At 27.1% G+C, this 115343-nt stretch carries 123 protein-coding genes (2 of these 123 running past the window's edge); 76 read left to right on the top strand and 47 right to left on the bottom strand.

Going from position 1 to position 115343, the window contains the following annotated elements; translation table 11 throughout:
- On the bottom strand, window positions 1–86 hold the start of the coding sequence (locus ACBT_RS09025; RefSeq protein WP_024774753.1) for an aminotransferase class I/II-fold pyridoxal phosphate-dependent enzyme. It extends 1075 nt beyond the left edge of the window; 86 of the gene's 1161 nt are visible here — the first part of the coding sequence; the start codon lies at window positions 84–86; its stop codon lies off the left edge, out of view.
- Between the two features lie 120 nt (window positions 87–206).
- Here ACBT_RS09025 and ACBT_RS09020 point away from each other — a divergent pair, with 120 nt between their 5' ends.
- From ACBT_RS09020 to ACBT_RS09005, 4 genes are all read left to right on the top strand, one after another.
- Window positions 207–914: a L,D-transpeptidase gene (locus tag ACBT_RS09020; RefSeq protein WP_024774754.1), complete on the top strand. Its 708-nt coding sequence runs from the start codon at window positions 207–209 to the stop codon at window positions 912–914.
- Between the two features lie 15 nt (window positions 915–929).
- Complete coding sequence (locus ACBT_RS09015) at window positions 930–1295, top strand: hypothetical protein (RefSeq protein WP_024774755.1); 366 nt, start codon at window positions 930–932, stop codon at window positions 1293–1295.
- Window positions 1296–1382: 87 nt separating this feature from the next.
- The gene (era, locus tag ACBT_RS09010) at window positions 1383–2270 is read left to right on the top strand and encodes a GTPase Era (protein WP_024774756.1); all 888 of its coding nucleotides are present in this window, start codon (window positions 1383–1385) and stop codon (window positions 2268–2270) included.
- A gap of 72 nt (window positions 2271–2342) precedes the next feature.
- Window positions 2343–3041, top strand: coding sequence for a hypothetical protein (locus ACBT_RS09005; protein ID WP_024774757.1), 699 nt, complete (start codon window positions 2343–2345; stop codon window positions 3039–3041).
- Here the strand turns inward: ACBT_RS09005 and ACBT_RS09000 are convergent.
- Window positions 3038–4402, bottom strand: coding sequence for an IS4 family transposase (locus ACBT_RS09000; RefSeq protein WP_176325394.1), 1365 nt, complete (start codon window positions 4400–4402; stop codon window positions 3038–3040). The two genes, ACBT_RS09005 and ACBT_RS09000, sit on opposite strands and share 4 nt — an antisense overlap.
- A gap of 370 nt (window positions 4403–4772) precedes the next feature.
- Here ACBT_RS09000 and ACBT_RS08995 point away from each other — a divergent pair, with 370 nt between their 5' ends.
- Genes ACBT_RS08995 through folE form a run of 3 tightly spaced genes read left to right on the top strand, consistent with a single transcriptional unit; the run spans window position 4773 to window position 7311 of the window.
- A complete protein-coding gene (locus tag ACBT_RS08995; RefSeq protein WP_051429966.1) occupies window positions 4773–5747 on the top strand; it encodes a type II secretion system F family protein in 975 nt (324 codons plus the stop codon).
- Between the two features lie 16 nt (window positions 5748–5763).
- Window positions 5764–6714: a magnesium/cobalt transporter CorA gene (gene corA, locus ACBT_RS08990; RefSeq protein WP_024775861.1), complete on the top strand. Its 951-nt coding sequence runs from the start codon at window positions 5764–5766 to the stop codon at window positions 6712–6714.
- Window positions 6715–6738: 24 nt separating this feature from the next.
- A complete protein-coding gene (folE, locus tag ACBT_RS08985; protein ID WP_024775862.1) occupies window positions 6739–7311 on the top strand; it encodes a GTP cyclohydrolase I FolE in 573 nt (190 codons plus the stop codon).
- A gap of 23 nt (window positions 7312–7334) precedes the next feature.
- Here folE and ACBT_RS08980 read toward each other — a convergent pair whose 3' ends face one another.
- Window positions 7335–8525, bottom strand: coding sequence for a M23 family metallopeptidase (locus ACBT_RS08980; protein WP_024775863.1), 1191 nt, complete (start codon window positions 8523–8525; stop codon window positions 7335–7337).
- Window positions 8526–8660: 135 nt separating this feature from the next.
- Here ACBT_RS08980 and ACBT_RS08975 point away from each other — a divergent pair, with 135 nt between their 5' ends.
- The 6 genes from ACBT_RS08975 (at window position 8661) to ACBT_RS08950 (ending at window position 18101) form a co-directional block, all read left to right on the top strand.
- On the top strand, window positions 8661–9563 hold the full coding sequence (locus ACBT_RS08975; protein WP_228130319.1) for a L,D-transpeptidase family protein: 903 nt from the start codon (window positions 8661–8663) through the stop codon (window positions 9561–9563).
- A gap of 61 nt (window positions 9564–9624) precedes the next feature.
- Window positions 9625–11838 carry a phosphoribosylformylglycinamidine synthase subunit PurL gene (gene purL / locus ACBT_RS08970; RefSeq protein WP_024775865.1) on the top strand — a complete coding sequence of 738 codons (2214 nt, stop codon included), beginning with the start codon at window positions 9625–9627 and terminating at the stop codon, window positions 11836–11838.
- Between the two features lie 86 nt (window positions 11839–11924).
- Complete coding sequence (purH, locus tag ACBT_RS08965) at window positions 11925–13457, top strand: bifunctional phosphoribosylaminoimidazolecarboxamide formyltransferase/IMP cyclohydrolase (RefSeq protein ID WP_024775866.1); 1533 nt, start codon at window positions 11925–11927, stop codon at window positions 13455–13457.
- Between the two features lie 97 nt (window positions 13458–13554).
- Complete coding sequence (locus ACBT_RS08960; RefSeq protein WP_024775867.1) at window positions 13555–16161, top strand: ABC transporter substrate-binding protein; 2607 nt, start codon at window positions 13555–13557, stop codon at window positions 16159–16161.
- Between the two features lie 4 nt (window positions 16162–16165).
- On the top strand, window positions 16166–17443 hold the full coding sequence (gene bioA / locus ACBT_RS08955; RefSeq protein ID WP_024775868.1) for an adenosylmethionine--8-amino-7-oxononanoate transaminase: 1278 nt from the start codon (window positions 16166–16168) through the stop codon (window positions 17441–17443).
- Window positions 17433–18101, top strand: coding sequence for an NUDIX hydrolase (locus ACBT_RS08950; protein WP_024775869.1), 669 nt, complete (start codon window positions 17433–17435; stop codon window positions 18099–18101). The genes bioA and ACBT_RS08950 overlap by 11 nt, the downstream gene beginning before the upstream one ends.
- Here ACBT_RS08950 and ACBT_RS08945 read toward each other — a convergent pair.
- Window positions 18094–18435 (bottom strand): DsrE family protein, encoded by a 342-nt coding sequence (locus ACBT_RS08945; protein WP_024775870.1) that lies wholly within the window; start codon window positions 18433–18435, stop codon window positions 18094–18096. The genes ACBT_RS08950 and ACBT_RS08945 overlap by 8 nt on opposite strands.
- 63 nt (window positions 18436–18498) lie before the next feature.
- Between ACBT_RS08945 and ACBT_RS08940 the strand changes: the two genes are divergently transcribed.
- The gene (locus tag ACBT_RS08940) at window positions 18499–19344 is read left to right on the top strand and encodes a bifunctional methionine sulfoxide reductase B/A protein (protein WP_024775871.1); all 846 of its coding nucleotides are present in this window, start codon (window positions 18499–18501) and stop codon (window positions 19342–19344) included.
- Here ACBT_RS08940 and ACBT_RS08935 read toward each other — a convergent pair.
- Window positions 19341–19682 carry a hypothetical protein gene (locus ACBT_RS08935; protein WP_024775872.1) on the bottom strand — a complete coding sequence of 114 codons (342 nt, stop codon included), beginning with the start codon at window positions 19680–19682 and terminating at the stop codon, window positions 19341–19343. The two genes, ACBT_RS08940 and ACBT_RS08935, sit on opposite strands and share 4 nt — an antisense overlap.
- Before the next feature lie 74 nt (window positions 19683–19756).
- On the opposite strand from ACBT_RS08935, the gene ACBT_RS08930 reads away from it, so the two are divergent.
- Window positions 19757–20071 (top strand): MTH1187 family thiamine-binding protein, encoded by a 315-nt coding sequence (locus tag ACBT_RS08930; protein WP_024775873.1) that lies wholly within the window; start codon window positions 19757–19759, stop codon window positions 20069–20071.
- A gap of 38 nt (window positions 20072–20109) precedes the next feature.
- Window positions 20110–21006 (top strand): polyphosphate kinase 2, encoded by an 897-nt coding sequence (gene ppk2 / locus ACBT_RS08925; protein ID WP_024775874.1) that lies wholly within the window; start codon window positions 20110–20112, stop codon window positions 21004–21006.
- Between the two features lie 4 nt (window positions 21007–21010).
- On the opposite strand, the gene ACBT_RS08920 is transcribed toward ppk2, so the two are convergent.
- The gene (locus ACBT_RS08920; RefSeq protein ID WP_024775875.1) at window positions 21011–21592 is read right to left on the bottom strand and encodes a ribonuclease HII; all 582 of its coding nucleotides are present in this window, start codon (window positions 21590–21592) and stop codon (window positions 21011–21013) included.
- 119 nt (window positions 21593–21711) lie between these two features.
- On the opposite strand from ACBT_RS08920, the gene ACBT_RS08915 reads away from it, so the two are divergent.
- From ACBT_RS08915 to ACBT_RS08880, 8 genes are all read left to right on the top strand, one after another.
- Window positions 21712–24291 (top strand): ATP-dependent Clp protease ATP-binding subunit, encoded by a 2580-nt coding sequence (locus ACBT_RS08915; protein WP_024775876.1) that lies wholly within the window; start codon window positions 21712–21714, stop codon window positions 24289–24291.
- A gap of 73 nt (window positions 24292–24364) precedes the next feature.
- Window positions 24365–24499: a 50S ribosomal protein L34 gene (gene rpmH / locus ACBT_RS08910; protein WP_024775877.1), complete on the top strand. Its 135-nt coding sequence runs from the start codon at window positions 24365–24367 to the stop codon at window positions 24497–24499.
- Window positions 24487–24822, top strand: a complete 336-nt coding sequence (gene rnpA / locus ACBT_RS08905; RefSeq protein WP_034218818.1) for a ribonuclease P protein component — start codon at window positions 24487–24489, stop codon at window positions 24820–24822. The genes rpmH and rnpA overlap by 13 nt, the downstream gene beginning before the upstream one ends.
- Window positions 24819–25142 carry a membrane protein insertion efficiency factor YidD gene (gene yidD / locus ACBT_RS08900; protein ID WP_024775879.1) on the top strand — a complete coding sequence of 108 codons (324 nt, stop codon included), beginning with the start codon at window positions 24819–24821 and terminating at the stop codon, window positions 25140–25142. The genes rnpA and yidD overlap by 4 nt, the downstream gene beginning before the upstream one ends.
- A complete protein-coding gene (gene yidC, locus ACBT_RS08895) occupies window positions 25143–26726 on the top strand; it encodes a membrane protein insertase YidC (RefSeq protein ID WP_024775880.1) in 1584 nt (527 codons plus the stop codon).
- A gap of 17 nt (window positions 26727–26743) precedes the next feature.
- On the top strand, window positions 26744–27607 hold the full coding sequence (locus ACBT_RS08890) for a Jag N-terminal domain-containing protein (RefSeq protein ID WP_024775881.1): 864 nt from the start codon (window positions 26744–26746) through the stop codon (window positions 27605–27607).
- Window positions 27582–28952: a tRNA uridine-5-carboxymethylaminomethyl(34) synthesis GTPase MnmE gene (mnmE, locus tag ACBT_RS08885; protein WP_051429967.1), complete on the top strand. Its 1371-nt coding sequence runs from the start codon at window positions 27582–27584 to the stop codon at window positions 28950–28952. The genes ACBT_RS08890 and mnmE overlap by 26 nt, the downstream gene beginning before the upstream one ends.
- Window positions 28953–28954: 2 nt before the next feature.
- A complete protein-coding gene (locus tag ACBT_RS08880; protein WP_024775883.1) occupies window positions 28955–29365 on the top strand; it encodes a hypothetical protein in 411 nt (136 codons plus the stop codon).
- A 1-nt stretch (window position 29366) separates the two neighbouring features.
- Here ACBT_RS08880 and ACBT_RS08875 read toward each other — a convergent pair whose 3' ends face one another.
- Window positions 29367–29852 carry a SixA phosphatase family protein gene (locus ACBT_RS08875; protein ID WP_024775884.1) on the bottom strand — a complete coding sequence of 162 codons (486 nt, stop codon included), beginning with the start codon at window positions 29850–29852 and terminating at the stop codon, window positions 29367–29369.
- A gap of 104 nt (window positions 29853–29956) precedes the next feature.
- Between ACBT_RS08875 and ACBT_RS08870 the strand changes: the two genes are divergently transcribed.
- Both ACBT_RS08870 and htpX read left to right on the top strand, forming a co-directional pair.
- Window positions 29957–30655 (top strand): TIGR02117 family protein, encoded by a 699-nt coding sequence (locus ACBT_RS08870; RefSeq protein WP_034218819.1) that lies wholly within the window; start codon window positions 29957–29959, stop codon window positions 30653–30655.
- A 74-nt stretch (window positions 30656–30729) separates the two neighbouring features.
- On the top strand, window positions 30730–31581 hold the full coding sequence (gene htpX, locus ACBT_RS08865) for a zinc metalloprotease HtpX (RefSeq protein ID WP_024775886.1): 852 nt from the start codon (window positions 30730–30732) through the stop codon (window positions 31579–31581).
- A gap of 68 nt (window positions 31582–31649) precedes the next feature.
- On the opposite strand, the gene ACBT_RS08860 is transcribed toward htpX, so the two are convergent.
- Genes ACBT_RS08860 through ACBT_RS08840 form a run of 5 tightly spaced genes read right to left on the bottom strand, consistent with a single transcriptional unit; the run spans window position 31650 to window position 37924 of the window.
- Window positions 31650–34301, bottom strand: a complete 2652-nt coding sequence (locus ACBT_RS08860) for a phosphoethanolamine transferase (RefSeq protein WP_024775887.1) — start codon at window positions 34299–34301, stop codon at window positions 31650–31652.
- Window positions 34302–34309: 8 nt separating this feature from the next.
- Window positions 34310–35080, bottom strand: a complete 771-nt coding sequence (locus tag ACBT_RS08855) for a M15 family metallopeptidase (protein ID WP_024775888.1) — start codon at window positions 35078–35080, stop codon at window positions 34310–34312.
- Window positions 35070–36146, bottom strand: a complete 1077-nt coding sequence (gene aroC, locus ACBT_RS08850; protein WP_024775889.1) for a chorismate synthase — start codon at window positions 36144–36146, stop codon at window positions 35070–35072. The genes ACBT_RS08855 and aroC overlap by 11 nt, the downstream gene beginning before the upstream one ends.
- Window positions 36143–36823 (bottom strand): ribonuclease III, encoded by a 681-nt coding sequence (gene rnc / locus ACBT_RS08845; protein ID WP_024775890.1) that lies wholly within the window; start codon window positions 36821–36823, stop codon window positions 36143–36145. Before rnc ends, aroC begins: the two co-directional genes overlap by 4 nt.
- Before the next feature lie 51 nt (window positions 36824–36874).
- Window positions 36875–37924: a tetratricopeptide repeat protein gene (locus ACBT_RS08840; protein ID WP_024775891.1), complete on the bottom strand. Its 1050-nt coding sequence runs from the start codon at window positions 37922–37924 to the stop codon at window positions 36875–36877.
- Between the two features lie 79 nt (window positions 37925–38003).
- Between ACBT_RS08840 and dnaG the strand changes: the two genes are divergently transcribed.
- The 6 genes from dnaG to fmt all read left to right on the top strand — a co-directional run bounded on the left by dnaG (window position 38004) and on the right by fmt (window position 43255).
- Complete coding sequence (dnaG, locus tag ACBT_RS08835) at window positions 38004–39638, top strand: DNA primase (protein WP_024775892.1); 1635 nt, start codon at window positions 38004–38006, stop codon at window positions 39636–39638.
- Between the two features lie 107 nt (window positions 39639–39745).
- Entirely contained in the window at window positions 39746–40063 is a 318-nt protein-coding gene (gene rplU / locus ACBT_RS08830; protein WP_024775893.1) for a 50S ribosomal protein L21, read from the top strand.
- A 29-nt stretch (window positions 40064–40092) separates the two neighbouring features.
- The gene (gene rpmA, locus ACBT_RS08825) at window positions 40093–40350 is read left to right on the top strand and encodes a 50S ribosomal protein L27 (RefSeq protein WP_024775894.1); all 258 of its coding nucleotides are present in this window, start codon (window positions 40093–40095) and stop codon (window positions 40348–40350) included.
- Between the two features lie 125 nt (window positions 40351–40475).
- Window positions 40476–41561 carry a GTPase ObgE gene (gene obgE, locus ACBT_RS08820; protein ID WP_024775895.1) on the top strand — a complete coding sequence of 362 codons (1086 nt, stop codon included), beginning with the start codon at window positions 40476–40478 and terminating at the stop codon, window positions 41559–41561.
- Window positions 41562–41563: 2 nt separating this feature from the next.
- Window positions 41564–42325 carry a glutamate 5-kinase gene (gene proB / locus ACBT_RS08815; RefSeq protein ID WP_024775896.1) on the top strand — a complete coding sequence of 254 codons (762 nt, stop codon included), beginning with the start codon at window positions 41564–41566 and terminating at the stop codon, window positions 42323–42325.
- Window positions 42326–42334: 9 nt separating this feature from the next.
- Window positions 42335–43255: a methionyl-tRNA formyltransferase gene (fmt, locus tag ACBT_RS08810; protein WP_024775897.1), complete on the top strand. Its 921-nt coding sequence runs from the start codon at window positions 42335–42337 to the stop codon at window positions 43253–43255.
- 6 nt (window positions 43256–43261) lie between these two features.
- On the opposite strand, the gene ACBT_RS08805 is transcribed toward fmt, so the two are convergent.
- Window positions 43262–44155: an AEC family transporter gene (locus tag ACBT_RS08805; RefSeq protein WP_024775898.1), complete on the bottom strand. Its 894-nt coding sequence runs from the start codon at window positions 44153–44155 to the stop codon at window positions 43262–43264.
- 72 nt (window positions 44156–44227) lie between these two features.
- On the opposite strand from ACBT_RS08805, the gene ACBT_RS08800 reads away from it, so the two are divergent.
- The 23 genes from ACBT_RS08800 (at window position 44228) to ACBT_RS08690 (ending at window position 62523) form a co-directional block, all read left to right on the top strand.
- Window positions 44228–44863 carry a biotin--[acetyl-CoA-carboxylase] ligase gene (locus ACBT_RS08800; RefSeq protein WP_024775899.1) on the top strand — a complete coding sequence of 212 codons (636 nt, stop codon included), beginning with the start codon at window positions 44228–44230 and terminating at the stop codon, window positions 44861–44863.
- Window positions 44860–45636: a ParA family protein gene (locus tag ACBT_RS08795; protein ID WP_024775900.1), complete on the top strand. Its 777-nt coding sequence runs from the start codon at window positions 44860–44862 to the stop codon at window positions 45634–45636. Before ACBT_RS08800 ends, ACBT_RS08795 begins: the two co-directional genes overlap by 4 nt.
- A 22-nt stretch (window positions 45637–45658) precedes the next feature.
- Entirely contained in the window at window positions 45659–46510 is an 852-nt protein-coding gene (locus ACBT_RS08790; RefSeq protein ID WP_024775901.1) for a ParB/RepB/Spo0J family partition protein, read from the top strand.
- A 119-nt stretch (window positions 46511–46629) separates the two neighbouring features.
- Window positions 46630–47052: a F0F1 ATP synthase subunit B family protein gene (locus tag ACBT_RS08785; RefSeq protein ID WP_024775902.1), complete on the top strand. Its 423-nt coding sequence runs from the start codon at window positions 46630–46632 to the stop codon at window positions 47050–47052.
- 15 nt (window positions 47053–47067) lie between these two features.
- The gene (locus tag ACBT_RS08780) at window positions 47068–47583 is read left to right on the top strand and encodes a F0F1 ATP synthase subunit B (protein WP_024775903.1); all 516 of its coding nucleotides are present in this window, start codon (window positions 47068–47070) and stop codon (window positions 47581–47583) included.
- Entirely contained in the window at window positions 47583–48113 is a 531-nt protein-coding gene (locus tag ACBT_RS08775) for a F0F1 ATP synthase subunit delta (RefSeq protein ID WP_024775904.1), read from the top strand. The genes ACBT_RS08780 and ACBT_RS08775 overlap by 1 nt, the downstream gene beginning before the upstream one ends.
- A 21-nt stretch (window positions 48114–48134) precedes the next feature.
- Window positions 48135–49652, top strand: a complete 1518-nt coding sequence (gene atpA, locus ACBT_RS08770; protein WP_024775905.1) for a F0F1 ATP synthase subunit alpha — start codon at window positions 48135–48137, stop codon at window positions 49650–49652.
- Window positions 49653–49662: 10 nt separating this feature from the next.
- Window positions 49663–50550: an ATP synthase F1 subunit gamma gene (atpG, locus tag ACBT_RS08765; protein WP_024775906.1), complete on the top strand. Its 888-nt coding sequence runs from the start codon at window positions 49663–49665 to the stop codon at window positions 50548–50550.
- 21 nt (window positions 50551–50571) lie between these two features.
- Complete coding sequence (gene atpD / locus ACBT_RS08760; protein WP_024775907.1) at window positions 50572–51966, top strand: F0F1 ATP synthase subunit beta; 1395 nt, start codon at window positions 50572–50574, stop codon at window positions 51964–51966.
- A 20-nt stretch (window positions 51967–51986) separates the two neighbouring features.
- Complete coding sequence (atpC, locus tag ACBT_RS08755; RefSeq protein ID WP_024775908.1) at window positions 51987–52364, top strand: ATP synthase F1 subunit epsilon; 378 nt, start codon at window positions 51987–51989, stop codon at window positions 52362–52364.
- 6 nt (window positions 52365–52370) lie between these two features.
- A complete protein-coding gene (locus ACBT_RS08750; RefSeq protein ID WP_024775909.1) occupies window positions 52371–52934 on the top strand; it encodes a MotA/TolQ/ExbB proton channel family protein in 564 nt (187 codons plus the stop codon).
- A 5-nt stretch (window positions 52935–52939) separates the two neighbouring features.
- Window positions 52940–53329: a biopolymer transporter ExbD gene (locus ACBT_RS08745; RefSeq protein ID WP_024775910.1), complete on the top strand. Its 390-nt coding sequence runs from the start codon at window positions 52940–52942 to the stop codon at window positions 53327–53329.
- Window positions 53330–53331: 2 nt separating this feature from the next.
- Window positions 53332–54063, top strand: coding sequence for an energy transducer TonB (locus tag ACBT_RS08740; protein ID WP_024775911.1), 732 nt, complete (start codon window positions 53332–53334; stop codon window positions 54061–54063).
- 6 nt (window positions 54064–54069) lie between these two features.
- Window positions 54070–55344, top strand: a complete 1275-nt coding sequence (tolB, locus tag ACBT_RS08735) for a Tol-Pal system protein TolB (RefSeq protein ID WP_024775912.1) — start codon at window positions 54070–54072, stop codon at window positions 55342–55344.
- A 166-nt stretch (window positions 55345–55510) separates the two neighbouring features.
- Window positions 55511–56047 (top strand): OmpA family protein, encoded by a 537-nt coding sequence (locus tag ACBT_RS08730; RefSeq protein ID WP_024775913.1) that lies wholly within the window; start codon window positions 55511–55513, stop codon window positions 56045–56047.
- Window positions 56048–56050: 3 nt separating this feature from the next.
- Window positions 56051–57025: a tetratricopeptide repeat protein gene (locus ACBT_RS08725; RefSeq protein WP_024775914.1), complete on the top strand. Its 975-nt coding sequence runs from the start codon at window positions 56051–56053 to the stop codon at window positions 57023–57025.
- Between the two features lie 22 nt (window positions 57026–57047).
- Window positions 57048–57656 (top strand): FKBP-type peptidyl-prolyl cis-trans isomerase, encoded by a 609-nt coding sequence (locus tag ACBT_RS08720; protein WP_024775915.1) that lies wholly within the window; start codon window positions 57048–57050, stop codon window positions 57654–57656.
- 89 nt (window positions 57657–57745) lie between these two features.
- Window positions 57746–58675, top strand: coding sequence for an ACP S-malonyltransferase (gene fabD / locus ACBT_RS08715; RefSeq protein ID WP_024775916.1), 930 nt, complete (start codon window positions 57746–57748; stop codon window positions 58673–58675).
- Window positions 58668–59369 carry a 5'-methylthioadenosine/adenosylhomocysteine nucleosidase gene (locus ACBT_RS08710; RefSeq protein WP_024775917.1) on the top strand — a complete coding sequence of 234 codons (702 nt, stop codon included), beginning with the start codon at window positions 58668–58670 and terminating at the stop codon, window positions 59367–59369. Before fabD ends, ACBT_RS08710 begins: the two co-directional genes overlap by 8 nt.
- A 57-nt stretch (window positions 59370–59426) precedes the next feature.
- On the top strand, window positions 59427–60833 hold the full coding sequence (gene aspA / locus ACBT_RS08705) for an aspartate ammonia-lyase (protein WP_024775918.1): 1407 nt from the start codon (window positions 59427–59429) through the stop codon (window positions 60831–60833).
- Window positions 60820–61320 (top strand): asparaginase domain-containing protein, encoded by a 501-nt coding sequence (locus ACBT_RS08700; protein ID WP_024775919.1) that lies wholly within the window; start codon window positions 60820–60822, stop codon window positions 61318–61320. The genes aspA and ACBT_RS08700 overlap by 14 nt, the downstream gene beginning before the upstream one ends.
- 68 nt (window positions 61321–61388) lie before the next feature.
- Window positions 61389–61910, top strand: a complete 522-nt coding sequence (locus ACBT_RS08695; RefSeq protein WP_024775920.1) for a hypothetical protein — start codon at window positions 61389–61391, stop codon at window positions 61908–61910.
- Between the two features lie 37 nt (window positions 61911–61947).
- The gene (locus ACBT_RS08690; protein ID WP_024775921.1) at window positions 61948–62523 is read left to right on the top strand and encodes a precorrin-2 dehydrogenase/sirohydrochlorin ferrochelatase family protein; all 576 of its coding nucleotides are present in this window, start codon (window positions 61948–61950) and stop codon (window positions 62521–62523) included.
- Between the two features lie 24 nt (window positions 62524–62547).
- Here the strand turns inward: ACBT_RS08690 and ACBT_RS08685 are convergent, their stop codons facing one another.
- Window positions 62548–65163 (bottom strand): valine--tRNA ligase, encoded by a 2616-nt coding sequence (locus ACBT_RS08685; protein ID WP_024775922.1) that lies wholly within the window; start codon window positions 65161–65163, stop codon window positions 62548–62550.
- A gap of 132 nt (window positions 65164–65295) precedes the next feature.
- On the opposite strand from ACBT_RS08685, the gene ACBT_RS08680 reads away from it, so the two are divergent.
- Window positions 65296–65961, top strand: a complete 666-nt coding sequence (locus ACBT_RS08680) for a rhodanese-like domain-containing protein (RefSeq protein WP_024775923.1) — start codon at window positions 65296–65298, stop codon at window positions 65959–65961.
- Between the two features lie 41 nt (window positions 65962–66002).
- On the opposite strand, the gene ACBT_RS08675 is transcribed toward ACBT_RS08680, so the two are convergent.
- Window positions 66003–67004, bottom strand: coding sequence for an HD-GYP domain-containing protein (locus ACBT_RS08675; RefSeq protein WP_024775924.1), 1002 nt, complete (start codon window positions 67002–67004; stop codon window positions 66003–66005).
- Between the two features lie 89 nt (window positions 67005–67093).
- On the opposite strand from ACBT_RS08675, the gene ACBT_RS08670 reads away from it, so the two are divergent.
- Window positions 67094–68011 (top strand): MBL fold metallo-hydrolase, encoded by a 918-nt coding sequence (locus tag ACBT_RS08670; RefSeq protein WP_024775925.1) that lies wholly within the window; start codon window positions 67094–67096, stop codon window positions 68009–68011.
- 9 nt (window positions 68012–68020) lie between these two features.
- On the opposite strand, the gene ACBT_RS08665 is transcribed toward ACBT_RS08670, so the two are convergent.
- The 4 genes from ACBT_RS08665 to ACBT_RS08650 all read right to left on the bottom strand — a co-directional run bounded on the left by ACBT_RS08665 (window position 68021) and on the right by ACBT_RS08650 (window position 73021).
- A complete protein-coding gene (locus tag ACBT_RS08665) occupies window positions 68021–68707 on the bottom strand; it encodes a YdcF family protein (RefSeq protein WP_169729050.1) in 687 nt (228 codons plus the stop codon).
- A 99-nt stretch (window positions 68708–68806) separates the two neighbouring features.
- Window positions 68807–71023, bottom strand: coding sequence for an EAL domain-containing protein (locus ACBT_RS08660; protein ID WP_024775927.1), 2217 nt, complete (start codon window positions 71021–71023; stop codon window positions 68807–68809).
- Window positions 71024–71036: 13 nt separating this feature from the next.
- The gene (locus ACBT_RS08655; RefSeq protein WP_024775928.1) at window positions 71037–71678 is read right to left on the bottom strand and encodes a transglutaminase-like cysteine peptidase; all 642 of its coding nucleotides are present in this window, start codon (window positions 71676–71678) and stop codon (window positions 71037–71039) included.
- A gap of 32 nt (window positions 71679–71710) precedes the next feature.
- Window positions 71711–73021, bottom strand: coding sequence for an MFS transporter (locus tag ACBT_RS08650; RefSeq protein WP_024775929.1), 1311 nt, complete (start codon window positions 73019–73021; stop codon window positions 71711–71713).
- A gap of 75 nt (window positions 73022–73096) precedes the next feature.
- On the opposite strand from ACBT_RS08650, the gene ACBT_RS08645 reads away from it, so the two are divergent.
- Window positions 73097–73696, top strand: coding sequence for a non-canonical purine NTP pyrophosphatase (locus tag ACBT_RS08645; protein ID WP_024775930.1), 600 nt, complete (start codon window positions 73097–73099; stop codon window positions 73694–73696).
- Between the two features lie 2 nt (window positions 73697–73698).
- On the opposite strand, the gene ACBT_RS08640 is transcribed toward ACBT_RS08645, so the two are convergent.
- The 4 genes from ACBT_RS08640 to ACBT_RS08625 are packed head-to-tail and all read right to left on the bottom strand — an operon-like array spanning window position 73699 to window position 75385.
- Window positions 73699–74019, bottom strand: a complete 321-nt coding sequence (locus tag ACBT_RS08640; RefSeq protein WP_024775931.1) for a hypothetical protein — start codon at window positions 74017–74019, stop codon at window positions 73699–73701.
- Window positions 74016–74357 (bottom strand): hypothetical protein, encoded by a 342-nt coding sequence (locus tag ACBT_RS08635; protein WP_024775932.1) that lies wholly within the window; start codon window positions 74355–74357, stop codon window positions 74016–74018. The genes ACBT_RS08640 and ACBT_RS08635 overlap by 4 nt, the downstream gene beginning before the upstream one ends.
- The gene (locus ACBT_RS08630) at window positions 74347–74634 is read right to left on the bottom strand and encodes a prepilin-type N-terminal cleavage/methylation domain-containing protein (RefSeq protein WP_024775933.1); all 288 of its coding nucleotides are present in this window, start codon (window positions 74632–74634) and stop codon (window positions 74347–74349) included. The genes ACBT_RS08635 and ACBT_RS08630 overlap by 11 nt, the downstream gene beginning before the upstream one ends.
- Window positions 74621–75385 carry a pyrroline-5-carboxylate reductase gene (locus tag ACBT_RS08625; RefSeq protein WP_024775934.1) on the bottom strand — a complete coding sequence of 255 codons (765 nt, stop codon included), beginning with the start codon at window positions 75383–75385 and terminating at the stop codon, window positions 74621–74623. Before ACBT_RS08625 ends, ACBT_RS08630 begins: the two co-directional genes overlap by 14 nt.
- 109 nt (window positions 75386–75494) lie before the next feature.
- On the opposite strand from ACBT_RS08625, the gene ACBT_RS08620 reads away from it, so the two are divergent.
- Genes ACBT_RS08620 through cobA form a run of 4 tightly spaced genes read left to right on the top strand, consistent with a single transcriptional unit; the run spans window position 75495 to window position 79926 of the window.
- Window positions 75495–76148, top strand: a complete 654-nt coding sequence (locus ACBT_RS08620; protein ID WP_024775935.1) for an outer membrane protein assembly factor BamD — start codon at window positions 75495–75497, stop codon at window positions 76146–76148.
- Window positions 76149–76203: 55 nt separating this feature from the next.
- Window positions 76204–78621, top strand: coding sequence for an endopeptidase La (gene lon / locus ACBT_RS08615; protein WP_024775936.1), 2418 nt, complete (start codon window positions 76204–76206; stop codon window positions 78619–78621).
- Window positions 78621–79184, top strand: coding sequence for a rhomboid family intramembrane serine protease (locus tag ACBT_RS08610; RefSeq protein WP_024775937.1), 564 nt, complete (start codon window positions 78621–78623; stop codon window positions 79182–79184). Before lon ends, ACBT_RS08610 begins: the two co-directional genes overlap by 1 nt.
- A gap of 1 nt (window position 79185) precedes the next feature.
- Window positions 79186–79926: a uroporphyrinogen-III C-methyltransferase gene (gene cobA, locus ACBT_RS08605; RefSeq protein ID WP_024775938.1), complete on the top strand. Its 741-nt coding sequence runs from the start codon at window positions 79186–79188 to the stop codon at window positions 79924–79926.
- A 25-nt stretch (window positions 79927–79951) separates the two neighbouring features.
- On the opposite strand, the gene ACBT_RS08600 is transcribed toward cobA, so the two are convergent.
- The gene (locus ACBT_RS08600) at window positions 79952–81490 is read right to left on the bottom strand and encodes a methyl-accepting chemotaxis protein (protein WP_024775939.1); all 1539 of its coding nucleotides are present in this window, start codon (window positions 81488–81490) and stop codon (window positions 79952–79954) included.
- Between the two features lie 156 nt (window positions 81491–81646).
- On the opposite strand from ACBT_RS08600, the gene ACBT_RS08595 reads away from it, so the two are divergent.
- The 3 genes from ACBT_RS08595 to ACBT_RS08585 are packed head-to-tail and all read left to right on the top strand — an operon-like array spanning window position 81647 to window position 84198.
- Window positions 81647–82027, top strand: coding sequence for a PAS domain-containing protein (locus ACBT_RS08595; RefSeq protein WP_024775940.1), 381 nt, complete (start codon window positions 81647–81649; stop codon window positions 82025–82027).
- A gap of 3 nt (window positions 82028–82030) precedes the next feature.
- Window positions 82031–83296 carry a methyl-accepting chemotaxis protein gene (locus tag ACBT_RS08590; RefSeq protein ID WP_024775941.1) on the top strand — a complete coding sequence of 422 codons (1266 nt, stop codon included), beginning with the start codon at window positions 82031–82033 and terminating at the stop codon, window positions 83294–83296.
- Between the two features lie 29 nt (window positions 83297–83325).
- Window positions 83326–84198: a DMT family transporter gene (locus tag ACBT_RS08585; protein ID WP_024775942.1), complete on the top strand. Its 873-nt coding sequence runs from the start codon at window positions 83326–83328 to the stop codon at window positions 84196–84198.
- Between the two features lie 47 nt (window positions 84199–84245).
- Here ACBT_RS08585 and ACBT_RS08580 read toward each other — a convergent pair whose 3' ends face one another.
- The 7 genes from ACBT_RS08580 to sufB all read right to left on the bottom strand — a co-directional run bounded on the left by ACBT_RS08580 (window position 84246) and on the right by sufB (window position 91159).
- Window positions 84246–85697 (bottom strand): acetyl-CoA carboxylase biotin carboxylase subunit, encoded by a 1452-nt coding sequence (locus ACBT_RS08580; RefSeq protein WP_024775943.1) that lies wholly within the window; start codon window positions 85695–85697, stop codon window positions 84246–84248.
- A gap of 280 nt (window positions 85698–85977) precedes the next feature.
- Window positions 85978–86328, bottom strand: a complete 351-nt coding sequence (locus ACBT_RS08575; protein ID WP_024775944.1) for a metal-sulfur cluster assembly factor — start codon at window positions 86326–86328, stop codon at window positions 85978–85980.
- Between the two features lie 9 nt (window positions 86329–86337).
- Complete coding sequence (locus ACBT_RS08570) at window positions 86338–86745, bottom strand: SufE family protein (RefSeq protein WP_024775945.1); 408 nt, start codon at window positions 86743–86745, stop codon at window positions 86338–86340.
- A 6-nt stretch (window positions 86746–86751) separates the two neighbouring features.
- Window positions 86752–87939 (bottom strand): aminotransferase class V-fold PLP-dependent enzyme, encoded by a 1188-nt coding sequence (locus ACBT_RS08565; RefSeq protein WP_024775946.1) that lies wholly within the window; start codon window positions 87937–87939, stop codon window positions 86752–86754.
- A complete protein-coding gene (locus ACBT_RS08560; RefSeq protein ID WP_024775947.1) occupies window positions 87932–88963 on the bottom strand; it encodes a SufD family Fe-S cluster assembly protein in 1032 nt (343 codons plus the stop codon). Before ACBT_RS08560 ends, ACBT_RS08565 begins: the two co-directional genes overlap by 8 nt.
- On the bottom strand, window positions 88950–89720 hold the full coding sequence (gene sufC / locus ACBT_RS08555) for a Fe-S cluster assembly ATPase SufC (protein WP_024775948.1): 771 nt from the start codon (window positions 89718–89720) through the stop codon (window positions 88950–88952). The genes ACBT_RS08560 and sufC overlap by 14 nt, the downstream gene beginning before the upstream one ends.
- 2 nt (window positions 89721–89722) lie before the next feature.
- Window positions 89723–91159 (bottom strand): Fe-S cluster assembly protein SufB, encoded by a 1437-nt coding sequence (gene sufB, locus ACBT_RS08550; RefSeq protein WP_024775949.1) that lies wholly within the window; start codon window positions 91157–91159, stop codon window positions 89723–89725.
- Window positions 91160–91385: 226 nt separating this feature from the next.
- Here sufB and ACBT_RS08545 point away from each other — a divergent pair, with 226 nt between their 5' ends.
- Together ACBT_RS08545 and ACBT_RS08540 are read left to right on the top strand one after the other, a co-directional pair.
- Window positions 91386–92327 (top strand): NifU family protein, encoded by a 942-nt coding sequence (locus ACBT_RS08545; RefSeq protein WP_024775950.1) that lies wholly within the window; start codon window positions 91386–91388, stop codon window positions 92325–92327.
- Between the two features lie 73 nt (window positions 92328–92400).
- Complete coding sequence (locus ACBT_RS08540) at window positions 92401–93036, top strand: CBS domain-containing protein (RefSeq protein WP_024775951.1); 636 nt, start codon at window positions 92401–92403, stop codon at window positions 93034–93036.
- Window positions 93037–93044: 8 nt separating this feature from the next.
- On the opposite strand, the gene ACBT_RS08535 is transcribed toward ACBT_RS08540, so the two are convergent.
- Window positions 93045–94292, bottom strand: a complete 1248-nt coding sequence (locus ACBT_RS08535; RefSeq protein WP_024775952.1) for a GGDEF domain-containing protein — start codon at window positions 94290–94292, stop codon at window positions 93045–93047.
- An 86-nt stretch (window positions 94293–94378) separates the two neighbouring features.
- Here ACBT_RS08535 and argH point away from each other — a divergent pair, with 86 nt between their 5' ends.
- Complete coding sequence (gene argH, locus ACBT_RS08530) at window positions 94379–95773, top strand: argininosuccinate lyase (protein ID WP_024775953.1); 1395 nt, start codon at window positions 94379–94381, stop codon at window positions 95771–95773.
- Window positions 95774–95812: 39 nt separating this feature from the next.
- Here the strand turns inward: argH and ACBT_RS08525 are convergent, their stop codons facing one another.
- Window positions 95813–96721 (bottom strand): chemotaxis protein CheV, encoded by a 909-nt coding sequence (locus tag ACBT_RS08525; RefSeq protein WP_024775954.1) that lies wholly within the window; start codon window positions 96719–96721, stop codon window positions 95813–95815.
- A gap of 63 nt (window positions 96722–96784) precedes the next feature.
- Window positions 96785–97435 (bottom strand): ThiF family adenylyltransferase, encoded by a 651-nt coding sequence (locus ACBT_RS08520; protein WP_024775955.1) that lies wholly within the window; start codon window positions 97433–97435, stop codon window positions 96785–96787.
- 61 nt (window positions 97436–97496) lie between these two features.
- Between ACBT_RS08520 and greA the strand changes: the two genes are divergently transcribed.
- Genes greA through uvrB form a run of 3 tightly spaced genes read left to right on the top strand, consistent with a single transcriptional unit; the run spans window position 97497 to window position 100676 of the window.
- Window positions 97497–97982 carry a transcription elongation factor GreA gene (gene greA / locus ACBT_RS08515; protein ID WP_024775956.1) on the top strand — a complete coding sequence of 162 codons (486 nt, stop codon included), beginning with the start codon at window positions 97497–97499 and terminating at the stop codon, window positions 97980–97982.
- Between the two features lies 1 nt (window position 97983).
- A complete protein-coding gene (locus tag ACBT_RS08510; protein WP_024775957.1) occupies window positions 97984–98682 on the top strand; it encodes a UDP-2,3-diacylglucosamine diphosphatase in 699 nt (232 codons plus the stop codon).
- 20 nt (window positions 98683–98702) lie between these two features.
- Window positions 98703–100676 (top strand): excinuclease ABC subunit UvrB, encoded by a 1974-nt coding sequence (gene uvrB / locus ACBT_RS08505; RefSeq protein WP_024775958.1) that lies wholly within the window; start codon window positions 98703–98705, stop codon window positions 100674–100676.
- A gap of 1 nt (window position 100677) precedes the next feature.
- Here the strand turns inward: uvrB and nth are convergent, their stop codons facing one another.
- The 7 genes from nth to ACBT_RS08470 form a co-directional block, all read right to left on the bottom strand.
- Entirely contained in the window at window positions 100678–101325 is a 648-nt protein-coding gene (gene nth / locus ACBT_RS08500) for an endonuclease III (RefSeq protein WP_024775959.1), read from the bottom strand.
- On the bottom strand, window positions 101325–101735 hold the full coding sequence (locus tag ACBT_RS08495; RefSeq protein ID WP_024775960.1) for a hypothetical protein: 411 nt from the start codon (window positions 101733–101735) through the stop codon (window positions 101325–101327). Before ACBT_RS08495 ends, nth begins: the two co-directional genes overlap by 1 nt.
- A 117-nt stretch (window positions 101736–101852) precedes the next feature.
- On the bottom strand, window positions 101853–102896 hold the full coding sequence (locus tag ACBT_RS08490) for a tyrosine-type recombinase/integrase (RefSeq protein ID WP_024775961.1): 1044 nt from the start codon (window positions 102894–102896) through the stop codon (window positions 101853–101855).
- Entirely contained in the window at window positions 102893–103192 is a 300-nt protein-coding gene (locus ACBT_RS08485; protein ID WP_024775962.1) for a helix-turn-helix transcriptional regulator, read from the bottom strand. The genes ACBT_RS08490 and ACBT_RS08485 overlap by 4 nt, the downstream gene beginning before the upstream one ends.
- Window positions 103193–103357: 165 nt before the next feature.
- Window positions 103358–104383 carry a replication endonuclease gene (locus tag ACBT_RS08480; RefSeq protein ID WP_024775963.1) on the bottom strand — a complete coding sequence of 342 codons (1026 nt, stop codon included), beginning with the start codon at window positions 104381–104383 and terminating at the stop codon, window positions 103358–103360.
- Window positions 104384–104462: 79 nt separating this feature from the next.
- Window positions 104463–104729: a hypothetical protein gene (locus ACBT_RS08475; protein ID WP_024775964.1), complete on the bottom strand. Its 267-nt coding sequence runs from the start codon at window positions 104727–104729 to the stop codon at window positions 104463–104465.
- 3 nt (window positions 104730–104732) lie between these two features.
- Window positions 104733–105188 (bottom strand): hypothetical protein, encoded by a 456-nt coding sequence (locus ACBT_RS08470; RefSeq protein WP_024775965.1) that lies wholly within the window; start codon window positions 105186–105188, stop codon window positions 104733–104735.
- 283 nt (window positions 105189–105471) lie between these two features.
- Between ACBT_RS08470 and ACBT_RS08465 the strand changes: the two genes are divergently transcribed.
- Window positions 105472–107436 carry a TonB-dependent receptor gene (locus ACBT_RS08465; protein ID WP_024775966.1) on the top strand — a complete coding sequence of 655 codons (1965 nt, stop codon included), beginning with the start codon at window positions 105472–105474 and terminating at the stop codon, window positions 107434–107436.
- A 22-nt stretch (window positions 107437–107458) separates the two neighbouring features.
- On the opposite strand, the gene ACBT_RS08460 is transcribed toward ACBT_RS08465, so the two are convergent.
- The 4 genes from ACBT_RS08460 to folD form a co-directional block, all read right to left on the bottom strand.
- A complete protein-coding gene (locus tag ACBT_RS08460) occupies window positions 107459–108688 on the bottom strand; it encodes an HD domain-containing protein (protein WP_024775967.1) in 1230 nt (409 codons plus the stop codon).
- Between the two features lie 118 nt (window positions 108689–108806).
- Complete coding sequence (rpiB, locus tag ACBT_RS08455) at window positions 108807–109262, bottom strand: ribose 5-phosphate isomerase B (protein WP_024775968.1); 456 nt, start codon at window positions 109260–109262, stop codon at window positions 108807–108809.
- The gene (gene lepB / locus ACBT_RS08450; RefSeq protein WP_024775969.1) at window positions 109263–110042 is read right to left on the bottom strand and encodes a signal peptidase I; all 780 of its coding nucleotides are present in this window, start codon (window positions 110040–110042) and stop codon (window positions 109263–109265) included. It abuts the gene before it with no gap.
- Window positions 110043–110903: a bifunctional methylenetetrahydrofolate dehydrogenase/methenyltetrahydrofolate cyclohydrolase FolD gene (folD, locus tag ACBT_RS08445; protein ID WP_024775970.1), complete on the bottom strand. Its 861-nt coding sequence runs from the start codon at window positions 110901–110903 to the stop codon at window positions 110043–110045.
- Between the two features lie 148 nt (window positions 110904–111051).
- On the opposite strand from folD, the gene ACBT_RS08440 reads away from it, so the two are divergent.
- From ACBT_RS08440 to ACBT_RS08425, 4 genes are read left to right on the top strand one after another with little or no spacing between them, the layout of a single operon-like run.
- Window positions 111052–111588: a 50S ribosomal protein L25/general stress protein Ctc gene (locus ACBT_RS08440; protein WP_024775971.1), complete on the top strand. Its 537-nt coding sequence runs from the start codon at window positions 111052–111054 to the stop codon at window positions 111586–111588.
- A 9-nt stretch (window positions 111589–111597) separates the two neighbouring features.
- Window positions 111598–112152, top strand: coding sequence for an aminoacyl-tRNA hydrolase (gene pth, locus ACBT_RS08435; protein ID WP_024775972.1), 555 nt, complete (start codon window positions 111598–111600; stop codon window positions 112150–112152).
- A gap of 2 nt (window positions 112153–112154) precedes the next feature.
- Window positions 112155–113222, top strand: a complete 1068-nt coding sequence (locus tag ACBT_RS08430) for an LptF/LptG family permease (RefSeq protein WP_024775973.1) — start codon at window positions 112155–112157, stop codon at window positions 113220–113222.
- Window positions 113223–113224: 2 nt separating this feature from the next.
- Complete coding sequence (locus tag ACBT_RS08425) at window positions 113225–113668, top strand: NUDIX domain-containing protein (protein WP_024775974.1); 444 nt, start codon at window positions 113225–113227, stop codon at window positions 113666–113668.
- Here the strand turns inward: ACBT_RS08425 and ACBT_RS08420 are convergent.
- The gene (locus tag ACBT_RS08420; protein WP_024775975.1) at window positions 113631–114536 is read right to left on the bottom strand and encodes an N-acetylmuramoyl-L-alanine amidase family protein; all 906 of its coding nucleotides are present in this window, start codon (window positions 114534–114536) and stop codon (window positions 113631–113633) included. The two genes, ACBT_RS08425 and ACBT_RS08420, sit on opposite strands and share 38 nt — an antisense overlap.
- A gap of 611 nt (window positions 114537–115147) precedes the next feature.
- Window positions 115148–115343, bottom strand: partial view of a nitronate monooxygenase gene (locus ACBT_RS08415; protein WP_024775976.1) — the 3' end only. It continues 884 nt past the right edge of the window; 196 of the gene's 1080 nt are visible here — the last part of the coding sequence; its start codon lies off the right edge, out of view; it ends in the stop codon at window positions 115148–115150.

Raw genomic sequence — 115343 nt, 5'->3', positions numbered from 1 at the left:
ATAGGGAAATGAGATGAACCTGTAACATCTTTAAAAGGTGCAAAAGATGTAGGGTGGCAAAGTATTGTTTCAAGGCTATTTTTCATAAATTATTCCAAACTTTTATATATTTTTAGGCAAATTGTACCTAAAAATTGTTAATCTAATTTGATACTAAATTTTGGTATAAATCTATTTTAAAATCAATATTTCAAGGAATATAAGCTTTGTTTAGAGTTTTTGTATTAATTTTTCTTATGACAGTTTCATTGTTTTCAAAAGAGAGTAATGAATCATTAATAAAAATTGATGAGTTTATAGAAAAATTTTCAAAGGTAAAAGTTTTTGATGAAGATAAATTTGTAGAAGATTTCTCAAAAATTGGAACAAAGATAATAAATAGGTATACTCCAAAACTTTCAACTTTTAAAAAAGTTGACCATATTCTAAGTGAAACAGGTTCTTACGATAAAATAATAATTGATGTAGATTCATCAAAAAATATACTTAGTGTAAATGCAAAAATAGATGATAAATTAAAACTTTTGAAAAGTTATAAAGTTTCAACAGCTAGAAAAGATATAAAAAAACCTTTAGGAGTAGGTAATGTTACATCAATTACATTAAATCCTGTTTGGTATCCAACTGCTGATACAATAGAAAGCTTTAAGAAAAAAGGAATTAATCTACCAAAGGTAGTAAAAGGTGGTGATAAGTTAAATTATATGGGAAGTGCAAAAATAAATTTAACTCATAAAGTTGATGGAAAAGATACTTTTAGAATACACGGAACTTTAAGTGAAAAAACCATAGGAAGTTATGAATCAAGTGGTTGCATTAGAATGAGAAATAGTGAAGTTGTTGAGCTAGTTGGACTTTTAAAAGAGTTTATAGAGTTTAAAAGTATGGATGATATAAAAGTTGTTTTAAAATAAAAAAGGAGAATAATAATGAATAAAATAGAGATAAATATTGACAATTATGGTGGAAATTTTAGACTATTTTGCCCTCTTACAAATGAAAGATTAGACCATGATAATGGTTCTTTAGAGATTTATGAGGGAGCAGGGGATTATATTTTTAGTATGTGTGAAGATTGTATGTTTTTTGATGCGGGGAACAATAGTGAAATTGAAAAATATTGGAAAAGTACTGCTTTGGAAGCTATTGAAAAGTTTGCTCAAAATCATAAAGACAAAAATATTTTACTTATCGAAGCCAAATATCAAAATGAAAATTATTATTTTGGATTTTTAAATGATAAAAATATTGAAATCTCAGCAAATGAAATAGAAAAAAGATTTATAAAAGCATAAAATAAAAAGAAATAGTAAAAATATGATAATATATCTATATAAAACTATAACGTTATAGATTAAAAAAGAAAAAAAAGGCAAAGAAATATGACAAAATGCGGATATGTTTCAGTTGTTGGTCGTCCAAACGCTGGAAAAAGTTCACTATTAAATTGGCTTGTTGGTGAAAAGATTGCAATGGTTTCACATAAAGCAAATGCTACTAGAAAAAGATCAAATATAATTGTAATGCACGAAGATGATCAAATTATTTTTGTAGATACTCCAGGAATTCATGAGACTGAAAAACTTTTAAATCAATTTATGCTTGAAGAGGCTTTAAGAGCTATGGGTGATTGTGATTTAATACTTTTTTTAGCCCCAGTTACAGATAGTTTAAAATATTATGAAGATTTTTTAGAGAAAAATAAAAAGAATACAAAGCATATTTTACTTCTTACAAAAATTGATTTTGTAAACAATGATGAATTAATGGCTAAGTTAAAAGAGTATGAAAAGTATAGTGATAAATATGAAGCTATAATTCCTATTTCAATAAAAAAAGCTACAAAAAAAGCAGATATTTTAGATGAGGTTGTAAAATATTTACCAGAACATCCTTATTTATTTGATCCTGAAATTATGACAACAGAGCATTTAAGGGATATTTACAAAGAGTTTATAAGAGAGTCTATATTTGAAAATATTAGTGATGAAATTCCTTATGAAACAGATGTAATTGTAAATAAAGTTGAAGAAAAACCAAATGTTGATGTAATAAAAGCAACAATAATCGTGCAAAAAGATACTCAAAAAGGGATGATTATTGGGCAAAATGCAACTGCAATTAAAAGAATCGGAAAAGCAGCAAGAATTAAAATAGAAAAATTAAGTGGTAAAAAGTGTTATTTAGAACTTTTTGTAAGTATTAAGAAAAACTGGACAAAAAATAAAGATGCCCTAAAATCAATGGGTTATGATATGGAAATTCAATAATATAATTTTTAATATTATTTTTTAAGCTTTTATTTAATAAACTCATTTTTTAATTTACAAAATGAGTTTATTATGAAAAATCTTTGTACTGTTGAAGAGCTTGAAATTGTTGAAATTGAAATTGACGAAGAGATAGAAAAGAAAAATTTAAAAGATTTCATTTCCACCTCTTTAAAACTAAAAAATATAAATCTTCCTAAAAATAAAAAAATCATTTTAAATTACATTGAAGAACTTAAAACTTATCAATTAATTTTGGTGGAAATTGAATTTAAATATCTAGAAATAGAATTATTTTATAAGCTTTATGAGCAAAATAATAAAAATGAAACTATAGCTTTTTTGTACAAAAACTACTTTTTAATATTCAAAAATGATAAGTTTTATTATCTACAAAGAATAGAAGAAAATATTCAGAGCATTGAACTTTTAAACTATCTAAATAAAAATTTTGAAATAGATATTCATAATTTTATAAGTGTAAATAGTGAGGATTTATATTTAAAGGATGACCTATTAAATGATAAAAATTATATTGAATATTTTAATTTAAAAAAGAGTTATTCATTTTTTATTTATATAACATATCTTATTTTTTTGTTATTGATATTTATCTATTTTTATTTCAATCAAAATGAAAATTTACCTCAAAATATTCAAACCTTTGATTCAAGCAGTTTAGAAAAAGAGTATAAATTTAATAGTTTCGAAGAAAAGAGTAGAAAGATAATTTTTAAAATCTATCAAAATAATTTAAATTTAATAACTTAACTTTCGCACCTAAAACCAAGTAGTTTTCCAGTCACATCTCTTAATAGATCGATTATTGCTGTAAAATCCTCATTTCTATTGACAACTTCTTCAATTTTTGCAATCTCATCTAAAATAGCTAAAAATGCTTGCATAGCAATTGCCAAGGTGTGAAGTTCACATTCTAGATCTTTAAACAATCCACCAATAGTTTTTGGTTCATTACTGATACGATTTATATAGCTAACAACATTGTATGTAAAAAATGAGAGTGTTATGCGAGCAATAAGTGCTTCATAAATTCGATTTTCTTCTTTACCAAACCCAAAGTGTTCACGAAGTTCTTTATACCCTTGTTCTATATCCCATCGTCGTTTGTAAATATCGATAATTTCTTCATCACTCAAGTCTAAGTTTGTAGATACAATAGGGATGAGATTCTCTTTGGTTTTTATAAAAACAATTTTTAATTTTCCTGCTTTTTTATGTTCAACTATGACCCCGAAGTATTCAAACTTTATCTTTTTGCCATATTGACCCATCTTAATAGTTTTAAGCTTTTTAAACTTGTTATAGATACCATCAAGAGTTTTTTTCTCCCCTGTGAAGTTCCAGATTCTATCATTGTTTACCATTCTTGAAATAACTTGCAATCCTAGCTCATTCATTGTTTCTATAAACACAGGTTTAGAATACCAACTATCCACAAGCAGATAATCTGCATATATACCACTAGCTACTGCTCTTTTAATCATCTCTATAGCAATTTGTGATTTCCCTTTTAAGCTTTCCAATCTTCGCTTATGTGCATTGGTTCGATGATCAATAATATTTGTAAACTCTTCTATCTTTACCATTGCATAACTATTCATAGCAATTGCAAAGTCTAACATAAAATTTGAATAACCATCACTATAGTTTAGTGATACAACATTTACACCTCTTATTTTTCTCTTTACTTTATTGCTCCAAAGGTTATCACAACTTCCCTCTATATTTTTACCAACCTTATCTTCGACTGTATCATCAAGTATAAGGACTCTAATCAACTTTGAATCTTGTACTTTGTGAAGTAGTGATAATATTTTTAAAGATGATAGTGAAAGTAGTTTTCTATAGTTATAAGAAGCATTAGAAAGTAAACGATAATAGACATCTTTTTTGAAGCTGTCTTTACTCTGATTCATAAAAGTTGATATTTTTTTATTCATTACTAGCATATATACAAAATGTAGTAAAACCATATGAACAGCAACTCCCTCTTTTTTAGAAAAATTGCTCTTTGTTAAAATCGTTTTCATATTTAATAGTCGCAATGTTTCATAAATTGGATTCTTTAGTTTGTCGTTTATGATGCTTATTATCTTAGATTCTATCTGCATTCTTACCCTTTAATATAATAGATATTATAGCTAAAATACCTATTTAAGGGCTTTATTGAGAGTTCAAAATAGAAAAATATCATAGAAAAACAACTAAATTATTTTTATGTCAACAAGGATAATATTATTACCTATAGGAGTAATATTTTAGGGAGATTTAGCTAAAATTTTAATCAATTTAACGTGCGAAAGTTAAGTTAATAAATTTTGAGTTTGATACAAATATTATTAAAATTGAAGTAATTTCACAAAGTAAGGAAAATATTTATAAATTTTTAGAAGATAAAGAGATTGTATTTTTATCTTCAAGTATAGATTATGAAGAAGAGAAGAATACTTATAAGGCTAAAATAGATGTTAAATTATTTGAATGAGAAATATTTCAGATGCTATAGATATTTTAATAAAAAATAAGAAAGATAAAAATATTTTAAAGTTTTTGGAAAGTTTAAGATTGATATTTATTGAACAAAATAGTTCAAAAGTGAATTTTGAAGATTTTAGTATTAATCCATTATTTAAACAATTTTTTAAAATTTTATTTCAAGGAGGAGATGTTTCTTTAAATATTGAAGCTATATATAAGCTTTCAAAAGAGATGATAGAAATAAGAAAAACGTTTTATAAAGCTATTGCCTATCCTATATTTTTACTAATTAGTTTTTTTATATCTCTAATTTTGATATTTATTTTTGTTGTTCCAAATTTTAAAAGTATATTTACTCAAAGTCAGATGGAACTTCCATTTGCAACAAAACTTTTATTAAACGTTGAATATTTTTTTTCGAATTATTATTTGATTTTTATTTTATTCATAATATTTATAATCTTATTTGTTTATTTCTTATATAAAAGAAATTTGAAATTTAAATACCTACTTGATAAGATTTTTATAAATAATTTTTTCTTAATAAAAGAGATAAATCTTAGTTTACAATTGTATAAATTATTTTTAGTCATAGAAATAATGCAAAAATCGAATTTTGAATTTCATAAATGTTTTAAAAGTTCAAAAGTTTTATTAGAAAACAAATATCTATTAGATAAAATAAACATTATTGATAATTTAATAGAAAATGGAAACTCTATTAATGTCTCTTTTTGTGAATCAAAAATATTTGATGATATTGTTTTAAATTTAATTAACACAGGTGAGGTTTCTAACTCTTTACCTTTAGTAGTAACTGAAATTAAAATGATTTTCAAAAATAGATTCGATGAGAAGGTAAGTTTTCTTATATCGGTAATACAACCAATATTTCTTGTATTTATTGTAATTTTGATACTTTGGATAGTATTAGCAATATTTGTTCCAATTTGGGATATGGGAAATATTATTAAATAGTTTTAAAGGAGTAAGTTTGATTAGTTGTTATGTAAAAAAAGGAAATAGACTTACTGTAATTGAAGGAATGGAATATCTAAAAGACATTGAAGATAGAAAGAGTGTTATTTGGATAGATATGCTTTTCCCTACAATGGATGAAGTGAAAACAATTGAAGCTATATTTGAAATAGAATTTCCTACAAAGCAAGAGAGTGAAGAGATAGAGCTTAGTTCTAGATATTGGGAAGAAGGAAATAGAATTGAAATAAATAGTTATTTCTTGATAAATGATAGTAAAGAACCAGTAAATGAAACGGTTTCTTTCATTTTACAAGGAGATTTGTTAATATCTATTAGATATAAAAAATTAGCAAGTTTCAATACTTCAATTAAAAAACTTCTTGCAAGTCCAAGAGAGTATAAGACAGGATATTCTATTTTTTCTCAAATTATTGATATTAGAATTGATGCTGATGCAGATATTATTGAAAATTTAAGTAAAGATATTGCGGCTATTAGAAAACAAGCATTTGACGATGATATTGATAACGAAGATATATTAGAACAAATGTCAATTTTTGAAAATCTAAATATGAAAATTAGAGAAAACCTTACAGATAAGCAAAGAATACTAAACTCTTTGTTAAAATCGCAAAGAGTAACTGAAGATAAAAGCGAACTTCCTATTATGTTAAAGGATATTAGGTCTTTAATTGATCATACAAATTTTAATTTTGAAAGACTTGATTATTTACAAAATATTTTTGTAGGACTTTTGAGTGTTGAACAAAATAAGGTTATTAAAATATTTACGATTGTAAATGTTATTTTCTTACCGCCAACACTAGTTGCTAGTATTTATGGTATGAATTTTCATCTTATGCCAGAACTTGATTGGGATTATGGATATTTATTCTCAATTGGTATTATGATTTTATCAGCTATTACCCCTTTAATAATCTTTAGGAAAAAAGGTTGGATATAAAATTTTTAAAAGGAACAATTTATTATGAGTAAAGAATTTGAATTTGAAAATTCAATTAAAAATATTTTAAATTATATTGGAGAAGATATAGAAAGAGAAGGGCTTTTAGACACTCCTAAAAGAGTAAGAAAAGCTTTCGAATTTATGTGTAGTGGATATAAAGAGTGCCCAAAAGAAATTATTCAAAAAGCATTATTTACTTCTACAAATGATGAAATGGTTGTTGTAAAAGATATTGAATTTTACTCTTTTTGTGAACATCATATGTTACCAATTATAGGGAAAGCTCATGTTGCATACATTCCAAATGGAAAAGTTGTTGGATTATCAAAAATTCCAAGAGTTGTTGATGTATTTGCTAGAAGGTTACAAATTCAAGAGCAAATGACAGAACAAATTTGTGATGCTTTAAATGAACACTTAAAACCAAAAGGTGTTGCTGTTATTATTGATGCAAGACATATGTGTATGGAGATGAGAGGAGTTCAAAAAATTTGTTCAACTACAATAACATCTTCATTAAGAGGACTTTTTAAAAGCGATAAAAAAACTAAAGATGAGTTTCTATCTATAGTTTCTGCTTCTTTTCAAAAATAAAATAGAACAAGTTTCTATTTTATTTATATAGCATTTATTTCACTTCTATCATTTACTCTTTCAAATTTTGTTGGTAAAGTTCTATTTTCATTTGAAATTTCTTTTTCAAATCTTTTAATAATATTTTGAGTATTTGCTAAGAATGATGCTCTCTCTTTTGCTTCTAGACCATCTGTCTTAGGTTTTTTAAGTACAGTTAATGGATCTATTGCTGAACCATTTTTATACATACCAAAATGAAGATGTGGTCCTGAACTTAATCCTGTAGAACCAACATAACCTATATGTTCACCTTTTTTAATCATTTGTCCTTGTCTTACATCTTTTGAAAAGGCATTTTGGTGTGCATATAGCGTTTTGTAACCATTTTGATGATTTATGATAATAGTTTTTCCATATCCACCTTGTGTTCCTACAAATTCAACTCTTCCATCGCCTGCTGCATAAATATTTCTTCCAGTAGGAGCTGCAAAGTCTGTTCCTAGATGAGCTCTATATCTTTTTAAAACAGGGTGATATCTTTTATTTGTAAAATGACTAGAGATTCTTGCATATGTTAAAGGAACTTGGAATAAAAAAGTTTGAGTAAAGCCAACACCTTTTTCATCATAGTACTTATCATCTTTTTGATATTTAAATCTGTAAAAAGGTTTTTTATTGATTTCTACCATTGCAGAGTTTATTTCAGGCATTCCAAAAGGTTTTCCTAAATAAGACTTTTGTGTATATTGAATAGCTATAAAATCACCTTTTTGCATTTTTCTAAAGTTTGCATCACTTCCTTTAAAAAGTGATTGTATTATTGCTGCTAAAGTATTATCACCTGTCGCTTTATAAATATCATTTGAAATTGATTCATTTATTTCAATAGCTACAAGTTGTGAATTTTCAATATAATCAATTGGTAGAGTTTGGAATTTATAGTTATTTTTACTATCTTTATAGACATGTAATTGAATATCGCTTGAAACAGGAATTAATACTTGATTTAATTCTCCACTATCTTCTGTATACAAAAAATAAGTATTTTCTGCTTGAATTTCACTACAAAGCTCTTTATCTTCTTTCTCTAATTCATAGTATAAACTTAATGGAATTTTGTACTTTTCAAGGAATGTTAAAAAAGTTTCACCCTTTGGCCAACTTAGTTCTTCTACTTGTGCTGAAAATAGAGTATTAACAAATAAAATAATAAATACTATAACTTTTTTCATGATTATCTCTTTGTTTTATTGAAAAATTAGGGTATTGATTATACAATTCTGCAACTTAAAGAACAAATGGAGAAGTAATTGTTTAAGATTGTCATTTTTTTAATCATTGCATTGAGTTTAAATGCGAAGGAGCTTATGGATATCTATAGGATTGAGGGGATTAAAGCTGTAGAACAGGAGCTTGAAAAAAATTTAAGAGATATAGATTTTTGGAAAAAATATTTAGAGAAAAAAAATGTTGAATATGGTTATTATGAGTATAATAAATATATAATTGTTGCTCAAAAAGAGAATAAAGAACTTAGTTTATTCGAAAATTCTGAGGATGGATATAAATTAATAACTAAAGAAAAAATGATAATAGGTGAAAATTTAGGAGATAAGTTTTTAGAAGGTGACAAAAGAACTCCTGAAGGATCTTATGATTTAGTACAAAAAAGAGTTGGATTAGATCAATTTTATGGGCCATTCGCATTAGTTACTTCTTATCCAAATAGTTTTGATAAAAGTTTAAATAAAAAAGGTCATGGAATTTGGATACATGGTATGCCTTTAGATGGAGAAAGAGAGAATTACACTCAAGGTTGTTTAGCTTTAGACAATGATAGATTAAAAGTATTAGATAGTAATATAAATTTAAATAAGACGGTTTTAATTACAAGTCACGATGAGTTGAAAAAAACAACAAAAGAAGATATTGCTTTAATTTTAAGTTCAATTTATAAATGGAAAGATGCTTGGAAATATTCAAATATAAACGAATATTTATCTTTTTATTCAAGAGATTTTAAAAGAGCAGATAGAACAGATTTTAATACATTTTCTGCACAAAAAAGACAAATTTTTGCAAAAAATGAAGATAAAACTATAAACTTATTTAATATTGATATTTCACCTTATCCAAATTCATTAAATAAAAATATGTATAGAATTTTAATGGATGAAGAGTACACAAGTCCTAGTGTGAAATTTTATGGAAAAAAAGAGTTATTTGTTGAAATAGCAAATAATCAACTACAAATTCTAACTGAAGATTAAAAACTTCTTTATTACTTTTTAGATATAATCGCCTTAAATTACAAAATATTTAAGGCGAAATATGCAAAACAAAGAACTAAGTATTGAAGAGATAGCTCTAGCACACTCTTTAACAAAAGAAGAGTTTGAAAATATTAAAAAAATTCTAGGAAGAGAACCAAATTATGTTGAAATTGGTATCTTCTCTGCTATGTGGAGTGAGCATTGCTCTTATAAATCAAGTAAAAAATATTTAAGTGGATTCCCTACAAAGGCTCCATGGGTTATTCAAGGACCAGGCGAAAACGCTGGTGTTATTGACATTGGAGATGGATACGCGGCAGTATTTAAAATGGAATCACATAATCATCCAAGTTTTATTGAACCTTATCAAGGTGCAGCAACTGGAGTTGGAGGAATTCTAAGAGATGTATTTACAATGGGAGCTAGACCAGTTGCTAGTATGAACTCTATAAGATTTGCTTCAATTGAGGGGAATAGTGAAACTGCAAAAAAACATAGATATCTATTAAAAGGTGTTGTTGCAGGAATCGGTGGATATGGAAATTGTATGGGAGTTCCTACTATTGGTGGAGAAACAACTTTCGAAGAGTGTTATGCTGGAAATAATCTTGTAAATGCATTTACTTTAGGACTAGCAAAAGCTGATGAAATTTTTTATGGAAGAGCTGAAGGAATTGGAAATCCAGTTATTTATGTAGGTAGTAAAACTGGGCGAGATGGTCTTGGAGGTGCAGTTATGTCAAGTGCATCTTTTACTGAAGATAGTGAATCTAAAAGACCAACAGTACAAGTTGGAGATCCATTTACAGAGAAATTGCTTTTAGAAGCTTGTTTAGAACTATTTAAAGCTGATTTAATTGTTGGTATTCAAGATATGGGAGCAGCTGGACTTACTTCTAGTTCATTTGAAATGGCAGGAAGAAGTGGTTCTGGAATGGTTATGCATTTGGATAAAGTACCTGCAAGAGAAGAGGGTATGACTCCTTATGATTTTATGCTTTCAGAGTCTCAAGAAAGAATGCTTATTTGTGCTAAAAAAGGTTGTGAACAAGCAATTATTGATATTTTCCAAAAATGGGAATTAGATGTTGCTGTTATTGGTGAAGTTACAAGTAGTGGACACATGGAATTGTTTTGGCATGGAGAAAAAGTAGCTGATGTTCCTGTTCAACCTGTAAGTGAAGAAGCACCAGTACTTGATAGACCTATAAAAGAACCAGAATATTTAAAAACTATTGCGAATGTGACTATGGATAAAGAAATTTCAAATCAAGTTGCTTTTGATGAATTAATATCTGATATGGAAATCGTAGATAAATCTTGGATTTATTCTCAATTTGATTCAATGGTACAAACAAATACTATAAAAGGTCCAGGAAGCCTTGATGGTTCAAGTATTAGAATTAAAGAAACTGGTAAAGCATTAGCTATGAGTGCTGATTGTAATACAAGATTTTGTTATATAAATCCACAATTAGGAGCTGCAGCTGCTGTTATGGAAAGTGGAAGAAATGTTGCTATGACTGGGGCAGTTCCAAAAGCAATTACTGACTGTTTAAATTTTGGTAATCCTCAAAATCCAGAAGTTATGTGGCAATTTAAAGAAAGCTGTGAAGGAATTAAAAATGCTTGTAGAGCATTAAATACTCCTGTTATTGGTGGAAATGTATCTTTATACAATGAAACAAATGGAGTTAGCGTTTTCCCAACACCATCAATTGCTATGGTTGGAGTAAACGAAGATGCACAAAATGTTCTTCCTTCTAAACTTCAAGGAAACGGAAATATCTTATATCTTTTAGGAGAAACTTCTAGTGAATTTGGTGGAAGTTTATATCTTAAAAAGTTTTATGGAAAAGTTGCAGGAACTCATCCAAAAGTTGATTTTGAAAAAGAGTTGAATCTTTGGAATACGGTGATTGAAGCAAATAAAGCTAAACTTTTAAAATCTGCAAAAGATGTAAATCTTGGAGGAATTGCTATTTCTTTAACAAAAATGGCAGTTGTAGGAAATGTTGGAGTTGAAGCAAATATATCTTTAAATGATTCTAAAGATATATTTAGCGAAAGTTTAAGTAGAGCAATAGTTGAAGTTGAACCAAAAAATTGTGAAGCATTTGAAAAATTAGCATCAAAATATGGTATTGAATGTGTAGCTATTGGTAAAACTGGTGGAAATAAAATTATTATAAATGACGTATATAAAGAACTAGATAAAGTAAGTCATATTTATTTTAATAGATTTAAAGAAGTTGTAGAACAAGATCAATAATAATATACTGTAAAAGCCAAACCTGTAATTAGGTTTGGCTTTTTTATTTTGTAATTAATAAATTTAAAAATATAAGAAAGGTTAAAATGAGAGCGTTAATTAGTGTAAGTGATAAAAGTGGAGTTGTGAATTTTGCAAAAGAACTTGTAAAATTAGGATATGAAATAATCTCTACAGGTGGAACATATAGTAAACTAAAAAATGAAGGAGTTGCTGTAATTGAGGCAAATGAAGTTACAAAATTTCCTGAGTGTTTTGAAGGAAGAGTAAAAACTTTAAATCCATATATTCATGGTGGAATTCTTCACAGAAGAGATAAACAATCTCATCTTGACCAAGCAAAAGAATTAGGTGTAGAAGGAATTGATTTAGTTTGTGTAAATTTATATCCATTTAAAGCAACAATTGAAAAAACAGATGATTTTGAAGAAATTATTGAAAATATTGATATTGGTGGACCAGCAATGGTAAGAAGTGCTGCTAAAAACTTTGATTCAGTAATTATTGTAATAGATGTTGCTGATTATGATTTAGTACTAAATAATCTTAAAAACAATACAAATACAGTTGAGTTCAGAAGAGATTTAATGATTAAAGCTTATGAACACACAGCTTCTTATGATTCAATGATTGCAAATTATATGAATAAAAGATTCAATAATGGATTTGGTGCAAAACAGTTTATTGTTGGTTCAAAAGTGTTTGATACTAGATATGGTGAGAATCCACATCAAAAAGGTGCTTTATACGAGTTTGAATCTCAATTTTCAAATAAATTCAAAATTGTAAAAGGTGAGCCAAGTTTCAATAACATGGGAGATATTAGTGGAGCAGCTAGAATTGCTGCATCATTTGGAAAAGATAAAGCTGTTTGTATAGTTAAACATGGAAATCCTTGTGGATTTGCTATAAAAGATACTCTTTTAGATTCTTATGTTGAAGCATTAAAATGTGATCCTGTAAGTGCATTTGGTGGAGTTGTTGCAGTAAATGGAACTGTAGATAGAACATTAGCAGAGAAAATGAATGAAATTTTCCTTGAAGTTGTTTTTGCAGCAGATTTTACAGCAGATGCTGTTGAAGTATTTGGAAATAAAAAAAGAATAAAATTATTTTCTCAAGGAACAGAATATTTAGAACTAGCAAATGATAGTTTTGATTTCAAAAGAGTTGATGGTGGATTTGTATATCAAGAAGCTGATAAAGTTGCAGATGATGAAGTTAGAAATTCTAAACTTATGTCAAAAAGAGCAGCAAGCGAGCAAGAAGTAAAAGATATGGAAATTGCTTATAAAATTGCATCTTTAACAAAATCAAACTGTGTTGTATATGTTAAAAATTCTGCAATGGTAGCTGTTGGAATGGGAATGACATCAAGAGTTGATGCATCAAAAGCAGCACTTAGAAAAGCTGAAGACATGGGATTAGATGTAAATGGAGCAGTATTGGCATCTGAAGCATTTTTCCCATTTAGAGATAGTATTGATGAAGCACAAAAAGCTGGTGTTAAGTGTGTGATTGAGCCAGGTGGAAGTATTAGAGATGATGAAATTATTGAAGCTGCGAATGAATATGGTATGGCTTTATATTTCTCAGGAATTAGACACTTCTTACACTAGAAATTTCATAAATTTATGTCAAAATTTTGACATAAATTTAGCTCAATTTTTGATATATTTTAATATACTTTAATGAATTAATTAAAAGGTTATTTTTTTGAATTCTTTTTGCAAGTTAAAATTTTTACTTACTATTATTTTTTTAACAACTAGTTTATATTCATCAGAATTAAAAAAAGTGACTTTACAATTGGCATGGTTTGATCAATTTCAATATGCTGGCTATTATATAGCTAAAGAAAAAGGTTTTTATAAAGAACTTGGACTTGATGTAGAAATTGTTCCATTTTCATTTGATAAAAATATTATAAAAGATGTAAATGACGGAAAAATTGATTTTGCAGTTGGTAGAGAGAATCTTATATTAGAAAAACAAAAATATCCCAATATTGTTGCTTTAGCTGCTATTTTTCAAGCATCTCCTTTGATTCTTATTAGTAAAAAAGATTCAAAAATAGAAAAAATTGAAGATTTTGCAAATAAAAGAATTATGACAACAAGAGATGATGCTGAGGAAGCGTCTTTAAAAGCTATGCTAGTATCAAGAAAAGTTGATATAAAAACTCTAAATTTTATTCCACATTCACATAACATTAAAGATTTAATAAATAGTAAGACAGATTTAATTTCAGCATATACATCAAAAGCTCCATTTTTTCTTAATAAATATAATATTAAATATAACACTTTTTCACCAAAAGATTATGGTTTTGATATGTACAGTGATTTTTTATATACAAATTCACAACTAATTGCAACAGATCCAAATGTTGCAATATTATTTAAAAATGCAAGTATGAAAGGTTGGGAGTATGCTTATTCAAATATCTCTGAAGCAACTGAACTTATTTTAAATAAATATAACACTCAAAACTTGACTAAAGAAGAGCTAATTTTTGAAGCAAATGAATTAAAAAAATTATCATATTATGAGACAAAAAAATTAGGTGAAATTAGTTATGAAAAATTAAAAAGAATATATGACTTATATAATGTTTTAGGATTAGTTGAAAAACCTATTGATGTAAGTGAATTTATTTTTAAGCCTGATAATAACTTGATTATCTCAAATATTGAGAAAAATTTTTTGAATGAAAAAGAGATTTTGAACCTTTGTATAGTACCAAATTATATGCCATATAGTGATGTTGTTGATGGTAAGTTTATTGGATTTGTTGCTGATTATATGGCATTAGTTGAGAATTCAATTAAAAAGCCTATTAAATTTGTACAAACAAAATCAATAGCTGAATCATTTACATTCATAAAAGAGAAGAAATGTGATATTTTACCAATGGCTATAAAAACAAAAGAAAGAGAAAGTTATCTTTCTTTTACAAAATCTTATTTAAATCTTCCATTGGTTCTTATAACAAAAAGTGGTGAAATATTTACTGATGATTTAAGAAATCTGAAAAATAAGAAAGTTTCTATTGTTGATAATTATGCTTTTTTTAATACTTTGAAAAATAAATATAAAAATATAGAGTTTGTTAAAGTAAAAAATTTAGATGAAGGATTTGAAAAAGTATTAAATGATGAAAATTTTGCTCATATTGATTTTATGCAAAGTTCATGGTATAAAATACAAACTGATTATATGTCAAAGTTACAAATATCAGCAAAACTTGATGAAAGTGAAGATATCTCTATAGCTGTTTTGAAGGAAAATACTGTTTTATCAAATATTCTGGATAAAGCTGTTTTATCTATTGATAAAGCATCATCTACAGAAATTTTAAATAAGTGGGTTATAAAAGATAATAAAAAAGAGTTTAATTATAATTTGCTTTTACAAATATCATTTGTAGTTTTTATTATTTTTTCATTAGGAGTTTATAGACAAATTTTATTAAATAAAGCTAATAAGAGATTAAAATATCTCGTTGATTTAAAGACAAAAAAATTACAAAATGTTAATAAAAGATTGTCAATAAGAATAAAAAGAATACTAGAAAAAAGTCAGCAAAAAGATAGAATTTTAGCACAGCAACAAAAGATGGTTTCTATGGGGCAAATGATAGAAAATATTGCTCATCAGTGGAGACAACCATTATCTGTAATATCTACGAATGCAAGTGCTATAAAATTAAAAAAAGAGATGAATTTACTTAAAGATGATGAGTTGATCAAAACTGTTGAACAAATAGTAAATACATCAAAATATTTATCTCAAACAATAGATGATTTTAGATACTTTTTTAGACCACAAAAAGATAAAGAGATTTTTAGCTTAGCTTCTTGTATTAAAAAATGTTTGGATTTAATTAATGAAAATTTTGTGCAAAATAATATTAAAATTATTTATAAATTAGAAGATATTAATGTTTTAGGGTATGAAACAGAACTTATTCAAGTACTAATAAATATTTTAAATAATTCTAAAGATGCATTTGTGCAAAATAATATTGATAAGAAATTGATATTTATAACTTTAAAAGAGATAAATAAAAAAGTTCATATCGAAATTTATGATAATGCACTAGGAGTTTCTCAAATTATTCTAGATAAAGTTTTTGAGCCATATTTTACAACAAAATATAAATCAAGCGGTACAGGAATTGGTCTTTATATGTCAAAAGAGATAGTTACAAGACATATGGATGGTGATATTTTTATGGATAACTATGAATTTATTTATGAAAATGAAAAATATAAAGGTGCAAAACTAAGCATTGTTTTGAACACTATAAAAAAGGATTAATTTTTTGAATTATTTAGAAATTGATAATAATCATCTTTGGCATCCATATAATTCTTTACCTTCAAAAACACCAATTTGGGCTGTAAAGAAAACAAAAAAATCTAAAATTTATTTTGAAGATGCAAAAGTTTTAGTTGATGGTATGAGTTCATGGTGGAGTGCAATACATGGGTACAATAATAAAAGAATCTATAAAGCTTTAAAAAAACAAGCAAAAACTATGCCACACATTATGTTTGGTGGATTAACTCATGAACCAGCTTCAATTTTAGCAAAGAATCTAGTAAATTTAACAGGATTAAATTCAGTTTTTCTTTGTGATAGTGGCTCTGTTTCTGTTGAAGTTGCTTTGAAAACAGCTATATTGTATCAAAAAGCAAAAAGTAAAGAAAAATTTAAATTTCTTGCACTTGAAAATGCTTATCATGGAGATACACTAGGTGCAATGAGTGTTTGTGATCCAAAAAATTCAATGCATTCATTGTATGGAGATTATTTAAGTAAAAATATTTTTGTAAAGAGTCCTAATTTAGGTTTTGATTCTGATTTTAGTGAAGCAATTGAAGATTTAAAAGAAAAACTTACAAAATATCATCAAGATATTGCAGCTTTTATTCTTGAGCCAGTTGTTCAAGGTGCTGGAGGAATGAGAATATATAATCCAAAGTATTTAAATGAAGCAAAAAAGCTTTGTGAAAAATATGATATTTTAATGATTCTTGATGAAATTGCAACAGGTTTTGGACATACAAAAAAAATGTTTGCATATGAACACTCTGATATTAAACCAGATATTCTAACAATAGGAAAAGGTTTAACAGGAGGAACTTTGACAATGGCTGCAATGATAACATCAAAAAATATAAGTGATGTTATATCAAATAGTGAAATTGGTGTTTTAATGCATGGTCCAACATTTATGGCAAATCCATTAGCATGTAGTGTTGCAAATGCAAGTATTGAAATTCTTTTAAACTCATCTTGGGAGAAAAAAGTTTCTAAAATAGAAAATGTTTTCCAAACAAAGTTAAATAAAGTAAAGAATTCTGATTTGGTTAAAGATGTTAGATGTATTGGAGCAATCGGAGTTATAGAGCTTGAAAACGATATTTATGCAAAAGAACTTCAAGAATTTTGTGTAGAAAATGGAGTTTGGCTTCGTCCTTTTGGAAGATTATTTTATTCTATAGTTGCATATACTATTTCTGAAAAAAAATTATTAAAAATTACAAATACTATGATTGAAGCTATAAAATATTTAGAAAGTAAACATGCAAAATAATAAATTAAAATCTTTAAAAAAAATACTTCCAAAACACCCAAACATTTTAGGAAGAGATAGATTTTTTAATAGTGCTGTATTGATTCCTTTAGTAAAAATAGAAGGTGAAATTCATTTACTTTTTCAAAAGAGAGCTGCTCATATAAAACAAGGTGGTGATATATGTTTCCCTGGTGGTGGATTTGATAAGAAAAAAGATAAAAATTTTAAAGATACAGTTTATAGAGAATTATATGAAGAGTTGGGCATTTTAAAAGAAGACGTTAAAATTTATGGTCAACTCGATACTTATTCAACCTCTATTGGAGTTATAATTGAGCCATTTATTGGAAAAATAAAAAAGAAAGCTATAAAAAATATAAAAATAGATAAAAATGAAGTTGAAAATTTTTTACTTATACCTTTAAAATTTTTTTATGAAACTAAACCTCTTGAATATAAGTTAAAAAGTTTAGTTTTACCTTATGAAATAGATAAAAATGGTCAAAAAATAGAGTATTTTCCAACTTCTTCTTTGGGATTACCAAAAACTTATCATGAACCATGGGGCAATGATAACCATAAAATTTGGGTTTATAAGTGGGAAGATGAAGTAATTTGGGGAATTACTTCAATGTTAATAATAGAGTTTTTAAAAAAGTTTAATAAAATTAAATAGTTAAAACTGAATAAGTTTCATCTTTTAAAGCTTTTGTTAAAAATTCACCAGTATGAGTTACTTCTATGCCTAGTTTTTCTAACTCTTCTCTTGCACCATAATCTTCTACACAAACAATGCAAGCACTCATTTTTACACCAGTTTCTTGAATTTGTCTAATTTTATCTTGAATATATTTGTTATCTTTAACAAGAAGAATAGATGGACCCCATAGCATTAAATGTGCTGTTTTCCAATATTCTCTATCTAAAATTATACTTGCATAAAGTAAAGGAAACTTATTTGCAAGTTCTATGTCACCATTTGACCAAACAATCAGAAGATTTTCTTTCATTTAAAATGCCTTTGGTTATAATTTTTCAAAGTTATATAATACTATTTAAAAGGAAAAAAATCTATGAAATATAATATATTAAGTGAACAAGAAAAGTATGTGATAGAACAAAAAGGAACTGAAAGACCATTTACAGGAATTTATAATGATTTTTATGAAGAAGGAACTTATTTTTGTAAAAAATGTAATGCTCCACTATATAAAAGTGTAGATAAATTTAAATCAGGATGCGGTTGGCCAAGTTTTGATGATGAAATAAAAGGTGCTGTAAAAAGAGTTCCAGATGCTGATGGTAGAAGAGTAGAGATTATTTGTGCATCATGTGGAGCACATTTGGGTCATGTTTTTGAAGGAGAAGGATTTACTTCAAAAAATACTAGACATTGCGTTAATTCAATATCTTTAAATTTTGAAAAAAATAGTAATCCAAATAAAAAAGCTTACTTCGCTGGAGGTTGTTTTTGGGGAGTTGAATATTATTTCCAAAAACAAAAAGGTGTAAAAAGTGTAATCTCTGGTTATATGGGAGGATTTGTAGATAATCCAACTTATGAAATTGTAAGTACTGGAAATAGTGGACATTTAGAAGTAGTAGAAGTAACTTATGATGAATCTGTTGTATCTTATGAATCTTTAGCAAAACTTTTTTTTGAAATTCATGATTTCACACAAATAGATGGGCAAGGTCCAGATATTGGGAGTCAATATTTAACAGCAATTTTTTATGTAGATGAAAGCCAAAGAAATATTGCACAAAAACTAATTATAGAGTTAGAGAAAAAAGGTTACAAGGTTGCAACAACATTACACCCTGAAGTTACATTTTATAAAGCAGAAGATTATCATCAAAATTACTACAACAAAACAGGTAAATTCCCGTATTGTCATAGTTATAAAAAGATTTTTTAGTTACTTGTACCTAAAATATAGTAGATTGGTTTTTTATCCAATCTTTCTATATCTACATTGTATTTTTTTGCCCAAGCTAAAACTGTTTCATGAAATGCATCTAAAATTTCTTTTGAATCATTTTCATCACATTTAATTTTTAAATAATCAGTTTTATTTGATAATCCAACATAGGCATTCATTTTTTTTAGGTGATCATTTAAAGTTATAATATGTTTTGCAAATTTTTCATAATCCTTTGTTACATCTATTGCTCTTTGAGCTTGTTTTAACGATGCTTCGTTGTTTGAGTAACCAAGTTGAGATAATATAACTTCAGCTGAAACTTCTAGTTGCATATTCATCCTTTTTAATAAAATTTATATATACTAGCAAAACAAATTTGAAAATATGGTTTATAAAGGTTATTATAATGTCAGTTTTAATGCAATTAAGTATGTTTCCTACAAATACAGCAGGTAGTAAAAGTAAAGAAGTATCAGAAATTTTAAAAATAATAAGAGATAGTGGTTTGAAATATCAATTAACATCTATGAATACAATAGTTGAAGCAAAAACATTAAAAGAACTTTTAGATTTAGTTAATCTTTGTTACTTAAAACTTGAAGAGTTAGGCTGTAATAGAGTTTATGCTAGTATGAATTTTGATATTAGAAGTAGTGGTGAAGATAGAATAAATAGTAAAATAAAGTCGGTTGAAAATCATATTGGAGATGTTTCAAAATAGTTTTAGTATAATGAATTAACTAAATAAAAGGTTTAAATATGGGATTTGAAAAGTATTATGATAAGGATTTAATAAATAAGTCAAATATGAGTTTAGATGAATTTGTAAAAAAAGTTGGGGAAGGAAATGGAAGTTTTCTTAGTGAACTACATTCAAAATTTGTTTATAGAACAAAGGATGAAATTTTAAAACCATATCAAGTTGAACTTATAAAACTTCAAGCTCACCTTGAAAAATATAATGAAAAAATGATTATTTTAATGGAAGGAAGAGATGCATCTGGTAAAGGTGGTGCTATTAGAAGAATTACTAGATATATGAATGAAAAGCACTATAGAGTTGTTGCTCTTGGAAAACCTTCAGATGTTCAAAAAACTCAGTGGTATTTTCAAAGATATGTAGAACAATTTCCAAAAGGTGGAGAATTAGTTATATTTGATAGAAGTTGGTATAACAGAGCCATGGTTGAACCAGTTTTTGGATTTTGTACTCAAAATGAGTATGAAGTTTTTATGAGAAGTGTTCAAAGATTCGAAGAAGATTTAGTAGACCATGGATTTCATTTTTTAAAAGTATATTTATCAGTTTCTAAAGAAGAGCAAGCAAGAAGATTTGAAGAGAGAGAAGAAAATCCCCTAAAACAATGGAAATTAAGTGAAATTGATTTACAAATGCAAAGTCGTTGGGAAGAGTTTACACAAAAAAAATATGATATGTTAAAGTATACAAATACAGAAAAATCTCCTTGGATAATAATAAGAAGTGATAGTAAATTTTTGGCTAGACTTAACTCTATAAAAGTTATTTTAAACTCAATAAATTATGAAGGTAGAGATGAGAGATTAGATTTTTCAGTTGATAATGATATTGTAATAACAGCTGAAAAAGAACTTGAATTAATGGATATGAGAAGAATTAATAAAGAAGAAGAATAAAATTTTAATCTTCGAATAAAGATTTTATATATTCTTCTTTATCGTCAATCCCTTTTATTTTGTAAGAAGTTCTATGAATTGAGCTTCTTCCAAATTTTTTTATCGCTTCTATGTGAGCTTTTGTCCCATAACCTTTATGTTTTTTAAAATCAAACTCTTCAAATTCTTTAGAAATTTCAACCATAAATCTATCACGACTTACTTTTGCCAAAATAGAAGCTGCACTAACTTGTGGATATTTTGCATCAGCTTTAATCTCTTTTTGTAAGATTTGTATTCCAAAATTTGTATTTCCATCCATCAAAAAAGAGTCTGAAAATTCCTTTAAATTATCTATAATTTCTAAAATAGAATTTTTTAGGCAAGAACTAATACCAAATTCATCAATCTCTTTAGCACTTTTAAAGACTATATGATATTTTGATTTTTCTATTATTTTATCAAACAGCTCTTTTCTTTTTTTTTCACTTAAAACTTTTGAATCATTTAGTCCTATAATTTCTTCTAATAAAATAACCCCAGCAACTACTAATGGTCCTGCTAGTGGGCCTCTTCCTGCTTCATCTATTCCACATAATTTTTTCATAAAAACCTTTTAATTTTTTTAAAAAAGTATTATAATAGAAAATGTATTTTGAATAAGACTTGACAAATACAGACTAAAGTTGTAGAATAATGTTAGCAATTAAATACCAGGAGTGCTAAATGAATAATAATATTTTTGAACAAATGACAAATCAACTAAGAGAAGCTATAGATTCTGGACTGAACTTAGCTTTACATAATAAAAACCAAGAAGTAGAGATAGTACATATTTTATGGGCATTATTAACAAATACAAACTCAGTACTAAATCAGTTATTAAATAAAATGAATGTAAGTAAAGCAGCTGTTGAATTAGAAGCTAAATCAAATGCTTCAAGACTTCCAAGTTCAAGCAGTGTTACAAAAGAGAGTATAAAAATTTCAAGAAATTTATATGAGAGTTTTCAAAAAGCAGCTGGACAGATGTCTAGTTTAGGAGATAGTTATATTGCTATTGATAGCTGGCTAATCGCAAATTTTGATAATTCTATTATAAAAGAAATTTTAGGAAAATATATAGATTTAAAAGAGGCAAAAAAAGAGCTTGAAGCTATGAGAGCTGGAAAAACTATAGATAATAGTAGTGCTGATGATAATTTAGAGGCATTAAATAAATATGGTATAGATTTAAATAAGCAAGCAATAGATGGTAAATTGGATCCGGTTATTGGAAGAGATGAACAAATAACAAGAATGATGCAGATTCTAATTAGAAAAACAAAAAATAATCCAATTTTACTTGGAGAACCAGGAACTGGAAAAACAGCTATTGCTGAAGGTCTAGCTCAAAGAATTGTTTCAAAAGATGTACCTACAAGTTTATTAAACAAAAGAGTTATTGCTCTTGATATGAGTGCTTTGATTGCAGGTGCAAAATATAGAGGTGAATTTGAAGATAGATTAAAGTCAGTTATTGATGAAGTTAAAAAAGATGGAAATATCATCTTATTTATAGATGAGATTCATACTATTATTGGAGCAGGTGCTTCCGAAGGAAGTATGGATGCAGCAAATATTTTAAAACCAAGTCTTGCAAGGGGAGAGTTACATACTATTGGTGCAACAACTTTAAAGGAATATAGAAAGTATTTTGAAAAAGATCAGGCAATGCAAAGAAGATTTCAGCCTGTAAATGTAAATGAACCAAGTGTAAATGAAGCTTTACAAATATTAAGAGGTATCAAAGAAAAGCTAGAAACTCATCACAATGTAACTATAAATGATAGTGCATTAGTTGCTGCTGCAAAACTATCAAGTAGATATATTACAGATAGATTTTTACCAGATAAAGCAATAGATTTAATAGATGAAGCTGCAGCTGAACTTAAAATGCAAATAGAGAGTGAGCCAACAGCTCTATCTAAAATAAAAAGAGAAATTCAAACGTTAAATGTTGAGAAAGAGGCTTTAAAAATGGAAAAAAGCCAAAAAAATGAAGATAGAATAAAAGAGATTGAAAAAGAGTTAGCAAACAAAAATGAAGAGAAACAAAATCTTGAAGCACAGTTTGACAATGAAAAAGAGACTTTTAACGCTTCAAGTATTTTAAAAACAAAAATTGATGAACTAAAAACAAAAGCAAATATTGCTAAAAGAGAATCAAAATTTGAAGAAGCTGCAAAAATAGAGTATGGTGAGATTCCTGAATTAGAGAAAAAAGTAAAAGAAAATGCTGAAAAATGGGCAAGAATGCAAAAAGAAGGAACATTACTAAGAAATAGTGTTGATGAAGAATCAATAGCAAGTATTGTTTCAAGATGGACTGGAATTCCTGTTAATAAAATGCTTGATAGTGAAAAACAAAAAGTTTTAAAAGTTGAAGAAGTTTTAAAACAAGATGTTATTGGTCAAGATGAAGCAATAAAAGCTATAAGTAGAGCAATAAAAAGAAACAAAGCAGGGCTTAGTGAATCAAATAGACCTATTGGAAGTTTCTTATTTCTAGGACCAACAGGAGTTGGAAAAACAGAAAGTGCGAAAACTTTAGCAAAATTCTTATTTGATGATAGTAAATCACTAATTAGATTTGATATGAGTGAATACATGGAAAAACATGCAGTTTCTAGATTAGTTGGAGCAGCTCCTGGATATGTTGGATATGAAGAAGGTGGACAATTAACTGAAGCTGTTAGAAGAAAACCTTATAGTGTAATATTATTTGATGAGGTAGAAAAAGCTCATCCTGATGTATTTAACATACTTCTTCAAGTGCTAGATGATGGAAGATTAACTGATAATAAAGGTGTTACAGTAGATTTTAAAAATACTATTATTATTTTAACTTCAAATATAGGAAGTAGTAAAATAATTGAAATTAGTGATAAGGAAAGTAGAAGAAAAGAGGTTTTAAATGAGTTAAAATTGCATTTTAAACCAGAGTTCTTAAATAGACTTGATGATATTATAATTTTTGAGCAATTAAATCTTGAAGCAATTACAAAAATAGTTGATATATTATTCAATAATATAAAAAGAAAGCTTGAAGATAAAGATATAGAAATATCAATTACAAATAGTGCAAAAGAGTATTTAGCAAGAGTTGGATTTGATCCAGTTTATGGAGCAAGACCATTAAAAAGAGCAATATATGAAGAAATAGAAGATAGATTAGCTATGTTAATATTAGAAGAAAAAATTTCTGAAAATTCAAAAATATTGTTTGATTTACAAGATAATGAGATAATTACAAAAATTTCTTAAGATTATAAAGATAGTTTAAGTAAGATTTTTATACAATCCACAACTTATTTAGAAATTTTGAGGAAAAATTAAAATGAAAAGAACGTATCAACCACATAACACTCCTAAAAAAAGAACTCACGGGTTCAGAGTTAGAATGGCTACTAAAAATGGTAGAAGAGTAATTAACGCTAGAAGAGCTAAAGGTAGAAAAAGATTAGCTGTTTAAGTAAAGACTATAGGTTAAATAGTCAGAAAGATTTCTCAAGAATATACAAAAGCGGCAAAAGTTGGCACACGCCAAGCTTTGTCGCTTTTTTTATTCCAAATTCTTCATTGAAAATTGCATTTGTTGCTTCAAAAAAATTAGGAAATGCAGTAGAAAGAAATAGAGCTAAAAGAAGGTTAAGAGCTGGACTTTTGAGTTTTCAAGATAATTTTATTTCTGGAAATTATGTTTTTGTAGCAAAACAAACAATTGAATCAAGAGATTTTTTAGAATTAAAAAAAGATTTCAACTTCGCACTAAAAAGATTAGAGCTTCTTAAATGAAGCAAATAATAAAAAAAATAATCAGATTTTATCAAAAATATTTATCAGTAATTTCGTATGGCTCGTGTAGGTATTATCCAACGTGTTCTCAATATGCTTTATGGCAATTTGATAATAATGGAGTTTTTAAGGCGTTTTATTTTACAATATTACGCATTTTAAAGTGTAATCAGCTTTTTGCTGGAGGATTTGATTATCCAGTGATCAAAAAGCTTGAAAAAAGAAATATCAATTATAAAAAAATAAAAGTAATATATTGGTATATACCATTAGAAAATGGGAAGTATTTAGTAGTAAAAAACAGGGAGTGGAAAAGTTAGATGAGTAACTACAGTCAAAATAACGGTTTACAAAAACGAATGATAATAATGACCGTATTGGTTTTTGTATTTTTTATAGCATATGAATTTTTGGTTTTAAAGCCAAAACAAGAAGAGAGAGCAGCCCTTGCTAAAATTGAGCAAGAGAAAAAAGAGAACGCGGCACCAGAAGTTGCTCCAGTTGTTGTAGATGCAAATGCTAAAACAAGTTTGGAAACACCAAAATCGACAGATAATAAAATTGTTACAAAAATAAAAACACAAAGTAATATTATTGAAATAGATAATTTAGGAAGAGTAGCTCAAGTTACTTTACTTGAAGAAAAATATAAAAATGATAAAGGTGAGCAAATTAAACTTTTCTCAGCTGATCAACTAAGACCTCTAGAAACAAGATTTGCTGATTCTTCAACAAATGAAGAGGCTTTTAAAACATCTGTAGTTGCAAGTTTATCTGATATTGATGCAACAAATACTAAACAAGAATTAGTTTTAACACAAACTCTAAGTAATACAGTTTTAACAAAAAAATTCACTTTTTATCCAGATGGACATTATGATTTAAAAGTTACTTCTACAAATGATAAAAAGTTTTTTATAACAAATGGATTTAGACCTAATGTTATTGCAGATATGTATGCAGTTCATGGATTTATGGCAAAGTTAAATGATGGAACTTTAAAAACTATTGAAGATGGTGATTTAAATAATGAAGAAACTTTAACAGGACTTAAATTTGTATCAAATTTTGATAGATATTATGCAACTGTTGTTTATAATTTTGAAAAATCTTTAGCTGCTACTTTAATGGCAGATAGCTCAGGAAATCCTCAATCATTTATTCATGGAAATTCAGATATTTCGTTTAGTGGATTTATGGGGCCAAAAAATTATAATGATTTAAAAGCTTTAAATCCTGAATTAATTGATGTTATTGATTATGGATGGTTTACATTCATTGCAAAACCTATGTTTACACTTCTTCAATTTATTCAAAGTTATGTAGGTAACTGGGGATGGACAATTGTTATTCTTACAATTTTAATTAAGTTAGTTCTTTATCCTTTATCATACAAAGGTATGATGTCTATGCAAAAATTAAAAGATTTGGCTCCAAAAATTAAAGAGATTCAATTAAAACATAAAGATGATAAACAAAAACAATCGATGGCTATGATGGAACTTTATAAAAAAAGTGGTGCAAATCCAATGGGTGGTTGTTTACCACTTCTTTTACAAATTCCTGTTTTCTTCGCGATTTATAGAGTTTTAATTAATGCAATTGAGTTAAAGGGTGCTGAGTGGATTTTATGGATTAAAGATTTAGCAGAGATGGATCCATGGTTTGTATTACCAATTTTAATGGGTGTTACAATGTTTATTCAACAAAAAATTACACCAAATGCGATGCAAGATGAAATGCAAAAGAAAATTTTCCAACTTTTACCGATAATTTTCACATTTTTCTTCTTGTGGTTCCCTGCAGGTTTAACTTTATATTGGTTTGTAAATAACGTATTTACTATAGCTCAACAATATACTATAAATAGAATATTTGAGAAAAAAAGAGTCGCAAAAAACTAATCAAATAGGAAAAATTTATGAAAAAGTTTGAAGCAGATAGTTTAGAAAATGTTTATGATTTAGCCAAAAAAGAGTTTGAATGCTCAATTACAGAACTTGTAATTGAGGTAATTCAGCAGCCTACAAATGGTTTTTTAGGATTTGGAAAGAAAAAAGCAATAATTTGTGCTTATAAAAAAGAGAGTTCTATTTCTAAAGTAAATGAAGATAAATCATATAAAAATAAAGATATTAAAATAGAAGATGTAACTTCAAAGATAGAAAATTCTAAATTAGAAGATAATATTGTAATTGAAGATGAAAAGAAAGAGATTTTAAGTGATGTTCCCAAAGTTGAATCAAAAGAGCATATTTTTGATAACTTTTATGGTGAAGAAAAAAGTGAAATCTCAAAAATTTATATAAAAAAAGATAAAGATATTATATTAAAAGAAGTGAAAGAAGGATTAGACCTTTTATTTGATAAATCTTGCTTTAATTTAGAAGATATAAGAGTGAGTTTTTATGATGATGAAACTTTATTTATTGAATTTTTAGGTGAAGATTCTGCTCTTTTAATTGGTAAAGAAGGATATAGATACAAAGCTTTATCATATGTTTTATTTAATTGGATTAATGATAAGTATGGACTTATGTTAAGATTAGAAGTTGCTGAATTCTTGAAAAATCAAGAATTAGCAATAGACTTATATCTTGAGCCAGTAATTGAGCTAATTAAAGAAAAAGGTAGTTTTAAAACAAAACCACTTGATGGAATTTTAGTTCATATTGCGCTAAAAAGATTAAGAGAAGAGTTCCCTTTAAAATATGTTGCTGTAAAAACAAATGTAAAAGGTGAAAAATATGTACTTGTAAATGAGTACAAAACTAGAGAAAATTAATTTGAATTTCGATGATACAATTGTTGCTATTGCAACAGCAAATGGAATAGGATCAATTTCAATTGTTAGAGTTTCTGGCTCTAAAGCACTTGAAATTGCTCAGAAAATCTCTCAAAAAACTTCAATAAAACCACGTTATGCAACACTTTCATATTTATATAATATAAATAACGATTTAATTGATGAGACTTTAATTTTATATTTTAAGGCACCTTTTTCTTTTACAGGTGAAGATATAGTAGAGTTTCAATGTCATGGAGGAATTGCAGTTTCAAATCTAATTGTAGATACTGTTTTAGCTTATGGGGCCAGAATTGCACATGCTGGAGAGTTTTCTAAAAGAGCTTTTTTAAATAATAAAATGGATTTAAGTAAAGCAGAAGCAATTTCAAAAATAATTGAAGCAAGAAGTGAAGATAGTGTTAAGCTTCTTGCTAGGCAATTAAAAGGTGAATTAAAAGATTTTGTTGAAGATATAAGAGAAGATTTACTTTTTATGTTGGCTTATACTGAAGTTACAATAGATTATGCAGAAGATGACTTACCAAGTGATATATTTCAAAAAATAGAAGAAAAAATCTCAAAAATAGAAGAAAAATTACAAAATACTTTGGATGCAAGTCGTAGGCGTGAAGGTATGATAGAAGGATTCAAAGTAGCAATAATTGGAAAACCAAATGTTGGTAAGTCTAGTTTGCTAAATAAACTTTTAAATTATGATAGAGCCATTATTAGTGATATTGCAGGTACAACTAGAGACACTATTGAAGAGAGTGTGAGAATTGGTACGCATATTATAAAAATAGTTGATACTGCAGGAATTAGAGAAAATACTTCAGATATTATTGAGCAAATTGGGATAGAAAAATCTATCAAAGCGCTTAGTGAAGCAGATATTGTTATTGCTTTATTTGATAATAGTAAAGTAATTGATGCTGAAGATAAAAAGATAATAGAACTTTTAAATGCTAGTATAAATAAAAAGATAGTTAAAGTATTAAATAAATGTGATCTTGATAATTCATTTGATAAGTCAATATTAAATGATTATATTGAATTATCAACAAAAGAAAATATTAACTTATTAATAAAAAGAATTGAAAATATTTTAGATGAAAATACAAGTAGTGATGAGTTAACATTGGTATCTAAAAGACAAATTTCAAGTGTTAATAATACTTTAGAAAATATAGTTTTAGCAAAAAATCCTTTATATTCTGGAGAATTAGAATTTTTTGCTCATTATATAACAGAAGCTTTACATGAAATTTCTCAAATTACAAGACCTTATGAAAATGATGAAATGTTAGATGTTATGTTTGGTGAATTTTGTTTAGGAAAATAGAAATGAAAAAAATTTTAGTTTTAGTATTATTTTTTTTATCTACAAATCTTTTTGCAGATAAATGGGATGAATTTTTAAAAGATAGTGGATTTCCAAAAAAAGTTATTGATGATGGAAGTTTAGTAACTGGTAAAGTTTTAGATGCAACTGTAAGTTACCAAATAAAAAATAATGATGGAATAAAAGGAAATTTTGAAAATAGTGATAGTGCAAAGCTTGTTATAAAAAATAAAAAAGGTGAAACTATAACTACTGAAAAATTTCTAAATGTTGCAGAACTTAGAACTTGGGGAAGAGAAAATTTTCTTGAAATATTCTCTTTTGTAATTGGAGATAGAAAGCTTGATGCAAAAACTTTAAATGAACTTTCAGTTTTAGCAACAACAGCTTTAATGAATAAAAATATAAGATAGGCTATATATCACTAGTTTTTGTATAGCTTACTAGCTTAGCATTTGTTTTATCTATATCAATCCAGCTGTTACAGTCAAAATCTATTTGCATAACAGCTCCCTCTTCAAATTTTTCTTTAAATCCTACAAGTGTAACAGCAAGAGCAGTTAAAGAAGGGTTATGTCCAACTATTAGCATGGTATCAATTGTGTCATATGTATAAGTTATTGTTTCTATTAATTCATTTACAAATGCCATGTACAAAACTTCATTTAGCATAATAGTTTTGTTGTACTTTAACTCATTTGCAAATATTTCTGCTGTATGTCTAGTTCTCATGGCTGGACTTGCAACTATTAAATCAATATTTAGATTTTTTGATGCCAAATTCATTGCCATTTTTTTTGCTTTTTCAATACCATCTTCAGTAAGCTCTATATCATAATCGTATTCGTTTAATGTTTCTCTGTCTTTTGTTGTGTGCCTTACTATAAAAACTCTTTTCATTTTCCCCTGCTTTTATAAAAAATTTCAAATTAGGCAGATTTTAACCTTATTTTTATAAATAAAATATAAAAATAAGCCAATTGATTTCCGAAAAAGTGGGCTTTATGATTAAAAATCTTTTAAAAAATATTTTTATTATTTCTATTTTCATAATTATTATAATTTGTTTATATTTTTCAAGTGAGTTAATATTATCAAAAGTTACAAATGATTACAAAAAATACAATAATCTAGAATATGAAATTTATTTAAAATCTAATGGAGTTCATACGGATATAGTTTTACCAATTGATAATAACATTATTTATTGGCCAAATCTTTTTCCTTTTGAAAATACGATTAGTAAAAGCAAAGATTTTAATTATATAGCTATTGGTTGGGGTGATAAAGGATTTTATTTGGATACTCCGACATGGAGTGAATTAAAAGTAAGTACAGCGTTAGTTGCTGGTCTTGGTATAGGAAAAACTGCTTTGCATATAACATATTATAAAGATATGCAAGAAGATGATTTAACAATAAAAGTACCTATATCAAAAGAGCAGTACGCTTCGATAGTTTCAACAGTAAAGAAAAATTTACAATATGATGATAAGGGTAAATCTATAAATATTAAAACCAATGCTCAATATGGAGAAAATGATGCTTTCTATGAAGCAATTGGAAGTTATAGTATTTTTCATACTTGTAATACCTGGACTAATAATACATTAAAAGAGGCAATGCTTCCTTCTTCAAAATGGCTAGTTTTTGATAAGGGAATTTTGTATCAATACAAAAATATTGATTTAAAATCTGAATAATAAAAAATAATTTAGTTTAAGTTTCTAATTATTAATTATAGTTTGCTAAAATTCTAAAAAAATTAGGAGCTAAAATGGAACAAACGAAAACAATATTTTTTCTTACTTTACTTACAGTATTATTTGTTTTTATTGGATTTTCATTTGCTGGAACAAATGGAATGTTAATAGCCTTTGTTATAGCTTTAGGGATTAATTTCTATGCTTACTATTTTTCAGATAAGCATGTATTAAAAAGATTTAATGCAACTTTAATTGAAGATAGTAGGCATCCAGTTTATAAAATTACACAAAAATTAATCCAAAAAGCAAATCTTCCAATGCCTAAAATTTATATAATAGCTGATCACACACCAAATGCTTTTGCAACTGGAAGAGATCATGAAAATGCTGCAGTTGCAGTTACTATGGGTTTGTATGAAATGTTAAACGAAGAAGAATTAGAAGCGGTGATTGCTCATGAACTTTCTCACATAAAACATTATGATATTTTAATAGGAACAATAGCAGCAGTATTCTCAGGAGCAATTGCAATGATTGCTAATATGTTACAGTTTAGTGGTATGGTGGGTAATAATAGACAAAATTCAAATCCTATAGTCATGATAGCAATGTCAATTATTTTACCATTAGCAGCATCTATAATACAAATGAGTGTTAGTAGAAGTAGGGAATACATGGCAGATGAGGGTGCTGCTAGAATGACAAAAAATCCTGCTGCACTTCAAAGTGCTTTGTCAAAACTTGAAAACTATGCTTTAAGAGGAGGAGTTTTAAAGAACGCTAGTGAACAAACTGCACATATGTTTATTATAAATCCATTTTCTGGCATAAAAAGTAATTTAAGAAATTTATTTAGAACTCATCCCACAACTGCTGATAGAATAACACGTCTTGAAGAGTTGAAATTTGAAATAAGAAATTAAAAAAAGCAACCCTTGACCAAAGAGTTGCTTTAGATTTGTATTTTATTAAAATACTCTTTACTATTTTCTTAATCGAAGTTAGATTTATACTCAACCATATAGAACTTATTGCTGTCTTTACTTATATAGTTGTTTTTTATCTCTTTTATGAAGCTTTTATTGTCTATAGAAGCTTTTAATTTAACAATCTCACTATTATTTAAAATTAATTTTGATTTTATATCATATTTAGAACTTAAATTATCAATTTCTTTTGAAATATTTTTGTTATTTTGTACATCAATATAAATTTTATTGATCTTTTCTAAATTTATATTACTTAAAATATCTTCAAAACTAAGAGATTTGTTATCTACTGTTACTAGTTTTTTATCTACTAATGCTAATTTTAATCCAAAAGATTTAAATCCAAAGTATAAAGCATCTTTTAATTTTCCTAAACTGTTTATATTATTTACTATAAATTTATCGTTTATATTTGTTTGTAAAAGATAATCAAAGTTTTTTCTTTGCCAGTAAAAATAGTTATCATTTCTAGAGAATTTTACTTTACCATGAAGAGTAGATGCTTCTTGTTCATTTAAAGAATATTTATCAGATGTTAAATCAAAATTATTCTTATATAAAGCAGTTTTTACATCAGTAAATCCTAATAATGTGTCATAAAGTCTATCATTTGAGAAATATTTATTACTATTTTTTAAAATATTTTCATATTTATCTAAATATTTATCTTTATATTCTTGTGAAAACCAAATTAAAAATGGAATTTGTGTCATATTAAAAGTAAATTTTCCAGGATCATGAGCATAAGTTTTAAATACCTCTTCAGCATGGTCTGGCATATAAATTAAAGCATTTGTTCCAGTTTGCTTTTTTACACTTTCTATTAATGAAGAAACTACAAAATCATTATAAAGAACACTATTATCATAACAATTCACAAAATTTTTAATTTCATTTTTTGAAGCTAATTTAGTTCCAAAACTCTTTTCATCTAAGTCATCATTAAAAATTCTATATTCTTCTGGAAATCTTTGACAATATGCTAGGTGACTTCCCATAAGATGGATAAAAATAGCTCTATTTTTAGATGTTTTAGTTTCTAAAAATTTATCTAAATATTTTATAAGTTCTCCATCATAATTTTGTGTTCTAGTTGTTGTACCTATAGAATTATTTATACTTATAGTTTGATTTGCATTTGAGGCAATTATTGATACTAGATTATCCCAAGCTCCAAGTAAGTTTTGATTTGTAAGCCAGATTGTTTCAAAGTCTGCTTTTTTTAAGATATCTACAATTGATGCAGAATCAAAATATTTTTTACTGCTACCTGTATATGCTTCTGTTAGAGCTAGTGAAAGAGTACTCATTGTTAAAACATGATTTGAAAATACATTATCAAGTTTTAAAATTTCACCGTTATCATATAGTTTCTGTAAGTTTGGAGTTGTTTCTCTAGTGTACCCATATAGTTGCATATGTCTTTTATTAAGAGATTCTCCAATAACAAATACATAAGTTTCTCCTGTTTGCTCTTTTGAAGCATCAAAATTTGAATCAACATTTTTTTTGTTTTGTATATCTTTAAATTGTTCAAGTTCTTTTATGTATGTATTATAATGTTCTTCTATGAAATTTGGTAATTTCATATTATCTAGATATGAAATTGCAATAATAGAAGCACTAATAATTAAAATAAATAGAGTTGTAAAATCAAAACTCTTAACTCTACTATTTCTATGCCACCATGAGATATAAAATAAAAATAAAAGAGAAAAAATAATAAATAAAATAGAACTAATAGGAACAAAACTAGTTACAAATTCTAAACTTTCACTAGTGTTAGATTGGAAAATAGAATATAAAGCCTCTTTTTCTAAAGGTATTTTAAATGCAAGTTTATATGAAATAAATAGTAAAGGAATCATTGCTAAAACGAAAAATACAATAGCTGTAAATAATGCAATAATATTCGCTATTTTTATATTTTTTGAAAAGTTAAAAATAAGTGCTAAAAGTAAAGCAATAGCAATTAAAATCCCACTGTTTGCTAATAGAGATTTTATATCTATTTGATTAAAAGTTGTATTTTCTGCATAAATAGATAAAAGAAAAATTATATAAACACCTAAAGTTATTGCAGCTTGATTTTTTCTAAATGTTAAAAAAAGAATCAAAAGCCATAAAAATAGTGAAAATATTAATAAAAGTATATCACTGATTGCAATTTTTCCGATATTTATTTTAGCCCAAGCTAAATTTTCTCCATTCATTGAAGCTACAATTTTTATTTTATCGTGAGAAGAAAAATATCCTTTTATTGTAATTGGAGTTGAACCGGTTTGAACAATCTCTTTTGTTAAAAGTTGATCATTTTTAAAAATTTCAAATAAAATATCACCATCTATATAATCTTCTTGTGCAAATATTTCAATTTTTCCAAATGAACTTTTTATAAAATTTAAATTTAGAGTAACAGCTTCTTTTTCTCCAGCATGAATATTAAAAATTTCATCTTTTGCTCTTGATATATTTGAATTTGTATTTTCTTCGTTTACTCCAAGAATTTCAAACTTTATATCATTTTGTTCAATAGTTCTAAATGTTGTTGGGCTTGTAACAAAAATGAAAGTAAAAAAAACAAAAAAACTCCAAAACCCTATCCATTGTTTTGAATATCTTTTTCCCCGTGGAATATTTGTATTTATTATCAAAAACGCTCCTAATCTAAAAGTTCAGGTCTGTATTCAAAGTGCATAGTGTCATAGTGATACCATCTTCCACCCCAAATAAAGCCATGTTTTTCAAAAATTTTTATAATTTCTTTTGGAATTTGATTTTTATAATTTGTAATTTTATCACTTTTTTCTTCCCAAAGCCAATAATTTGAATATTTTGTATTTAAATCTATTGATATTCCAAAGCTATGAGAACTTAATCTTTTGGTTTGACTTATCTTTCTAAATTTATATGTTCCTGCAATATTTGTAATATATTTTTTATATTCACTTGGAAGGTTATCTAGTTCAATGCTTATGGATTCTAATTTCTTATTAACATCATTTATTTTAGTCACAAATAAAGTTTTGTTTTCAGTTTTCGGAAGCCATTTTATTTTTACTAGATTTTTTTCTATCTCTTTTTGAGAATTTCCATACATTTTTTTAAAAAAATCTTGATTTCTAAATCTTCCTGCATCATCGTTTACACTTGGAATAAAGTTATCATTATTTTCAATTTTTTTATATGGTATGCTCATTTGATCTTCTAGAGATGCATTGTTTAATTTATCTTCGTAGTTTGTATAATTTTTAGGAGATGAAAATATAATTTTATCTCCATTTTTAAAATATATATAATTGTTTTCATATTTCTCTAAAAAATCAGGATAAGCCTTAATTAACTTTTTTGCTAATTCTTCAGAAGTAGTAGCAAAAAGATTTAGGGAAAAATATAATGTTGTGAAAAAAGCTATAAAAAGCCTATTTCTCATATACTTTCTTAATATTATCAATTTTTGAAGATAAATTTAAAAGTAACATATCTGCAATTACTAATGCCATCATAGATTCTGCAACTACACTTCCTCTTACAGCAACACAAGGATCATGTCTTCCTTTTAATTTACAAACAACTTCATTCCCATAAACATCAATAGTATCTTGTTCTATAAAAATAGATGGAGTTGCTTTAAAATAAACTTTTACATTTATATCATCTCCATTTGATATACCACCAAGCATCCCACCACTATGATTTGTTTTAAATCCAGTATTTCTAATTTGGTCATTATTATCATAACCTAAAACCTTCGAAGCTAAAATACCATCTCCAATTTCAACTGCTTTAACAGCATTTATACTCATCATTGCATTTGCTATTTGAGCATCTAATTTATGGTATATTGGTTCACCTAATCCAACTGGACAATTTTTAACATTAACAAGAGCAACTCCACCAACACTATTATGAGAATTTTTTGCATCTAAAATAGCATTTTTTTGATCTTCTTCAACATTTGGATCAAGAGCAAAAATTTCAGATTTTGAAACATTTGCAAAATCGTAAGTTTCTGCTTTAATACCATTTATTTCACAAATACCACTTTTTACATCAATATTTAGCTCTTTTAAAAGAAGTTTCGCTATTGCTCCAGCAGCTACTCTTGTTGCAGTTTCTCTAGCACTACTTCTACCACCACCTCTATAATCTCTAATTCCATATTTATTAAAATATGTAAAATCAGCATGACCAGGACGAAATAAATCTTTTATATTTGAATAATCACTTGATTTTTGGTTTTCATTAAAAATTATCATAGAAATACTTGTTCCCGTTGAGTATCCTTCAAAAACTCCACTTAGTATTTCAACTACATCACCTTCATTTCTTTTTGTTGCAAACTCATTTTGTCCAGGTTTTCTTCTATTCATCTCAGATTGAATAAATTCTTCATCTATTTTTATTCCAGCTGGAACTCCGTCAACTATACAACCAAGAGCTTTCCCATGTGATTCACCAAATGTTGTAAATCTAAATCTGTGTCCAAAAGTGTTCAATTCTCTTCCTCTCTTAGTTTTTCAATAGCAATTTTTGCAACAGCTTGTTGTGCTAATTTTTTACTTTTTCCACTAGCTCTTCCATAAGTTTTACCATCTATTTTTATAGATACTTCAAACTCTTTTTTGTGGTCAGGCCCATAAGAACCCTCTATTATATATTCAGGAATTGATGCAAATCTAGCTTGTGTAATCTCTTGTAAAGCTGTTTTATAATCACTAAAAAGAACATCTAAATTTATTTTGTCATAAGATTCTTCGAGAAGTTTTAAAATAATTGGTTTTAAAGTTTCTAAACCACTTTCAAGATAAATCGCACCCATTATAGCTTCAAATGCATCAGATAAAATAGAAGATTTTGTTCTTCCTTTATTTCTTTCTTCAGCATTTGAAATAAAAATATAATCACCCAGTTTTATTTCGTTTGCTAATTTTGTAAATCCTGTTTCATTTACCAAACTAGCTCTTATTTTAGATAGTTCACCTTCATTTGATTTTGGAAATTTTGTGTATAAATATTCTCCAACAATCAAATTTAAAACAGCATCTCCTAAGAATTCTAATCTTTCATTGTTATATGGTTTTTTGAAACTTTTGTGAGTAAGTGCTTCGATTATCAGATTTTTATTTTTAAACTGATAATCCAAGCACTTTTCAAGTTTTGAATAATCGCTCAATTTTTATCCTTTATAATTTTTGTGAAAGTATAACACAAAATATATTTTATCTTATTGTAGAGAGTTATTTGAAATATCAAAACCTTTTACTAAATGATGCTTTACTTCAAAACTTAAAACAGTATGGCAATTTGGACATCTTGATTCAAAAAATGGGTGAGAATGTTTACATGAAGTGCATATAAATTCAAAATTTAGATTTGTTTTTATATCTTTTTTGTAATTGTTTATTAAAATTAATATGTTTAAATCAAAATCATTACTAGAATCTACACTATTTATATATCCTTTTGCACTGTATAATTCATTTAAAAATTGATTATCTTTAATTTTAATAAAATCTATATCATCTTTTCTTTGATACCATAGAATATCTATTAACTTTTTACAATCAAAAGTATTAATATTATTAAAGAAGAATTCTCTATTAAATTGAATTAAAAAAGTTGCAAAAAGCCTTTGAATTATTTGGTTTTCTTTAAATATTTCATATAAAAGTTCGGTTCTTTTTTCATATGATAAAATAGGGTCATTTAAAATTAAAAGAGTTTCAAAATATACTCTATCTACTTTTATATCAACATTTAATTCTTCTAAAGCTTCTGTAATCTCTTTTGCTTTTTTGTAATCTTTTAATTTTTCACAAACAAGCATTAAACTTTTTAAAGCGCTTTTATTTCTAGGTGAGAATTTTAATATTCTTAAAAAAACATCTTTAGATCTTTGTAAAAAGCCACCTTTAAAATATGTGTTACCAAGAAGTTCTAAAAGTTCTTCTTTTTTTACTCTATCCTGAACAACTTCAAGAAGAGATAAATATACATTAATAGCTTTATTGTAATCTCCTTTATGTAAAAAAGTAGAAGCTAAAAGTAAAATTGAATCAAAAGGAAGATTATAAGTTTTATATAAATTTACGTAGTCATTTTCTTTTAATTTACCAAGTTCAAATCTCAAAGATAATTTTCTGTAATCTTTTCTTGCAGTTCTTTCTTTATATAAACCATATGAATAAGTAATAAATGATATAAAAAAAATGAGTGCAACAACTAAGATAACACCTAAGAGAGGATCTCTATATTCTAAAACCAAATTATCCAAGAATAGCCTTTTTGATTTGATAAAACATTATGCTAACATAAAAGTTCATATAAAATAATAAAATAGTATAATTAAAACCATGATAAAAAAAGAATCAATTGAAAATTTAAAAAACTATTTAGATGTTGTAGATGTTATTTCCCAATTTTTGGATTTAAAAAAAGCTGGAGCAAATTTTAAAGCTTGTTGTCCTTTTCACGGAGAGGAAACACCATCATTTGTTGTAAGCCCAACTAAGCAGATATATCATTGCTTTGGATGTGGTGCAGGTGGTGACAGTATTAAGTTTCTAATGGAATACGAAAAACTTTCGTATCCTGAGACAATTGAAAAATTAGCAAGTATGTATAATTTTACTTTAGATTATGATAGTTCAAATGAGAAAAAAAGAGATACAAGAGTTTTAGATTCTGTAAAAAAATTTTTTCAAAATAGTTTTGTTTCTAATAATTCTATGAAAGAATATATAAAAAATAGAGGAATTTCAGATTTTTCAGCTGAAAAATTTGAGATAGGGTATGCAGGTAGTTCTAGTGATACTATTAATTTTATAAAGTCAAACCATTACAATATAAATGATGCAATTGAATTTGGATTAATAGATAATGGTGAAAATGGTCTATATTCAAGATTTATAGATAGAATAATATTTCCTATTTATTCAATAACAGGTAAGTTAGTTGGTTTTGGAGGAAGAACAACTACTAACCACAATGCAAAATATATAAATTCTCCTCAAACACCTATTTTTAATAAATCAAAACTTCTTTATGGATACCATTTAGCGAAAGAACAAATATATAAAACTAAGCAAATAATAGTTTGTGAAGGGTATTTAGATGTTATTATGCTTCATCAAGCAAGATTTAACACAGCTGTTGCAACATTAGGAACAGCACTAACAAAAGAACATTTACCACTTTTAAGACGAGGAGAACCTAAAGTAATTTTAGCTTATGATGGTGATAAAGCAGGACTTAATGCTGCTTTTAAAGCATCTGTTATGCTTAGTCAAAGTGAATTTGATGGTGGAGTTGTTATTTTTAAAGATGGGCTTGATCCTGCTGATATGGTAAAAGATAAAAGGTTAGAAGAGTTACATAGTATGTTTATTGAACCAGTACCTTTTATACCATTTACAATAGATTATATAGTTTCAAAATATGATATAAGTGAACCTATACAAAAACAAAAAGCTTTAAATGAAGCAAATGAATATTTAAAAAGTTTATCTTTATTAAATCAAGATGAATATAAAAGATATATTGCCCAAAAGCTAAATATTAGAGAAAATTTAATACAAACAGTTAATACAAAACAAAGGCTAAATGAAAAAAGTAGTATTAAAATAGATATAGCTGAACTTTGTATTATAAAATCAATTTTAGAAAATCCAAAAAGATTAGATATGGTTTTAGATATTGTTGATGCATCAATGTTTGAATATCATAAAGATGAATTTTTACTTCTTTTAACAGACATAAATAACACAAAATTAAATCAAATAGCTTTAAATGATAAACTTGAAAGTTACAATGATGAAAGATTAAATAAAGAGTTACTTATTCTTTTGCATAAATTTTATTCTAATAAATTAATCTCATTAACGTATAATAAAGAGTTAAATTTTAATCAAAAAATTATGCAGATAAAAATAATAAAAGATAATTTATCTCAGTTAAAGCAGGGAAAACTTGTAAACTTTAATTTATGACTTAAAGAAAGTTTAATAAAATTTTAGATATTATTCCCGTTCGAAAAATGCAAATTAGTATAAAAACTAACCCTAGTTATGCTTATAAACAAGAAGAGGATGAAAAGATGTACGCAATTATCAAATGTGGTGGTAAACAATATAAAGTATCAGAAGGTGATATTATAGATATTGATTACACTGGTAAAGCTGCTAAAGAAACTTTAGAAATTACTGATGTTCTAGCAGTTAATAATGGTGAATTAAAAACTGGGGCTGCTGTTGCAAATGCAAAAGTTGAAGCAGTTGTTGTTTTAGATGGAACAGGTGTAAACAGAGCTAGAAAAGTTGTAATTTACAAAAAAAGAAGAAGAAAAGATTCTAAATTAAAAAGAGGTTTCAGAAAAAGCTTCACTAAAGTTAGAATTACAAAAATTGCTGCTTAAGCAAAAAATCAAATTTAAGGAGAAATAAAATGGCTCACAAAAAAGGTCAGGGTAGTACTCAGAATAATAGAGATTCAGCTGGTAGAAGACTTGGTGTAAAAAAATATGGTGGTGAAGTTGTAACTGCTGGAAATATCATTATTAGACAAAGAGGAACAAAAGTTCACTTAGGAAATAATGTTGGTATGGGTAAAGATCATACAATCTACTCTTTAATTGACGGTGTTGTTAAATTTGAAATTAAAGACAAAAATAGAAAAAAAGTTTCTGTTTACGCAGCTTCGTAAGTTAGAGATTTAATTTATTTTTTTTGAAGGGTGTATGCTTTTTGCATCACCCTTTTTTTATTTTAAGTACATATTTTAAAGTTAAAAAGTTTTGATTTTTAAATATCTATTGTATAGGAAAAATTATGTTTATTGATAGTGCAAGATTTAGTGTAAGCTCTGGAAAAGGTGGACAAGGATGTGCATCTTTTAGAAGAGAAAAATTTGTTGTTCAGGGTGGTCCTGATGGTGGAGATGGTGGAAAAGGTGGAGATGTTTATTTTTTAGTTGACAGTAATACAGATACATTATCTTTTTACAAAGGTAAAAGATTATTTAAAGCTGATAAAGGTCAACCAGGAATGGGTAGACAAAAAACTGGAAAATCTGGTGAACATCTAGTTTTAATAGTTCCTCCAGGAACACAAATTATAGATGATGATACAAATGAAATTTTATATGATCTTTTAGAAGACGGTGAAAGATTTTTGTTCCTTGAAGGTGGAAAAGGTGGACTTGGTAATGTTCATTTTAAAAATTCTAGGAATCAAAGACCTACTTATTTCCAACCAGGATTACCAGGTGTTACAAAAAATATTAGATTAGAATTAAAATTAATAGCAGATGTTGGTTTAGTTGGATATCCAAATGTAGGTAAATCTACTTTAATTTCAGTTACATCAAATGCAACTCCAGAAATTGCTAATTATGAATTTACAACACTTACTCCAAAACTAGGGGTTGTTAATGTTGGAGAATATAACTCTTTTGTTATGGCAGATATTCCTGGAATTATTGATGGTGCAAGTGATGGAAGAGGACTAGGTCTTGAATTTTTAAAACATATAGAAAGAACAAAAACTCTGTTATTTACTATTGATGTTGCAAACCATAGAACTATGATTGATCAATATAATGTTTTAAAAGAAGAATTAGAAAAGTTTTCATTAGAATTATCAAAAAGAGATTATGCAATAGTTTTAACAAAGATTGATGCTTACTATGGAGAAGATTTACAAAAAGATATAGAAGAATTTTTAAAAGCTTTAAATCTTGAGTCTTCTAAATCGAATGAGTATAAAATAGATGAAAATTTACCATATTTTATTCAAGATTTAATTTTCTCAAAAAAAGATAGTAGTAAACCATATTTTGTATTACCTATATCATCATTGAATAAAACAAATATAACACCACTTAAATATGCTCTTTATACTATGTTAGGAAAATAGATATGAAAAGATTGGTTATTAAAGTAGGTACTGCTGTTTTAACTCAAGATGGAGAATTAGCATATGAAAGAATGCAAAATTTAGTTAAGCTGATTGCTACACTAAAAAATGAAAAAAATATTGATGTAATTTTGGTTAGTTCAGGTGCTGTTGGTGCTGGATATACATCTTTGAAGTTAGATAAATCAGTTTTAGCAAATAAACAAACTTTAGCTGCAATTGGTCAACCAAAGCTTATGAAAACTTATCAAGAGATGTTTGAAGAGTTTGGAATAACTGTTGCTCAAATGTTATTTATTGCTGATGATTTTGATTCAAGAAAAAGATCAAAAAATGCAAAAAATGTTATGGAAATATTACTAAAAAATAAAGTTCTTCCTATTATAAATGAAAATGATGTAATTTCAACAGAGGAGTTAATAGGTGATAATGACCAATTAGCAGCATATGTAACACATTATTTTAAAGCAGATATGCTTTCAATATTAACAGATATTGATGGATACTATAATAAAAATCCAAGAGAGTTTAATGATGCTAAAATATTGAAAGTAGTAAATGAAATTTCAGAAGAAGAACTAAACAAAAAACCAACAGCAAATTCAAAATTTGCAACTGGTGGAATTGTTACAAAATTAAAAGCAGCAGATTTTTTAATGCAAAAAAATATCCCAATGTATTTAACAAGTGGTTTTGATTTAAAAAATGCTTATGAATTTTTAGTAGATAATATTCATATTAGTGGAACGATTTTTAAGAAATAAGGAGAAGTTTTGAGTAAAAAAGTATTATTTATGGGAACACCATCTTATGCTACAGAAATTTTTAAAGAGTTATTAGCTAGCTCGTATGAAGTTGTAGGAATTTTTACTCAAGAAGATAAACCTGTTGGAAGAAAACAGATTTTAACTCCTCCTCATATAAAGCAATATTGTATTGATAATAAAATAGATATTCCTATTTTTCAACCAAAAAAGTTAAAAGATAATCTTGTGGCTTATATTACAGTAAAAGAGTTGGAACCAGATTTTATAATTGTTGCAGCATATGGACAAATTCTACCAAAAGAGATACTAAGTATTGCACCTTGTATAAATCTTCATGCTTCAATTTTACCAAATTATAGAGGCGCAAGTCCTATTCAAGAAGGACTTTTAAATGATGATAATTATTTAGGAGTTACTTCTATGTTTATGGAAGAAGGACTAGATTGTGGAGATATATTAGGATTTTCATATTTAAAAAATGAGAAAGATTTACTAGTTGATAGTGCTTTTTCTAAATTATCTGATATTGCAGCTAAACTCACAATTATAACTTTAGATAATTTTGAGAATATTAAACCATTAAAACAAAATAATAGTGTAGCCAGTTTTTGTAAAAAAATAAAAAAAGAAGATGGTAAAATAGATTTTAAAAGTGCAAAAAAACTATTTTTAAAATATAAGGCTTACTCATTTTGGCCTGGTATATTTTTAGAATCAGAATTGAAAATAAAAGACATTGAACTTTTAGAAAATATTTCAGAAAATAAATCAGGTCAAATTTTGGCAATTGAAAAAGATTATATTATTGTCGGTTGTCAAAAAGGTAGCTTGAAAATAAAAACTATACAAGCCCCTTCAAAAAATGCAATAAGTGCAGTTGACTATTTAAGAGGACAAAGGTTAGAAGTAGGTAACATTTTAGCTTAAAGAATTTTAAGCTAAATATTGAACGAAGAGAGTAATTGTAAATAAGCTTGCAATTACTCCTAAAACTAAAGAATTTATAGCAATTTTTTCATCTAAACCACCTTTTATAGCTAAGACAGCTGCCATTGTCATTGGTGGCATTGCTACTTCAATAATTGTAACTTTAACCCAAGTTTGATCTATTCCATAAATATATTTAAATGTAAAAAGAACGATTATTGGAACAATAAACATTTTTAAAACAACAGCAATAGAAACTATATGAATTCTTGAAAATATATGTTTTAATTCTAACTTCATCCCTATCGCAATCATAGCAATTGGTACTAAAGTTGAACCCAAATTTTGACTTGTGAAAATTAGGAATTCTGGTATTTCAAAATTTTTTGCAACTATTGTTAAGAAAAACATAATCATTGGTGGAAATAAAAATATTGATTTTGAAATACCAACCATACTATTTTTTTTACCACTTCCCCAAGTTATTATAAACATACCAACAGAAACTAATAATAAAAATGAACCAAAAATATCATATATCAAACCATAAACTATGAAATCTTGGCCATAAAAAGCATCAATATAAGAAAAACCAATAAACGAAGTATTTCCAAAAGTTGCCATAATCATAAAAGTTGCAAGATAAAGTTTATTTAATCTTAAAAGTTTACCTATTATATAGGATAAAAAAAGATTAAATAAAATTACTCCAATAAACATAAAAATTAGACCAACAACTCTTGAATCTAATGTTAACGGATAAATTTTTGAAAATACAATAGCTGGTAGAGAAAAATAAATCACAAAATCAACCAGTTGTTTTGAATTATCTTGAAATAATATTTTATATAAGTATCCTAATATTAGGTAAATTGCTATTGGTAAAATTGGATCAAGCATTTCATTCCTTAATTAATAGAATCTCGATTATAATTAATATTATCTTCTATTTTTATTATGTATAATCGGTGCATGGAAATAATAAGATTAAATGAAGTTGATTCAACACAGATTTTTTTAAAAAATTATATTTTAGAGTTTGGATATAAAACTCCTATATGTGTTGTTACTGATTTACAAAAAGCTGGAATTGGAAGTAGGGGTAACTCTTGGATAGGTAATAAAGGAAACCTCTTTTTCTCTTTTGTTCTAAGTAAAGATTTACTTCCAAAAGATTTACCGATTCAAAGTGCTTCAATATATTTTACCTATATTTTAAAAAATATTTTACAAAAAAATGGTTCAAATGTTTGGATAAAATGGCCGAATGATTTTTATATTGGGAATGTAAAAATTGGTGGGACTATTACTACTTTATCTAAAGATTTACTTTATTGTGGAATAGGGATAAACTTAGTAGAAGTATCCGAAAATTACGGGGTTTTAGATATAAAAATTGACCAAGATTTTATATTGTTTGAGTATTTTAAAGAAGTCGAAAAAATTATCTCATGGAAGCAGATTTTTAGTCTATTTAAGATAGAATTTCAAAAAAGCAGAAACTACAAAACAACAGTAGATGGTCAAAAAATATCGCTAGAAAATGCAATATTAAACGATGATGGTTCAATACATATAGAAAACAAAAAGGTATTTAGTTTAAGATGACAGAGATTATTTCAATAGCAAACCAAAAAGGTGGTGTAGGTAAGACTACTACTGCTGTGAATCTTAGTGCCGCACTTGCATTAGAGGGGAAAAGAGTGCTTTTAATAGATGCAGATCCTCAGGCAAATGCAACTACTTCATTAGGATTTCATAGAGATACATACGAATATAATATTTATCATGTAATGCTTGGAACAAAAGAATTAAGTGAAATTATATTAGATTCAGAAATAGAAAATCTAAAAGTAGCACCTTCAAATATAGGTTTAGTAGGAATAGAAAAAGAATTCTATAAAAATACTAAAGAAAGGGAACTTGTATTAAAAAGAAAAATTGATACGGTTAAAGCTGATTATGATTATATAATAATTGATTCACCACCTGCACTAGGACCAATCACAATAAATACGTTAAGTGCCTCAACATCAGTTTTGATTCCAATTCAATGTGAGTTTTTTGCTTTAGAAGGATTAGCTCAATTGTTAAATACAATAAAGTTGGTTAAGCAAACAATTAATCAAAGTCTTCAAATTAGAGGTTTTTTACCAACAATGTATAGTTCTCAAAATAACTTATCAAAACAAGTTTTTGCAGACTTAGCACAACATTTTGAAAATAAGTTATTTAAAATAGATGATGAATCATACGTAGTAATTCCGAGAAATATAAAACTAGCAGAAAGTCCTAGTTTTGGTAAACCAATTATGCTTTATGATACAAATTCAGTTGGAACTAAAGCTTACACAAATTTAGCAAGAGCAATTGCTGGATAAATTTTAACACTTAGGAAAAAATATGGCATTAGGAAGAGGATTAGGTGAACTTTTAGGTGAAGTTGAGATTGCTTATGAAAATTCAACTTCAGGGGTTAATCAAGGAATTAGAAAAATTGATGTCTCTTTAGTAAAACCAAATCCAAATCAGCCTAGAAAAATATTTGATGAAGAAAAACTTCATGAATTAAGTGAATCAATTAAAGAACATGGATTACTTCAACCTATTGTTGTTATTGAAAATACAGATGGTACATTTACTTTAATTGCAGGTGAAAGAAGATTAAGAGCTCACAAACTTGCTAATTTAGAGCAAATTAAAGCTATAGTAGTTGATGAAGATGAATTAAAATTAAGAGAATTAGCTTTAATTGAAAATATTCAAAGAGATGATTTAAATATTATTGAATTAGCTTTTTGTTATGCGCAACTTTTAAATGAGCATAATATAACTCATGAAGAATTGTCAAAAAAAGTTTTCAAAAGTAGAACATCTATTACAAATACTTTAAGACTTTTACAACTATCTCCTTACGTTCAACAAGCATTAGCTTCAGATAAAATAACTGCAGGTCATGCAAAAATTATGTTGGGTTTATCAGTAGATGAACAAAAAATGGTTTGTGATTCTATAATTGGTCAAAAACTATCTGTAAGAGAAACTGAAAAATTAGTTAAGGAATTAAAAGAAAAAGATGTTAAAAAACCTAAAAAAGAAAAAAACACAACTAATCTCAATTTTGCTTCATTAAGTGGATTAGTTGGACAACTAAAAGAAAATAATCTAAAAGTTAAATTAGAAAAAAACTATTTTAAAATCGAATTTAATTCTCAAGAGGATATTGATAAAATATCTAGCTACTTTAATCTATAATAATATAAAAAAATAAAAATTTAAGATTTTAACAATATCATTTAATAAAAATTTATAGATAGTTTTGCTAGAATATTAGCGTTTTAGTTAAACTAAACTGTAAAAATATGGAGGAATGAATGTTAGACATAAGTCCTGTACTATTGCTTAGCTCTGGTATCATCTTTCTTTTAGTAGTTGCTAGACTAAACAGTTGTCTATTCAAGCCTATATTAAAGCATATGGATGAAAGATCTGCATCTATCAAAAAAGATATGGAAGATGCAAAATCAAATAGTTCTGATGTTGATGGGCTTTTAGCTGAAGCAAATGATATTATTGCTAAAGCTAAAAAAGAGGCAGCTGTTATTAGAGAGCAAGCCTACAAAGAAGCTAAAGATAGTGCTGATGTTAAACTTGCAAGTGCTAAATTAAATTTAGAAGCAAAATCTGCTGAATTTGCTAAAAACTTACAAGAAGAAACTCAGGCATTAAGGGATTCTTTATTATCATCAATGCCTCAATTTAATGAGAGCTTAAAAAATAAGCTTAGCTCAATTTAAAAGGGAATGGTGAATATGAAAAGAGTTTTATTACTTGGGTTGGCGCTAGCCCCTGTTGCAATGTTTGCAAGTGAAGGTGCGGAAACAAACTATGATATAGTTCAAAGAACCGTTAACTTTATAATATTTGCTGCAATTTTATGGTATTTACTTGCTGATAAAATTAAAGCATTTTTTGCTAGTAGAACTTTAGGAATTCAAGCTGAGCTTGATAAAGTTCAAGATACTTTAAAAGCTTCTCAAGATAAAGTTGCTGACGCACAAAAAAAACTTGTAGATGCTAAAAGATTAGCTAGTGAAATTATTGATGGTGCGAAAGCAGATGTTGATTCTATTAAACAAAAAGTTTTGAGTGCAGTAGATGCTGATATTGCAAATTTAAACAAAAATTTAGAAGAATCAAATAAAGTTGAGATTTCAAAAGCTAAAAAACAAGTTGTTGGTGAAGTTCTTAATGAGCTATTAAGTTCAGAAAATATTAAACTTTCTCAAAACGAGTTAGTTAATATTATTCTTAAAAAGGTAGCATAATGAAAGATTTAGTAGCAAAACGATACGTAAAAGCTTTAATTGCTGGTAGAAATAAAGATGAGATTACTTCTATTAGTAGTAAATTAAACCAAATTGCTTCAGCATTTTCTAGTGAAAAATTCAAATCTATTATTGCTTCAAATGAAGTTAGTAATAGTAAAAAAGTTGAGTTAATAGTTTCATTAGCAGATAATATTGATAGTACATTGAAAAGTTTTATTAATCTTCTTGGTGAAAAAAGAAGATTTGAGTTATTACCATTTATTGCAAAAGATTTAACTATCGAAATTGCAAAAATGAATAATAGTTATGTTGGTGTTGTATATACGAATGAACAATTATCTTCTGATTTTGTAACTTCAATAGAACAACAATTTAGTAAAAAATTTGATGTTAAATTATCATTATCACAAAATGTTGGTGATTATGATGGAATTAAAGTAGATATAGATGGACTAGGTGTTGAAATATCTTTTTCTAAAGATAGATTAAAAACTCAGTTAATCGATCATATTTTAAAAGCAGTTTAGAACTTATAAAGGAGAAATTGAATGGGTGCAAAAATTCAAGCAGATGAAATCAGTTCAATTATTAAAGAAAGAATTGATAACTTTGAATTAAATGTAGATGTAAATGAAACAGGTAAGATAGTATCTTATGCTGATGGTATTGCTCAAGTTTATGGTCTTAAAAATGTTATGGCTGGTGAACTAGTAGAGTTTGAAAATGGTGAAAAAGGTTTAGCTTCTAACTTAGAAGAATCTTCTGTTGGTATCGTTGTTCTTGGAAAAGGAGAAGGATTAAGAGAGGGAACTTCTTGTAAAAGACTTGGAAAACTTCTTGAAGTTCCAGTTGGAGAAGCTCTTGTAGGAAGAGTTGTTAATGCTTTAGGTGAGCCAATTGATGGTAAAGGTGCAATTAATGCTACTGAAACTAGATATGTTGAAGAAAAAGCTCCTGGAATCATGTCAAGAAAATCTGTTCATGAACCATTACAAACAGGTATTAAAGCTATTGATGCACTTGTTCCGATTGGAAGAGGTCAAAGAGAGCTTATTATTGGAGATAGACAAACTGGTAAAACAACAGTTGCTATTGATACAATATTAAACCAAAAAGGTGAAAATGTTATTTGTATTTATGTTGCAATTGGACAAAAATCATCTTCAGTAGCTTCTGTTGTAAGAACACTTCAAGAGTCTGGAGCTATGGATTATACAATTGTTGTAAATGCTTCTGCTGCAGATTCATCAACATTACAATTCTTAGCACCATATACAGGTGTTACAATGGGTGAATACTTTAGAGATAATGGTAAACATGCTTTAATTATCTATGATGATTTATCTAAACACGCTGTTGCATATAGAGAAATGTCTCTTATTTTAAGAAGACCTCCAGGAAGAGAAGCATATCCAGGAGATGTATTCTACCTACACTCAAGATTACTTGAGAGAGCTGCTAAAATGAGTGATGAAAAAGGTGCTGGTTCTATGACTGCGTTACCTATTATTGAAACTCAAGCTGGAGACGTTGCTGCATATATTCCAACAAACGTAATTTCTATTACAGATGGACAAATATTCTTAGAAACTAACCTATTTAACTCAGGTATTAGACCTGCAATTAATGTTGGTTTATCAGTTTCAAGAGTTGGTGGAGCTGCTCAAATTAAAGCTACAAAACAAGTTGCAGGAACATTAAAACTTTCACTTGCTCAATATAGAGAACTTGAAGCGTTTGCTCAATTTGCTTCTGACCTTGATGAAGCTACAAGAAGAGAACTTGAACTTGGTCAAAGAATGGTTGAAGTTTTAAAACAAGGTGTTAATAAACCACTTGTTATTGAGAAACAAATTGTAATTATTTATGCGGGTACTAAAGGGTATTTAAATGATATTGCAGTTAAAGATGTTGTAAGATTTGAAAATGAGTTACATGCATTTATTGAGCAAAAATACTCAAATATTTTAGATGCAATTAAATCAAGTCAAAAAATTGATGACAATACAGAGGCTTCACTAAAAGCTGCATTAGAAGAGTTTAAAACTGTATTTAATGCAAAATAAGGATTAGCAAATGGCTAACTTAAAAGAGATAAAATTAAAAATAGGTAGTGTTAAGAATACTCAGAAAACTACAAAAGCTATGAAGCTTGTATCTTCTGCAAAACTAACTAGAACTAGACAATTGTCTGAGCAAGCTAGAAGTTATGCAACTAAGATAAATGAAGTTCTTTCTGATATTGCTGCTAGAGTTAGCAAAGTTCAAGACGAAGGAAATATTGGTAGAGCATTTATTCAAAATGATAATCCAAAAACAGTTGATATTGTTTTTGTTACTGCTGATAAGGGACTTTGCGGTGGTTTTAATATGTCAACAATTAAAACGGTTAGTAAGCTGATTGCTGATTATGAATTAAAAGGTACTAAGGTTAGACTTAGAGCTGCTGGAAGAAAAGGTGTAGATTTCTTTAGTTTTCAGGGTAAAACTTTAGAACAAAGAGTAAGTGATTTATCATCAGCACCTGATTATGAAAGAGCTTCAAGTTTTATTCATAGTGCGGTTGAAGATTTTAAAAATGAGCTTACTGATAAAGTTATTGTTGTTTATAATGGTTTTTTAAATATGTTAACACAAGAAATTAGAATAAGAGAACTTTTACCAATTAGTTTGGAAAAAGTTGAAATTAGTGAAAATTCTTCTATGTTAAATATTGAACCAGAAGATGATGATGATGAAGTTTTAAAAGAATTAACTGATAAATATATTGATTTTAATATGTATTATGCACTTATAGATTCATTAGCAGCTGAACACAGTGCTAGAATGCAAGCTATGGAAGCTGCTACAAAGAATGCAAAAGAAAAAGTTGATAGTTTAACAGTTGAATACAATAAAGCAAGACAAGCTGCAATTACAACAGAGCTGATAGAAATTATCAGTGGTGTTGAAGCATTAAAATAATTTAATAAGGAGAAGGCCTATATGAAAGGTAAAGTTATTCAGGTAATGGGTCCTGTAGTTGACGTTGAATTTGACGGATACTTACCAGAAATTAATGAAGCTATTGATGTTACTTTAGCTGATAAAACTAAGGATAGATTAGTATTAGAAGTTGCTGCTCACATCGGTGATGGAAGAGTAAGAACAATTGCTATGGATATGACTGAAGGATTAATCAGAGGTCAAGAGTGTATAGCTACAGGTGGTCCTATTAAAGTTCCAGTTGGAGAAGCTGTTCTAGGAAGAATTTTCAATGTTATTGGAGATCCAGTTGATGAAGGTGCTGCTATTCCTGCTGACGTTGAAAGATGGTCAATTCATAGATCTGCTCCAACGTTTGAAGAGCAATCAACAAAAACAGAAATGTTTGAAACAGGTATCAAAGTAGTTGACCTTTTAGCTCCATATTCAAAAGGAGGAAAAGTAGGACTATTCGGAGGTGCTGGAGTTGGTAAAACAGTTATCATTATGGAATTAATCCATAACGTTGCGTTTAAACACTCAGGATATTCTGTATTTGCAGGAGTTGGAGAAAGAACAAGAGAAGGAAATGACCTTTATCATGAAATGAAAGATTCAAATGTTTTAGATAAAGTTGCATTATGTTATGGACAAATGAGTGAACCACCAGGTGCAAGAAATAGAATTGCTCTTACAGGTCTTACAATGGCTGAGTACTTTAGAGATGAAAAAGGTCTAGATGTACTAATGTTTATTGATAATATCTTTAGATTTGCACAATCAGGTTCTGAGATGTCAGCTCTTTTAGGAAGAATTCCTTCAGCGGTTGGATACCAACCAACACTTGCTAGTGAGATGGGAAAATTACAAGAGAGAATTACATCTACTTCTAAAGGTTCTATTACTTCTGTTCAAGCAGTATACGTACCAGCAGATGACTTAACGGATCCAGCACCAGCTTCTGTTTTTGCTCACTTAGATGCAACTACAGTTTTAAATAGAAAAATTGCAGAAAAAGGTATTTATCCAGCGGTTGATCCACTAGATTCTACTTCAAGAATTTTAAGTGCTGATATTATTGGACAAGAACATTATAATACTGCAAGAGGTGTTCAATCTGTTCTTCAAAAATATAAAGATTTACAAGATATTATTGCAATTCTTGGTATGGATGAGTTATCAGAGTCTGATAAACTTGTTGTTGCAAGAGCTAGAAAAATCGAAAGATTCTTATCTCAACCATTCTTCGTTGCTGAAGTATTTACAGGAAGCCCAGGTAAATATGTTGAATTAAAAGATACTATCGCAGGATTCCAAGGAATTTTAGATGGTAAATATGACAACATTCCAGAAATGGCATTCTATATGGTTGGTGGAATTGACGAGGTTCTAGCTAAAGCTGAGAAAATGAAATAATAAACCAATTAAGGCTTAATATGGATACAATTAAATTATCAATAGTTACACCAAACGGTACGATATTTAATGGTGACGTAAAAACTGTAACTCTTCCTGGAAAAGAGGGAGAGTTCGGTGTTCTTCCAGGACACTCATCATTAGTATCAACTTTAACAGTTGGTGTTATTATTATTGAAAAAGAAAATTCTACTGAAGCAGTTGCTATTAACTGGGGACATGTAAAAGTAGATGAAAAAACAGTTGATGTTTTAGCAGATGGAGCTATTGCATTAACTTCTGGAAAAGATTCAGAAATAGCTAAGAATATTGAAGCTGCAAAAGAGTTAGTAAATTCTGTAAAAGATTCTAATATCTCTATGGCAGCAGTTGAAGCAAAAATCAACTCATTTGCATAAAAGCACATGATAACTACATTACTAAATTATTTGGCAAATAGTAGCGCTATAACTTATATAGTTTTAGCGCTATTGTCAACTTATCTAATAGTTACTTTCTGGATTTTTCTTTATAGAAATAGTGCAATAAAAGCATTAATTAATAATGAAAAAAAATCTTTAGAATCTTTAACATCAAGAGAAACGATATTCTCACCTTTATCTGCATTAAATAAGTGTTCAAATAATTCAACTTCAAAAGAGTTATTACATGCTTGTGAGATAAATATAATTAAAGATGCAAGTGTTGGAATTTCATGGCTAGCAATTATATCTTCAACATCACCATTTATTGGATTATTTGGAACCGTTGTAGGAATTCTTGAGTCATTTGCAAAATTTGCAAACCAATCAAAAGTGGCATTTTCAATTATAGCACCAGCAATTAGTGAAGCACTAGTAGCTACTGCAGCAGGTATTTTAGTGGCAATATTCGCTTATACATTCCATCAAATATTAACAAGAAAACTTTACGAATTAAGTATTTTCTTAAAAGCTCAATCAGAAATTATTATAGCAGCTAAAGGGTAAATAAAGTGTACGATCTTAATGAAAAACCAGAATTAAATATTACCCCTTTAGTTGATATTATGCTAGTATTACTAGCAATTCTAATGGTTACAGCTCCTGTAATAGAGTTTGAAGAGACATTGAATCTTCCAACTGGGAGTAAATCACAACAAGCACAAGACGTTGCTAAAATAGATATTATTATTACAAAAGATAGAGTAGTTACATTAAATAAAAATAAAGTTGAAATATCAAATTTTGCAGATAATTTTTTACTGTTTTCAAAAGGTAAAGATCAAAATACACCAATTTACATAAGAGCTGATAAAGATTTAAAATATGATGATATTGTATTTGTTTTAAAATCAGTAAAAGAAGCTGGCTTCTTTAAAGTTGCTTTGGTTACAGATGGGTAAAGATGCAAAATAGTACTTCATTTCTAATTTCAGGTATTGTTGCATTTTCTATATATTTTTCTTTTTGTTTTTTGATACTTTTATATATATATTCACCAATAAATGAGGCAATAAATATAACACCAACTACTACTGCTATAGAACTAGATATGATAGAAGAAATAGCAGATAAAAAAATGGTTGAAAAAAAAGTTGAAAAAATTGTTGAAGAGAAGCAGCCAGTTGAAAAAGCGACATCAAATTCAAATGAAAAAAGACCTGACTTAAAATCTCTTTTTGCAAATGTTAAAGAAACATCAAATAAAGTTGTAAAAGAAGAAGTTAATAATGTTGAAAAATCTATTGATCCAAAGAGATTTAAATCTAAATTTGAAAAAGAAAAAAAATCAAATAATGTTAAAATAGACAAGTTACTTGAAGATGAAAAAACTGCTACAAATACTAAAACTAAAAGTTCATCAAAAGGTGATAAGAATGATGATTATGGTAGTAAAATATACGAAATGTTATATTCAAGAGCACCTGTTAGTGAAGATAGAAGTTTAGTTATAACAGTAATGGTTTCAATTTCTCCAGACGGTGCCTTTGATTATAAATTTGTAAAAAGATCTAGTAGTGAAGCATATAATACGGCTATAAGACTATATCTTGACGAGCAAAAGGATATTGCTTATCCACCACCACCAAGTGGAAAAGTAGTTAAATATACAGTTGATTTTAAATTTGAAGGGTAGGAAATTATGTTTAAAATAGTTTTATTTATTTCATTAATGTTTAGCTCTATTTTTGCTAATGTTGATGGACACATTGATATTGTAAAAAAATCTAACTCAATTCCAAAAATTGCAGTATCAGTTGCAAGTGATTCGAGTAGTGATTTTACTTTAAGTAGATTAAAGAAAAGTTTAGAAGATGATTTGAATGTGAGTGGACACTTTGATTTGTCAAATGTTAATGTTCCATCATCTTCTTATGATAGTACTCCTGATATGTTAGCGCTATCAAATCAAGGAGTTTCTTTATTTGTTAATTTGGCTTCACAAAAAGAGTCAAATGGAGGATATACATTAAGAGTTAAGCTATTTGATGTAAATCAAAGAGCTTTAGTTTTAGAAAAAAACTTTACAACATCTCAATTAGATAGATCTGTCTTTTTAGCACATAAGGCAGCGATTTCAATAAATGATTTCTTTAAAGCACCAAGTATAGCTTGGATGGAAAAATTTGTAGTTTTTGCAGTTTATAGAAATGCTGGTAATGCAGATATAATGATTGGAGATTATACATTAACATATAAACAAACAGTTGTTAGTGGAGGGTTAAATATTTTCCCTAAATGGGCAGATAAAGAACAAAAAAGTATTTACTATACATCATATAATTATAAAAAGCCAACTTTAGTTAAACTAAATATTTATAATAGAAGTAAAGATATTATTATGGATTCTGATGGGATGCTTGCATGTTCAGATGTAAATGCAGATGGAAGTAAAATTTTAGTTACAGCTTCTCCAACAGGTCAACCAGATATCTTTGTATATGATACTAGAAGTAAAAACAAAACTCAAATTACAAAATATGGTGGAATTGATGTTGGTGGACAATTCGTAGAAAATGATTCAAAAATAGTTTTTGTTTCTGATAGACTAGGTAATCCAAATATATTTTCTCAAAATATAGGTTCAACAGCAGTTGAAAGAATGGTTTACCATAGTAATAATAATTCATCAGTTACATCAAATAAAAATAATATAGTTTTTAGTAGTAAAGATTCTTCAAATGAATTAGGTGGTAAAAGTTTTAACCTTTATTTAATTAATAGCAAAACAGATAATATGACTAGATTAACTACTAATGGAGTAAATCAATTTCCAAAATTTTCACCAGATGGGGAAACACTTCTTTTTATTAAAAATTATGCAGGTGTAAGTTCACTAGGAATAATAAGATTAGAATTCAATAAATCATTCTTATTCCCTCTTAAAGGTGAAAGAATTCAATCTATAGATTGGTAAAATAATAAATAAAGACTATTTTTTTAGTCTTTATTTCTCTCAATAAAAAAAAACAAACAAACAATTGTAAATTAATAAAAAAATACTCCTCAAATAAAAAAATATAAACAATAATTAAGCTTTAATTTAATAATATTTCACAAATATTAACTTTCAAGGAAAAAATATGAAAAAATTAGGTCTTTACTCTGTTTTAGTTTCAGCTTTATTATTTACTACAGGATGTAGCGAAAAAAATGCTGAGTTAGAAACTGATAACTCTGTTGTTGCAGCAGATAACACTGTTGCTGATAGAGGTATAGAAGATGGAAGCTTTTCAGCTTTAGAAAAAGTTGGAAATGGTAACTATTATATGATTAACGGTCAAAAAGTTTTAATTGAGCACATCTACTTTGGATTTGACAAATATAACTTAACTGATGAAAATAAAGAAAAAGCAACTAACAATGCTTCTAAATTATCTCCATTAAAAGCTGATACTACTGTAAAAGTATTCGGTAACACAGATGAGTGGGGAAGTGATGAGTATAACTACGCATTAGGATTAAAAAGAGCTAACGCTGTTAAAGATGTTTTAGTATCAAATGGTGTTTCTGCTAACATTTCTTTAGTTTCTTTAGGTGAAAGCAATCCAGTTTGTACTGAAAAAACAAAAGATTGTTGGTCAAAAAACAGAAGAGTTGAGCACGAATTAAGTAAATAATTTATGACAAAATACTTTCTATCATTATTAGTAGTATCTTCTATTTCCGTAGCTGAAGAAGTTTCAGTTTACGGAAATTCTAATTCTTCATCATATGGACTTAGTTCTACTGAAAAACATATAATGAAAAATCAATCAAATATAAGTGATTTATCTTCTAAAGTTGGTGATTTAAAAAGTCTTGTTGACTCTATAAATAACAGATTAGAAGGTTTAGAATCTACATCTGAGGGTGATTCTAAAAGATTAAATGCAACAAGTAAAAAAGTTGATGATTTAATAAGTAGAGTTAATTCTTCATCTTTAGATATGGATTCAGGAACTTCATCAAATCAATCGGGTGATGCTGATTTAGCTGCAACTGTAAATAACTTGAAAGCTTCAGTTACAAAACTTACTGCACTTGTAAATAAAATTAATTCAGAATATGTTTCATCTACAGAATTAGAGAAAAATATGAATCAATTTATTACAAGAGAGGAGTTTGAAGCTTTAAAAAAGTCATTAGGCGTTAAAACGCAAGCAGTAACTCCTACAAAATCTAGTGATAAAAAAGATACAAAAGTTGAAGTTGAAACTGATTCTTCAATTGATATAAATCCTAAAACTGCTGAAGATAAAGCTAAATTGATGACGGATGCTAAAAAAGATTTTGATTCAAAGAATTATGATGCTTCACTTAAAAAATATCAAAAACTTGTTGATATAAATTATAAACCAGCTGAGAATAATTTTTATTTAGCTGAAGTTTGGTATATGAGAAAAAAATATGATGTTGCAATAAATCATTTTAAAAAATCTGCTATGTTGAATGATAAAGCAGCTTATATGCCAAAATTATTATTGCACAGTGGTATTTCATTTGAGAACATAAAAGACAAAGATAATGCAAAAAATTTCTATGGAACTTTGATAGATCTTTATCCTAATAGTTCTGAAGCGAAAGACGCAAAAAATAGATTATCTAAAATAAAATAAATATTATAATTAAGGAATTAAAATGTCAAACAAAGTAATTGGAATAGAATATACATTAAAAGATGCTAAAACTGGTGAACAACTTGATACTAATGTTGGACAAGCACCTTTAGAATTTGTTTCGGGTAAAGGACAAATCATTAAAGGTCTTGAGGATAAATTAGTTGAAATGTCAGCAAATGAAGAAGCAGATGTTTTAGTTGAGCCAAAAGATGCATATGGTGAGTATAATGTTGAAGCAGTTCAAACTTTACCAAAAGAACAATTTGCAGGTATTGAATTGGTTGAAGGTATGTCTCTTTATGGTTCGGGTGAACATGGAGAAACAATTCAAGTAGTTGTTAAATCTTTTGATGATAAAGAAGTTACAATTGATTACAATCATCCAATGGCAGGTAGAACTTTAATGTTTACAGTTTCTATCCTTAGTTTAAGAGATGCAACTGAAGAAGAAGCACAAACAGGTGTTGTAGGTGGATTTGCTGCTATGGGTGGTGGATGTTGTGGTGGAGGAAGCCACTCTCATGGTGGAGGATGTGGAACAGGTGGATGTGGAAGTGATCATGATGATCATGACCATGGACATTCTCACGGTGGAGGATGTGGAACAGGTGGATGTGGTTGCCACTAATTAGTTACTAATTTTAAAAAACTATGAATATTGCCCGAGTGTAGTGATACATTTGGGCAATTTAATTTTAAATAAAGAGGTTATATATTATGAAAAAAGTTGCTTTTATTTTTCCAGGTCAAGGAAGCCAAGCAGTTGGTATGGGAAGAGATTTTTTTGAGAATAGTGATATTGCTAAAGGAATGATTAAAAAAGCTAGTGAAAGATTAAATATAAATTTTGAAAAGCTTTTATTTGATGAAAATGAAAATTTAGGAAAAACAGAGTTTACTCAACCTGCAATATTACTTGTTAGTTCAATTGCACTTGCAATTTTTAAAGAAAAATGTAGTATTCAACCAGAATTTGTTTTAGGTCACTCATTAGGTGAATTTTCAGCTTTAATAGCTGCTGGAGCAATTGATTATCTAGATGCAATAGAACTTGTAAATAAAAGAGGAACTTTTATGCAAGAAGCTTGTAGTGGAGCTGGTGCTGGAATGATGGCTTTAGTAGGAATAGATGATGAAAAAGTTGAAACTATTTGTAAAGAACAAAGAGAGAAAGGTTTAAAAGTTTGGCCAGCTAATTATAATATGGATGGACAACTTGTACTTGCAGGTCTTAAAGCAGATTTAGAGTCTCTTGTTGATACTTTTAAAACAGCCGGTGCAAAAAGAGCTTTAGTACTTGATATGAGTGTAGCTTCTCATTGTGAATTACTTGAAAGTGCTGTAGAAAATTTAAAACCATATTTAATTGAATTTTTAAATGAAGAGTTTTCTAATGTTATTTCAAATGTTAGTGCGAGTAATTATTCTACTAAAGATGAAGCTGTTGAACTTCTTGCATCTCAATTAGTTAAACCTGTAAAATATAAGCAATCAATAAAAGCATTTGAAGATAAAGTTGATTTGTTTATTGAATTTGGTCAAGGTGCGGTATTAAAAGGTTTAAATAAAAAGATTACTGATAAACCAACATTAAATGTATCTGATATCAAAACATTAAATGAAACATTAGAGGCATTAAATGACTAAATTAGCAATCATGGGAGCTATGCAAGAAGAGATAGATCCTCTTTTAGAGTTTTTCAAAGATTATAAAGTTATAAATTATGCAGATAATAACTATTATGAATTAACATATAATGGTTTAGATATTGTAATAGCTCATTCAAAAATTGGTAAAGTTTTTGCAAGTTTAACTGCTAGTACACTTATTCAAAAATTTTCTTGTGATACTCTACTTTTTTCTGGTGTTGCTGGCGCAATTAATCCAGCACTGAATATTGGAGATTTAATTGTTGCAACTAAACTTTGTCAACATGATTTAGATATTACTGCTTTTGGACATCCTTATGGTTTTGTTCCAGGTGGAAAAGTATTTGTAGAGAGTTCTAAAGAACTTTTAGCTTTAGCTAAAAAAGTTGCAGAGAAAGAAAATCTTAAAGTAATTGAAGGAACTATAGCTACTGGTGATCAGTTTATTCATTCAAACACTACTAAAGAGTTTATTGAAAAAACTTTCAAGGCAGATGCTTTAGAAATGGAAGGTGCAAGTGTTGCTGTTGTTTGTGATGCTTTGAATATTCCATTTTTTATTTTAAGAGCAATTAGTGATAGTGCAAATATGGATGCAGGATTTGATTTTGATGAATTTTTACAAAGTAGTGCAAAAATATCTAGTAATTATTTGATTAAAATTGTTGATGAATTAATAAAAAATAGATAAGCTTTCTTTGTGTAGGATTGTCCTATACTTTCTTTAAATTATTTTTAAAGGATTTATATGGATAATTTACACAGAATTGAAAAAGATTTCTTAGGTGAAAAAGAGATCGAAAATGATAAATATTATGGTATACAAACACTAAGAGCAAAAGAAAATTTCAATATTACTACAATTGAAATTTCAATATTCCCAAATTTTATAATCTCATTAGCAAAAGTAAAAAAAGCTTGTGCTTTAACAAATTTTGAATTAGGTGATTTAACTGAAGTTCAAAAAAATGCAATTGTAGAAGCTTGTGATATGATAATTGATGGAAAATATCACGATCAGTTTATAGTTGATCCAATTCAAGGGGGAGCAGGAACTTCTACAAATATGAATGCTAATGAAGTAATAGCAAATATTGCTTTAGAGATTTTAGGTAAGAAAAAAGGTTCATATAATATAATTCATCCAAATAATCATGTAAATATGAGTCAATCAACAAACGATGCTTATCCAACTGCTATTAAAATAACACTTTATGAATTGATTTTTAAACTTCAAGATAGCCTTAAGATTTTAAGAGATGCTTTCAAAAATAAAGCATTTGAATTTAAAGATATTTTAAAAATGGGAAGAACGCAACTTCAAGATGCTGTTCCTATGACATTAGGTCAAGAGTTCAAAACTTTTGCAACAATGATTGATGATGATATTTTTAGGCTTACAACAGCTCAAAACTTATTAAAAGAGGTAAATTTAGGAGCTACAGCGATTGGAACAGGTATTAATACAAAACCCCAATATCAAGAGAGAGTTATAAAGAATTTAAGATGTGTTACGGGTACAGATTATTATAAAGCAAATGATATGATAGAAGCTACTCAAGATACTGGTTCTTTTGTTCAAATTTCTGCAATGTTAAAATCTATAGCTATTAAAATTTCTAAAATTTGTAATGATTTAAGACTTTTAAGTTCTGGACCTCGTGCTGGATTAAATGAGATAAATCTTCCACCAATGCAACCAGGAAGTTCAATCATGCCTGGAAAAGTAAATCCTGTTATGCCTGAGGTTGTAAATCAAGTTGCATTTGAAGTAATTGGTGCTGATACAACAATAAGTATTGCAAGTGAGCATGGACAGCTTCAATTAAATGTATTTGAACCAATAATTGCTTATAAATTATTTATTTCTATAAATATGATGAGAAGAGCTTTTGAAAGTTTAGCTGATAAATGTATAAAAGGAATTACAGCAAATCCTGAAATTTGTATGAATAATGTTTTAAATTCTGCAACATTAGTAACTTCATTAAATCCAATTTTAGGATATGAAAAAAGTTCAGCAGTTGCAAAAGAGGCTTTAAAATCTGGAAAAAGAGTTTATGATATTTTACTTGAACAAAATCTTTTTTCAAAAGAAGAATTAGATGAATTGCTTCAACCAAAAAATATGGTGCAAAATTATGACAAAATCTAAAATTACAGTTATAAATACTGGAGGAACTTTTAATAAAGTATATAATCCTATTTCTGGAGAATTAGAAGTTTCAAAAGATTCAAAAGCATTGGAAGAAGTTATTAGTTTTTGTTACAACATTGATTTTGAGATTAAAAATATTATTTCAAAAGATAGTCTAGATATGACAGAAAATGATAGAAAAATTATATTAGATACTATAAATAATTCAGAAAGTGAAAATATAATTGTAATTCATGGAACAGATACTATGGATGTAACAGCTTTATTTTTAGATGAACATATAAAAAATAAAAAAGTTATTTTAGTAGGAGCTATGCTGCCTATGTCAATAAATAAAGTTGAGGCAACATTAAATTTTTCTATGGCAATTGGATTTTTAAATGCAAATATTCAAAATGATATTTATATTTCTATGCATGGAAGTGTTAAAAATTATAAAAATATTGTAAAAAATAAACTGTTAGGAAAATTTCTTAACTGTTGAAAAATATCATGCTTTTTATGTTTTTTTGTGATACTATTCGCAAAAATAAAAAGTAGGAATTTTTAAAAATGAAAGAGGCAGAAAAGAAGAGCTTTATTGAAAGATTATTTATAAAAGTAAATAATATTGATAAAGTTTTAGAAAGTAGAGTAGATACAATACTTTTAAGATTTATTAATATGCTTAAATATTTTTTCATAATTATAATGATTGTTTATTTAGCAATTTGTTTGTTGAGTTTAGGGCATAAAATTATAACTTTTACTTTAGAGCAGGGTGCTTTAAATTTTACATCTATTAAAACTATTTTAACTGATGGTTTATTCACTTTAATTGTAATTGCAATAGTAAAAACTCTTTTTATAAAAAATGGATTTGATTACTCTTTAACATTTTTAGAAATAGCATTTGTTGTAATTATAAGAAAATTGATTTTACTTGAAACTATACCAAGTGAAACTGATTTGTTAATTGCATTGGGTATAACTTCATCTATTTTCTTTATATTGATAATTTATATTCATAATTTAAAAAGAAAATGGTTAAAAGAAAATGAACAAAATAAAAACAATAGTGGTGGTGGTTTTTAATCAAAATTTGTTCAAAGTTCAAGTGAAAAGGGTTTCTATGGCATATTTTCCAGCTTTTTTAAAATTTGATGATAAAAGTATCTTAATTGTTGGTGGAGGGTATGTCGCTTTAGAAAAGCTAGAACATCTCTTGAACTTTTCTTCAAATATCACTTTAATTGCTAGAGATTTTAGTGATAAAGTTAAAGCTTTAATAGATGAGAACTCTTTAACGTATTTTAAAAAAGATTATCAAATTGGTGATGCAAAAGGGTTTGATATAGTTATCGCTGCAATTGATGATTTTTCATTACAAGAGAGTATTTATTTTGAAACAAGAGATTATAATAATACTCTTTGTAATTGTGTAGATTTACAAAAATATTGTGATTTTATATTTCCTGCATATATAAAAAAAGGTGATTTAACAGTTGCTATATCTACAAGTGGAAGTTCACCTGCATTTGCTAAAAATTTTAAAGAGTATCTAAAAAATTTAATTCCAAGCAGTGTTGAAGATTTTTTAAAAGAGGTAAAAGCTTTAAGAACTACAATGCCAAAAGGACGAGAAAGGATGGAGTTTTTAGATAAAAAAGCTAAAGATTATATAAAATCATGGAGTAAAGATTCTTGATAGAATCTTCCTAATTGGAAGATTCTATTTTAAACTTTTTAATTCAGCTTCAATTTTTTCTAATTTTGCTCTAGCATCTTCTAAAGCTTTTTTATTTTCTTCTATTACATTTGCAGGAGCATTTGCAACAAATCTTTCATTTGATAACATACCATTTAATTTATCAAACTCTTTTTGTGTTTTTTCTTGTTGTTTTGTAAGTTTATCAATGATTGGTTTCATATCAATTTCACTAGTTGGAAGATAAACTTCTAAGTTATTTGAAACATCTGTAATACTATTCTCAACTTTAGAAGATACGAATTCTATGTCTTCAACTTTAGCAAGTTTTTCAATAAATGGTTTTGCAACATTTTCATCTATTTTACAGTCAAGTTTTATATATGCTTTTGCAATTTTTGAATTACCCATGTCAATAATTACTTTTGCTCTTCTAATAGCAATAATCGCTTCTTCAATAATGGCAAACATATTTTCAATATTTTCATCTTTTTTGATGTTTTTTGGGAAATTCATAATCATTAAAGAATCAGCATTTTCAAGTGTAGTTCCTGACAATTTATGATATAAAAAGTCTGCAATAAATGGCATAAATGGACTAACCATTTTTAATGTTTCTTTAAAAATAGCTCCAAGTTCTACAATAGAATCTTTAGAAGCTTTTGAGTACTCAATTCCCCAATCGCAGAATTCCATCCAAACAAATCTATAAAGAGTGCTTGCTGCTTCATTAAACTTATAGCTATCTAGAGAATCTCTTACTTCATTAACTGCATGACTAAGTTTACTTTGCATATATAGACCTAATGGTGTATTAATAGTTATATCTTTTAAATCAGGGAAAGTTTCAACATTTAAGCTTAAGAAATTACTTGCATTGTAAAGTTTATTTGTAAAATTTCTGAACTGCTCTAAATTTTTTTCTCCTAGCTTAATATCTCTTCCCTGAACTGCAAGATATGCTAATGTAAATCTTATGATATCCGCACTATGTGTTTCAACCATATCAAGAGGATCAATAACATTTCCTTTTGATTTAGACATTTTTGCACCATGTTCATCACGTACAAGAGCATGCATATAGATATCTTTAAATGGTAAACTTCCCATAAAGTGCTCACCCATCATCATCATTCTAGCAACCCAGAAGAACATAATATCAAATCCAGTAATTAAAAGAGAATTTGGATAGAAATCTTTTAAATCATTTGTACCAAATGTTTTTTCCATTTGACCATTATTACCCCATCCAAGAGGTGAAAATGCCCATAAAGCACTACTAAACCAAGTATCAAGAACATCTGGGTCTTGATGAATATGTGATTTTCCACATTTTGGACAAGCTTTTGGTTCATCTTCTTTTGTTGCCCATTGATGATTACAATCATCACAATAAAATACTGGGATTCTATGTCCCCACCAAAGTTGTCTAGAAATACACCAATCTCTTAACTCATCCATCCAAGCTCTATATGAATTTAACCAATGACTTGGATGAAATTTAGCTTCACCTTCGTAAGTTTTTCTAATAGATTCAGCAGCAACTTCTTTTTTTACAAACCATTGTTTTGAAATGTAAGGTTCAACTATGTTTTTACATCTATAACAATGTCCAACTTGATGATTATGGTCTTCAATTTTTATGATAAAACCTTCATCTTGAAGTTTTTTAACTATTATAGGTCTTGCTTCTAATCTTTCAATTCCAGCAAATTCTCCACAGTAATCATTTAAAATACCTTTTTCATCAAAGCATTTTATAAACTCTAGATTATGTCTTTTTCCAACTTCATAGTCATTTGTATCATGAGCGGGTGTTACTTTTACAACACCTGTTCCGAATTCCATATCAACATGAGAATCTGTAATAACTTTAATTTTTCGGTTTGTTAGTGGTAAAATTACTTCTTTTCCTACGATACTTACATATCTTTCATCATCTGGATGAACCATGATAGCAGTATCTCCAAAGTATGTTTCTGGTCTTGTTGTAGCAACTGTTACAAATCCACTTCCATCTGCAAAGTGATAGTTCATATGATAAAATTTACCATTTACTTCTTCATGTTCAACTTCAATATCACTTAGTGCACCATCATGAGTACACCAGTTTACCATGTAGTTATTTTGAGTAATCATTCCCTCATCATAAAGTTTTACAAAAGCTTCTTTTACAGCTTCTTTTAAACCTTCATCCATAGTGAATCGCTCTCTTGACCAAGCAGGGCTAACTCCTAGTTTTCTCATTTGGTGAACTATAGTTCCACCACTAAACTCTTTCCATTTCCAAACTCTTTCTAAGAATTTTTCTCTTCCTAATTCTTCTTTTGTAGTACCTTCTTTTAAAAGTTGTTTTTCTACAACATTTTGAGTTGCAATTCCAGCATGGTCAGTTCCTGGTTGCCAAAGAGTTTTGAAACCGTCCATTCTTTTATATCTTGTGATTATGTCTTGTAGTGTAAAAGTAAGTGCGTGACCAATATGTAAACTTCCTGTTACATTTGGTGGTGGCATCATAATAGCAAAGTTCTTGTTTGGCTCTTGAATTGATTTATTTCCATCAATTTCAAAATAACCTCTACTTTCCCAAATTTTATAAAAACTATCTTCTACTTTTGATGGTTCATATTTGTCGCTCATTAAATAATCCTAATTATGTTACTAAAATAGGGTAGATTTTAACTAAATTTTACTTAGTAGCTTATAACTTGCTCTTTTAATATCTTTTTGTTAGAATTAATTTACAATATATTTTAAAATCAAGGAGAGAAAATGTTTAAAATATTTTTAGGGAGTGTAGTTGTAGCAAGTTCTATTTTTGCAGCAGATTTACAAACAACTGGTGTTGAAGTAATTTTAGATAACGGTAAGAAAGCTACTGTAAAAAGAGAAGCTAAACCAAAAGAGTGCGAAAGTGTAGCTTTTGATCCAAAAGATGTTTTTGGTGGTGTTCATGAAGCAGCACCTAGTGTAAATGAAAATTGTAAAAGAAGTTTTGTAACATATTTTGGAAAAATTTCACCAATTAAAGCAGCAGAAAATATTGAAACTTATGGAGAGGTTGAAGTTTTAGAGTTTATTGAAAAATCAAAAACTGACAAAAACTTACTTTTAATTGATAGTAGAACAGAGAATTGGTATAACCATGAAACTATTGCTACAGCAATAAATGTTCCATATGTATATACAAAAAAATCTCAATATCCAGATGAGTTTCAAGAGGCTTTAGAAATTTTTGGAGTTGAAGCTAAAGATGGAAAATATGATTTTACAAATGCAAAAACTTTATTAATGTTTTGTAATGGTATTTGGTGTGGACAATCACCAGAAGCTATGAAAGAGTTGATTGCTATTGGTTATCCTCAAGAAAAAATGAAATGGTATAGAGGTGGAATGCAATCATGGCTTAGTGTAGGATTGACTACTGTTAAACCATAATAAAAAAATGTAGGCTGAATTTTCAGCTTACATTTTAATTGTTAATTAAAAAGCTTATCAAATATTTCTACGATACTTTTATCAATTTTATTATTTTTTGATTCATTTTTCATAATTTCTATTGCTTTAGAATGTGAAAAAGAGTTTCTATAAGCTTTTTTTTCTCTTAAAGCACTATAAATTACTAGGCAAATTAGTAATCTATCTTTAAAACTTAAATCTTTTGCATCTAAACTAAAACTTCCGCTGCCATCTAATCTCTCTTGAACTTTTAAACTAAGATTACAAATATCTGAAAACCCCATAATAGAGTTTAAAACTCTTTTTGTATGATAAGAATATGATTTTAAAATCTCTTTTTCTTCTTCGTTTAAAGCTTCTTTTTTTTCTAAAATAGTTTTTGAAATATTTAGTTTTCCAATATTTTGTAAGCTAGATGCTATTAAAAATATCTGTTTATCTTTGTGTTCAAATTCAAAAAAATCAGCAATTAAAGAAGCTCTTTTTAGTATTTCTGATTGTGGATTTTGGTAATAATGAAATTGACTTGACATTTTTAAAATCTCTTCAAAAGTTAAGACTTTTGTAAAATCATTTAAATTTGAGTAGATAAAAAGTACTATTTCATTTTCATTTTCTAAATCAAGCCAAAAAGATAATTTATTTGATATTTCTAAAAAAGTATTTTTTATATTTTCATCAAAATTTTCATTTCTTACAAATTCTATACATTTTTGTTTTTGATTTAAACTATTTTTTGAAAAATCAAAATTGTTAATTAACTTTTGTGAAAACTCACATATATTTAAAAATTCTTTATCATTTAAATTGTTTTTATCTAAAAAATCAAAATTATTTAAAGCATCTTTTCCTAATAAAAAGGCTAAAGAGTATGAACAGATATCTGATATTTTTTCTGGTGTGAATTTTAATTTTAAAGCTATACTTACTGAAATATAAGTACTTCTTTTAGTATTTAAAAGTTCACTAAAAGCTAGTAAAAAATTATTTAGATTAAATACCATCTCTTTTTTTTTATCCATAAAATTCCTTATTTTCTTAAAATTACTTATATAAAAGCGATATTTATATATAATTTTAAATTATAATATAAAAAATAGGAGAATACAAAATGTTTAAAAAAATTTCATTAACATTAATTTTATCTATCTACGCTTTTGGATTTGATTATAACTTAAAACCACAAAAAGTAAGTGAAGATATTTGGTGTTTTTTTGGAAAAACTGAAGTTCCTTCAAAAGAAAATGGGGGATTTATGTCAAATAGTTGTTACATAAAAGCTGACAATAGTTATGTACTAATAGATTCTGGAACAAATTATCAATTTGCTTCACAAGCTTATGATGCTATGAAGAAAATTAATAATTTAAAAGTTAGTACAGTTATAATAACTCATGAACATGATGATCATTGGATGGGGAATAGTTTTTATAAAGATAAATTCAATGCAAAAATATATGCTCCAAAATCTATAAATCAGAATTATACTTCTGAGTCTAAACCAAGAATTTTTGAGATTTTAGATGAAAAAGAGATGAAAAATACAAAAATTATAAAAGCTGATGTAGTCGTAGATAGTGAAACAGAAATTAAAGTTGGAAATAAAAATTTTAAAATTATTCCTATGCAAGAAAAAGCTCATACAAGTAATGATTTAATTATATATTTACCAAACCAAAAAGTTATGTTTTCTGGAGATATAGTAATGAATGGAAGAATTACATCAAATAGAGATGGTTCTGTAATTGGTACATTAAAATCTCTTGAAGTAATAAATTCATATGATTGGGATACTTTGATTGCTGGACATGGAACAAATACTGGAAAAACAGCACTTGATCATACAAAAAATTACTTTTCATTATTAAAAACTAGAGTATTGGATGCAATTGAAAGTGGTGTAACAGCTGATGATATTACAAAAACAGTTACTATGGATGATTTTAAACATATTGATATGTTTGATGAATTAAATAGTAGAAATGTTTTTGATGCTTTTAGAGAGTTAGAATTTTATGAAGAAAATTGATTTCAAAAATTAAATTTCACCTTTGATTTTTGAATATATCATCCCTAAATATTCATGAAATGCAAGTTCAACTTTTTTTAAATTATTTGAATTAAAATAAGAACTAGGATAAGTAGTATTATATACCTTATGTTCAGTTGGACTTGCTATAACATTTACTTCTTGTTTTTCAAAAAGTTTTACAGCTCTTTTCATATGACTAGCACTTGTAACTAAAATGATTTTTTCATTCTGTACTATATTTTTTGTTTCAATTGCCTCTTCATTTGTATCTTTTGGAGTATGAAGTTCAATTATATCTTCTTTACTTACTCCTAGGCTTATAGCTAACTCTTTTTGCATTTTTGCATGAGAATTTAAATCATCAAAACTATGTCCTGAAACTATTAGTTTTACATTATTTGAGTTATTTTTTAAACTGTTATAATGTCTTACTCCTTCAACAAGTCTATTAATTGCTGTTGATTTTACTTGAGAAGTTATACTAAGATTTTCATCACTTTTATGTGCATTTCCTAAAACTAATATATAATTTACATTCGGAGTTTCTATAAGAGCTGGATAGGCATTTTCAAGTGGAGATAAAATAGCGTTTGAAACAGTTTGATTTGATAAAGCAACAAACCATATAATAGCTATAAGAAATGTTATTTTAGCTTTTTTATAAGAATCTTTTATTAGAAATATAAAAGCCAAAACTAATAAAAAGATTCCAATAGGAATAGGTAAAAAGAAAGCTGAGATAATTTTTTTTAGAACAAACATGATAATTTAAATCAAGTCAAAAGACTTGATTTACCTACTTGCAGCAAAAAGATTTAAACTTTTTATATATTTGAAATCTTCGTCTTTTTGAACATTTTCTGCTAAAACTTTAATATTTAAAAGATTTGAAATCTCAGCTATTGATTCTATAAAACTTTGTTTAGAGAAATCTATACAAACATCATTTGTATATTCTCTTGCCAATCTTAAATAATCTAAATTTAGATCTTTAATATCATTTAATGAAATAAATCTTGTCTCATATCTTTTTATAATAACTTTTGCACCTAAAGATTTCATTTGAGAAATAAAGAATTTAAATTTATTAATATCTTTTGCAACAGCATAAGCTGTAACTGAGAAAACTAATCTTGAAACAATATTTTTATTTTCTGAAAGTTTTTGTTCTAGCCAAGCTATAAACGCTGTATTATTTATAGATTCTAAAGATAAGTTTATTGCAATATCATATTTTACATCATTTATTAAAATATAATTTATTACTTTTTGTATAACTTTTTTATCGAAGTCAACAATTTTCTCATATTTTTCTGCAATAGATACAAAAGTTCCTATTGGAATATCATTGTTTTCTTTATCTTTTATTGAAGTAAATGCTTCTTGCATAATTATTTCATCACTATTACATCTTGTGAAATTCCCTATGAATTTAACAGTAAAGCTTGCATTATCAATAGTTTCAGTTACAAAATCTCTCCAACTTTCCATATCTTTTACAAGTTCATTTTCTTGACTTATGAAAATTTCATTTTGTCCGATAATTGTTGCTTTTTCATATGCTTGATTTGCACTTTGTAATATTTGAGAAGTTGTACTAAATGGATTAAAAATAGCAGCTCCAATGTGTGCAACATCTTTTTTCTCAAATTTATCTCCTAGTTTTTCAAATTTATCTTTTAAAATATTTGCGAACTTCACTATATCTTCATTTGAAAAATCTTTTGCAATAATGGCAAATTCTGAACCAAAAAATCTATAAGCAAATATTTTTTTATCATCGCTTAATTTTGTTGTTTCTAATATATTTGCAAACTCTTTTATAAAATTATTTACTTCATTTGAAGTATGTGATTTAGCAAAACCACCTAAATCAGTAATTCTTATTGTTAAAATATAACCTTTTGCTTTTTCAATAAATAGTTGCTTCATATCTGTTTCAAAAGTTTGTCTTATCGCTAACCCTGTTAACTCATCCGTTGATAATTTTTTAGACATATTTTCTATATTTGTATTTAGTCTAGTAATTGTTGCTTCAATTTTATTTGACATATCATTAAATGCATTTGATAAAGTTATTAATTCTGTCGTATTTGATGTTGCTTTTACTTTTACAAACTTTCCTTCAGCAATAGACAAAGCAGAATTTTCTAAAATCTTTAGAGGTTTTAAAAGATATTGTACAAATAGATATAAAATTACAATAGAAATTATAAATGAAATAATTGAGTAGAAAATTGAACTTTTTGCTTGAGCATATAATTTATTGTAAGCTTCTCCTGGATTTGCACTCACAAATAAAACTGCACTAGTTCTCCAACCATCACTTATTTCTGTATATTGTTCTCCTAAATCAATAGGAATTAAATTTATAAACCATTGAGGTACTGAATCAAATTTTATATCTCTATTTACTTGAACCAAAACTTTATTCAGTTCTAAAGTAGCATTAGTTTCTATTATTTTATTTTCTAGATTTGTTGCTGTAAATTTTATATCTAAAGAAGTTTTACCTTTGTTTTTTAAATTAGGAATGAAAGTATAAACATCTTCACTAGGAACAATATTTTTATTTTCTTCATTTGGTACAGAACCATTTAGAGTAATTAGCTCTTGCATAAAATCATCACTTTGAGTTAAAGTTTCTAAAATTCCAATATTTGAATCAATTACAATATTTGATACTTCCCAAATTCCCTTATCTAGATCTTTTGAAGCTTTTACTAGGTCACTCTCTTTTATTGTAAAAAGAGAATCTTCAAGTCTAATTTCTTTATAAAAACCACTGTTTGAAACAGCATTTATTGTTGTTTCTATTTCGGGGTTATTTTTATCATTTATTAAAGTTTTTAGATTAAAACCAAGTGTTGTAGCCGTATCTTGTGCTTTTGAAATGGATTCAGTTTCTAAATACTCTTTTGTATTTTTGATACTAATTATAAAATTACCTGTAAAAATCATAAAAAATATCAATGATATTATTAGATAAAGTTGTTTTGATAAAGACATTTTTTTCTCCTAATTAAAATCTAGTCATTAAATCTTTCCAAGATTTAAGATTATTGTCACCAGCTCTAGTTTCACCTTTTGTCTGAGCTTGCCATAACCCACTTGCATTAAAGCTATAAACAGGTTTTAAGTCATTTCTTTTAGAGGCAGGTTGTAAAGTTTTATTAATATTATCCAAAATTACAGGTTCTCCTCCAGCTTTGTGGTAGTAAGATAGAACCATATGAGCTTGGTCATAATTGCTATTTGCTTTTGAATAAGATACATAGGTAATTCTGAGTTTGCTATCAGGAATACCTAGTTTTATAAGTGAGAAATATTTTGCAATTGCGTAATCTTCACAGTCTCCACCATTTGTTCCCATAAACTCAATAGGAGTTGCCCAATAATCTTTTTTCTTCCAATGTGACATATCTGTTTTATATGGAATTTTGTTAAAAAAATCATTTACCATTTGAAGTTGATTTATTAATGATTCATTTTTTGCATTTTCAATCATATTATCCCAATCTTCAAGTTTTTTTCTTGCAGAAGAACCATATTTTTGCTCAATTCTATTTAAGTCTGAAGTAGTGACATTAAAACTCTTTTGAGCATCTAAATATAGAGAAAAAAGTAGAAAAAGAGTTGCTTGTATAACAAAAAACTTTTTCACTCTTCTCCTCCTTTATAGTATTTATTTAAAATTTATTTTAAAAGTGATTTTATTTCATCTTCACTAATATTACTTTCATTAAATTTAACAGCAACAACATTTTCACTGTTGTTAATATACCATTCTTCAACTTTTGTATTATCATTTAAAACAGTGGTATTTAACTTGTAATCATTTAAATCTAGATATAAAGTTTTTGTTTTTGAAGGATTTGGCATAGATATAATTAAAAATAACCATAAAATACAAACAACAGCAATGATTATAGAAAATGTTTTTAAATCAATACTATCAAGCATAATTCCACCTAAAACTCCACCAATAAATGTTCCTAAATAACCAAAAGAGTTAAATACTCCAAGAACACTTCCTCTTTGATGAACTTTTGCAAATTTTGAAGTTAATGATTGCATAATTGGTTCATGCATATTAAATCCAACAAAGAATACAACAACTCCAATAGAAAATACTAAAGCACTAGCACTAAATCCAATTATTAAATAAGATAGAATAAAGAATACTATTCCAAGAGCTAATATTTCTCTAAATTTTCCTTTTTTTTCAGCAATAATTGCAGCAGGTCCCATTGATAAAATACCAAAAATCATAGATGGTAAATATACATACCAAAGTTCACTTTTTTCCCAAGAATAATCTCTTGTTAAAATTATTGGAATAACTAAAAATGCAAAAGTCATTAAACCTTTTTGTAAAAAGTTTGTTATGTGCATTCTGTTGATATTTGCATTTCCTAAAACATCTTTAAAACTCAGTTTTTCATTGTAAGTGTGAGTTATTTTTGGAGGATTAGGAACTTTTTTTACAAGTATATAAATAGATGCAAGTGCTAAAATCATAGTGATATAAAATAGAACTGGAACACCAATAAATCCACCAATAAGAGGACCTGCTATCATAGCAATTGCAAAAGCAAGACCAATAAACATTCCCATTAAAGCCATAGCTTTTGGTCTTTCATGTTCTTTTACAATATCACTAATCATTGCAGTTACAACAGCACCAATAGCCCCAGCTCCTTGTAAAAGACGACCAAGCATTAAAGTATAGATATCTGTTGCAACAGCACATATAAGAGAACCAATAGCAAATAGAAAAAGACCCATAATAATAGTTCCTTTTCTTCCTAATTTATCACTCATCACTCCAAAAGGAACTTGAAAAATAACTTGAGTTAAGGCATACCCACCAACAACAATTCCAACTAAAGTTGCATTTGATCCTTCAAGACTTAACGCATAAACTGAAATAACTGGTAAAACAATAAAAAGTCCAAAAAACCTAAGAGCAATAATAAAACTCAAAGGCATAACTGATTTAATCATACATAATCCTAAATATATTATAATTTTTATAAGGATTATATAGGAAAATCAATAACATTAATATAAAGGCAAAATTTGAAGATAGTAATAGCTAGTGCAAATCAAGGAAAAATCAAAGAATTTAAAAAACTTTTACCAAACGATGAGGTAGTTGCTTTTAGTGAAATTTTAGGAAAATTAGAAATTGAAGAGGATAAAGATAGTTTTAAAGGTAATGCAATAAAAAAGGCGCAAACAATTTTTGATGAATTAGAAAAAAAAGGAATAAAAGATTGTGTTGTAATTTCTGATGATTCTGGAATTAGTGTTCCAGTTCTAAATAATGAACCAGGAGTTTATTCTGCTAGATATGCGGGAATAAATGCTACGGATAAAGATAATAATCAAAAATTAATTCAAGAACTAAATAGATTGAATTTAGAAATTACACCAGCTTTTTACACAGCATGTATAGCTATTGTTTATAAAAATGAAGTTTATAGTGTACATGGTTTTATGTATGGAGATGTTATAAATAAAGAGTTGGGAACAAATGGTTTTGGGTATGATCCTATGTTTATTCCAAAAGGATTTTCTAAAACTTTAGGAGAACTTGATTTTGAAGTTAAACAAGAGTTTTCTCACAGAAATAGAGCCTTGAAATTAGCAAAAAAAGTTTTAGACGTTATTTTATAAATCTATTCTATATTAATAATTTTAGTAACTCTAACATTGTAATCAAAAGATTTTACATATAAATTTATATGCTTTAAATCTTTTGATTTAATAGCTTTTATATCAAACAAATTATCTTCTATTTTTATTGATTCAATATCTTTTAAATCTATACTTTTAACATATTCTTCTAGAAAAATTAGATGGTTTTTTGCTTGAATATACAAAAATTGATTTTTTATATTTTCACTTTTTATTGCTTTTGTTTGTAAAATTTGAATAGAAAGAAAACTAAAAATTGTAAGTAGCAAAATAGTAAGAAGAAGTGTATATGCTTTTTTCATAAAACGATTTTCCATATTTGAGTTATTTTATTATCATAGTTTATAAATATCTCAATATGATCAGAGTTTTTTATTAATTTAAATTCATTTACTTTTTCTAACAAAATATAATTCTTAAAGTATAAGTTATTGTTTGTGAATGTTAACTTATCTAAATCTTTTATATTTTTTTCAAGAAATATTTTTGTACTTCTTAAATCGATTTTTGATATTTCTATATTTTGAATATTTTGATTTTCTAAATAAATCTCTTTTAGATATTTACTTGAAAATATAATAATAGTTGATGAAATAATTAAAGTTAAAAGTAATTCAAATAAGGAAAAACTATTTTTCATATTTAAAAATAAAAATATTTTCATCTTTGTAAGAGTAAACATTTACATTTAAATTTTCTGTTAAAGTCTCATTTTTTATTATATTTATAGTTTTAGAAGATTTTTGTAAATTTGAGTAACTCTTTGTAGCAAATATATTTTCCAAATCATTTAGTAGATTATAGGATATATCTTCACGTAAATTATCGTGACTAATTTTATTAAATATAGTCACGACAACTGATAAAATAGTTATGCTAATTAATGTTTCAATTAAAGTAAAACTATTTTTTTGCAAGTTCACAAGCTTTGTTATAAGCTTCATTAACAGCTGATATCATAGCATTTCTAACACCACACTCTTCAAGTTTAGAATAGCCAGAAGCTGTTGTTCCACCTGGACTCATAACAGAATCTTTTATAAATGATGGATGAGAGTGTTTTAGTAATGAAGCAGTTCCTACAAATAATCCCTGAACTAATTGAGTACTTAAATGTCTATCTAATCCAGCTTTAACCGCACCATCAGCTAAAGCTTCAGCAACTAAAGCTAAAAAAGCAGGCCCGCTTCCAGCAACAGCTGTAGCTATATCTAGTTGATATTCTGTATGAACCCAAACAGATTGTCCAATTGTTGCAAATATTTTCATAGCGATATCTTTTGATTCTAAATCTCCTGTAACTGTTGTCATAGATTGTAGTACACTAGCAGCAATATTTGGCATAGCCCTTACATAATTTTTTGCTTTTACTTGTTTTCTTAAATAATCCAATCTAGTTCCAGCTAGTATAGATATCAAAATATTTGCAGTTCCAACAAGTCTAACAGATACGCTTTCAAGAGCAAAAGGTTTTACACAAAAAATTATGTTTTTCCCATTTATATCCTCTTTATCTTCTAGTTGTTTTATCTCAATTTGAGGCATCTTTTCTTTTATGGCTTTTAATTTATTTATGTCCCTTCCTATCATTTCTACTTCATAGCTTTTTATTAATCCCATGGCTAAAGATTGTGCCATAACACCATTTCCAATAATTGTTAGTTTCATAATATACCTCAGTTAAATTTTTTTAATTATATCAAAAATTATAGAATAATCTTTCGATAAAGTAATTTTTCGATAATATAATGCTTTTATACAAAATAAGGATGAAATAATGGTAAGAAATCTTAAGTTTAAAAATTTATTATTGGCAGTTTGTGCAATATTTGTATTTAGTGCTTGTTCTTCAAAGAGTGAACAAGAGTACAATAAACCGGCACTATATTGGTATAATAAAATGATGCAACAAATTGGAATGAATGATTTAGATGAGGCAGATGATACCTATACATCACTTGAAAGTGAGCATAGAAACTCACCATATATTCCAACAGCACTTTTAATTTTAGTAAATGCACACATGGATGAAGAAGAGTATGCTTTAGCAAATTTCTACTTAGATGAGTATATTAAAAGATTTAGTTTGAGTAAAGACATTGATTATGTAAGATATCTAAAAATAAAAGCAAATTTTATGGGATTCAAAAATCAACATAGAAATCAACAACTTTTAGATGATACTATTGTTCAAATTGAAGAATTTAAAAACAAATATAAAAATTCACCATACATGCCTTTAGTAGATACAATTAATGCAAGAATTTATATGGCAAAAGCTTCAATTGATAAAGAAATTTCACAGCTTTATGATAGAAGAGGAAAACCAGAAGCAGCAAAAGTTTATCAACAAAAAGTAGAAGAATCTTGGGTTGATGAAAAAGAAATACAAATGGTAGATGTACCATTTTATAGATCATTATTTGAATAAAAATTTATACATTTTAATTTAAGAAATATGAATACTTTTTAGGAGTTAATAAAATATGCAATTAGAAAATTATGAAGATTTTCCACAAACAATACCATTAATTATAGAAGATGAATTATTTCTATATCCTTTTATGATAGCTCCAATTTTTTTAAGCGATGAGCAAAATATTAAAGCAGTTGAAAATGCAATAGAGTTTAATAAACTTGTAATTGTTTCAGTTTCAAAAACTGCAAATGAAAAAAATAGAGAAAAAGATTCTTTTTACGATATTGGAGTTATTGGAAATATTATGAGAAAAGTATCTTTACCTGATGGTAAAATAAAAGTACTTTTTCAAGGATTGGCAAAAGGGAAAATTATTGATTTTAATGAATCAAGACCACTTTTTGCTGCAGTTGAAAAAATAGAAAATGAACCATTCTCAAATGAAGCTATTAAATCATTAGTTGAAGTTGTAATTGAAAGTGTTAAAAAATTATCAAGATTAAATAGTAAATTTCCAGTTGATTTAATAAAAACTCTTGAAGAAAACGATGATGCTTCAAGAGTTGCAGATTTAATTTCTTCAGTTTTAAATCTTAAAAAAGATGAAGCATTTAAGTTATTTTCACAAACAAATTTAGAACAAAGACTTTTAGATATTATTGAAGTTATTAATAAAGAGATTGAATCTTATAAAATTCAAAAAGAGATAACTCAAAAAGTTAATTCAAAAATAGAAAAAACTCATAAAGATTATTTCTTAAAAGAACAAATCAAAGCTTTACAAAAAGAGCTAGGTGTTGATAATCAAAAAGAAGAAGAGATAAAATCTTATAAGAAAAAATTAAAAGCAAAAAAAACTTTTATGGGAAAAGATGCTTATAAAGAGACAAAAAGACAAATTGAAAAATTAAGTCGTATGAATCCAGATTCTCCAGATGCTTCACTTTTACAAACTTATGTTGAATTGGTTTTAGATATACCTTTTGGCGAATATTCAAATGAGAAGATTTCAGTTTCAAGCGTTGAAAAACAGTTAAATAAAGATCACTATTCTCTAGAAAAAGCTAAAGAGAGAATTGCTGAATATTTTGCAGTAAAACAGTTATTAGAACAAAGAAAAATTGAAGATTTAAAATCGAAAGGTACAGTTTTATGTTTTGTAGGACCTCCAGGTGTTGGTAAAACTTCTTTAGCAAACTCTATTTCTGAAGCTTTAAAAAGACCACTTGTTAGAATTGCTCTTGGTGGAATGGAAGATGTAAATGAGCTTAGAGGGCATAGAAGAACTTATGTGGGAGCAATGCCTGGAAGATTGGTTAAAGGTCTTATTGATGCAAAAAAAATGAATCCAGTTATGGTTTTAGATGAGATTGATAAACTAGGAACTAGTCATAGAGGTGACCCTACTGCTGTTATGCTTGAAGTTTTAGATCCTGAGCAAAATCATGAATTTAGAGATTTATATTTAAATTTTCCTATTGATTTGTCACAAGTAATTTTTGTATCAACAGCAAATGATATAAGAAATATTCCAGCTCCTTTAAGAGATAGAATGGAATTTATAGAGATAAGCTCTTATACACCAAATGAAAAATATCATATTGCAAAAGACTACTTAATCCCTCAAGAATTGGAAAAACATGGTCTTTCAAAAAATGAAGTTAGCATAAATAAAGCAACAATTGAAACAATAATTTCTAAATATACAAGAGAAGCAGGAGTTAGAAATTTAAGAAGAGTTTTCTCAAAATTATTTAGAAAAGTTGTTAAACAAATTTTATCAGATGAAAATGTTACAAAAGTATCAATAGGAGTTAAAGATTTAAAAACTTATCTTGATAATCCTATTTTTGAAATTGATCCTGCAGATAAAGAGAATTTTGTAGGGATTTCAAACGGTCTTGCTTGGACATCTGTTGGTGGAGATATATTAAAAATTGAAGCTATTAAATTAAAAGGAAAAGGTGATTTAAAAGTAACAGGAAGCTTAGGTGATGTTATGAAAGAGTCATCAAGTATCTCTTATTCTGTTGTAAAACTTTTAATAGATGAATGTTCATTAAAAATTGATGAGAAATTAATTCCTAAAACTTTTAAAGAACAAGAAGAAAATACAAAACTTGATATTAGTGAAATATATAAAAGATATGATATTCATCTTCATGTTCCAGCTGGTGCAACTCCAAAAGATGGACCAAGTGCAGGAATTACTATGGCGTTAGCGATAGCTTCAGTACTAAGCAATAGAAAGATTAAAGCAGATATTGCTATGACAGGTGAGCTTACTTTAAGTGGAAAAGTTCTTCCTATTGGAGGATTAAAAGAAAAATTAATAGCTGCATTTAAAGCAAAAATGACAAAAGTTTTAATTCCAAGAAAGAATTTTGAAAGAGATTTATATGATGTACCTCAAGAGGTAAAAGATGCTCTTACAATAAAAGCTGTAGATACGATAGACGATGTATTAAATGAGGCATTAATCTAATGCTTAAATTCTCAAAAAGTGATTTTACTGCTACAAATATTATAATATTTATTACAGTAATAGCTTATATTGTTCAAATAAACATTGAGCAGGGATCACTTTTTATGGGATTAAATTTATATTTTTTGGTTGGTGGATTTTTTTGGCAACCAATAACTACTATTTTTTCTCATGGAGGAATTGCTCATCTTGGTATGAATATGTTTGTTTTATGGCAATTTGGGAACTTAATCGAAAAAGCAAGAGGTGCTAAAAGTTTTGTAATTTTGTATTTAGTAACTGGAATTTTAACTTCTTTGTTATCCTTCTTATATATTTTTTATGTTGATGTTAGAGTAAATTTAGTAGGTGCAAGTGGAGCAATTTCTGCAATTTTGGGTTATGTTGCTTATTTTGATAAATCTCAAAGAAGTGGAATCATCACTTGGATTTTACTTATATCAGTTGCTCCACTTCTAATTGGACTTCCAATAGCTTGGTATGCGCATTTTATAGGTCTTTTTGTTGGATTTATTTATGCAATAATTCATAAACAGATTTTACAAAGTAGATTAAAAAGATAAAATGACAAAAAAAGTGTATTTAGCAGGTGCAGGCCCAGGTGATATTGAGCTTATGACTTTGAAATCAGCTAGAGTTGTAAAAGAGGCTGATGTAATAATTTACGATAAATTAGTAAATCCAGAAATACTTAAAATGGCAAAAGAAGGGTGTGAGTTTATTTTTGTAGGAAAAGAGTATGCAAAACATCTAATGCCACAAGAAGAGATAAATGAGATAATTTATCAAGCTGCTTTGAAATATGAGGTTATTGTAAGATTAAAAGGTGGAGATCCTTTTGTTTTTGGTAGAGGTGGAGAAGAAGCTTTATATCTAAAAGAAAAAGGAATAAAATTTGAAATAATTCCTGGTATTACTTCAAGTATTAGCGTTCCAGCATATGCTGGAATACCTGTTACAAATAGAGGGTATACTACGTCTTTTAGAGTTGTAACTGGACATGAAGATCCTAATAAAAAAGATTCTCAAATAAATTGGCAAAGTTTTGTTACAGATGAAACAATAGTTTTTCTGATGAGTATTCATAATATTAAATTAATTACAGATAAATTAATAGAAGTAGGAAAATTATCTACTACACCTTGTGCAATTATCTCAAGAGGTACAACAAAAGAGCAAAAAGTTGTTGTTGGGACTTTAGAAAATATAACAGAGAAATCAAATGGTATACCAACTCCTGCAATGATTGTTGTTGGAGAAGTTGTTAAATTAAGAGAAGATTTGAAATGGTTTGAAGAAGTGTAGCATTTTGCTACATTCTTTTATTATGTTATTTTAAATTTTTTAGAGTAGTTATTAATTTATTTGATACTTTTATTAGTTCATTTGAACTGTTTTTCGTAATTTCTGCTTCTTTTTCCGTTTCCTGTGCTGAAAGTGATACTTTCTGCATTGTTTTTGATACTTCATTTAAATTATAAGAGCTTTGTTTTGCACTGTTTGAAAGTTCAAAAGAAGTGTTTTTTTGTTCAACCATAGATTGTGAAATATCCTTTGACATACTATTTATTTTTTCAATAGTATCATCAATCCCATGAATAGAATTAAGAGATTCTTTTACTAAGGATTGAATAAGTTCAATTACCGAAGTTATATTTTTTGCTGCTTCATTTGATCTTGTTGCTAAATTTCTTACTTCTTGTGCAACAACAGCAAATCCTTTTCCAGCTTCTCCAGCTGTTGCTGCTTCAACTGCTGCATTTAAAGATAATATATTTGTTTGAAATGCAATTTGAGAAATAATACTAATTGTATCACTAATTTTTGTTGATTCTTCATTTAATTTAATCATTGCTTTTGCACTCTCTTTTGATTGCTCTTTAGCTATTGAGGCAATTTTCTCGCTATTTGCTGCATTTTGAGAAATAGATGTAATAGATTGAAGCATATCATCAATTTTTTTACTTAAATCTAGAATCACATTATTTAAATCTTCAGTTGAATTTGTAACACTAAGAGAATTTTGCATAGAAGATTTTGATTCTTCAAGCATCTTTGTTGAGGCAATTGAAAGATTATTTAAAGAAGAGCTAAACTCATTTATATCTTTTTCAATTTCAATCATAGTGTTTTTTTTATCAGTTATATCTATAGCATATTTTACTACTCTAAAAGGATCACCATCTAAATCTAAAATAGGGTTATAAGTAGCTTGTATCCAAACTTTTTTACCATTTTTACCAACTCTTAGGTATTCTCCACTATCAAATTCACCACGATTTAATTTTTTCCAAAACTCTTTATATTCATTTGAGTTTTTATAAGATTCTTCACAAAAAATTGAGTGATGTTTCCCTATAACTTCATCTTTCATATAGCCAACGGAACTTAAGAAGTTATCATTTACATTTAAAATCTTTCCTTCCATATCAAACTCAATAACTGCATTTGATTTATTTATTGCTTTTACTTGTCCAATGTAATGCAGATTTCTTAATCTATTTTTTGTAATATCTTGAGCAAGTTTAATTATTTCAATAACTTTACCATTTTCGAAAATAGGCATATAAGAAGCTCTTAGAAAGATGTAATCACCATCTTTTTTTACTCTTTGAAACTCTGCTGTTATAGTTTCACCAGCTCTTAATCTTTTCCAGCTTTCTTTATACTCTTTTGTATTACTAAATTTCTCATCACAAAACATACTGTGGTGTTTAGTAACAATTTCATCTAAAGTATAGCCCATTGCTTTTAAGAAATTATTATTTGCTTTAATTATGTTACCATCGGGATTAAAGTATATTATTGCATAGTTGTCATCTATAGCTTTTTTTAAAAGTCCATCCTCTTTATTTGTTTTAAAAAACATAGAAACTCCTTTATTTAGAGGATGATTATATTAAAAGTAAAATTTCATTTACCTTTAAAAAATAATGACTCTCGAATTATTATTTCTTATATTTAAAATTTAGTTTAAGTTAATATAAGTTATTGTAGCAAAATTTAATATATTAGGGGAAATTTATTGAATAATGAGATTTTTTTAGACAAGGGAACTATAATAGTTTCACAAACAAATGAAGATGGAGTTATAACATTTGCAAATTTTGATTTTTGTAAAATTGCAGGATATACATTGGAAGAACTAGTCGGGAATCAACATAATATAGTTAGACATAAAGATATGCCAGCATGGGCATTTGAAGATCTTTGGAAAACAATAAAAGCGGGAAAGATTTGGAAAGGTATAGTAAAGAATAGAACAAAAGATGGTGGATATTATTGGGTGAATGCGACAGCTTTTAAATCAAAAAATCCTGATGGGACAACAAGATATGTATCTGTTAGAGTTAAACCAACAGAACAAGAGATACAAAATGCAAGAAATTTGTATAAGTTAGGATGAAATATGTTTTTTAGAAAAAAATCAAATAAAGATATGTTAGAAACTTTAACTCAAATAGAAAAATACTTAAATAGTGAAATAAATTATATTGATATGAATTCTGTGAAAGATAATGATGAAGTATCGAAAAAATTAGATAATATTTGTAGAATTTTAAATAAAAAAAATGATGAAGAGTTGCAAATTTTTGGTGAAATTATGTTAGTTTCAGAAAAACTTGCAAGTGGTATAGTAAGTGATCGAATAAATTTTACAAATAGTTCAAATTTTAAACTAAATTATATTGCAAAAACTATTAATAATCTTGCAAATGATTTAGAAAAAAGTATCTCTTTAATTAAGCAAACCCTTCTTTTATATGGGAAATATGATTATAGAGAAAAATTGGATGAGAGTTTAGTGAAAAATGATTTTAGAGTTTTATTTGAAGAAATAAACACTCTTAGAAAAACTATTACTGAAATGTTGATTGAAAATAAATCAAATGGATTAACATTACAAAATAGTTCGAAAGTACTTTTGAAAAATGTTGATAGTTTAAATATCTCATCATCAAAAGCAGCTGCTAGTTTAGAAGAGACATCAGCCGCTTTGGATGAAGTTACAACAAATATAAGAAACAATACACAAAATGTTTTAAAAGTTGCAAGGCTATCTCAGAGTATAATAGAACAAGCTCATAAAGGAGAAAATTTAGCTTCAAAAACTTCAGCTTCAATGCAAGATATAGCAAGAGAAGTAAATTTAGTCAATGAAGCAATAAGTGTGATTGATCAAATTGCATTTCAAACAAATATATTATCTTTAAATGCAGCAGTTGAAGCAGCAACAGCAGGTGAAGCTGGAAAAGGATTTGCCGTTGTAGCAGGAGAGGTTAGAAGTTTAGCAAGTAGAAGTGCAGAAGCTGCAAAAGAAATAAAAAATATTGTACAAAGTGCTACAAAAAAAGCGAATGAAGGAAATGAAATTTCAAGCCATATGATAGATGGATATAAAGAGTTGTATTCAAGTCTAAATGAAGCAATAATTTTAATAGATGATGTTCAAAATTCAAGCCAAGAACAGTTAGACGCTGTTGAACAGATAAATAGTGCAATAGCAACTATAGATTCACAAACACAAGAAAATGCTAATGTAGCTTCACAATCACATGATGTAGCAGTTACAACAGATACAATATCTACGTTAATTGTGAAAAATGCAAATGCAAAAGAGTTTGAAGGAAAAGATAGTGCCAAGGCAAAAAAAATAAGAAGTAGTGAATACTAACAAATAATAGCAGAAAATTATTTTACAATATGAAAAATTCATTATTTAGTTTGAAAATTATATTTTTGATTTTTCTAGTTTTATTATTTTTTGCTTTAAATTCAATTTTAGCTAGAATGGCTATTTCAACTCAAAATATTGATGCTTTTAGCTTTACTTTATTGAGAATTATTTCAGCTATGTTTATATTATTATGTTTGTGTTTTTATAAAAATAAAAGTTTAAAAATTGATTTAAAATCAAATTATCTTAGTGGATTTATGTTTTTTTTATATGCAATTTGCTTTTCATTTTCATATACTAATATGTTAGCAGGTATAGGGACATTAATTCTATTCGCTGTTGTACAACTTACAATGATAATCTTAGCTTTATTTTTTAATGAGAAATTGACGTTTAATAAGATAATTGGGATATTGATAGCTTTTTTGGGATTAGTATATTTACTTTATCCAAAATATGATTTTGAAATTTCATATTTTCATACACTTTTGATGTTTTTATCAGGAATTGGTTGGGCAGTTTTTAGTGTACTTGGTAAAAAGTCACAAAATGCAATTGTAAATGCAGCAGATAGCTTTCTAAAAGCTTTTATAATTGCAATTATATTTGCAATTTTTTATATTTTAGTTTTTAATAATGATTTAAAAATCGACTTTTTCACTTCTTTTTTAGCAATAATTTCAGGTGGTATTACAACAGCATTTGGAGTATTTATTTGGTACATAGTTTTACCAAAAATAGAGATTATGACTGCTAGTGTAATTCAATTGTTAGTTCCTATAATTGCAATATTTTTAAGTACTATTTTTTTGAAGGAGGCTATAACTTTTGAACTTATAGTTTCTTCTTTTATAATTATCTTTGGTATATTTTTAGCTTTAAAAAGAAAAAGTTTGTAGTTGAAATTTATTTTTTGTGAAGATTTAATAACCTCTAAAAGAGGTTATTAATGTCTTGTTGTGATATTTTTTGAGTTAATTGTAGCTATTAATTTTTTAACATTTTCTACTTTAGACTCTTCTTCTTCAATATTATCTTTACTATGTAATGTGAAAATATCCATTTTTTTATCAAGATAATTTGTTGTAAATATACCATCTTTGAAATCTTGGTCTCTTACAATTTCTCTATGAAGAGGAATATTTGTAGGGAATCCTTCTATATAGAACTCATCTAACGCTCTAGTTGCTTTTTTCACACAACCTTCCCAGTCAAGTGCCCATACGATTAATTTTCCAACCATTGAATCATAGTTTGGTGGAACTTTATATCCTGTGTAAAGTGCAGAGTCAAGTCTTACTCCAGGACCACCTGGTGTTAAATATCTCTCAACAGTTCCAACAGAAGGCATAAATCCTTTTAATGGATTTTCAGCATTTATTCTGAACTCAATAGAGTATCCTCTAAAGTTTATTTCTTCTTGTAAGAAAATCATTCTACTACCTTCAGCAATTTGAATCATTCTTTGAATAATATCAACTCCAGTAATAGTTTCAGTTACAGGGTGCTCAACTTGAACTCTTGTATTCATTTCAATAAAGTAGATATTGTCATCTGGATCAAGTAAGAATTCAACTGTTCCAACACTTTCGTATCCTAGTTTGAACATAGCTTTTGTAGCAATTCTATATAACTCTTTTCTTGCTTCATTATTTAATCTTGGACTTGGAGCAATTTCAATAACTTTTTGATGTCTTCTTTGAATAGAACAATCTCTTTCTCCAAGGTGTAAAACATTTCCATATTTATCAGCAATAACTTGAATTTCAATATGTCTTGGATTCTCAACATATTTTTCAATAAATGCTTCACCTCTACCGAAATATTTTTTTGCTTCATTTGAGGCACTTTCAAATAGTTCTTTGAAGTCTTTCTCTTCTCTTACTATTCTCATTCCTCTTCCACCACCACCAAATGCAGCTTTAATTATAACTGGGAATCCAATTTGTTTTGCAATTTTTGCACCTTCTTCAATATCAATAATTGGCTCATCAGTACCTTCAAGAACAGGAACTCCAACTTTTTTCATAGCTACTTTTGATGCCATTTTATCACCAAATAGTTCGATATGTTCAGGTTTTGGACCAATAAAAATAATTCCATTTTCTTCACAAGCTCTTGCAAAATCAGCATTTTCACTTAAAAATCCATATCCAGGGTGAATTGCATCACAATCAGATTTTTTTGCAATTGAAATGATTTTTTCATAATCTAAGTATGCTTGAACAACATCTCCTAAAATAGGGTAACATTCATCAGCTTTTCTTACCCAAATACCCTCTACATCAACTTCAGAGAATACAGCAACACTTTTAATCTCAAGCTCTTTACAAGCTCTTATGATTCTTAGTGCAATCTCTCCTCTATTAGCAATAAGTACTTTTTTGATTTTTTTCATATACTCACCTTTTAAAAAAATATTATCGAAATTTTAGGGTATTTTTCTCTTTTATTCTTCTTATTTTTTGTTAATTTTATAGTTGGATATTGCTAAATATGTAGTTTTTTATTTATCTAAACCTTTTATTTCCCTATGTTTAAAAGATTAAATTTTTTATCTAAATTTAGTTTTATTTTATATGGTTTTTTAAGGAGAAATATTTGATTTTATTTGAAGATTTTTATGTATAAATTAGCCCAATTTAGGGCTAATAATTTTATTTTTTGATATTATGTTTTTACCAAGAGATAGCAGCTCCACTTGCTCCCATAATCTCTTTTGCATCTTCACTCATCATGTGAGGTTCCCAAACAGGTTCAAATACTAGATTAACTTTTGCTTCATCTACTTCATCAACTGCCATTGCTACGTATCTTACTTGTTCTAGTAAGCTGTCAGCTACAGGACAAGCCGGACTTGTAAGAGTCATTTCTATTTCACAAAATAGATAATTTTCTCTTTCTTCAAGTTCTATATTATAAATTAACCCTAAATTATAAATGTCTACAGGTATTTCTGGGTCATAAACTTTTTTTAAATTCTCTATAATTTTTTCTTTTATCTCTTCTTTATTGAAAATTCCGTTCATTATTTTTCCTTAATATTTTAAAGCATATTCTTTTATTTTTTTAATCATTCCAATAACTCCACTTTGTCTATTTGGAGTAATAACTTCACTTAAATTTAATTCTCTTATAATATCCATGTCAACTTCTTTTAACTCCTGTATTGTAGAGTTTGAGAAAATTTCTAAAATAATATAAACTAAACCTTTTACTATTATTGCGTCACTTGTTCCATAAAAAAACAGTTTGTCATCTTTTTTTTCACAAATTAACCAAACTTGCGAAGTGCATCCATGAACTAAGTTTTCAGGAATTTGATTCTTTTCATCAAATGAAGGAAGTTTTTTACCTAAATCTATAATATATTCATATTTTGCTAACTCTTCATCGAAAAATTCTAAATCTTCTTTTATATTTTCAATTCTTTGTTTTATACTCATAATTTTTTAATCCTTTAACATAGAAAGTGCTTTTTTAAGAGCAACCATAAGTTTATCAATATCTTCAAAATCATTATAAAAAGCAAGGCTAACTCTTATAGTCCCTTTTACTCCAAGTTTTTTCATAATTGGTTGGGCACAATGATGACCAACTCTAACTGCAACTTTTAGTTTGTCAAGTAATATTGAAATATCATCATGCATGATACCTTTAAAGTTGAAACTTCTAGTTCCACTACAATCTTTTAAATCATTATAAAATATTATATCGGGAAGTTTTCTAAGTTCACTATCAAGGTATTCTAAAAGTTCTTTTTTTCTTTTTTGTATTGTTTCATATCCAATATTTTCTACATATTCTAAAGCTTTAGAAAATGCAATAACTCCTGCAATATTTTGAGTTCCAGCTTCAAATTTATATGGACTTGGTAAAAAAGTACTCCCTTTTTCTAAATCAACAATATTTATTACAGCTCCACCTGTTTGATAAGGTTCTACTAAATCATGAAATTTTTCTTTTATATAAATAGCTCCAACTCCAGTTGGTCCAAAAGTTTTGTGTCCTGAAATGGCAAAAAAATCACAGTCAAGTTCTTGAACATCTATTTTAAAACTACTTAAACTTTGAGCACCATCTATTAAAATAGGGCAGTTGTAAGAGTGAGCTAAAGAGATAATTCTTTTTATATCATGAACTTTTCCAAAAGCATTTGTTACGTGAGCAATACTTACAAAAGAGTTTGGATTTGATTTTAAAAGTTCTTCAAAATGAGTAAAATCAAAATCTAAATTTTCATTACAATTTACAACTTCAAGACCATTTCCTAAAGTTCTATTTTGCATATGCCAAGGCACAATATTTGCGTGGTGCTCAAGACTTGAGATGATGATTGTTTTAAATCTTCTTGCAAAAGAAGAGGCTATGAAATTTATACTTTCAGTTACCCCTTTTGTAAAAATTATTTCTTCTTTTTTATTTGCATTTATAAATCTTCTTAAAACTTCTCTTGTGTTTTCAAACTCTGTTGTAGATTTATTTGCATCTCCAAAACTACTTCTGTGTGTATTTGAACAATATTTTGAGTAGTAATCGACTGTTGCACCAATTACAGCTTGAGGCTTTTGAGTCGTTGCCCCATTGTCTAAATAAACACTATTTGAGTTACTAAAATATGGAAAATCTTTTTTATACATAGTTTTCTTTTTTATACTCTTCTATAAATTGTTTAATTTTTTCATCTTTAATATTATCTTTTATAGAGTTTTCAAATGCTTCTAAAAGTATTTCATAAGATTGCTCTTTACTAATTCCTCTACTTTGAAGATATAAAAGTTGGTCTTTGTTTAATGTTCCAGTTGTTGTTCCATGACTAGCTTCTAACTCATCTATAAAAATCTCTAAAAATGGTTGAGCAAAAATAACAGCATCATCACTTAATAGAATTGAATTACAGTTTTGGAAAGCTTTTGAGTAAAGACCTTTTTGTGTAACAATAGATTTGATTTTAACTACAGCTCTACTTGAATCTAGTAAAGAATTTTTGTAATTTATATTACTTCTTGAACTTTGATTATTATGAGTTGTTTTTACTAATGTTGAGCAGTTTGCACTGTTTCTTAATTTATTTAAACCATTTAACTCATAATTTACTTCAACAGAATTAATTTTATTTTCAAAACTATTTACAACAAATCCATCTGCTAATTCAAAGTTTGAAATCTCTAAATTTGACTTGTCATCTTGAACTGATTTACAACAAAAAACAAGAGAATTAGAAAGATTAATATCTTGAATTTTTGCATATTCCAAAGAAGCATCTTTCTCTAATTTTATTGTTCTATTTGCAAAAAGTGAAGCATCTTTTGAATTTGAAACAAAAACTTCAATAATGCTTGCTTTTATTCCACTTTTAATTTCTATTAAAAGGTTGTTTGTAAAAACAGTTGAATCTACTTTTAAATTATTTACAATTACTAAAGGCTCTTGTAAATTTTCTTTTATAGTTAAAACTTTTTTGTTATTGTCAAAGCTATTTGCAATAGAAAAAAGCTTTGATTCATAATCTTCTGTATCATTTACAGAATTTAAATCTAAATCAAAAGATAAAACTTTATGAGCTTTAAAATCAAAGTCAAATAAAGATGCAAAATCTATCTTTAAAAACTCTTCTTCTTTTTTTGAAGGTAGATTTAAATCTTTTATATTAGCTATTTGCATTGTTTATTCCTAATGCTTCAAAACCTTTCTCATCTAGTTCTAAAGCTAAACTATAATCTCCAGTTTTAGCTATTTTTCCATCACTTAAAATATGAACAAAATCTGGTTTTATAAGTTCTAAAAGTCTATCATAGTGAGTAATCATAAGAATAGATTTTTTACCATCAAGCATAGAGTTTATAACATTTGCAACTATTTTAATAGCATCAACATCAAGTCCACTATCAATTTCATCTAGCATGATCAAATCAGGGTTTAGCATTAAAAGTTGAACAAGTTCATTTCTTTTTTTCTCTCCACCACTAAATCCATCATTTAAATCTCTTTGTAATAGTTTTCTATCAATATCAAATTTATTAGTTTCTTCTTTTACAAGTTTAAGAAATTGCATTGCATCAAGCTCTTCTTTTCCTTCATAAGCTCTTTTTGCATTCATCGCTGTTCTTAAAAAATAGCTATTATTAACTCCAGGAACTTCAACAGGACTTTGAAAACTCATAAAAATTCCCTCATTTGCTCTTGTTGAAACATCCATTTCTAATAAATCTTTGTTTTTAAATGTAACTTTACCACCAGTAACTTCACAGTCGTAATGAGCTGCTAAAGTTTTAACTAAAGTAGATTTACCAGCTCCATTTACTCCCATAAGTGCGTGAATTTCACCTGGTTTTATCTCTAAATTTAATCCTTTTAAAATCTCATTATTGTTTATATTTACTTTTAAATCTTCAATTTTTAATAATACTTCTTTACTCATAATTAACCCACACTTCCTTCTAATGAAATACTTAATAACTCTTTTGCTTCAGCAGCAAACTCCATTGGTAACTCTTTTAAAACTTCTTTACAAAAACCATTTACAATCATAGCAATAGCATCTTCTTCATCTATTCCTCGTTGATTTAAATAAAATAGTTGTTCATCTGATATTTTAGATGTAGTTGCTTCATGCTCAATATTTGCACTACTATTTCTAATCTCATGATAAGGATATGTATGCGCTTGAGATTTGTGACCAATTAGTAAAGAGTCACACTCTGATATGTTTCTAGCATTGTGAGCATTTTTTCCAACTCTTACTTGTCCTCTGTAAGCATTTATACCCTTCATAGCAGAAATACCTTTTGAAATGATTGTAGACTTAGTATTTTTACCTAAATGAATCATTTTTGTGCCAGTATCTGCTTGTTGAGCTCTTGAAGTAACAGCAACAGAGTAAAATTCTCCTACACTATTGTCACCTTGAAGAACACATGAAGGATATTTCCATGTAATACTTGAACCAGTTTCAACTTGTGTCCAAGATACTTTTGAATTATCACCTTTGCATAAAGCTCTTTTTGTAACAAAGTTTAAGATTCCACCTTTACCTTCATCATCTCCGGGATACCAGTTTTGAATAGTTGAATATTTTATATGACCATTTTTAAGTGCAACTAATTCAACAACAGCAGCATGAAGTTGTCTATCATCTCTACTTGGAGCAGAACATCCTTCATTGTATGAAACATAACTTCCCTCATCACAAATAATTAGAGTTCTTTCAAATTGCCCTGTATTTAAAGCATTTATTCTAAAATAAGTTGAAAGTTCCATAGGACATCTTGTATTTTTTGGAATATATACAAAACTTCCATCTGTAAAAACTGCACTATTTAAACAAGCAAAATAATTATCTGTTACAGGAACGACACTTGCTAAGTATGTTTTTACAAGTTCTGGAAATCTATGAGATGCTTCACTAATAGAGCAAAATATAATTCCTAATTTTTCAAGCTCTTCTTGGTAAGTAGTTTTTATAGAAACAGAATCGAACACAGCATCAACTGCAACACCAGCAAGCATTTTTTGCTCTTCAAGTGGAATTCCTAGTTTTTCATAAGTTTTTAAAATTTCAGGATCAACTTCTTCTAAAGAACCAAGAGGTTTTTTAGGTGCTGAATAGTATGCGTAATCTTGATAATCTATTTTTGGATATTCTAAATTTGTCCAAGTAGGCTCTTCCATTTTAAGCCATTTTTCATAAGCTTTAAGTCTAAACTCAAGTAAAAACTCAGGCTCTTCTTTTTTTGCACTAATAGCTCTTATAACATCTTCATTTAAACCTTTTGCAAAAGTATCACTTTGTACTAAAGTTTCAAAGCCAAGTTTATAATCAGTGTTTATAATGTCATGTATTTGTTGGTTTTCACTCATGACTTCTCCGTAAAATTTATTTGATTTTAATTAAGACTAATATTGTCCTAATTCGAATAATATCAAAATAAGTATATAATGTAAAGACATAAAAACTGATAAATAGTAAAAATATTTAATTTTATCTTAAAAAAGTACCAATTTATGGTATTTTATAATTAAGACAAAATTTATCCTATATTTTATAAAATATCAAAAATATTAAATAAATAATGGAAATTCTATAATGGAACAAAAAGAAGTGAATTACTCAAAAAAAATAGAAGATAGAATAAACGATCCAAAAAATATTGGTGAAATTTCAAGAAGTGAGGCGAGAGATTTAGGTTGTCGATTGGTTGTCGCTGATTTTGAAACAAATGGTGCTGATACAATAAGAATGTATTGGGCCGTAAACAAAGATAATATTATTGTAAGAGCAAAATTTAAATCATTTACTGGTGGTTTGTTATTGGCATTAAATGATATGATGACAGAACTTTGTATATTTAAAAGCGTAGAGAAAGTTGCAAATTTGTTTAAGACAGATGTTGAATTTGCATTAAGAGATGAACCACAAATTCCAGCACTTGGAATAACAGAACTACATGAAAAATTTACAAATTTTGTTGTTTTAAAAAAAGCGGCGTTAAACTCTGAAAAAAGAGATATGAATGATTTTGAAGATGATTATATTGTTTGTGAATGTGCAAGAGTTACATTAAAAAATGTAAAAGACGCTATAAAAGAATTTTCAATAACAACAGTTGAAGAGATAGGAAATATAACAAAAGCTGGAATATTTTGTAAATCATGTATAAAAGAGGGTGGTTTAGAACCAAAAGAGATATACCTAGTAGATATTTTAGAACAAACTCTTGAAGAAATTAAAGAAGCTAATAAAGAGGAACCAAGTTACATTAATTCCACATTTTCAAATATGATAAAAGAGCAAAAAATTGAGCTTATTGAAGATGTTTTAGATGAAGATATAAGACCAATGTTAATTATGGACGGTGGTAATATGGAAATATTGGATATAGTAGAATCTGCTCCACATTATGATTTATATATAAGATATCTAGGTGCTTGTAGTGGTTGTAGTGCTGGAAGTATGGGAACTTTATATGCAATTGAATCAATTTTACAAAGAAAAATTGATGAAAATATAAGAGTTCTACCTATATAAATTGATGTTATATAATTAATAGTATAAAAAGCTATTTTTTACTATTATTAACTACTTTACTGAAAGGATTAATATGTTTACAATATATAACAATGGAATTGTAGATTATAAAGGCTCAACTGAGAATTTATATAATGTAAAGAATGTTAATGAAAGTACAAAATTTACATTTAATCCTGAAGAAGGTTCTATAAAAGATTTTAAAAAAGAACAAGATAGTAATAGTAATAAAAAAAAAGAAGAGCAGTTTTTATCCTCTTACAAAAAAATTTCACAAATTAATCAATCAAATAATTTTTTTTATGTAAGAGATATTATGGTTCAAGATGTATTATACATTGATAATAGTCATACAGTAAGAGAAGCTTATGAGCTTTTAAAAGATAAAAAAACTGGACAAATTCCAGTTACAACTTTGGATAAGAAAATAGTTGGAATAATAGATGCAAAGTTTATTTTATCTTTATTGATTCAAAATTTAGATGAGCCTAATATACTTTTAAATAGAAGATTAAGAGAAATTAATTTTCCTGAAATTATTGCAACAACTCCTGATGCTGAGTTACGAGATGTTGTAAAAATAATGTTTGATTTTGAGGTTGGAGTAATGCCTGTAGTTAATGAAGAGGGAACTTTAAAAGGGATAATTTCAAAAAGTTATATTTTTAAAGCAATGTCATGTATCCCTCAGCTAGAGATTTGGAGTTAAACTATTTTTTATAACTCTTGACTGTTATCTAAAAAGATAATATCTCTTCCTTGATTCTTCGCTTTATATAGTAGATCATCTGCATGTTTTTTTGCTTCAAAAAAACTCTCATATTTATTTCTAAAGCTAATACCAGCAGAGAAAGTAATTTTTATTTTATTATTGCTATATATAAAGTCAGTATCTCTTATAGTATTTTTAACTCTTTTTATATATCTTGAAACTTCAATTTCATCTTGATAATGAACTAATGCAACAAATTCTTCTCCTCCATATCTTGCAATAACATCTTCTTTTCTAGTAAGATCTTTTAAAATTCTTGCAAAACTTTTTAATACAGCATCACCACAAGCATGACCATATTTATCATTTATATCTTTAAAGTGGTCAATATCATAAAATACTATTGCGAAATTAGAGTTAAAAACTTGATATTTTCGTTCCATTTTTTCAACTTCATAATCATAAGCTCTTCTATTTAGTAAAGATGTTAAATAATCAATTTGATGCTCTTCTTTTACTAAAGATAACTCCTTTTGAAGTTCTTCTATTTGTCTATTTAAATAATCAAATCTCTCTTTGTTATTAGATAATATTTTTTTATTTTCACTTAATGCAGTTTCAATTTTGAAAATTGTATCAATCAATTTTTTTTGAACAATTCTTAATTCTCTATGTGAAAATTTTGATATGTCAAGTGCTACTAATTCATCTTTTATTTTGATAATTTCTTCATTTGAATTAACTCCATCAGTTAATGTTTTATCAAAATATCTACTCATTAAAGATGTTAGTTTCATGATATCATCAGTTTTTTCTTTTAGTACTTGTCTATCATTTGTAACTCTTTGTTTAGATAGTTTTTTAAGAGTTTTTATAGAATCACTTGAAGTTAAATCTTTTGGTCTTTCTAAAAGTTTTGTAATAAACTTTTCTATTTCTTCAAGCATATCAAAGTTCACAGAAGGTTTTAAAATATCATTTAGTGCTACTACCAATTTTTTTAATTCTTCTGCAGATACTCTTTTTTGAAGTATTTTGGCTAAGTCGTTATAAGATTTTGGTTCTAATTCTTCTTTCTCTACTTCAGATATAGAGTTTTTTAGAACTTCAAATAAATCTAATTCTTCAAAATTTGAATCAAATTTTTTGGCTTGCTCGTTGAATTCAATAAAATAATTTTCTGGAGTTGTAGCAATATTGTTTTTAGATAAACTTGCTAATGTATTTTTTGTTATATCTTTAATATTTTTCAAGCTAAAGCCTTAAAGTTTTAAAAGTTATAGATTATAACCATTTATGATATAATAAAACCTTAATAAAATTCAATAGGAATTAAAATATGTCAAAAAAAAATAACCAAATTTTAAAAAACACAAATGCAGAATTATTAGATTTATTTAATGCTTCGATTATGTTTGATAAAAAACTTTATTCTCAAGATATTAGAGGTTCAATCGCTCATTCTAAAATGTTAGCTTTACAAAATATTATAACTGTAGAAGAACAAAATCAAATAGAAAAAGGTCTTTTACAAGTTTTAAATGAAATTGAAAGTGGTGAATTTAAATTCTCTTTGGAATATGAAGATATTCATATGGCTGTAGAGAATAGACTTACAGAAATTATTGGTGATGCAGGAAAGAGATTACATACTGCAAGAAGTAGAAACGATCAAGTTTGTACAGATTTTACTTTATATGTTCAAGAAAAAACAAAATCTATTCAGTCTCAAATAAAAGAGTTGATTTCTACTTTTGTTGATCTTGCTTCAAAACATACAACTACATTAATGCCTGGAATGACACATTTACAACACGCTCAGCCTATTAATTTTGGATATCATATGATGGCTTATGCAAATATGTTTAAAAGAGATTTTGAAAGATTTGGCTCTTCTTTTGAAAGAAATAACTATTCGCCTTTAGGAAGTGCTGCACTTGCTGGAACACCTCATAATATTGATAGATTTAAAACAGCAGAGCTTTTAGGATTTTATGGTCCAACTCAAAATGCTATGGATAGCGTTTCAAATAGAGATTTTGCATTAGAACTTTTATTCAATATAAGTACTACAATGATGCATATAAGTAGAATTTCTGAAGAGCTTATTTTATGGTCGTCTTACGAGTTTAGATTTGTAAGAATGAGTGATATGTATGCAACAACAAGCTCAATCATGCCACAAAAGAAAAATCCAGATGTACCTGAACTTCTAAGAGGAAAAACAGGACGTGTGTATGGAAATTTAATTTCACTTTTAACAGTGATGAAATCTTTACCACTAGCTTATAATAAGGATACTCAAGAGGATAAAGAGGGAGTTTTTGATTCTGTTGAAACTATTGAAATTTCACTTTCAATTTTAAATGAAGTAATTAAAACTATGATTGTAAATGTAGGAAATATGGCAAATGCATGTAAAATAGGGCACTTAACAGCTACTGATTTGGCTGATTATTTAGTTCAAAAACAAAATATGCCTTTTAGAGAAGCTTACTATCTTACAAAAGAGGTTGTAGAAAAAGCAAATAGCTTAAATAAAGATATTAGTGAATTAAATATAAATGAGATTAGAACATCGTCTAATGAGTTAGCAAATATAGATGAAGAGATAGTTTCATATTTAAGTTTAAAAAATTCAATGAATAGTAGAAACTCTTTTGGTGGTACATCTACTTTAGAGACTGAAAAGCAAGTTGAAGGTTTTAAAAATTGGTTAAAAAGTGAAAAGTAAAAGTTAAGGATTAATTCCTTAACTTTTATGTTTTGAATATTATTTTATTAAGAATTTTTTTGTTAAATCATATAAAGAGTTAATATCTGTTTTACCAACAAAACCTTCAACTCCAATTTGATTCATTTTCCCTCTTACAGCATCTGTTGTCATTGATGAGTTTACAATAACAGGAATATGTTCAAATTTTTTATTATTTTTTATGAAAGATGCCACTTGATAACCGTCTGTTCCCGGCATTTCAATATCTGTTAAAATCATACCTATTTGTTCTGGATTTAATTCTTCAACTCTTTGTAGAAGTAAAGTTCCATTTGCATAGATCTCATATTTTACTCCAGTTTGTTTAAAAAACTTTGTTAATACTTCTCTTGCAACCCCTGAATCTTCAGCTGCTAGAACAATTTTTGAAGATTCAATTCTTCCTTCAACATATTTTCTAACATCATCTTCACCATCATCAGTCCATTTGATGTCTCTTAGAAGTTGTTCAGCATTAAATACAGTACAAAGTTCATCTTTGTTGTTTACTTTCACATAAGTTGTATAAGTTATTTTTGAATTTGTCTCTTCTGTATGTCTTAAATCTTGAGTTGTTTTTTCTACTATATCAAGCATATCTTTGATTAAAAAACCAATTTTTTTATGATTAAATTCACAGAAAATTATAAGTTTATAGTCTTTTATTTCTAAAGGTGTTTGCCCAAGCCAAGCATCTAAATTTATTAAAGTAACAGGCTCCCCTCTAATTGTAGCAATTCCTGCAATAACGTCTGTATCTCTTGGAGTGTCATTTATTGCAACTTCTTCAGTTATTATAAAAGCTTTAACTTTTGCTATGTTTATTGCGTAAATGTTATTATGACCAGTGTAAAATACTGCTAATTGTTGAACATTTCTTAAATGTCCCTGTGTCATTTGCTCAACACTACCACTAATACCGCTCATGTAAATCCTTTTTAAAGTATAAGTCAATTATTATATAAGTTTTAAACTTTGAGTAACTTTAAGTTATTTTTTCAGTTTCTTAACAATTTTTTGAATAGTTACAGACGCCATCATTAATCCAAAAGAGGCTGTAACTCCTTCAAAACTACCTTTGTCAACACATAGTGGAACTTCAGTTGAAAAAATTACTTTAAACTTCTTTTTAAAGCCTTGTTTTTTTAACTCTTCTCTTACTTTTTTTATAAATTTATCGTTGTATGTTTCCCAAATTGATTTATATTCAATTTTTGTTGGATCTATTCTTTTTGCTCCCCCGCCAGTACTAATAACTTTTGTGAAGTGTTTTTTTATTAGATGAACCTTTGGTGTAACATCATCGATTGCATCTAGAATATAATCGTAAGAAGAAAAATCAAAATTATCTATCCATTCAGGAGTAACTTTTACACAAATAGGTGTTAAATTAGGATATCTTTCTTTTAAAACTTCGACTTTTACTCTACCTATATTCCCATGACTTCCTAATTGTCTATTTTGATTTGAAGGTTCATAAGTATCAAAATCAACTATAGTAATATTTGTAATTCCAGTATTATATAAAGCATCAAGTGCAAAGCTTCCTATTCCACCAACACCAAAAATAATTATCTTTGTTTCTTGGAATTTTTTGAAAGCTTCTTCTCCAAAAAGCATTTTTGTTCTATTATATTGCATATTTAAATCTTCTTTACTAATTTTTGGCTATTATAACACAAAAATATTTATTGGAGATGTTATGGATAAAGAACCAATGACTCTTTCTGGTTATAATAAAGTAACTGGTGACTTGGACTTTTTAAAAAGTGTTGAAAGACCAAGAACAGTAGTTGCTCTTGATGAAGCAAGACAACTTGGAGATTTAAAAGAGAATGCTGAATATCACTCTGCAAAAGAGAAATTAAAATTAATAGATGTTCAAGTAGCTGAACTAAGTAATATAATTTCAAAAGCAGTTATTGTTGATCCATCTACTTTACCGCATGATAGAGTTAGTTTTGGCTCGACTATTGATTTACTTGATGTTGATAGTGAAGAAGAGTTCACATATACAATAGTTGGTGGAGTTGAGTCAAATGTTGAAAAAGGATTTATCTCTTTTAACTCACCATTGGCAAAACAGCTTATGGGAAAAATTGAAGGTGATGAATTTAATGCAACACTTCCTGGTGGAGTTAAAACTTTTGAAGTTTTAAAAGTATACTACAAAGAGATAGAGCTATAAATTGAATCTTACTTTAAAAGAGAATGCTATTTTTATAGCAGACTCTCATTACAATAAAAAAAATCAAGAGTTTAAATATATTTTAGAAAAAATAGAAAGTAAAGAGATAGTTGTTTCTCAAATATTTTTAATGGGTGATAATTTTGATTTTTTATGCCATGAAATAACTTATTTTAAAAAAGAAAATTCAGATATTGTAAAGCTTTTAAATAGTCTGTCAGATAGTTTTGAAATATATTATTTAGAAGGAAATCACGATTATAATCTTTCAAAATTATTTCCTAAAATAAGGGTGATAAAAAGAGATAAACAGCCTTTAATTTTAACTTTAAATGATAAAAAAATTGCACTTTCACACGGAGACAATTTTATAAATTGGCATTATAATTTATATTGTAAAATAATAAGAAATAGCTATTTTTTGAAATTTCTAAATATTTTAGATATTGGATTCTTTTTATCAAAAAAAATAGAAATTACTTTACAAAATAAAAATATTTGTCACAATCTGAATTATTTTGAAAATTTAGTAAAAAAAAGAGTAAGAAATTATAGTGAAGATATTATTATTGAAGGCCATTATCATCAGGCAAAAACTTATAACTTAGATAATAAAACTTATATAAATATACCATCTCTTTGTTGTCAAAAAAGTTTTACAAGATTCAAGAATAAAATTTTTTTAAATGAAAAATTATAGGCGAAATAAAAGGAAAGAATTTGGCAAAATTTGAAGTAGTAAGTGAATATTCTCCAAGTGGAGATCAACCAAAAGCTATTGAAGCTTTGACAAAAAGTATTGAAGCAGGAAATCAGTACAACACACTTTTGGGAGTTACAGGAAGTGGAAAAACTTATACTATTGCAAAAGTTATAGAAAAAGTTCAAAAACCAACTCTTATTATGACTCATAACAAAACGTTAGCAGCTCAGCTTTATAGTGAATTTAAACAGTTTTTTCCTAACAATCATGTCGAATATTTCATTTCATACTATGATTATTATCAACCAGAAGCTTATATTCCAAGAAGTGATTTGTTTATAGAAAAAGATAGTTCTATAAATGATGAATTGGAAAGATTAAGACTTAGTGCAACAGCTTCTCTTTTATCATTTGATGATGTTATTGTTATAGCATCTGTTTCTGCAAACTATGGTTTAGGAAATCCAACTGAGTATAAAGCTATGGTACAAAGAATTGAAGTTGGATTTGAATATAGTCAAAAATCATTTTTATTAAAGTTAATAGAAATGGGTTACAAAAGAAATGATAAATTTTTTGATAGAGCAGATTTTAGAGTAAATGGAGATGTGATAGATATTTTTCCAGCATACTATGAAGATGAATTTATTAGAGTTGAGTTTTTTGGTGATGAGGTAGAAAGTATCACAAAACATGAATATCTTACAAATACAAAAGTAAAAGATTTAAAAGAGATAATAATTTATTCGGTTAATCCTTTTGTTGTTACTCAAGATAATTTAGCAAGAGCAGTTAAAGAAATTGAAGAAGAACTTGAAGATAGATTAAACTATTTTCAAAGTGAAAATAAACTTGTAGAGTATCAAAGATTAAAACAAAGAGTTGAGTTTGATTTGGAGATGATTGAAGCAACTGGAATGTGTAAAGGAATTGAAAACTATGCGAGGCATCTAACAGGCTTAAAACCAGGTGAGACACCTTACTCTTTACTTGATTATTTTGCTCAAATGGATAAAGATTTTTTACTTGTTGTTGATGAGTCACATGTATCTTTATCTCAATTTAGAGGAATGCATGTAGCTGATAGAAGTAGAAAAGAAGTTTTAGTAGAGTATGGATTTAGGCTTCCAAGTGCTCTTGATAATAGACCTTTGAAATTTGATGAATTTATAAATAAAGCTCCAAATTATATTTTTGTAAGTGCAACTCCAAATGAGCTTGAATTAGAGTTAAGCTCAGTTGTGGCAGAACAAATAATAAGACCAACAGGTTTACTTGATCCTGTTATAGATATTGTTGATAGTGAGTTCCAAGTAGAAAAACTTCATGATGAGATAAAAAAAGTAATTGCAAAAAATCAAAGGGTATTGGTTACAGTTTTAACTAAAAAAATGGCAGAAGAGTTGGCAAGCTATTATGCTGATTTAGGAATAAAAGTAAAATATATGCACTCTGAGATTGATGCAATAGAAAGAAATCAAATCATAAGAGAGTTAAGACTTGGTACTTTTGATGTTTTAATAGGAATTAATCTTTTAAGAGAAGGACTAGATATTCCAGAAACTTCTCTTGTTGCAATACTTGATGCAGATAAAGAGGGATTTTTAAGAAGTAAAACATCTTTAATTCAAACAATAGGAAGAGCTGCAAGAAATGAAGAAGGAAGGGTAATTTTATTTGCCAAAAAAATTACAGCTTCAATGCAATTTGCTATTGATGAAACAAATAGAAGAAGAAAACTTCAAGAAGAGTTTAATAAAGAACATAATATTACACCAAAATCAACTACAAGAAAACTTGACCAAAATTTAAAAGTTGAAGAGTATGATTCAGTTGCGCTTAAAAAACAAAGATTAGAAAAAATGCCAGCAGCTGAAAGAAAGAAAATATTAATAGAATTAAATAAACAGATGAAAAAAGCTGCAGCTGATTTAAATTTTGAAGAGGCTATTAGACTTCGAGATGAGATAGCAAAATATAAAGATATGTAAATTAAGCAGGTTTAAAACTCTGCTTAGTTTTACAAACATGTGGAAAGTAACACTTATCACATTCTGGTTTTACTGCTTTGCAAATATATCTTCCAAATAAAACCATCGCTTGATGAAAAATATGTAAATCATCACCTTTTAGTTTTTTTACCAGTTCAGCTTCTGTTTTTTCAACAGTTTTTTCATAGCTAAGACCAAGTCTATGAGATACTCTAAAAACATGTGTATCAACAGCCATAAGATTTTCTTGTTTGTATTCAATCATAAAAACATTTGCTGTTTTATTTCCAACTCCTGCTAGTTTCATTAACTCTTTTTGATCATGTGGAATTTGACCTTCATAGTTTTTCATAACACTTTGTGCCATTTTTATTATATTTTGTGCTTTGTTATTGAAAAAAGAGCAAGAATTTATAAGCTTCTTTACATCCTCAAGATTTGCAATACTTAGCTCTTTTACACTTGGATATTTTTCAAAAAGAGCCGGAGTTATTATGTTTACTCTTTTATCTGTGCATTGTGCTGATAAAATAATTGCTATTAAAAGTTCATAGTCATTTTTATAATTAAGTTCTGTAACTGCATCTTTGTAATTTTCTAAGAATGCCTCTTTAATAATATTTATATCTTCTTTTGTAGCTTTTTTCATTATTTTTTCAAACACTCCTCTTTTAATTCAGAAAAATTTATAAAGATGTATTCATCTTTTATTTTATTTATTTTTACATTATCTAATGTACATAAATATTCGCTGTTTTCTTTAATGATTGTATATGTAAATTTATAGATAAATTCATCTTTACTTGATACTACTTTATTATTTAAAAGTTCATAATCTAAACTTTTTATTTTTATATTATTCTCTTTTTCATATTTATTTAGAAATAAATTTGGAAGATAGTTTTCTTTGCTATTTTCGTAAAATAAGAAGCCAATAGTTGATAAAAGAATAGTCGCTAATAAAATAATAAATTCTCTTTTTTCAAATTTATCATTTATCTTATAAATAATAATTGTAGTAATAATAAGAAAAATTGAAATGATAATAATAACTTGCATTTTTGACCTTTTTATATTTAATTAATAAAATGAAATACGATTATATCAAAGCTTTATAAAATTAATAGAAAATTAACACCAAAGCATGAAGTGAAGACTATTTAAAAGTTTATTGTGCTAAATTTGTGCAAATAAATATTTTTGTTCATCCAAGAAAGTAGTTTTTCTTTCTCTTGAACTTCTGATATATCTTGAATACTTTTCACTAGTTATATTTATATTTTTATGTCCTAGCATTTGAGATACCCAAAAAATATCTTCTTTGTTACTCAACATATTACTAGCAAAACTATGTCTTGTTTGATAAATACTTCTATACTCCAAATTACATTTTTTTAATAATTTATTCCAAATATTTGCTAAGCTACTACTAGAACCAAAACTTTGATTTCTATTTGAATAAAATACATTAGTTTGAAGACCAGTGATTTTTTGTTGCTGTTTTAAAAATATTTCACATTGGGAAAGAATATCAATATTTCTTTTACTACTTTTAGTTTTTACTCTTTTTGTTAAACCCATAGTTCTAGTTTTATTTATTGAAATGATATTTTCTGTAAAATTAATATCTTTCCATTCAAGAGCTAATAGCTCACCAGTTCTTGCACCAGTAAAAAAAGCAATTCCTAAAAAGTTTCTAAACCAACCATTAGAATTTTTTAAAAGTAAATTTATCTCTTCTAGATTAAAAGGATTAATTTCATAATCACTTTTTAATGTTGGAAAACTAACTATAAAAGGGCTAGTTTTTATATACCCCTCTATAATTGCATTTTCAAAAGCACTTTTTAAAATTCCATTAACACAAGTGTTTAAAGTTGATTTATCTTTAAAAGTTGAATACCAAGTTTTTAACATTATAGGTGTTACTTCGTGAATATACTTTTTATTAAAAAATGGTATAATTCTACTTCGCAACAAACTATAATAAGTTCTCATAGTTGTTGGTTGAAGTTTGTTTTCTTTTTCTTGTAAAACTTCTTCGCAAAAATCTATGATAGTTTTATCTTTTGTTATAACATTAAAGTTTTTATAGAACTCATCATTTTTATGGTGATTTGTTAATAGTTTTCGGTTCTCTTGAGTGTCTTTTAAACCGCTACTTTTACGAACACCATTTAAATAGATGTATAAAATCCCGTTTCTATTGTAGAGTTTCATTTTCTCATCCTTTGATTTTTGAACTCTTCAATAGCACCACTTACAAATCTAATTATAGATTTACTTCCCTTTAATTCTCTATAGTAATGATAACCTTGTTTAAATGTACCTTCTTTTATATATTTTGCAACTGTACTATCTGAAATATTAAGATATTTCATTACACCAGCTCTTTTTGATAAATCATAATTTGGTTTTAATTGTTGTTTTAATTCTAAAACTTCACTCTTTAAACTTTTTATCTCATCTACTAATTTGGGAATTAAATTTATAGATGATATATCAACCAAACTCATTTTATATATTCTCCTTTTATCTGTTTAGGCGAAAATCTGCGATTTTCAACAAACTAACATTAAGTTAGATTTTTAAATTACTAAGTAGCTTTTTGGGTAGTAGTTATTTTTTTCACTCGGCTACGCCTTATATTACTTTTTAAAAAAAGTAATCAAAAACAAAATCTATAAGCCATTACTAATTGTAAAATTATCACTTCTTTTGTAAATAAGCTCATCACCAAAAAAAACTTCCATTATTTTATTTCTATTTGTTTGTAGCACAAATATTGCTAAGGATTTTTTCTTAACTAAAGTAGTTAATTCTTTTAAACTAAATTTTTCATGTAGTAATCTGTAAAGACTAAGGGGTGCTAAAGTTTTACTACAATTAAATCTAATAATTCTATTTTTACAATACCATGCATTTAAGTATTTCTCTTTTATCGATAAATTAGCTTTTTTAGATAGTGGTAATGTTTTATTTATATATTTCATTACATAAGAAGTTGCATTTTTTATATCTGTTTGAATATCATTAGCTTTTTCATCAAATAATCTTTTAAATGCTGTAACCACTCTATCAACACTAGATTTTGGAACAAATAGTAAAATATGAGTATGTGGAGTTCCATCTTTATGTGGCTCATTTACTCTAAAATACATTCGTTCATCTTTAGTTAATTCTTTTAAACTTCTATCATGTCTTAGTTTTGAAAACATTTTTGTTAAATATTTTACTGCTTCTTTGGGTGTAACATGATTGTATTTTTGATTTTTAATTAAAGCATTAGTTTTTTTATCCATTTTCATTTTATGAAATTCACTCGGAAGTGTTAAAGTCATAAAAATTGGAAATAGATCTTTTTCTTTTGCTTCATTAGAAAGTGTATTAATTCTATTTTGAATTAATGCATGGTATCTATCTGGATTATGATTTGCTGAAATAACTAAATCTTTTAAAGGGATTTTTGTATTAGATATTTTGTCATGAATATAGTTATATTCCAAAAAACTATTTTGTTTTTTTAATTTTTCTTGAACTTCATTGTAGTCACTTAAAGTTAAGCCATAAATTTTATTCTTTTTATTTATGTCCACAACTTTTTTATAAGTAGTCAAGGAAGATAAAGAAGAACACTCTGAGCAATGCTCAGAGCTTTTCTTCTTATCTTCTATTTCATTCTTTATTAATTCTTCTGTATAATTCATTTGTATATCCTCGCAAGGGTTTATATAAGTTCAAAGGGAGACTAACCGCCAAGTAAAATCTTTCCTTTGGACAACTAATTTAAAAAGCTGATAGTGAAATCGGCGACCTTGAATAAATTCTGCAATTTATTTCCATATCCTTGCCTATATTAGCTTGATATTTTTGTAAATCTTTTTCATTTATTGTAATATCAATTAATTCTTTTTTTGAAACACCATTATTTAAATTTTGAGTTGCTAATAATTGAACAGCAAATTTTTTAGGTGTTGTTTCGCCAGTATCTTTATTTACATAGATTGGTTTTTCATAACAATCTATTACTCTTCCTTGTATTATTATGTTCATTCTTTAGTCCTTTTTTCTATTTTTTTTAAATTCATATTCTTTTTTTGAAATTGGAGATGTTCCATGAATTTCCTCTGATAAACCATATTCAACAGATAATCTATTATGCTCAATTATAAAGTTATCATATTCTTCTGGTGACTTAAAATCATCTTTAGGGAAATAATCAAAATATATACTTGGTGCAAGTATCTCGATAATATCTGGTAAATATCTAATTTCTTCTTCTCCATGACTGTTTGTAACTTTTACACCTAATCCCTCTTTAACAAGAACTAATTCTTTTTGTAATTGAATTAAAGAATTATCTATCATTTCTCTAATTAATGTAGAAATATTTATTTCATAATGTTCAGCAAGTATTTCTAAAATTTCTGCTTTACCTTTTGACATACGAAGATTTATTTTTTTCTCTTCACCTTTTCCATCTATTTTGTTTAATTTTTTGTTTAAAGACATTTTTGCTCCTGTTTGTAAAATAGTTGTAAGTCAATTGTACACCAATAAATTTTATTTGTCAATAATATTTTATATTTTTTATGAAACACTGTGTCAACTTTGTACAAAAAATTAATATTTTAAAACTTAATTTTAATATGGTAAAAACCTATTAAATTCTTGTAAGGGTACTATTAAAGGCTTTTTCTCTTTTTATAAAATATTAAAATCATGCTTCCGCTTAATAGAAAATTAACACCTCTTTGCAATACTTATGTAATTTAAGAAATAAGGAAATAGAACAATGAGAGGAAATAGGGTTACTTTATTATCACTTGCAGTTGCTACAGTTTTAAGTGCAAATGAGACTACAACTTTAGATAATATAAATATAGTTGAGAAATCTAATTCAGAAGTAGTGAAAAATATTAGTGATGAAGAATTAAAAAGTGCTGATTTAGCAGAAGCTTTAATGAAAAATTCTCCTAGTATATCAATAGTAAGAAGAAATGGTATAGCAAACGATATTATTCTAAGAGGTCAAAAAAAAGATAATATAAATATTTTAATAGATAATGCAAAAATACATGGTGCATGTCCAAATAGAATGGATCCTCCAACTTCTCATGTTGTTACAAACAATATAAAAAATGTTAAAGTTATTGAAGGTCCTTTTGATGTTGAAAATTTTGGAACTTTGAGTGGACTTGTACAAGTTGAGACAAAAGATCCAAAAGAAAGTTTTCATGGTGAAGTAAATCTAAATGCTGGAAGTTTTGGATATAAAAAAGCTAGTGCAACTATCGAAGGTGGTGATGATAAAGTTAAAGCTTTAATTTCTGCTTCAACAGAAGAGAGCAAGGCATATAAAGATGGAAATGGTGATAATTTCTTAGAACAACAAATAAAAAGAGGTGTACCGTTTGCTACTCAATATAAAAAAGATGATATTGATGCCTTTGAAAAAAAGAGCGTTTTAACAAAACTTCAATTTAATGTTACAGATGATCAAGACTTAAAACTTTCATATACAGCAAATAGAAATGATGGTATTTTATATCCAGCTGGTCCAATGGATGCTGATTATGATGATAGTGATATTTATACTTTAGGTTACACTATAAGAGATTTGGGAAGTTTATCTAAGCAACTTGATTTAGATTATTATTACTCAAAAGTTGATCACCCTATGAGTGGAAAATTAAGAAATGGTGGAACAATGCCAACATATATGACTAACCACTTAAAAACTTCTATTTGGGGGACAACAGTTAAAAACTCTTTAGAAGTAGGGGATTCTTTAGTTACAGTTGGATTGGATACAAGTGTTAGAAATTGGAGAGGAAGTATGTATAGTACAAATATAAATACTGGTACAATAACTGCATCTAATACTAATCGTATGTATTCTACAGATACAACAAATAAAGCAATATTTACAAAAGTTGAAAAATCTATTGGGAATTTAGATTTAGAAGCAGGTCTTAGACATGATAATACAGATATTGATACACAAAGATCAAATGTTGATAATAAAAAATATTCTAGTTTAAATGGATATATATTTTCAGCCTATAATTTTGATGAACAAAGTAAAGTATTTGCTGGTATTGGTAAATCTTCAAGGGTTCCAGATGCAAGAGAACTATATCAAGAAACAACAGCTTCAAATTCAGATTTAGAAGATACAAAAAACTATGAAGCAGATTTAGGTTTTGAAAAAACTATTGGTAATTTTTATGTAAAACCAAAAGTTTTCTATTCAGTATTAAAAGATTATATATATAACAGTGGAAAATTTGAAAATATTGATGCAAAAATTTATGGATTTGATTTAAGTGGTCATTATTATTTTACAGATAATTTTGCATTTGATTATGGTTTTGCTTACCAAAGAGGTAAAAAAGATGGAAATTATAGAGATAAAGATTTAGCTGAAATTCCACCATTGAAAGCAAATTTAGCTTTAAGTTATGAGTATGAAAAATATAAATTCAAAGTAGAAGTAGTAGCAGTTGATAGATGGAGTAAATTTGACGAGAGTGCAAAAGAACAAGAAATTGCCGGATATGCTATTACAAATTTAAAATATACTCAAGAATTATTTAAATATTTTGAATTAACTTTAGGAGTTGATAACGTATTTGATAAAGTTTATAATTCTACAAATACTTATCAAGATATTAGATATGTAGAAGTTGGTGGAGATCAAATATTATTTAATGATCCAGGAAGATATGGATATGTAAATTTAAAATATAGCTTTTAATAAGCTATATTTTTAAGATTAATTATTCAAAATCTAGTGTTGTTTGAACTTGGCCATTACTTCCAAATTCACTATCAATTTCAAGAGCTATTTTCTTAAAATCAATTCCACTTATCTCTTTTAAACCTTTTAAAATCTCTTTTTTCCCACTAATAAGCTCTTTTGACTTTATTCCATGAGAAATAGATAGACTAGCTTCAACAAAAGCAGATAATTTATCACATTGTTTTAAAGCTAAACCATCTATTCCTTCGTATTTATCAAGGTTATATTTATTAATATCTTCAACTTCAGTGATTTTGCCATCAATTTTCACTTTGTTTGCAAATTCTTCTTTTATACCGTTATATATTCCTAAAATATAAGAGAACTCTTGCTGAATACTTTCTGGAATATTAGGAAGAATATCATCTTCAATTTTTGCCACTTCATATTCTGCAATAATATCAGAAAGCTCATCCACACTGTATTTTACAGGGCTTATAATGTCTCTTGTGAGTGCTTCAGGTAAATCATGAAATAGGGCAGTGAAGAAGTTATTTTGTAATCTTTTATCACAAGCTTTTACATTTAAACTATAAAAATATGAGAAAAATGCAACCGTTAACATATGACCTAAAACTGAAGTTTCTGGAATTCTTGGAGTTTGTGCCCAACGTTTCTGAAATCTTAATCTTCCACTTAAATCAATTACCTTGCTAAGCTTCTTATTCAAAGCAATTTTTCGAACACCAATTAATTCATAATAGTCTTCAATTTCAGCCTCAACTGCTTTTTTTACATCTTCAATATCACTTAAAAATTGGCTTGTTTGGTATACAATTGAAAATTCCCATCTAGTTGACAAATATGAAGCAGCTTTTAAAATAAATCTCTCTTTTTTATACATATTTGAATCATTTAAGAACTCTTCAAATTTTTGTAAAAAATTTCCATTGTCAATATCTTGTAAAGAGATTCTTAATTTTTCTACAACCCAAGAATTAATCTCTTTTGATTTTTTTTGTAAAGCTTTTCTAAAAACATCAGGTCGTATATCTGTAACAACAACTCGTCTTAGAAATTCAAAAATACCAGCTTCTATTAGATGGGTAAAGTTTATATCATCTTCTAGTTTTGCTATAAAATATGCAATTATGAATTTGTGAGCTTGTTTATCAAGTTCTACAAGTTCAACCATTCTTGGATAATCATTCCATCTTTGAATAGAAGCACTTGAAAATATATAATCAATAATTTTTGGGTTAATCACTTATCATCCTTATTTTTTTTATTTTCATCAAAAAACATCATTTTTTTACCAAGTAACATAGCACCAACAATTACTGTCATCATTAAATAAACTTGCCAATCACTCACAATAATTTCCTTTAAGCTCTACAGCTTCCCATTTTTCCTAAAGCATTTATTTTTTCAACTCTTTGAGTGTGTCTTCCACCTTCAAATTCAGCCTTATCCCAAGCTTTTATTATAGCTTCAATCATACCTTCTCCGCTAACTCTTTCACCTAAACATAATATATTTGCATCATTATGTTTTCTTGCCATTTTTGCACTATATTCATTGTGACATAAAGCAGCTCTTATTCCATCAAATTTGTTTGCAGCCATACTCATTCCTAGTCCTGAACCACAAATTAATATACCCATTGAACCAACATCTTCTAATACTTTTTTACAAACTTTTTCTGCAAAATCAGGATAATCAACTCTATCTTTTGAATAAGGACCCATATCAATAACTTCGTGTCCTCTTTGTTCAAATAAATCTTTTACGAAAGCTTTTATTTCTATTCCTGCGTGATCTGCTCCAATATAATATTTCATTTAGTAAATTCCTTCTTCATGCTTAATTTCTTTTGTTATATCAATATTTTTTTCTAAGCTTTCAACAGTTTTAAAAACTCTATCCCATCTAATTTTGTAATCACTATCCCACGAGAAGTATATGAACCAAGGAGTTCCAACAATATATTTATATGGAACACTTCCCCAAAATCTTGAATCATTTGAATGGTCTCTATTATCACCCATCATAAAAGTTTCATCTTCAGGAATTACAATAGGATGCATATCAAATAACTCTTTAGGACCTATGTCTCGTGTAACATTTGGATCATTATGAATTCCTTTGTGTTCTTTTGAATAAGGGTTTGCAACAAATAATTTTCCACTAATTTCTATTGTTTCATAATCTTTAAATTCAGTTTTTACATACTCATTTCCTTCTTTTGGATGAAGATATAAAACTTTATCTTTTAGAGCAACAATATCTCCACCAACTGCAACAGCTCTTTTTACATAGTGAATATCAGGATTATGTGGATATCTAAATACTACAATATCTCCTCTTTTTGGTCTTTCACCTTCTATTAAATGTCCATTGTTATTAAAATCTGGTAAAACTTTAAGTTCTAACCATGGAATAGTAGGAGTTGGAACACCATAAGAAAATTTTTTAACAAAAAGCATATCACCAATTAAAAGAGTGTTTTTCATACTTCCACTAGGAATTACAAAAGCTTGAGCTATAAAAAATATAATTCCAAGAACAATAACAATTGTTCCAGTCCATGAAGATGACCATTTATAAATTTTATTTAACATTTATTTTGTTTCTCTTTTGTCTCTTAACTTAGCAGCTTTTATAGTATTTTTTAAAAGCATGGCAATTGTCATTGGTCCTACTCCACCTGGAACTGGCGTAAGATATGAACATTTATTTTTTAATCCTTCAAAATCAGCATCACCAACTAATTTTCCTGTATCAAGTCTATTTATACCAACATCGATTACAATTGCACCATCTTTTACCATGTCTTCTTTAAGCAAATAAGGAACACCAACAGCAATTACAACAATATCAGCTTTTAATGTATGAGATTTTAAATCTTTTGTTCTACTATTACAAACTGTTACTGTAGCTTTTGCGTTTATTAATAAAGATGCCATAGGTTTTCCTACGATATCACTACTTCCAATTACTACTACATTTTTACCACTAAGTTCGATTTTGTGTTCTTCAAACATTCTCATAACACCAAATGGAGTTGCTGGTAAAAATGAATCAAGATTTGAAACCATTCTTCCTACATTGTAAGGATGAAAACCATCTACGTCTTTTAATGGATTAATTGCTTCAAGAACTGTTGTTGTATCAATATGTTTTGGTAAAGGAAGCTGTACTAAAATACCATCTAATTTTGGATTGTTATTCATTAAATTTATAGTTTCTAATAACTCTTCTTGAGTTATAGTTTCTGGCATTTCGTGAACAACAGAATAAATTCCAGCTTCTTTACAAGCTTTTGCTTTACTCGCTACATAAGTTGCACTTGCTGCATCATTTCCTACAAGAATAACTGCTAGTCCTGGAGTTATCTCTTTTTCTTTTACAATTTGTGTAACTTCAACTTTAACTTCTTCTTTTATTTTAGCTGATAGCGCTTTTCCGTCTAGTAATATCATGTTATTGCCTTACATTTTATTTGAAATTTAGGTTAGATTTTATCCAAAATTGGTTTAATTATCAAAAATATAAAAATAGTTTTATATTAACCTAAAATTTAGTAATTTTTTTATATAATCCACGCTCAATTTAAAAAAAAGGATTACAATGTTAGAGGGTATCGTAAGAGATAGTATAACTAAAGCTGCAGTTAAAGCTTTAAGAAAAGAAGGTTATTTAATTGCAAATATCTATGGAAAAGGTTTAGAGAACATCTCTGCTGCATTCAAAAGAAATGATTTTATTAAATATTTAAGAAATAAAAACACTTTAGCTTTTGATGTTAGTGTTGCAGGAAAAACTTTAAAAGTTGTTGTTCAAGAATACCAAAAATGTCCTATTACTTCAGATTTATTACATGTTGATTTAATGGTAGCTCAAGCTGGTGTTAGAACTTCATATAAAGTTCCAGTTGTTGCAACAGGAAGTGCAAAAGGTCTTAAAAATAAAGGTCTTTTAATGTTACATACAAGAAGATTACCAGTTAAATGTACAATTGAGAATTTACCAAATAACATTACAATTGATGTTGCAGATTTAGATACAGGTGACAACGTTTTATTAAGAGATTTAACTCTTCCTGAAGGTGTTGATTGTTATTTAGATCCAAGAGTACCAATTGTTGGTGTAATTAAAGCTAAATAATTAAAATTTATGTATTTAATTGTTGGTCTTGGAAATATTGGTGAAAAATATCAAAATACAAGACACAATATTGGATTTTTAGTTATAGATTATATAACTAAAAATCTAAACACTTCAAATATAAATAATCCAAACTTTCAGTCTACTCTTTTAAAATCAGGTTATAATCTATTTTCTAAGCCAATTACATATATGAATAATTCTGGAGTTGCTGTTAACTCTATAAAAGATTATTATAAAATTGATTTAGAAAATATTATTATTATTCATGATGATTTAGATTTACCTTTTGGAACTGTAAAGTTTAAAATAGGTGGTGGTCATGGTGGACATAATGGTCTTAGATCATTAGATTCTCATATAACAAAAGAGTATATAAGAGTTCGTGTTGGTATTGGAAAGCCAAAAAATAAAGAAGATGTTGCAAATTATGTTTTAAGTAATTTTTCAAAAGAAGAACTAGAAGAATTATATAGTAGAATTATTCCTCATATTGCTTTATCTGTTGAAGCCTTAAAAGAGCTTAGTATAGATGAAGTAAAATCTAAATATACATTGAAGTGAATATGAATACATTAACAAAGTACTTATTAGAAAAATATCTAAAAAATTTTATTATAGTCTTAGTCTCTTTAGAGATTTTTTTTGTTGGAATCGACTATTTACAAAATTTTAAAAATATACCTGCATCAGCAAATTTACAACTTTTGTATATTTTATATAATGGTTTTTTTACTTTAACTTTAGCTCTACCTTTGTCAATAATATTTGCTTGGGTTGTAACTTTAGTAATCTTTGTGAAAAACAATGAATTTGTAGCATTTAATGCTCTTGGGGCTTCAAGAAGAGATATTTTATTTCCAATTTTATTTAGTGCACTTACTTTAATTTTTACTTTAATTGCACTTCAAACAACGCCATTAGCCTATTCTTATGACCAAAAAAAGAAAATTTTAGATAATGAGTATTTTTCAAGTACAAAAAGTGATATATTTTTAAAATATGATGGTTATTTTGTTTACTTTAAAAAACTTTTACCATTAGAACAAATTGCTGAAGATGTACATGTTTTTAAAATTAAAGATGAACAATTAGTAGAAACTTTAATTGCTAAAACTGCAAAATTCAAAGATAATAAATGGGAAATATATGATGTTAAAGTTATAAAAAAACCAGAAGTTATAGATGTAAAAGATTCAAAATTAGATATAACTTATGCAGATACTTTGACAATTTTGGATGGATTTAAACCAAAAATTTTGGATAATGTTTATGAAAATAAATCAGAATATTCTTTATTTGATGCAATTTCTGCTTTAATTTTATTAAATAAACAAGATGTTAATACACAAAAAATAAGAAGTATAATTTATAATCAAATTTTTATACCATTTTTTATTTTTCCAATAATTTTGTTGATATATGCTTATACATCATTAAATAGTAGATTCTTTAATTTAGGGAAATTTATATCATTTTCTGTATTTGGCACTCTTATTATTTGGGGTCTATTTTTTATGCTTTATAAACTTACAAACTCAGGTACTATTGTTCCTGAATTGGCAATATTATTACCTTTAATAATATGGTTTGTAGTGTCAATATATTTTTATTTTAAAAAGTTAAGAGCGTAATTATGATAAATGTAAAATCTTATGGGATTGTTTTATATAAAGTTTCAAAAAAAGATATAAAAATCTTACTTTGTTTAGGTGTTACTAGTGGTGATAAGTGGGGATGTTTAAAAGGTAGCAAAGAAAGAGATGAGAGCGCTTATGAATGTGCAAAAAGAGAATTTTTTGAGGAATCTTCTATAAATGTTGATATAGCACTTTTTGAAGAATATTTTGAACAAGTAAATATAGAGAAAAATGTTGGTATTTGGCTTGTAAATGCTTCAAATATTGATAATATAGATAAGTATTTTAATAAAGATAAATTGAAACCTGAATACTTATCTTGGGAAAATTCTGATGTTAAATTTTTCTCAATATCTAAACTCCCAAAGATAAAGAGCAAGCAAAAAGATTTAATAAAAGATATTAAGGATTTTTTGAAAAGTAAGAATCTATTCCATTAGCAATACCATTTGCTAAAAGTTGTTGATAACTTTTTTCATAAAGTCTTCTACTTTCTTCAGGATGTGAAATAAATCCTAATTCAATTAGTATTGATGGCATTTGTGCTCCAACTAAAACCCAAAATGGTCCTTCTTTTACACCAGTATCTTTTACGTCTTTATATTTAGTTCTAGTTGATTGTAAAAGACCAGCTTGAACATCTATAGCAAATTTGTGAGAAGCTGTTATTCTTGGACGATTTAAGCTCTCTAAAAATGCACTTTTCGAGCTTTCATTCATTTCTCTAATATCATCTTTATTCTCTAGTGCAGCAACTCTTTTTGCTCTTTCACTTCTAGCAGGACTTAAAAAGAATGTTTCAATACCACTTGTACTGTTAGCTTTCTCTTTTGGCATAGCATTTGTATGAATAGATATGAATAGATCAGCATTTTTATCATTTGCTAATATAGTCCTGTCCATAACTTTTATAAACTTATCATTTGATCTTGTTAAATATACGTTATATCCTCTTTGCTTTAGGATTTTGTAAAGATATTTTGTAACTTCTAAATTAACAACTTTTTCATATCTTTTATTTGGTCCAACAGCACCAACATCATCTCCACCATGTCCAGCATCAATTACAATAATTCTATTTTTTGGATTTGATTTATTATTGTTATCAGAAAAAATTACTTCATCTTCTATAACAGATTTTTCTTTTGGATTTGATTTTTGTTCGTTTTTTTCTAAATTATTTTGAACTTTTTGTTCTTCTTTTTTTGAGTTTTTTTTCTCTATGGTATTTTGGTTTTTAGCTACTTCTTGTTTTGAACTAGGATTATCACTTTCTGCCATAATAATTAACTCATCAGGTTTTATCATAAAAGATATTTTAGGTTTAAAAGCATTCTCTATTCTTATTATAGTTTTATTATTTAAATCTAAGGCAGATACTTTGTCAATATTTTCTATTGATATTTTAGTTGGATTTGTATATTTATACTTACCATTTATCTCGAAAGTATATTCATAAATACCATCTCTTTTTATACCTTTATGTGTTAGATAGCTTTTATCAATATTTTTATTAAATTTTACAACTATTTTATTTTCAATTTGAGTAATTTGTTTAATTAAATTTTGAGTGTCAATGCTCTGATTACTAGAAATGTCTTTATTATTTTCTATATAAGGTTCTTTTTTATTTATAACTTCAGCTTTTTTTATTTTAAGTTCATTCTTTTCAATATATTTTTGACTTTTTTCTTGTCGAGATTCTAGAATTTTTAGTTTTGCTTCATCTGGAGTAGTATCTTTATTGAGTTTTTTTCCTAAATCTATAACTTTTTTTAAATCAGAAACTTTTTGATTATCATCTTTTTTTAAAGATGATTTTAAAAACTCTATTTTTGCATCTCTGTATTGTTCTTCTAGAGAAGTAGCAAAACAGAGATTTAAGAAAATAAAAAGTATTAAAATTAACCTTAAAATAATTACTCTCCCTTAGTTAATTTTTCCATTAACTCTTTTACGGAGATTATTTTATCTATTCTATATCCATTTGAACCTGAGAAAAATAATCCAGTTTCTGTATCACCCTTATAAGCAGCTCCTAATCTATCGGCTATACAATAACCAACTAATTTAGCTTCATGTCCACGATTACATGGCGCAACACAGTTTGAAATA

Origin of the sequence: Aliarcobacter cibarius (assembly GCF_013372265.1) — a bacterium.
GTDB lineage: Bacteria > Campylobacterota > Campylobacteria > Campylobacterales > Arcobacteraceae > Aliarcobacter > Aliarcobacter cibarius.
Note: the sequence above shows the minus strand (reverse complement) of the source record. Positions and strands in the feature narration are given on the sequence as shown.

Excerpts from the sequence above, each read along its gene's own strand:
- ACBT_RS09015 (WP_024774755.1), top strand. The coding sequence starts at position 930 with ATGAATAAAATAGAGATAAATATTGACAATTATGGTGGAAATTTTAGA.
- era (WP_024774756.1), top strand. The coding sequence starts at position 1,383 with ATGACAAAATGCGGATATGTTTCAGTTGTTGGTCGTCCAAACGCTGGA.
- ACBT_RS09005 (WP_024774757.1), top strand. The coding sequence starts at position 2,343 with ATGAAAAATCTTTGTACTGTTGAAGAGCTTGAAATTGTTGAAATTGAA.
- ACBT_RS09000 (WP_176325394.1), bottom strand. The coding sequence starts at position 4,402 with ATGCAGATAGAATCTAAGATAATAAGCATCATAAACGACAAACTAAAG.
- ACBT_RS08995 (WP_051429966.1), top strand. The coding sequence starts at position 4,773 with ATGAGAAATATTTCAGATGCTATAGATATTTTAATAAAAAATAAGAAA.
- folE (WP_024775862.1), top strand. The coding sequence starts at position 6,739 with ATGAGTAAAGAATTTGAATTTGAAAATTCAATTAAAAATATTTTAAAT.
- ACBT_RS08980 (WP_024775863.1), bottom strand. The coding sequence starts at position 8,525 with ATGAAAAAAGTTATAGTATTTATTATTTTATTTGTTAATACTCTATTT.
- ACBT_RS08975 (WP_228130319.1), top strand. The coding sequence starts at position 8,661 with ATGGATATCTATAGGATTGAGGGGATTAAAGCTGTAGAACAGGAGCTT.
- purL (WP_024775865.1), top strand. The coding sequence starts at position 9,625 with ATGCAAAACAAAGAACTAAGTATTGAAGAGATAGCTCTAGCACACTCT.
- purH (WP_024775866.1), top strand. The coding sequence starts at position 11,925 with ATGAGAGCGTTAATTAGTGTAAGTGATAAAAGTGGAGTTGTGAATTTT.
- ACBT_RS08950 (WP_024775869.1), top strand. The coding sequence starts at position 17,433 with ATGCAAAATAATAAATTAAAATCTTTAAAAAAAATACTTCCAAAACAC.
- ACBT_RS08945 (WP_024775870.1), bottom strand. The coding sequence starts at position 18,435 with ATGAAAGAAAATCTTCTGATTGTTTGGTCAAATGGTGACATAGAACTT.
- ACBT_RS08940 (WP_024775871.1), top strand. The coding sequence starts at position 18,499 with ATGAAATATAATATATTAAGTGAACAAGAAAAGTATGTGATAGAACAA.
- ACBT_RS08935 (WP_024775872.1), bottom strand. The coding sequence starts at position 19,682 with ATGCAACTAGAAGTTTCAGCTGAAGTTATATTATCTCAACTTGGTTAC.
- ACBT_RS08930 (WP_024775873.1), top strand. The coding sequence starts at position 19,757 with ATGTCAGTTTTAATGCAATTAAGTATGTTTCCTACAAATACAGCAGGT.
- ppk2 (WP_024775874.1), top strand. The coding sequence starts at position 20,110 with ATGGGATTTGAAAAGTATTATGATAAGGATTTAATAAATAAGTCAAAT.
- ACBT_RS08920 (WP_024775875.1), bottom strand. The coding sequence starts at position 21,592 with ATGAAAAAATTATGTGGAATAGATGAAGCAGGAAGAGGCCCACTAGCA.
- ACBT_RS08915 (WP_024775876.1), top strand. The coding sequence starts at position 21,712 with ATGAATAATAATATTTTTGAACAAATGACAAATCAACTAAGAGAAGCT.
- rpmH (WP_024775877.1), top strand. The coding sequence starts at position 24,365 with ATGAAAAGAACGTATCAACCACATAACACTCCTAAAAAAAGAACTCAC.
- yidD (WP_024775879.1), top strand. The coding sequence starts at position 24,819 with ATGAAGCAAATAATAAAAAAAATAATCAGATTTTATCAAAAATATTTA.
- yidC (WP_024775880.1), top strand. The coding sequence starts at position 25,143 with ATGAGTAACTACAGTCAAAATAACGGTTTACAAAAACGAATGATAATA.
- ACBT_RS08890 (WP_024775881.1), top strand. The coding sequence starts at position 26,744 with ATGAAAAAGTTTGAAGCAGATAGTTTAGAAAATGTTTATGATTTAGCC.
- mnmE (WP_051429967.1), top strand. The coding sequence starts at position 27,582 with ATGAGTACAAAACTAGAGAAAATTAATTTGAATTTCGATGATACAATT.
- ACBT_RS08880 (WP_024775883.1), top strand. The coding sequence starts at position 28,955 with ATGAAAAAAATTTTAGTTTTAGTATTATTTTTTTTATCTACAAATCTT.
- ACBT_RS08875 (WP_024775884.1), bottom strand. The coding sequence starts at position 29,852 with ATGAAAAGAGTTTTTATAGTAAGGCACACAACAAAAGACAGAGAAACA.
- ACBT_RS08870 (WP_034218819.1), top strand. The coding sequence starts at position 29,957 with ATGATTAAAAATCTTTTAAAAAATATTTTTATTATTTCTATTTTCATA.
- htpX (WP_024775886.1), top strand. The coding sequence starts at position 30,730 with ATGGAACAAACGAAAACAATATTTTTTCTTACTTTACTTACAGTATTA.
- ACBT_RS08855 (WP_024775888.1), bottom strand. The coding sequence starts at position 35,080 with ATGAGAAATAGGCTTTTTATAGCTTTTTTCACAACATTATATTTTTCC.
- dnaG (WP_024775892.1), top strand. The coding sequence starts at position 38,004 with ATGATAAAAAAAGAATCAATTGAAAATTTAAAAAACTATTTAGATGTT.
- rplU (WP_024775893.1), top strand. The coding sequence starts at position 39,746 with ATGTACGCAATTATCAAATGTGGTGGTAAACAATATAAAGTATCAGAA.
- rpmA (WP_024775894.1), top strand. The coding sequence starts at position 40,093 with ATGGCTCACAAAAAAGGTCAGGGTAGTACTCAGAATAATAGAGATTCA.
- obgE (WP_024775895.1), top strand. The coding sequence starts at position 40,476 with ATGTTTATTGATAGTGCAAGATTTAGTGTAAGCTCTGGAAAAGGTGGA.
- proB (WP_024775896.1), top strand. The coding sequence starts at position 41,564 with ATGAAAAGATTGGTTATTAAAGTAGGTACTGCTGTTTTAACTCAAGAT.
- ACBT_RS08805 (WP_024775898.1), bottom strand. The coding sequence starts at position 44,155 with ATGCTTGATCCAATTTTACCAATAGCAATTTACCTAATATTAGGATAC.
- ACBT_RS08800 (WP_024775899.1), top strand. The coding sequence starts at position 44,228 with ATGGAAATAATAAGATTAAATGAAGTTGATTCAACACAGATTTTTTTA.
- ACBT_RS08795 (WP_024775900.1), top strand. The coding sequence starts at position 44,860 with ATGACAGAGATTATTTCAATAGCAAACCAAAAAGGTGGTGTAGGTAAG.
- ACBT_RS08790 (WP_024775901.1), top strand. The coding sequence starts at position 45,659 with ATGGCATTAGGAAGAGGATTAGGTGAACTTTTAGGTGAAGTTGAGATT.
- ACBT_RS08785 (WP_024775902.1), top strand. The coding sequence starts at position 46,630 with ATGTTAGACATAAGTCCTGTACTATTGCTTAGCTCTGGTATCATCTTT.
- ACBT_RS08780 (WP_024775903.1), top strand. The coding sequence starts at position 47,068 with ATGAAAAGAGTTTTATTACTTGGGTTGGCGCTAGCCCCTGTTGCAATG.
- ACBT_RS08775 (WP_024775904.1), top strand. The coding sequence starts at position 47,583 with ATGAAAGATTTAGTAGCAAAACGATACGTAAAAGCTTTAATTGCTGGT.
- atpA (WP_024775905.1), top strand. The coding sequence starts at position 48,135 with ATGGGTGCAAAAATTCAAGCAGATGAAATCAGTTCAATTATTAAAGAA.
- atpG (WP_024775906.1), top strand. The coding sequence starts at position 49,663 with ATGGCTAACTTAAAAGAGATAAAATTAAAAATAGGTAGTGTTAAGAAT.
- atpD (WP_024775907.1), top strand. The coding sequence starts at position 50,572 with ATGAAAGGTAAAGTTATTCAGGTAATGGGTCCTGTAGTTGACGTTGAA.
- atpC (WP_024775908.1), top strand. The coding sequence starts at position 51,987 with ATGGATACAATTAAATTATCAATAGTTACACCAAACGGTACGATATTT.
- ACBT_RS08750 (WP_024775909.1), top strand. The coding sequence starts at position 52,371 with ATGATAACTACATTACTAAATTATTTGGCAAATAGTAGCGCTATAACT.
- ACBT_RS08740 (WP_024775911.1), top strand. The coding sequence starts at position 53,332 with ATGCAAAATAGTACTTCATTTCTAATTTCAGGTATTGTTGCATTTTCT.
- tolB (WP_024775912.1), top strand. The coding sequence starts at position 54,070 with ATGTTTAAAATAGTTTTATTTATTTCATTAATGTTTAGCTCTATTTTT.
- ACBT_RS08730 (WP_024775913.1), top strand. The coding sequence starts at position 55,511 with ATGAAAAAATTAGGTCTTTACTCTGTTTTAGTTTCAGCTTTATTATTT.
- ACBT_RS08725 (WP_024775914.1), top strand. The coding sequence starts at position 56,051 with ATGACAAAATACTTTCTATCATTATTAGTAGTATCTTCTATTTCCGTA.
- ACBT_RS08720 (WP_024775915.1), top strand. The coding sequence starts at position 57,048 with ATGTCAAACAAAGTAATTGGAATAGAATATACATTAAAAGATGCTAAA.
- fabD (WP_024775916.1), top strand. The coding sequence starts at position 57,746 with ATGAAAAAAGTTGCTTTTATTTTTCCAGGTCAAGGAAGCCAAGCAGTT.
- ACBT_RS08710 (WP_024775917.1), top strand. The coding sequence starts at position 58,668 with ATGACTAAATTAGCAATCATGGGAGCTATGCAAGAAGAGATAGATCCT.
- aspA (WP_024775918.1), top strand. The coding sequence starts at position 59,427 with ATGGATAATTTACACAGAATTGAAAAAGATTTCTTAGGTGAAAAAGAG.
- ACBT_RS08700 (WP_024775919.1), top strand. The coding sequence starts at position 60,820 with ATGACAAAATCTAAAATTACAGTTATAAATACTGGAGGAACTTTTAAT.
- ACBT_RS08695 (WP_024775920.1), top strand. The coding sequence starts at position 61,389 with ATGAAAGAGGCAGAAAAGAAGAGCTTTATTGAAAGATTATTTATAAAA.
- ACBT_RS08690 (WP_024775921.1), top strand. The coding sequence starts at position 61,948 with ATGGCATATTTTCCAGCTTTTTTAAAATTTGATGATAAAAGTATCTTA.
- ACBT_RS08685 (WP_024775922.1), bottom strand. The coding sequence starts at position 65,163 with ATGAGCGACAAATATGAACCATCAAAAGTAGAAGATAGTTTTTATAAA.
- ACBT_RS08680 (WP_024775923.1), top strand. The coding sequence starts at position 65,296 with ATGTTTAAAATATTTTTAGGGAGTGTAGTTGTAGCAAGTTCTATTTTT.
- ACBT_RS08675 (WP_024775924.1), bottom strand. The coding sequence starts at position 67,004 with ATGGATAAAAAAAAAGAGATGGTATTTAATCTAAATAATTTTTTACTA.
- ACBT_RS08670 (WP_024775925.1), top strand. The coding sequence starts at position 67,094 with ATGTTTAAAAAAATTTCATTAACATTAATTTTATCTATCTACGCTTTT.
- ACBT_RS08660 (WP_024775927.1), bottom strand. The coding sequence starts at position 71,023 with ATGTCTTTATCAAAACAACTTTATCTAATAATATCATTGATATTTTTT.
- ACBT_RS08650 (WP_024775929.1), bottom strand. The coding sequence starts at position 73,021 with ATGATTAAATCAGTTATGCCTTTGAGTTTTATTATTGCTCTTAGGTTT.
- ACBT_RS08640 (WP_024775931.1), bottom strand. The coding sequence starts at position 74,019 with ATGAAAAAAGCATATACACTTCTTCTTACTATTTTGCTACTTACAATT.
- ACBT_RS08635 (WP_024775932.1), bottom strand. The coding sequence starts at position 74,357 with ATGAAAAATAGTTTTTCCTTATTTGAATTACTTTTAACTTTAATTATT.
- ACBT_RS08625 (WP_024775934.1), bottom strand. The coding sequence starts at position 75,385 with ATGAAACTAACAATTATTGGAAATGGTGTTATGGCACAATCTTTAGCC.
- ACBT_RS08620 (WP_024775935.1), top strand. The coding sequence starts at position 75,495 with ATGGTAAGAAATCTTAAGTTTAAAAATTTATTATTGGCAGTTTGTGCA.
- lon (WP_024775936.1), top strand. The coding sequence starts at position 76,204 with ATGCAATTAGAAAATTATGAAGATTTTCCACAAACAATACCATTAATT.
- ACBT_RS08610 (WP_024775937.1), top strand. The coding sequence starts at position 78,621 with ATGCTTAAATTCTCAAAAAGTGATTTTACTGCTACAAATATTATAATA.
- cobA (WP_024775938.1), top strand. The coding sequence starts at position 79,186 with ATGACAAAAAAAGTGTATTTAGCAGGTGCAGGCCCAGGTGATATTGAG.
- ACBT_RS08600 (WP_024775939.1), bottom strand. The coding sequence starts at position 81,490 with ATGTTTTTTAAAACAAATAAAGAGGATGGACTTTTAAAAAAAGCTATA.
- ACBT_RS08590 (WP_024775941.1), top strand. The coding sequence starts at position 82,031 with ATGTTTTTTAGAAAAAAATCAAATAAAGATATGTTAGAAACTTTAACT.
- ACBT_RS08585 (WP_024775942.1), top strand. The coding sequence starts at position 83,326 with ATGAAAAATTCATTATTTAGTTTGAAAATTATATTTTTGATTTTTCTA.
- ACBT_RS08580 (WP_024775943.1), bottom strand. The coding sequence starts at position 85,697 with ATGAAAAAAATCAAAAAAGTACTTATTGCTAATAGAGGAGAGATTGCA.
- ACBT_RS08575 (WP_024775944.1), bottom strand. The coding sequence starts at position 86,328 with ATGAACGGAATTTTCAATAAAGAAGAGATAAAAGAAAAAATTATAGAG.
- ACBT_RS08570 (WP_024775945.1), bottom strand. The coding sequence starts at position 86,745 with ATGAGTATAAAACAAAGAATTGAAAATATAAAAGAAGATTTAGAATTT.
- ACBT_RS08565 (WP_024775946.1), bottom strand. The coding sequence starts at position 87,939 with ATGTATAAAAAAGATTTTCCATATTTTAGTAACTCAAATAGTGTTTAT.
- ACBT_RS08560 (WP_024775947.1), bottom strand. The coding sequence starts at position 88,963 with ATGCAAATAGCTAATATAAAAGATTTAAATCTACCTTCAAAAAAAGAA.
- sufC (WP_024775948.1), bottom strand. The coding sequence starts at position 89,720 with ATGAGTAAAGAAGTATTATTAAAAATTGAAGATTTAAAAGTAAATATA.
- sufB (WP_024775949.1), bottom strand. The coding sequence starts at position 91,159 with ATGAGTGAAAACCAACAAATACATGACATTATAAACACTGATTATAAA.
- ACBT_RS08545 (WP_024775950.1), top strand. The coding sequence starts at position 91,386 with ATGGAACAAAAAGAAGTGAATTACTCAAAAAAAATAGAAGATAGAATA.
- ACBT_RS08540 (WP_024775951.1), top strand. The coding sequence starts at position 92,401 with ATGTTTACAATATATAACAATGGAATTGTAGATTATAAAGGCTCAACT.
- argH (WP_024775953.1), top strand. The coding sequence starts at position 94,379 with ATGTCAAAAAAAAATAACCAAATTTTAAAAAACACAAATGCAGAATTA.
- ACBT_RS08525 (WP_024775954.1), bottom strand. The coding sequence starts at position 96,721 with ATGAGCGGTATTAGTGGTAGTGTTGAGCAAATGACACAGGGACATTTA.
- ACBT_RS08520 (WP_024775955.1), bottom strand. The coding sequence starts at position 97,435 with ATGCAATATAATAGAACAAAAATGCTTTTTGGAGAAGAAGCTTTCAAA.
- greA (WP_024775956.1), top strand. The coding sequence starts at position 97,497 with ATGGATAAAGAACCAATGACTCTTTCTGGTTATAATAAAGTAACTGGT.
- nth (WP_024775959.1), bottom strand. The coding sequence starts at position 101,325 with ATGAAAAAAGCTACAAAAGAAGATATAAATATTATTAAAGAGGCATTC.
- ACBT_RS08495 (WP_024775960.1), bottom strand. The coding sequence starts at position 101,735 with ATGCAAGTTATTATTATCATTTCAATTTTTCTTATTATTACTACAATT.
- ACBT_RS08490 (WP_024775961.1), bottom strand. The coding sequence starts at position 102,896 with ATGAAACTCTACAATAGAAACGGGATTTTATACATCTATTTAAATGGT.
- ACBT_RS08485 (WP_024775962.1), bottom strand. The coding sequence starts at position 103,192 with ATGAGTTTGGTTGATATATCATCTATAAATTTAATTCCCAAATTAGTA.
- ACBT_RS08480 (WP_024775963.1), bottom strand. The coding sequence starts at position 104,383 with ATGAATTATACAGAAGAATTAATAAAGAATGAAATAGAAGATAAGAAG.
- ACBT_RS08475 (WP_024775964.1), bottom strand. The coding sequence starts at position 104,729 with ATGAACATAATAATACAAGGAAGAGTAATAGATTGTTATGAAAAACCA.
- ACBT_RS08470 (WP_024775965.1), bottom strand. The coding sequence starts at position 105,188 with ATGTCTTTAAACAAAAAATTAAACAAAATAGATGGAAAAGGTGAAGAG.
- ACBT_RS08465 (WP_024775966.1), top strand. The coding sequence starts at position 105,472 with ATGAGAGGAAATAGGGTTACTTTATTATCACTTGCAGTTGCTACAGTT.
- rpiB (WP_024775968.1), bottom strand. The coding sequence starts at position 109,262 with ATGAAATATTATATTGGAGCAGATCACGCAGGAATAGAAATAAAAGCT.
- lepB (WP_024775969.1), bottom strand. The coding sequence starts at position 110,042 with ATGTTAAATAAAATTTATAAATGGTCATCTTCATGGACTGGAACAATT.
- folD (WP_024775970.1), bottom strand. The coding sequence starts at position 110,903 with ATGATATTACTAGACGGAAAAGCGCTATCAGCTAAAATAAAAGAAGAA.
- ACBT_RS08440 (WP_024775971.1), top strand. The coding sequence starts at position 111,052 with ATGTTAGAGGGTATCGTAAGAGATAGTATAACTAAAGCTGCAGTTAAA.
- pth (WP_024775972.1), top strand. The coding sequence starts at position 111,598 with ATGTATTTAATTGTTGGTCTTGGAAATATTGGTGAAAAATATCAAAAT.
- ACBT_RS08430 (WP_024775973.1), top strand. The coding sequence starts at position 112,155 with ATGAATACATTAACAAAGTACTTATTAGAAAAATATCTAAAAAATTTT.
- ACBT_RS08425 (WP_024775974.1), top strand. The coding sequence starts at position 113,225 with ATGATAAATGTAAAATCTTATGGGATTGTTTTATATAAAGTTTCAAAA.
- ACBT_RS08420 (WP_024775975.1), bottom strand. The coding sequence starts at position 114,536 with ATGATAAAACCTGATGAGTTAATTATTATGGCAGAAAGTGATAATCCT.